Origin of the sequence: Coraliomargarita algicola (assembly GCF_033878955.1) — a bacterium.
GTDB classification, from domain to species: domain Bacteria; phylum Verrucomicrobiota; class Verrucomicrobiia; order Opitutales; family Coraliomargaritaceae; genus Thalassobacterium; species Thalassobacterium algicola.
Map to the genome: position 1 here is coordinate 1,326,444 of NZ_CP138858.1, position 115,343 is coordinate 1,441,786.

Annotated in this window: 74 protein-coding genes and 5 pseudogenes (2 of these 79 cut by a window edge); 28 read left to right on the plus strand and 51 right to left on the minus strand. The window is 52.9% G+C overall.

The window, feature by feature from the left end; translation table 11 throughout:
• The 5 genes from SH580_RS05110 to SH580_RS05130 all read right to left on the minus strand — a co-directional run.
• Positions 1–421, minus strand: the start of a protein-coding gene (locus SH580_RS05110) for an alpha-L-fucosidase (protein WP_319833935.1). 1,973 nt of this gene lie to the left of the window's left edge; the window shows 421 of its 2,394 coding nt (coding positions 1–421); it begins with the start codon at positions 419–421; its stop codon lies beyond the left edge, outside the window.
• Between the two features lie 159 nt (positions 422–580).
• Positions 581–2,137: a hypothetical protein gene (locus SH580_RS05115; RefSeq protein WP_319833936.1), complete on the minus strand. Its 1,557-nt coding sequence runs from the start codon at positions 2,135–2,137 to the stop codon at positions 581–583.
• Entirely contained in the window at positions 2,134–2,616 is a 483-nt protein-coding gene (locus SH580_RS05120) for a sigma-70 family RNA polymerase sigma factor (protein ID WP_319833937.1), read from the minus strand. Before SH580_RS05120 ends, SH580_RS05115 begins: the two co-directional genes overlap by 4 nt.
• Before the next feature lie 116 nt (positions 2,617–2,732).
• Positions 2,733–4,316 (minus strand): sulfatase family protein, encoded by a 1,584-nt coding sequence (locus tag SH580_RS05125; RefSeq protein WP_319833938.1) that lies wholly within the window; start codon positions 4,314–4,316, stop codon positions 2,733–2,735.
• A 57-nt stretch (positions 4,317–4,373) separates the two neighbouring features.
• Complete coding sequence (locus SH580_RS05130; RefSeq protein WP_319833939.1) at positions 4,374–6,419, minus strand: hypothetical protein; 2,046 nt, start codon at positions 6,417–6,419, stop codon at positions 4,374–4,376.
• A 176-nt stretch (positions 6,420–6,595) separates the two neighbouring features.
• On the opposite strand from SH580_RS05130, the gene SH580_RS05135 reads away from it, so the two are divergent.
• The 3 genes and pseudogenes from SH580_RS05135 to SH580_RS22135 all read left to right on the plus strand — a co-directional run.
• On the plus strand, positions 6,596–8,434 hold the full coding sequence (locus SH580_RS05135) for a right-handed parallel beta-helix repeat-containing protein (RefSeq protein ID WP_319833940.1): 1,839 nt from the start codon (positions 6,596–6,598) through the stop codon (positions 8,432–8,434).
• Between the two features lie 35 nt (positions 8,435–8,469).
• Positions 8,470–10,413 (plus strand): sodium:solute symporter family transporter, encoded by a 1,944-nt coding sequence (locus SH580_RS05140; protein WP_319833941.1) that lies wholly within the window; start codon positions 8,470–8,472, stop codon positions 10,411–10,413.
• An 88-nt stretch (positions 10,414–10,501) separates the two neighbouring features.
• A pseudogene (locus SH580_RS22135) lies at positions 10,502–10,672 on the plus strand (family 1 glycosylhydrolase); the annotation flags it as partial.
• 54 nt (positions 10,673–10,726) lie between these two features.
• Here SH580_RS22135 and SH580_RS05145 read toward each other — a convergent pair.
• Positions 10,727–11,557: a helix-turn-helix domain-containing protein gene (locus SH580_RS05145; protein WP_319833942.1), complete on the minus strand. Its 831-nt coding sequence runs from the start codon at positions 11,555–11,557 to the stop codon at positions 10,727–10,729.
• A gap of 74 nt (positions 11,558–11,631) precedes the next feature.
• On the opposite strand from SH580_RS05145, the gene SH580_RS05150 reads away from it, so the two are divergent.
• From SH580_RS05150 to SH580_RS05160, 3 genes are all read left to right on the plus strand, one after another.
• Positions 11,632–11,916: an NAD(P)-binding protein gene (locus SH580_RS05150; RefSeq protein ID WP_319833943.1), complete on the plus strand. Its 285-nt coding sequence runs from the start codon at positions 11,632–11,634 to the stop codon at positions 11,914–11,916.
• Between the two features lie 111 nt (positions 11,917–12,027).
• Positions 12,028–14,421 carry an FAD-dependent oxidoreductase gene (locus SH580_RS05155; protein ID WP_319833944.1) on the plus strand — a complete coding sequence of 798 codons (2,394 nt, stop codon included), beginning with the start codon at positions 12,028–12,030 and terminating at the stop codon, positions 14,419–14,421.
• Positions 14,418–15,641 (plus strand): Gfo/Idh/MocA family protein, encoded by a 1,224-nt coding sequence (locus SH580_RS05160; protein ID WP_319833945.1) that lies wholly within the window; start codon positions 14,418–14,420, stop codon positions 15,639–15,641. Before SH580_RS05155 ends, SH580_RS05160 begins: the two co-directional genes overlap by 4 nt.
• Before the next feature lie 63 nt (positions 15,642–15,704).
• Here SH580_RS05160 and SH580_RS05165 read toward each other — a convergent pair whose 3' ends face one another.
• Positions 15,705–16,811, minus strand: coding sequence for a LacI family DNA-binding transcriptional regulator (locus SH580_RS05165; RefSeq protein ID WP_319833946.1), 1,107 nt, complete (start codon positions 16,809–16,811; stop codon positions 15,705–15,707).
• A 150-nt stretch (positions 16,812–16,961) separates the two neighbouring features.
• On the opposite strand from SH580_RS05165, the gene SH580_RS05170 reads away from it, so the two are divergent.
• The 7 genes from SH580_RS05170 to SH580_RS05200 all read left to right on the plus strand — a co-directional run bounded on the left by SH580_RS05170 (position 16,962) and on the right by SH580_RS05200 (position 27,046).
• Positions 16,962–17,702 (plus strand): type II secretion system protein, encoded by a 741-nt coding sequence (locus SH580_RS05170; protein WP_319833947.1) that lies wholly within the window; start codon positions 16,962–16,964, stop codon positions 17,700–17,702.
• Positions 17,703–17,741: 39 nt separating this feature from the next.
• A complete protein-coding gene (locus SH580_RS05175) occupies positions 17,742–18,515 on the plus strand; it encodes a PEP-CTERM sorting domain-containing protein (protein WP_319833948.1) in 774 nt (257 codons plus the stop codon).
• 131 nt (positions 18,516–18,646) lie between these two features.
• Positions 18,647–21,214 carry a carbohydrate binding domain-containing protein gene (locus tag SH580_RS05180; RefSeq protein ID WP_319833949.1) on the plus strand — a complete coding sequence of 856 codons (2,568 nt, stop codon included), beginning with the start codon at positions 18,647–18,649 and terminating at the stop codon, positions 21,212–21,214.
• A 45-nt stretch (positions 21,215–21,259) separates the two neighbouring features.
• The gene (locus SH580_RS05185) at positions 21,260–23,059 is read left to right on the plus strand and encodes a sodium:solute symporter family protein (protein WP_319833950.1); all 1,800 of its coding nucleotides are present in this window, start codon (positions 21,260–21,262) and stop codon (positions 23,057–23,059) included.
• A gap of 38 nt (positions 23,060–23,097) precedes the next feature.
• On the plus strand, positions 23,098–24,465 hold the full coding sequence (locus SH580_RS05190; protein WP_319833951.1) for an FAD-dependent oxidoreductase: 1,368 nt from the start codon (positions 23,098–23,100) through the stop codon (positions 24,463–24,465).
• A gap of 54 nt (positions 24,466–24,519) precedes the next feature.
• Positions 24,520–25,950, plus strand: a complete 1,431-nt coding sequence (locus tag SH580_RS05195) for a GH1 family beta-glucosidase (RefSeq protein WP_319833952.1) — start codon at positions 24,520–24,522, stop codon at positions 25,948–25,950.
• 61 nt (positions 25,951–26,011) lie between these two features.
• Positions 26,012–27,046, plus strand: a complete 1,035-nt coding sequence (locus SH580_RS05200) for a LacI family DNA-binding transcriptional regulator (RefSeq protein ID WP_319833953.1) — start codon at positions 26,012–26,014, stop codon at positions 27,044–27,046.
• 265 nt (positions 27,047–27,311) lie between these two features.
• On the opposite strand, the gene SH580_RS05205 is transcribed toward SH580_RS05200, so the two are convergent.
• The 3 genes from SH580_RS05205 to SH580_RS05215 all read right to left on the minus strand — a co-directional run bounded on the left by SH580_RS05205 (position 27,312) and on the right by SH580_RS05215 (position 32,167).
• On the minus strand, positions 27,312–28,532 hold the full coding sequence (locus SH580_RS05205) for a hypothetical protein (protein WP_319833954.1): 1,221 nt from the start codon (positions 28,530–28,532) through the stop codon (positions 27,312–27,314).
• Between the two features lie 59 nt (positions 28,533–28,591).
• Positions 28,592–31,384, minus strand: a complete 2,793-nt coding sequence (locus SH580_RS05210) for a hypothetical protein (RefSeq protein WP_319833955.1) — start codon at positions 31,382–31,384, stop codon at positions 28,592–28,594.
• Positions 31,385–31,450: 66 nt separating this feature from the next.
• Positions 31,451–32,167, minus strand: a complete 717-nt coding sequence (locus SH580_RS05215; protein WP_319833956.1) for a hypothetical protein — start codon at positions 32,165–32,167, stop codon at positions 31,451–31,453.
• A 609-nt stretch (positions 32,168–32,776) separates the two neighbouring features.
• Here SH580_RS05215 and SH580_RS22140 point away from each other — a divergent pair.
• Together SH580_RS22140 and SH580_RS05220 are read left to right on the plus strand one after the other, a co-directional pair.
• Positions 32,777–33,070: pseudogene (locus SH580_RS22140) on the plus strand (MFS transporter); the annotation flags it as partial.
• 118 nt (positions 33,071–33,188) lie between these two features.
• On the plus strand, positions 33,189–34,025 hold the full coding sequence (locus tag SH580_RS05220; protein ID WP_319833957.1) for an MFS transporter: 837 nt from the start codon (positions 33,189–33,191) through the stop codon (positions 34,023–34,025).
• Positions 34,026–34,264: 239 nt separating this feature from the next.
• Here the strand turns inward: SH580_RS05220 and SH580_RS05225 are convergent, their stop codons facing one another.
• From SH580_RS05225 to SH580_RS05235, 3 genes are all read right to left on the minus strand, one after another.
• Positions 34,265–34,861: an REP-associated tyrosine transposase gene (locus SH580_RS05225; protein ID WP_319833958.1), complete on the minus strand. Its 597-nt coding sequence runs from the start codon at positions 34,859–34,861 to the stop codon at positions 34,265–34,267.
• Positions 34,862–35,098: 237 nt separating this feature from the next.
• On the minus strand, positions 35,099–35,908 hold the full coding sequence (locus tag SH580_RS05230) for a hypothetical protein (protein WP_319833959.1): 810 nt from the start codon (positions 35,906–35,908) through the stop codon (positions 35,099–35,101).
• The gene (locus SH580_RS05235) at positions 35,905–39,054 is read right to left on the minus strand and encodes a hypothetical protein (protein ID WP_319833960.1); all 3,150 of its coding nucleotides are present in this window, start codon (positions 39,052–39,054) and stop codon (positions 35,905–35,907) included. The genes SH580_RS05230 and SH580_RS05235 overlap by 4 nt, the downstream gene beginning before the upstream one ends.
• A 509-nt stretch (positions 39,055–39,563) precedes the next feature.
• Between SH580_RS05235 and SH580_RS05240 the strand changes: the two genes are divergently transcribed.
• The gene (locus SH580_RS05240) at positions 39,564–40,043 is read left to right on the plus strand and encodes an REP-associated tyrosine transposase (RefSeq protein WP_319833961.1); all 480 of its coding nucleotides are present in this window, start codon (positions 39,564–39,566) and stop codon (positions 40,041–40,043) included.
• A 431-nt stretch (positions 40,044–40,474) separates the two neighbouring features.
• On the opposite strand, the gene SH580_RS05245 is transcribed toward SH580_RS05240, so the two are convergent.
• The 3 genes from SH580_RS05245 to SH580_RS05255 all read right to left on the minus strand — a co-directional run bounded on the left by SH580_RS05245 (position 40,475) and on the right by SH580_RS05255 (position 46,084).
• Positions 40,475–43,867, minus strand: coding sequence for a hypothetical protein (locus SH580_RS05245; RefSeq protein WP_319833962.1), 3,393 nt, complete (start codon positions 43,865–43,867; stop codon positions 40,475–40,477).
• Positions 43,868–43,968: 101 nt separating this feature from the next.
• Positions 43,969–44,715, minus strand: a complete 747-nt coding sequence (locus tag SH580_RS05250; protein ID WP_319833963.1) for a rhamnogalacturonan acetylesterase — start codon at positions 44,713–44,715, stop codon at positions 43,969–43,971.
• 337 nt (positions 44,716–45,052) lie between these two features.
• Positions 45,053–46,084, minus strand: a complete 1,032-nt coding sequence (locus SH580_RS05255; RefSeq protein ID WP_319833964.1) for a LacI family DNA-binding transcriptional regulator — start codon at positions 46,082–46,084, stop codon at positions 45,053–45,055.
• Positions 46,085–46,394: 310 nt separating this feature from the next.
• Here SH580_RS05255 and SH580_RS05260 point away from each other — a divergent pair, with 310 nt between their 5' ends.
• Positions 46,395–47,261 carry a PEP-CTERM sorting domain-containing protein gene (locus tag SH580_RS05260; RefSeq protein WP_319833965.1) on the plus strand — a complete coding sequence of 289 codons (867 nt, stop codon included), beginning with the start codon at positions 46,395–46,397 and terminating at the stop codon, positions 47,259–47,261.
• 179 nt (positions 47,262–47,440) lie between these two features.
• On the plus strand, positions 47,441–48,868 hold the full coding sequence (locus tag SH580_RS05265; RefSeq protein WP_319833966.1) for an MFS transporter: 1,428 nt from the start codon (positions 47,441–47,443) through the stop codon (positions 48,866–48,868).
• A gap of 76 nt (positions 48,869–48,944) precedes the next feature.
• Here the strand turns inward: SH580_RS05265 and SH580_RS05270 are convergent, their stop codons facing one another.
• From SH580_RS05270 to SH580_RS05295, 6 genes are all read right to left on the minus strand, one after another.
• A complete protein-coding gene (locus tag SH580_RS05270) occupies positions 48,945–49,580 on the minus strand; it encodes a transposase (RefSeq protein WP_319833967.1) in 636 nt (211 codons plus the stop codon).
• A 299-nt stretch (positions 49,581–49,879) separates the two neighbouring features.
• The gene (locus SH580_RS05275) at positions 49,880–53,179 is read right to left on the minus strand and encodes a glycoside hydrolase family 9 protein (RefSeq protein WP_319833968.1); all 3,300 of its coding nucleotides are present in this window, start codon (positions 53,177–53,179) and stop codon (positions 49,880–49,882) included.
• Positions 53,180–53,184: 5 nt separating this feature from the next.
• The gene (locus tag SH580_RS05280) at positions 53,185–57,126 is read right to left on the minus strand and encodes a trypsin-like serine protease (protein ID WP_319833969.1); all 3,942 of its coding nucleotides are present in this window, start codon (positions 57,124–57,126) and stop codon (positions 53,185–53,187) included.
• Between the two features lie 46 nt (positions 57,127–57,172).
• Complete coding sequence (locus SH580_RS05285) at positions 57,173–58,075, minus strand: hypothetical protein (RefSeq protein ID WP_319833970.1); 903 nt, start codon at positions 58,073–58,075, stop codon at positions 57,173–57,175.
• Between the two features lie 7 nt (positions 58,076–58,082).
• Positions 58,083–59,870 carry a hypothetical protein gene (locus tag SH580_RS05290; RefSeq protein WP_319833971.1) on the minus strand — a complete coding sequence of 596 codons (1,788 nt, stop codon included), beginning with the start codon at positions 59,868–59,870 and terminating at the stop codon, positions 58,083–58,085.
• A 21-nt stretch (positions 59,871–59,891) separates the two neighbouring features.
• Entirely contained in the window at positions 59,892–63,056 is a 3,165-nt protein-coding gene (locus SH580_RS05295) for a glycosyl hydrolase (protein ID WP_319833972.1), read from the minus strand.
• 93 nt (positions 63,057–63,149) lie between these two features.
• Here SH580_RS05295 and SH580_RS05300 point away from each other — a divergent pair, with 93 nt between their 5' ends.
• Entirely contained in the window at positions 63,150–64,760 is a 1,611-nt protein-coding gene (locus SH580_RS05300; RefSeq protein WP_319833973.1) for an arylsulfatase, read from the plus strand.
• Between the two features lie 811 nt (positions 64,761–65,571).
• On the opposite strand, the gene SH580_RS05305 is transcribed toward SH580_RS05300, so the two are convergent.
• The 10 genes and pseudogenes from SH580_RS05305 to SH580_RS05355 all read right to left on the minus strand — a co-directional run bounded on the left by SH580_RS05305 (position 65,572) and on the right by SH580_RS05355 (position 81,141).
• A complete protein-coding gene (locus tag SH580_RS05305; protein WP_319833974.1) occupies positions 65,572–66,552 on the minus strand; it encodes a hypothetical protein in 981 nt (326 codons plus the stop codon).
• Between the two features lie 53 nt (positions 66,553–66,605).
• On the minus strand, positions 66,606–68,450 hold the full coding sequence (locus tag SH580_RS05310) for a sulfatase-like hydrolase/transferase (RefSeq protein ID WP_319833975.1): 1,845 nt from the start codon (positions 68,448–68,450) through the stop codon (positions 66,606–66,608).
• 5 nt (positions 68,451–68,455) lie between these two features.
• Positions 68,456–69,901, minus strand: coding sequence for a sulfatase family protein (locus tag SH580_RS05315; RefSeq protein ID WP_319833976.1), 1,446 nt, complete (start codon positions 69,899–69,901; stop codon positions 68,456–68,458).
• A 6-nt stretch (positions 69,902–69,907) separates the two neighbouring features.
• Entirely contained in the window at positions 69,908–71,740 is a 1,833-nt protein-coding gene (locus SH580_RS05320) for a sulfatase (protein WP_319833977.1), read from the minus strand.
• A 17-nt stretch (positions 71,741–71,757) separates the two neighbouring features.
• A complete protein-coding gene (locus SH580_RS05325; protein WP_319833978.1) occupies positions 71,758–72,438 on the minus strand; it encodes a type II secretion system protein in 681 nt (226 codons plus the stop codon).
• A gap of 92 nt (positions 72,439–72,530) precedes the next feature.
• A pseudogene (locus SH580_RS05330) lies at positions 72,531–74,359 on the minus strand (sulfatase).
• Between the two features lie 52 nt (positions 74,360–74,411).
• Positions 74,412–76,727, minus strand: coding sequence for an alpha-L-rhamnosidase (locus SH580_RS05340; RefSeq protein WP_319833981.1), 2,316 nt, complete (start codon positions 76,725–76,727; stop codon positions 74,412–74,414).
• Between the two features lie 55 nt (positions 76,728–76,782).
• Positions 76,783–77,544 (minus strand): hypothetical protein, encoded by a 762-nt coding sequence (locus tag SH580_RS05345; RefSeq protein WP_319833982.1) that lies wholly within the window; start codon positions 77,542–77,544, stop codon positions 76,783–76,785.
• Position 77,545: 1 nt separating this feature from the next.
• A complete protein-coding gene (locus SH580_RS05350) occupies positions 77,546–78,658 on the minus strand; it encodes a hypothetical protein (RefSeq protein WP_319833983.1) in 1,113 nt (370 codons plus the stop codon).
• Positions 78,547–81,141 (minus strand): hypothetical protein, encoded by a 2,595-nt coding sequence (locus SH580_RS05355; RefSeq protein ID WP_319833984.1) that lies wholly within the window; start codon positions 81,139–81,141, stop codon positions 78,547–78,549. The genes SH580_RS05350 and SH580_RS05355 overlap by 112 nt, the downstream gene beginning before the upstream one ends.
• Positions 81,142–81,302: 161 nt before the next feature.
• Here SH580_RS05355 and SH580_RS05360 point away from each other — a divergent pair, with 161 nt between their 5' ends.
• From SH580_RS05360 to SH580_RS05370, 3 genes are all read left to right on the plus strand, one after another.
• Positions 81,303–83,435 carry a DUF5722 domain-containing protein gene (locus SH580_RS05360; RefSeq protein WP_319833985.1) on the plus strand — a complete coding sequence of 711 codons (2,133 nt, stop codon included), beginning with the start codon at positions 81,303–81,305 and terminating at the stop codon, positions 83,433–83,435.
• A gap of 438 nt (positions 83,436–83,873) precedes the next feature.
• Positions 83,874–86,873, plus strand: coding sequence for a glycoside hydrolase family 3 C-terminal domain-containing protein (locus SH580_RS05365; RefSeq protein WP_319833986.1), 3,000 nt, complete (start codon positions 83,874–83,876; stop codon positions 86,871–86,873).
• 46 nt (positions 86,874–86,919) lie between these two features.
• Positions 86,920–88,806, plus strand: coding sequence for an alpha-L-rhamnosidase-related protein (locus SH580_RS05370; RefSeq protein ID WP_319833987.1), 1,887 nt, complete (start codon positions 86,920–86,922; stop codon positions 88,804–88,806).
• 517 nt (positions 88,807–89,323) lie between these two features.
• Here SH580_RS05370 and SH580_RS05375 read toward each other — a convergent pair.
• The 3 genes from SH580_RS05375 to SH580_RS05385 form a co-directional block, all read right to left on the minus strand.
• Complete coding sequence (locus tag SH580_RS05375) at positions 89,324–89,734, minus strand: SGNH/GDSL hydrolase family protein (RefSeq protein ID WP_319833988.1); 411 nt, start codon at positions 89,732–89,734, stop codon at positions 89,324–89,326.
• The gene (locus SH580_RS05380) at positions 89,715–90,050 is read right to left on the minus strand and encodes an SGNH/GDSL hydrolase family protein (RefSeq protein WP_319833989.1); all 336 of its coding nucleotides are present in this window, start codon (positions 90,048–90,050) and stop codon (positions 89,715–89,717) included. The genes SH580_RS05375 and SH580_RS05380 overlap by 20 nt, the downstream gene beginning before the upstream one ends.
• A gap of 396 nt (positions 90,051–90,446) precedes the next feature.
• Positions 90,447–92,894: a hypothetical protein gene (locus SH580_RS05385; RefSeq protein ID WP_319833990.1), complete on the minus strand. Its 2,448-nt coding sequence runs from the start codon at positions 92,892–92,894 to the stop codon at positions 90,447–90,449.
• A 206-nt stretch (positions 92,895–93,100) separates the two neighbouring features.
• Between SH580_RS05385 and SH580_RS05390 the strand changes: the two are divergent.
• The 3 genes and pseudogenes from SH580_RS05390 (at position 93,101) to SH580_RS05405 (ending at position 96,902) form a co-directional block, all read left to right on the plus strand.
• Positions 93,101–94,153, plus strand: a pseudogene (locus SH580_RS05390) (SGNH/GDSL hydrolase family protein).
• A 459-nt stretch (positions 94,154–94,612) separates the two neighbouring features.
• Positions 94,613–95,377 carry an IclR family transcriptional regulator gene (locus SH580_RS05400; RefSeq protein WP_319833993.1) on the plus strand — a complete coding sequence of 255 codons (765 nt, stop codon included), beginning with the start codon at positions 94,613–94,615 and terminating at the stop codon, positions 95,375–95,377.
• 43 nt (positions 95,378–95,420) lie between these two features.
• Positions 95,421–96,902: an L-fucose/L-arabinose isomerase family protein gene (locus tag SH580_RS05405; protein WP_319833994.1), complete on the plus strand. Its 1,482-nt coding sequence runs from the start codon at positions 95,421–95,423 to the stop codon at positions 96,900–96,902.
• A gap of 25 nt (positions 96,903–96,927) precedes the next feature.
• On the opposite strand, the gene SH580_RS05410 is transcribed toward SH580_RS05405, so the two are convergent.
• The 14 genes and pseudogenes from SH580_RS05410 to SH580_RS05475 form a co-directional block, all read right to left on the minus strand.
• Positions 96,928–97,269, minus strand: coding sequence for a DUF4437 domain-containing protein (locus SH580_RS05410; RefSeq protein ID WP_319833995.1), 342 nt, complete (start codon positions 97,267–97,269; stop codon positions 96,928–96,930).
• Positions 97,270–97,570: 301 nt separating this feature from the next.
• A complete protein-coding gene (locus SH580_RS05415) occupies positions 97,571–97,753 on the minus strand; it encodes a hypothetical protein (protein ID WP_319833996.1) in 183 nt (60 codons plus the stop codon).
• Between the two features lie 3 nt (positions 97,754–97,756).
• Positions 97,757–98,659, minus strand: coding sequence for a hypothetical protein (locus SH580_RS05420; RefSeq protein WP_319833997.1), 903 nt, complete (start codon positions 98,657–98,659; stop codon positions 97,757–97,759).
• 210 nt (positions 98,660–98,869) lie between these two features.
• Complete coding sequence (locus SH580_RS05425; protein ID WP_308986873.1) at positions 98,870–100,051, minus strand: IS4 family transposase; 1,182 nt, start codon at positions 100,049–100,051, stop codon at positions 98,870–98,872.
• 59 nt (positions 100,052–100,110) lie between these two features.
• On the minus strand, positions 100,111–100,746 hold the full coding sequence (locus SH580_RS05430) for a hypothetical protein (protein ID WP_319833998.1): 636 nt from the start codon (positions 100,744–100,746) through the stop codon (positions 100,111–100,113).
• A gap of 301 nt (positions 100,747–101,047) precedes the next feature.
• On the minus strand, positions 101,048–102,097 hold the full coding sequence (locus SH580_RS05435; RefSeq protein WP_319833999.1) for an SIR2 family protein: 1,050 nt from the start codon (positions 102,095–102,097) through the stop codon (positions 101,048–101,050).
• Between the two features lie 37 nt (positions 102,098–102,134).
• Positions 102,135–102,335: pseudogene (locus SH580_RS22145) on the minus strand (hypothetical protein); the annotation flags it as partial.
• Positions 102,336–102,741: 406 nt separating this feature from the next.
• Positions 102,742–102,888 (minus strand): type IV toxin-antitoxin system AbiEi family antitoxin domain-containing protein, encoded by a 147-nt coding sequence (locus SH580_RS05445; protein WP_319834001.1) that lies wholly within the window; start codon positions 102,886–102,888, stop codon positions 102,742–102,744.
• A 133-nt stretch (positions 102,889–103,021) separates the two neighbouring features.
• The gene (locus SH580_RS05450; protein WP_319834002.1) at positions 103,022–103,855 is read right to left on the minus strand and encodes a DUF4437 domain-containing protein; all 834 of its coding nucleotides are present in this window, start codon (positions 103,853–103,855) and stop codon (positions 103,022–103,024) included.
• Between the two features lie 57 nt (positions 103,856–103,912).
• Positions 103,913–104,203 carry a putative quinol monooxygenase gene (locus SH580_RS05455; RefSeq protein ID WP_308949731.1) on the minus strand — a complete coding sequence of 97 codons (291 nt, stop codon included), beginning with the start codon at positions 104,201–104,203 and terminating at the stop codon, positions 103,913–103,915.
• A gap of 8 nt (positions 104,204–104,211) precedes the next feature.
• Positions 104,212–105,003 (minus strand): SDR family NAD(P)-dependent oxidoreductase, encoded by a 792-nt coding sequence (locus SH580_RS05460; RefSeq protein ID WP_319834003.1) that lies wholly within the window; start codon positions 105,001–105,003, stop codon positions 104,212–104,214.
• Positions 105,004–105,015: 12 nt separating this feature from the next.
• A complete protein-coding gene (locus SH580_RS05465; protein WP_319834004.1) occupies positions 105,016–105,984 on the minus strand; it encodes an LLM class oxidoreductase in 969 nt (322 codons plus the stop codon).
• A 28-nt stretch (positions 105,985–106,012) separates the two neighbouring features.
• The gene (locus SH580_RS05470) at positions 106,013–106,999 is read right to left on the minus strand and encodes a zinc-dependent alcohol dehydrogenase family protein (protein WP_319834005.1); all 987 of its coding nucleotides are present in this window, start codon (positions 106,997–106,999) and stop codon (positions 106,013–106,015) included.
• 42 nt (positions 107,000–107,041) lie between these two features.
• Complete coding sequence (locus SH580_RS05475) at positions 107,042–108,061, minus strand: zinc-binding alcohol dehydrogenase family protein (protein WP_319834006.1); 1,020 nt, start codon at positions 108,059–108,061, stop codon at positions 107,042–107,044.
• A gap of 215 nt (positions 108,062–108,276) precedes the next feature.
• On the opposite strand from SH580_RS05475, the gene SH580_RS05480 reads away from it, so the two are divergent.
• Positions 108,277–109,140, plus strand: coding sequence for an AraC family transcriptional regulator (locus SH580_RS05480; RefSeq protein ID WP_319834007.1), 864 nt, complete (start codon positions 108,277–108,279; stop codon positions 109,138–109,140).
• Between the two features lie 168 nt (positions 109,141–109,308).
• A complete protein-coding gene (locus SH580_RS05485; protein ID WP_319834008.1) occupies positions 109,309–109,662 on the plus strand; it encodes a RidA family protein in 354 nt (117 codons plus the stop codon).
• A 257-nt stretch (positions 109,663–109,919) separates the two neighbouring features.
• On the opposite strand, the gene SH580_RS05490 is transcribed toward SH580_RS05485, so the two are convergent.
• On the minus strand, positions 109,920–110,489 hold the full coding sequence (locus SH580_RS05490) for a hypothetical protein (RefSeq protein WP_319834009.1): 570 nt from the start codon (positions 110,487–110,489) through the stop codon (positions 109,920–109,922).
• 382 nt (positions 110,490–110,871) lie between these two features.
• Here SH580_RS05490 and SH580_RS05495 point away from each other — a divergent pair, with 382 nt between their 5' ends.
• Positions 110,872–113,496: a hypothetical protein gene (locus SH580_RS05495; RefSeq protein ID WP_319834010.1), complete on the plus strand. Its 2,625-nt coding sequence runs from the start codon at positions 110,872–110,874 to the stop codon at positions 113,494–113,496.
• 521 nt (positions 113,497–114,017) lie between these two features.
• Here the strand turns inward: SH580_RS05495 and SH580_RS05500 are convergent.
• A protein-coding gene (locus tag SH580_RS05500; protein WP_319834011.1) for a glycoside hydrolase family 95 protein crosses the window boundary here: on the minus strand, positions 114,018–115,343 show its 3' portion. It continues 1,134 nt past the right edge of the window; the window shows 1,326 of its 2,460 coding nt (coding positions 1,135–2,460); its start codon lies beyond the right edge, outside the window; the stop codon is at positions 114,018–114,020.

The window sequence follows — 115,343 nt, forward strand, 5'->3', positions numbered from 1 at the left end:
CAAAGCCGTCGTGATGCTTCGCGGTGATCACCACATACTTCATGCCAGCCTTTTTAGCACGAAGAACCCATTCCTCCGCATTAAAGTCATCCGGCTGGAATCGGCTGGCAGCAAACTCAATGTATTCCGATTTAGGTATTTTCAGTTCGCGTGCGATGTGTTCGGCATAGCGGTCAATCGACTTTTCTCCCTCATATTCGCCACCTAATACAGAATACGCGCCCCAGTGAATAAACAGAGCCAAGCGTGCCTCTTCCCACCAGCCCATGCGTTCATCCAGATGCTCCATCGATTCCTGCCACCAGTCCATGTTTGGAGTTTCGACGGATTGAGCGGCCAGCGGCGTCGCTAGCGGAGAGGAGCAAAGGATCGCGCCTGCGAGACAGATCGCACTACGTGTGGTATTGGATAGTATAGACATAATTACAAATGATAGATTTTGGGGAGGACAAGTCGTGGCTTTACTATAATCATCACCACCGAATAACTGCAGGCTGGATTGTTAATTGCCTACCCCCTTACACTCCATCAAATGCGGAAATCTTACGCACTTTTTTAGGTAAAATTTCGAAACACTCGCTTATCGAGTCACAGACTCCCATGACTTCCCAAAACGGATCTCACTTACATGCAGAGGTATATCACCAATGACGTGCAATATGATTGAATCCAATGGATCCTTACTGGTGTCGCCTTCGGCACGCAGTCTCCAAATCGGCTCCTCCCGCAGTTGCTCGGGGTCACCTATGACATCCAGATTGATCTGATCCTGTGCGTGAGGCCGGATCAGAATTTTCCCCACCAATAGATTCGCCTCATTCGGGTTGGTCTTGGCTGAAATTCGCTCACTACTCCCGTAGCGACATAGCAAGGTATGCCCCTTAAAGATGCCGGTCGTCAGTCGATCCGAGTCATTCTTCGACGGATTATCTGTATTCCTGAAATTGACGAAGAGGGTCGAAGCATCGCCATCCTGCGTGGCTGTATCCGCCTTGTAGAGCACACTAAAATAGTAGGTGCCACTCTGATCACGACGAATCGGATGCGCCAAACGACGGTGCAAAGTTGAATTGCCGGAGATGACAGCCGATTTGCCAGTGGCACTAAAAAAATCTCCGAAGCTAAAGCCTTCGGCCAGAACCAGGGCATCGCGCCGGATGACCTCCATCGACAGAGTACGTGCCAAGCCACGCCAAGGAGTATCCCAGCCCAAACCACCCTCGCCCAACTCTACGGGCTGGTTCAGCTCCACAGGGTAATCAAAGTTATCCCGTGCCCATGGGGTTCGACTGACCTCGGAAGGCAGATAGTCGAGCACTTTGCTGCGATTCCCCGTATCCAAAAACGCCAACTCAGTCTGCCCACCGAAAACGGCGGTTTCCCCCTTGGCGATAAAGGAAATGTCGTCTGCCGATTCTGGATTGGTCCGCCAGACTTCTCCGTCGTAGACGCGGATCGCTTCACCAACGGAGCCAACTTCAATCGAATACTCAGTGCCGACATCCACGAGAACCGAGTAAGGGGTCCGCACTTCAAAGGTCTCACCGATGAAAAAGTTTTCAAAGCCTAAGTAGCCATAATGTAGAAAGGCTTTATCAGCCGTCTCCAAGCTCAGGTGAGCAGGTCCTTCGAGAACGATACGTGCCCCTTTATCCAAGCCAAAAACAATGGTTCCGGACTCCAATACGATGTCTCCAAGAGAGAGTCGGCCGCCCTCTACAAAGGTCAAAGCATTGTCTTTAAAGACGCAATTCTCCATGCGAAGAATCGAAGCCACTTCAACCGAAGCAGCAGGTGGATTCACCGACACGTACTCCGGATCGACACCATCGGACGGGTTCCACCACAGTAGACCGGCCATAAAGATAACAAGTGCGGCAGCAATCCCTTGCCACCAACGATTCGAGACCGACTGCTTAGGCGTTGTTTTCGGAGCGTAATCCAACATCAGCAAATCTGAACCTGCAGAGTCAATACCAGCCATATCGCTCAAGGCCATATCCAGCGAGGCGGCACTCCTAAAATCCGCACGTAGTCCGGCATCCGTGCGCAAGCGCTCCTGCAAGCGAGCCAACTCGATCTCGTTGATCTCACCACTCAAATAGCGGTCAATTAATTTCCAATCTTCGTTTTTCATTTGATCCCCTCATTGGCCAATTTACCTTGAACACAATTCAGTAAGGTCAGTCGAAGACGACTGAGCAACTGATAGAGCGCAGCTGGTGTCTTACCAATTTCAGCTGCGAGTTTCTTTTTCGACTGATCGGGGGTATAGGCTTTAATCACAAGCCCACGATATTTCTCAGGCAATTTACGGATACACTTCTGCAGTGCCTGAATTTCTGCAGCACGTTCGGAGGTTTCCTCGACGCCTTCATCGGCAATCAAGCTCAGTAGGTCTTCATCCAAAACCAAGCGATCTCTCGCCTTGGATCGGCGGTATTTCAGAATTTCATAGCGTGCAATCACGCACATCCAACGCCCGAATCCTTCCGCGTCCTCAAGTGTCGAGAATTTACGCCAGGCCACCAGACTGACTTCCTGCATGACTTCGTTCACATCCTCAATCGTAGGCAGCCCTGCACGTACATACGCACGCACCTTGGACTCGTGCATCGAGGTACAAACGAACAAAATCCTCCATTTTTAGATCTGACATCGGTAATTCATTAACTCCACTTGTTTACTACCGCAATTCACAAGATGTGACGAAATAAATCTAAATAATGAATCTACTCCAGAGTCTCGATGCCCACGGGGCCTGCTTCAAAATCAGAGGGGCTCAACCACGCTGAACGCACTTCCACTCCTTCCATGGTACGCTCATACAGATCTACGCTCTTCGGATCCATGTAGGGATACTCATCGAAGATATCACCATGACCAGCCATTCGGGGGTCACCTTCGTCTGTCAATCGCTGCAACAAACGCAGGCGCAGTTTGTTACGCTTGTCTACAAATTCAGGATAACCAGCCAAATTGAGCAAACAATCGGGATCTTCGGAAATTTGATACAGCTCCTCCTGAGGGCGCTTACCGAAATTCCATTGCCAGAAGTGGTGTAAGCTCGGATCGGTGCGACCTTCGAGAATCTCGGTTTTCGTGGCGCCACCGTCGGTGTTGGCATAGCCGGCCTCTGGATTACCAACCGGCCAGCGTCCGGGCTCAAAATTAATGATATAAAGAAAATCGCCCTCGACAATCGCCCGCGTTGGATAGCCGACATTGTTGGGACGCCCCACATCATGGCGTTCTTTTCCGAGCAGGACATGATCCCTAACTTGCTCGGACGGACGGTTTTCCAGAATGGGGCTCAAGCTGCGACCGGTGATTGATGCCATACCAGAGCGATCGGCTTCAATCCCCGCCACTTCCAGAAAAGTGGGCACCAAATCAATCAGGCTCACAAACTCGTCCACCGAGCGCCCGGCGGAACGAATACCCTCGGGCCAATAAATGATCAAAGGCAAATGATTGGAATACTCGTAGGTCTGCCCCTTCACCCGCGGAAAGGGCATGCCGTTATCCGAAGTCACGATAATAATCGTGTTATCCAAGATGCCTCGAGCTTCAAGCTCGTCCACCATCTCCCCCAAACGGGCGTCGAAATACTCCAGTTCAAAAACGTAGTCCAAAATATCGTCGCGCACCACATCCGTATCCGGCCAGAACTCGGGGATCCATTTGACATCCTCCAGCGATTTGCCACCGACCTTACGACCACTTTGAAACTCATATTTTCGGTGCGGTTCCCAGCCTCCATACCAAAAGAAAAAGGGCTCTTCGCTTTGACCATCGTTCAGAAAGGTCTTAAAATTGGCCACATAATCAACGATATGAATCCCACTGGTAGGCGGATCGAGAGTGAGATCGGTATATTGATTCACCAATACATCGCGCCGCTTGCCATTTGCATCAAAGGCTTTTCCCGGCAGCCAGCCTTTGCCCGTATAGCCGACATGGTAGCCATTCTCGTTCAAGACCTCGGCCACAGACTTAAACTCCAGAGGAAACGAAGCCCAGTGATTACCGGCCTCTTTTAACTGCCAGGAGTTCCGCCCTGTCAGGATGCAAGCGCGCGACGGTCCACATTTGGAATTGGGCGTATAGGCTCGTTGAAAAAGAAGACCATGATCCGCCAAGCGGTCCATCGTAGGCGTGGCGACCCAATCGGTTCCGTATGCCCCCGCATGCAAGCCGGCATCATCCGCCACACAAAGCAAAATATTGGGCCTAGCGGATTCTGCCCTCAATATAGTGGACGACATCAACACAGCAGAGCCGAAAAAAAACAGCCCCGCTAAGTTTTTAGTCAAAGTGTCTCTAAGAGTTAAAGTGAACATATACTAAGAGACCGCCGGACAGCTAAGTTTTTAACGTTTTTCGAGAAAAATAGCATCCAAGGCAGGAACGCGAACTTGATCGCTGTGCATAATACGGGAGCCATCATTCTCCTTCCGCGTCCCTGAAATACGATAGTACGCACCATCGTAGTCAGGAAAGAGCGAGGTCAGGTCAAAAACTTGCTCGTGCAATGAAGGGTTCGACAACACCACACCCTGCTCAAATTCGCGGGCAAATAACTGCCCGCCTTGGTGAATCTTTAGATTCCGCAGAGCCACCGCGCCTTGATACTCAAAAGTAATTTTAAGCGAAAGTGTATCCAGATTCACATCCCCCACATCCCGAAAATAAAATGACTGCCGAATAAAACCTTCGGTGCCAAAAACTCCTTCCAAGTCATTGTAAAACCCGTTCTTTCGCGCGGAATCCTCATACTCCGGTAATTCGTCGGCAGATACTTTAATCGCTCTGGGGTAAGCGCTTCCCGCCAGCGATGGGGCCAGTGGCTCCTTCGAAATCACTTCAAAGGATAGGACGATATCCCCCGCCGGTCGCTTGAGGCCCTTCAGAGTCAATGTGATGGGTGCCAACGGATCGTCGTCATTTCCCTCAAGAATCAGCGCATCACCGCCCCCTTGACGCATGCTTGCCCCATGCAATTCAAGCTTTGTCAACAATGGCTCCCCCCAACGCACCCCGTCTCCGTCCAACAAGTCTGGCATGGCTTCCTCCAGGCGTAAGATCGGCCCAACTGCTTGTCCCAACCAATGAACCTGCCCGCGATGCCCCGCGACGAACTCGTCCAATGGCGCACCGCTCTCCTCGTTAGAAACACTGGTCGCATAGACACCCAGGCTGGAGAGTGTGCCCAAGCCCAAACGCGCGTATTGTTCTTGATTCTCGAGATCGAAGTCCGACTTAAACTTAAGTGCCGAAAAATTAAATGGGTAAGGCACCTTTCCAAAAGCCGTCCAGTAATCAAAATGGTTAATCGGCGTCGAGTAGCCGCGGAAGGCATCATGATGATAGGGAAAGCCCTCGGCCTCCATACCGCTAAACACCCCGACCGCACGCTGGTGCTTATCCGAACCGCCATCGCCTACGATAATGAATTCAGGCCCCATGCGTGCACGCAATCGTTCGGCCCATGCCACCATACCTTCACGCCAGACATTCCGACCATCAACATAGCCATCTAAATCCGTCACGCCATCGACATTGACATCCATGTCTGGCCAGCGCGCCACCCAGTAAGTCACATCAAAAGCCACCCCGCCAAAACCTTTCAGATCTCCGGTCTTGGGATCGAATTTAGAAACGATTTCATCCACAAACAGATCCGAAGCCTGCTGCCCATTGGCGTCCCTGGGGCAAGTGCTGGCATGATTATAAAACCAAAGAATCTGCCCGCCCCAAACACCGCCGACAATCGGCGCCACGTAGAGCCCATTATAATCCTGCACCTCAGAACCATACAGGCCCCGATCCACCTCTATTGTTCCAGTCGTGAGATCAACCGACGTCAAACGGGCATATTCCGTCTTCTTCCAATTGAGGCGACCATCTGGAAAACGCTCCACTAAAACAAGATCCGGCGCATGCCATTCTCTTTCCCGCCGATCAATATACCCCTTCATCGAGAAACGATCCACATGCTCAACTTTCAATACCGAAGAGCCACGCTCAACCGAACCATCCACAGCCGATCCCGTATGCAAGGCCCAATGCCCGGGGAAATAGCGCGCCTGCACCTCCGGATGTTCTCTGGCCGCCCGCGCTTCACCATTCAGATGCCATAGAAACAAAGTTTCCGGGTGCGCTGCCAAATAACGCTGCGCCCATGCAGGCGAATCGGGATGCACATCGAGTTCTTCATTCCAGAATTTGCGAATAACGACTGTGTAATCTTCCAAACTCTGGCTCCAGGCCTCATAGGATCGGTGGCTAGGCCGATGCATTTCCCCACGAAAAGCAATCAAGGCCGGAAATCCCTCTTGAAAGACGCGTTTCGCTTCAATGCCGACCGGATAATTCTGCCCCAGCGCCACCGAGCACACGGCAATCACAAAAAACATGGAAATTCTAAGAATGCGAAACGTCATACTCATGAACTACCCGACACGACGAAATCTAACGAAATATCCCATCCTGTATCCGATTCGATTCATCATGCACTGCAAATGAATCCCCCGAAAAACGTAAAATTTCCAGACTACTGGATGTAATAAGATAACACATTCCCATTTCGATTATGCACAAACCCTTAGTTCACCTCGCCACTTGGCTCTTTGCTTTTATATTGAGCTCTATTTTTATCCCTGCGCTACAGGCAAAAAGTCTTCGTATCACAGCACCGGGGACTGGCATAGATGCCACCCCAATTTTACTAGACGCTCTCGCACAATGCGTCAACGAAGACATCGATGAACTCATTCTAGAATCTGGGCGCTACGATCTATATCCCGACTCTGCCCCGGAACGATTTGTCCACGTCAGCAACCACGACGACGGGCTCCGCCGCACCGCGCTGGCTATCTGGAATGTGAACAATCTAACGATTTCAGGTCATGGTGCAAAACTCATCGCACACGGCCAGGCATTCATACCAATAACGATTTATAATTCGTCAAATATCGCCATCGAAGGTCTCACGATCGACTGGGCCACACCGCTTCACATGCAAGGCACAGTAACCGGTATCGACCCGGAGAACAATTCCTTCACCGCCCACATGCTCGACGCCGAAAATGTATTCATCAATCGCGGACGAATCCTACACGGCGAAGGAGGCTCCCCGCTCAATGGCATCAACGATTTCACGCTCAAGCCCAATAAAGAATGGTGGCAAAATGCAGAATGGACGCACTGGGTCGATAGCCAGACTGGACGCCCACTGCCGAAATCTCGACAACAGCCCATCCTTGAATGGCACCCTCGCTGGAAGACTCCAGCCACATTTATGGATTTGGGCGAAGGCGCATTCAGCTTTACCAATGCCACCGCATCCATGCCTCAAGTAGGGGATACTTTTATTTCCAAAGGCCTACTCATGCCCAACCGCATGAGCCCTGCCATTCACATGGAGAACGCCAGCGACATCGCACTGAAACAAGTCACCATCCATCATGCAGGCGGCATGGGACTCATTGCTCAGCGCAGCAGCGATATAACGATCGACGCAATGAACGTCCGACTCCCCGAAAAGAGTGAACGCTGGGTCACAACGACGGCTGACGCCACTCACTTCGTACTGTGCAAAGGAGACATCACGGTCACGAACTCCTACTTCGAATACATGCTGGACGATGCGCTCAACGTTCATGGGCTCTCCGCAGTCATCCGAAAACAAACTGGCCCTGCCTCACTCGAATGCGAGCTCATACATTTCCAACAACTCGGCCTCGAGTTCGCACAGCCAGGAGAGCGTCTTCGCTTCTCCCAACAAGCCGACCTCGTTCCATACGGAGAGCGTAAGGTAAAAAGCTACCGAAAGCTGAATAGCAGTCGCTTCGAAGTAACCTTTACCGAACCAATAGATACTTTCCTTCAACCGGGCAGCTATCTGGACAATCTGGATTGCAATCCAGACCTAACATTCTCCGGAAATACCGTCCGCAACAACCGGGCGCGCAGCATTATCTTTTCAACTGCCGGTAAAGTTGTCATCGAAAACAATCGATTCGAACACGGCACCATGGCCGCCATACTCATCGAAGGCGATGCCAACAACTGGTTTGAATCGGGCCCCGTCGAGGATGTGCTCATTCGCAATAACACTTTCGTCCCGCTCAGCCCCAGCAGTTATATACTGGAATTCGGTCCCAATGAAAAGGGCATGAAGACTCTCAGCGATGCTCCCTTCCACCGGAATATCCGTGTGACACAGAATCAATTTAAATTGATCGGCCCGCGCATCCTGCATGCCCACCGCATCGACGGTATTTCCTTTGATGCGAATACAGTGCTCACTCAAGCCGACTACGTTTACAGCAAGGCCGCGAGCATCCACATTGAAAGATCCCGAAACACAAAGGTCAGCGGAAATCGCTTCGATCTACCCAACGAACCCGTCCTTCACATATCTGAATAAGGCTCCCCCCGACTCCACCCACGCAAAACATCCCCATGAATATACTTGAAGCCGTTCTCTTCATAACCGCAGTTATCAGCGTCATTGCACTAGGTATTTGGAAAAGTCGCAGTGAAGAGCTGAAAAGCAAGCATGCCGCCAGCGACTACTTTCTAGCTGGTCGCGGTCTGAGCTGGTGGCTGGTCGGCTTCTCCTTGATCGCCGCGAATATATCAACAGAGCAGTTTGTCGGTATGTCCGGGGGAGCCGCCGATCGCCAAGGACTGGCCATCGCTTCCTGGGAGTGGATTGCCTCCATCACGCTCGTCATTGTCGCATTCTGGTTTCTGCCCAAATTCCTGCGTACCGGCATCTATACAATTCCAGAATTTCTAGAGTATCGCTTTGATACGGTGGCTCGGCTGGCCATGTCGATTCCTGCCGTGCTTACGCTGGTTTTTGTCAACACATCGACGGTCATCTTCTCGGGGGCCAAATTCGTCTCCGAATACTATGCGGACGTGCCGATCATCAACAACCTGACCGCCATGTGCTGGGCGATTGCGATACTAGCGGCGCTCTATGTTTTCATCGGTGGATTGAAGGCCTGCGCCTGGACCGACTTAATCTGGGGTTCCGCACTGGTTATCGGGGGAGCCATTGTCATGTTTATGGCCTTTAATTACCTCGGCGAAAAGCCAGCCGAAGAATTGATTCTCACTAAAGTCGCCAACTCCGAAGCCACCGTTCAGCAGATCGAACAGGCTGGCTCACTGGAACGTTTCATGTTGCTGAACGACGGTGTCGACGGTGAAGCCGAAGCGGTCGTCGGCAAAAACGCCGCTGGCGGAAAACTGCACATGGTGCGTCCGTCCGACGATCCCGACATCCCGTGGACCGCACTGCTGATCGGCATGTGGATTCCGAATTTCTTCTACTGGGGTCTCAACCAATTTATCGTGCAACGAACCCTGGGCTCCAAGTCGCTGGCGGAAGGACAGAGGGGCATCGTTTTCGCCGCTTTCCTCAAGTTAATCATTCCCTTTGTCGTCGTGATCCCGGGCATCATGGCCTTTAATTTGTTTTCGGATGACCTCCGAAGCACCGCAGATGGCGCCAACACGAAGATTATCGCATCCGCATCCACAGATGCTCTGTTCAAAGTCGATGAGGATTATGTATCGCTCAATCCGGAGAAGGCACTGGAGATTTATACAACCAATCTAACCGCATCCGGTGCCAAGCTAGAAGACTTGGACACAGGGCTCGATTCGATGGAAATGGCGAACCGAATCAATAACGCCGCTGCAGAAGTCAAAGCCGCGAACCCTGATCTCGTAATCGCCGGCACACTGAAAGGCTACGATTACGATGCGGCCTTCCCCGTGCTCGTACGCAATCTGATCAAACCCATGCCATGGATCTCCTGGTTCGTCTTAGCAGCTCTCTGTGGCGCAGTCATCAGCTCGCTGGCGTCCATGCTCAACTCGGCTTCGACACTTGCCACGATGGACCTCTACGCAAAATTTACCGGCGAAAAGGATCAGGCCAAACTCGTCGCCGTCGGCCGCACTCTGGTCATCGTTTTCGTTCTCTTAGCCGCATCCTTTGCACCGAAGCTAGACGCCTTCCGAAGCATCTTCGCCTACATTCAAGAATTTCAGGGATTTATTTCCCCCGGCATTCTAGCCGTCTTCGTCTTCGGCTTCTTTTCCCCAAAAACACCCCGTTACTTCGGCGTCGTGGGGATCGTCACCAGTGTCGTCGTCTATGGCGCCCTACTTCTCTTCGCCTCAGAGATTGCGTTTCTCAACCGCATGGCGATCACCGTCGGCATCGTGCTCTTGACAGGGCTCACACTAACGATTCTCAAACCTTTGGACAAACCAGTAGAAATGCCAGTCAATGAGGAGATGGATCTGAAAACCTCTCCCTTCGCCAAAGCTGCCGGCGTAGGCGTCGTCATACTGACCATCTCGCTGTATATTGTATTTTGGTAGCCTTGCCCAAAGCTACTCGGCCTCCGATTAACCAGATAATTAATCCCGGCAATATCGGAGCTTACCGATCTGGATCGACTTAAAAGAACTGCACCGCGTCATCCAGGACGGCGTCGATGTGCAAGGCGTTCCTCCCTGCCCCTTCATGGACAACTTCGAATGTGGCGAAGGCTACGGTATCCGTTTTGGCATTACCCACATGGACTACAAGACACTCAAGCGAACTCCAAAACTGAGTGCTTATTGGTATTCCGAAGTCATCAAGCAAAATGCACTTGATCCATTAGAATCCTCCAAGGCACATCAACTCTCTTCAGGCATTCAATCCTTTCCGCGCCACGTGCTGACTGCGCCACTGACCGGGTGGCACGCCGGTCGCCGTAGTAAACACTCGGTAAAAATAACGCACATCCTCGTAGCCAACATGCGCGGCGATGCTCTCAACCGACAGCCGGGTTTCTAACAGCATTTGCCGGGCGGCATCGAGGCGCATCTGCTGCTTCAGCTCCATAAAACTACGGCCCGTCAACTCTTTCACGATATGACCGGCCCGCGAAACAGAGACGCCCAAATGACGCGCCACGGACTCGAGTGACAGGTTCTGGTGGCACTGACTTTGAATCAAACGCAGTAATTGCTCGCGCCGGGCATCTTCTCCGCCATGCGTCTCCGTTGCCGGACCGATCCCTGCCAGCAGATAAGCTTGCAAGCAGAGCCCCATTGCAGCCAGCGCATCCATGCGACTCTCTGAAAATTCGGGCAATGTCTTCGCCCCCGTCTGCCCCGCCCGAAACTGCCCGAGATAAGCGATCCCAAGCAGGCGCCCGGCATCCACTAAGGGAATGATCAGCTCCATGGCTCCGGCATGACAAACATGAAAAAAAGGTGTGGTGTATTCCAGTGCCTTACGAGTGACGACCCCGAGATCACACTGCACACAACGTGCGTCGTGAGCGATTTTCACCTGCTGGCAGAAGGGCGTAAAATGTTGCCGCTTGGTAAGAGGCACCTCCGCCAGCGCGCTCTGCTTGGCCGCATTGTCATCAAAGACCTTGAGACATAGCTGGAGACCACTGAGAGACTCGACCTGCTCAATCAAGTCCGCGAGTGACAGCTCCGTCACTTTTCTAAACGTATATGTCATTTATAGCGGATTTATACAGGATTTTAGCCGATCTGTCCATAGCACATCCAGCTCGATTCGTCTAATATATCGTCATGCTTTACCGATCTGTATTTGAACAGTGCTACGATGTAGCGATTTACGCCGCCGGCTATGCGGGGCTGGCTGCCGCATGGACACTCGGCCAACAGGGCAAACGCGTGCTGCTATTGGACCGCAGCATGGACATCGCCTGGGAATCGGGCCGCGCCTTTGCCCGCGATGCGGGCGCACTGCGTGATCCACTTTGGCAAAAGTTTTGCCAGCAGGTGCACAACCACAGCGGTGCATCAAATAACTTAGACCCCTGCAGTGCAGAGATTATCGCAGCCACCCAGTAACAGGATGCGTCGGATCAGATCGATGTCTTGCTCGGCGCGAGTCCAATCCGTAGCTGCCAACAAGACCAAGAGCTCTCCGCATTGCATGTGGCGACAAAATCAGGTGAACGAATGCTACGGGCTCAACTATGGCTGGATGCCTCGGATGCCGGCACGCTCTTTCGGATCGCGGCACCGCAAACCTACGCCAAGCGCCGAAAGCCGCAGGCCTACGAGGCGCGCATTCTACTAGGTCTTGCTTCCGAAGGCCAAATGCCTGTGGAATTTTCCAGCAAACACGCATTCATCGAAGCAATCCCGCATCTGAATGCCTTCAATCTTTGCCTGCGCGCCGCCGAACCGCTTTCGCAGAGTGCGCTCTTAGAACGCTGGCAAAGCCTGCGCACACAAGAGCCCGAACTATTTTCGGAAGTCGAAGTGCTCGCCCTCGCCTACCGAAACCTGCCTGTCTACGCAGCAACGGAACCATGTGATGCCCCCGACACAAATCGCCCGCTCAATTTGCTCCCTGCCAGCCCGGCCTTCAGCACACAAGCCGTTCACTCACTCGCGGACCGCTTCGCTCTGGGCCGTGAGGCCGCAAGGAATGTGCCGTCCCCTCGGAAGCTCGACTCGGTCAAAGATCGATGTGTGGGTTCGCTCCCGGAACAACATTTACAATGCGACATCTTCGTCGCCGGTGCAGGAACCGGCGGAAGCATCGCTGCGCTCACAGCCCAGGCCGAAGGTCATCAAGTGCTGGTCGCCGACAGTATGCCCATCGCGGGCGGTGTCGGCACTGCCGGGCTGATCAGTAACTACTTTTACGGCCACCCTGGCGGTGCTCACGAATCCCTCGACCAAAAAGGAGAGTCGCTGCAAGACAGCCATACCATCCCTACGCCTAGGGGCATGCACTGGCATCCTGTGGGTAAAGCGACCGCGTTTCATCAGAAACTCCTCGACCCCAGTCATTTTATTCCAGAAGCCATCATTTACGGAGCAAAACGCGAGGGCTCTACGGTCACAGAGATTCGAATCGCTACAGCCGATCAGATTTTCATCGTCACCCCCCGCACCGTGATCGACGCGACGGGCGATGGCGATGTCGCTGCGCTCGCGGGCGCAAGCTATGACTTCGGTCGTCCCGGCGATGGACTGCCTCTCAGCTATTCCCAGCCAGCCTACTATCGGCAAATGGACAACGGCCGCCTCGGACTTTATAACTTTGATGCCGGCTGGTGCGATCCAACAGCCCCAGAAGATCTCACCCGGGCACGGCTCAGTGCACTTGCGCAGTACCGCACGCTCCCGCCAGAGGGTGAGAAGCGATTGGTCCAACTCGCCCCATTACCGGGCATCCGTCAATCACGTCAATTTCACACCCGCGAACGACTCGAACTGGCCGATTTAATGAACCACCGTAGCCGGGCAAGTTCCATTGGAGTCACGCAAGCCCCGCTCGACACCCACAGTGTCGACTTTGAATTTGAAGACGATGAAACAATGTTCTGGCTTTGGGGCTGCAAAAGCTTCCGCCATCTTGTGCACGCAGAAATGCCCTATGGCATCATGACACCCAACGAGCTAAACAATCTATGGTTAGCCTGCCGCTCGGCAGGCATTAGCCCAGCCGCCTCGTATGCGGCTCGCATGCAACGCGACATGCATCGCTTAGGCGAAGCCGCCGCCTACGCAGCCAGCGCATGGCTGGAAGGGATTCCTAGCCAGCAAATCCCCACACACTGTCAGGCCCGTCTCGATCTGAGCGGTGCCCGAGCCCCCGTAAGCCCGCCATCGGAAGTCGATCCTCTGGAATTACTGGATCAAGGCAAACCCAGCCCTCAGCTCTGGAAACTCTATCAAAACAAAGACAAATACGAACATGAGATGCTCGAGCGTTTGCGACATCCCAACCCTGACATCTCCTGGCTCGCCGCCGTCATCTGTGCCATGTGGAACGATCCGCGGGCCGAAGCGCGCCTACTACAGGCGATCCAATCCAAAGAAGCGGGCATCGAAGCACCTGCGCTGTCACGCGGCCCCTTCAATCAACACATCGACGTGCCCAACTGGTTTCTCGCGATCAACCTCTTACGCCGATGCGGCAGCGAAGCCTGCTTACCGGCATTGCAAGCGCTGGCAGAGCAGGATGGCAATTGCCTGAACCTGCGCACCTCGCTGGCACTCAGCATTGAACGACTGCACAATCGTATCCAAGATATAAATACACAGATTCCAGTCGCGAAACTATTAGAAGCACTCGTCCATGACGCGACACCCGACACCTGGGTGCGCCCCTCACGCTCCATCAAACGCACACTCGACGGCGAGGCGCAACGCCCGCTTCCCCAGGAGCCAGTCGGCATCGACACCAGCGAAGACCACCGTTGGCAACTGGATCTGGCAGTCGCCCGTGCCGCAAAGACCTGGGACATTCCGAGCCCGATCGACATCGATCCGTATTTAGCAGATCCCAGAGCTTGTGTCCGCAAGGCTTTTCAAGATTTACTGTCAAACCAATGAGCACAGACACCAAAGCTTCCTCTCTAAACCGCCCCACACGACTCGTATTGATCGGGATCGGCGGCTACGGCCATTTTTATATCGAACACATTCGAGCACTCCGTTCGCAAGGAGCCGCGCAACTAAGTGCGGTGGTGGACCCACGATCAGAGCTGTCTCCTGATTGGCCGGAAGTGCAGCAACTCGGTATCCCAGTCTATCCGACACTAGAAGCATATTTAGCCAAGGAAACGCCTGCGGAACTGGCGATCATCTGCTCGCCCATTCCTTATCATGCCGACCAAACCTGCGCCGCTTTAGCAGCGGGCATGCATGTGCTCTGCGAAAAGCCCATTGCCGCCACACTCGCAGACGGACGGCGCATGCAAGCCGCCGCCGACGCACGCCCGGATCTATTTCTAGAGATCGCCTATCAATGGTCCTTCAGTCGCGCCATCCAGTCCCTCAAACACGATATTTTGCAAGGCGAGCTCGGCGCGCCCTTGCGCTTGCGCACACGCGTCGCTTGGCCCCGCGACAAGGCCTACTACACCCGCAACAACTGGGCGGGTTGCATCCAGACTCCCCAAGGGCAACCGGTTTTCGACAGCCCAGTCAGCAATGCCACCGCGCATTACTTACACAATATGCTCTATCTCTGCGGCCCGACGATCGCTCAGTCCGCACGCCCCTTGCGGATGGAAGCCGAGTGCTACCGTGCCAATCCGATCGAAACCTTTGATGCCGCCTGCTGCCGACTAACACTCGATAATAAAGCCGAATTACTCTTTTATACCGCGCACTGCGTCGATGTAGAAGACGGCCCTCACTTTTGCTTTGAATTTGAAAACGGCACCGTCAGCTACAGCAATGGTACCGAGCTACGCGCCGTATTCAAGGACGGCTCCAAGCGCAGCTATGGCAAGCCAGGCGACGACACCATGCGCAAGCTCGACATCTGCGCCGCTCGCTGCCGTCAACCCAGCCCGGACATCTGTCCGCCCGCCGCCGCAATGGCGCACACAGTCTGCGTGCATGGTTTTCAAGAAGTGACGCCTCATGTCTTTAAGCCAGAGCAATTGCAGATAAAGGGCGAGCCAGGCGCTTCGCCACTCACCTACTTTCCTGCGATGAACCAAGCCATGATCGACGCCTACGATGCAGGAAAGCTCTTTTCAGAAAACGCCACAACTTGGGCCATGCCCGCACAGTCAATTGACCTGACAAGTATCCAAACGTAAATGAAGACACGCTATAACGATAGAAGATAAAATTTTGACACCACCGTTGCTCGACTATCTTGCTCAGGAAGGCGCGCCTACAGAGTCACGCTCAATAAGTTGACCACGTAAATGGAGTAGAGACGGCTGCGAATGAGGCGACTTTCCCTGCAACAAAGCACACATCCAATCCGCGGCCTCATTCGCCAAGTCTACATAAGGAATCGCAAAAGTAGTCAAAGCCGGCGTTAGGAAGTCACAAACACCTGGGTCGTTATCGCAGCCGACCACACTCAGATCCTCAGGTATACGCAAACCAATGCGATGTGCATATTGATAGATGGCGGCCGCGTTCCAGTCGTTGGCAGCGACAATTGCAGTGGGTCTTTCTGCCTGCGGCAGCGACAACATCTTTGCGACAAGCGGTTCGACATCGCGAGCAGGCTGAGTCGTTTCTACCAAAGTTCCAGACGGCCGCGATAACCGCACAACCCAATCCGCCTGCGGTACGATTTCCAATTCATCCAAAGCACGATAATAGCCCAGATAACGCAGATTGAAACTACGATGATGGCGACTATTGCTAACGAAGCCAATTCTTCGATGCCCTTTCTCAATGAGATACTGAGTCAACTCGTAGCCTGTGTGCAACGAATCAATATCCAAAAAACTACAGCTGGTAGAAAACGGCTTACAGAGAAGATTTAGACGCGGAAGCCCCGCTGGTAACTTCTTCCAAAATCCCGAACTTGGTGAGCCCGCCACAAAGAGAGCACTAACACCCGATAAGCTAGGGAAATGATCCCCTTCACCCTCATTATAAAAGATCACTTTCATTCGACTATCAAACTCCTGAAAACGCTTATCCAAAGTATGAATCAATAAGTGAGACAGGTGCGAATGGCGCCAGCTTTCGGTCGTATTCACCCAGATGATAGCAATAGTCTCACGACTAGATAGTGATGCCTCCACTTCCTCAAAAGAATCCGGCTTGCGAATCCCCGCTTTAGCTCGCACTGGCTTAATGTAGCCCAGCTCACGAGCCGCCCTATGGACCCTTGCCGCAGTTTCCTCCCCCACAGAACCACTATTATTTAAAACAAAAGACACGGTGGTCTTAGACACGCCAGCATGCGCAGCAATTTGCGCCATCGTGATCCGACGACTCCCCTTTAATTCCTTGTTCTCCATAACAAACAATCATGCAAAAAAGTTTACTAAACACGAGACAATTCAACGAAACAGAACAAAAAAATAAGCTAAAAAAGCAAATTCGCAAAACATTTAAACTTGACTTATGTTTACTAACAATAACATAAGTTTACTAAACAAATATCACCAATGCCCCCAGCGAATCCACACCAGTCAAAGCATAAGCGACACCCCAGGCAGGGCTTCACCTTAACCGAGCTACTGCTAGTAATCGCCATCATCGCAATACTGTTTAGCATTTTACTACCTACGGTCGGAAAAATGAAAACCTCTGCCAACAAGGCCAAATGCGCTAGTAATTTAAGAAACCTTGCCCTCGCCTGTAGAAGTTACAGCGTCGAACACAACGCTCGGGCACCTCACCCGAACTTAACAAATGATTTAGAGCCAAGCTATATTCACGCCCCCCACTACTACGAAGTGGCGGCTTACGAAGACACCTTAGCACCCTACCTCGGCGATCGCTTCGATACTATGTATTGCCCAGGCGAACTGAGCAATGATCCAATCGGCAGTTATGACCCTGAAATTCAGCGACAAGCGAACACCCCCAACGAATTTGTCAGCTATCAGTATTTTCAAAGCACCAGCACAGGAGCGCCTTCTGGAAATGCCAAAGCCGAATACAGTTTGCTGTTTAGCAATACGCTAAATGCCCCCATTGATTGTGCAATGTGGGGCTGCCTCACATACATCACAGGCAGCAAAAGTTTCGGCCACATGGAAGGCCGCTCCTCTTCCGGCAGCATCGAAGGCATGAATGCCGCTTATGCCGATGGCTCGGTCAGATGGGTACCCTTTGATCAACTGGAGCCCTATACTGCAGATGGCTCCTATCTCTGGCCCAAACCTCTTCACGAACAACCGTGAACCAACAATACGAATAAATACTAAAAAGAAGGACCCCCTATGATTAAAAAAAACATGACATCCCAATGCCTCGCTTTCGCGCTCGGGGCATGCGCACTCACCAGCTCGAGTCTCAACGCAGAGACACTGGCCGCGTGGGACTTCAGCAGCAACTTGAACGCAACCACTGAAGCAACCAACATTACCGGCTCGGCTGTCACTTTCGGTAATTTTAGTAATGCATCCACTAGCTACTACGGACGCTCCGGAGGAGGCGAGGATCTATACGCCCGGGCATTTGAAATTTCACAAACCAATGGAGACGGTCGTATCTTAGGCACGACAGAGGCAGTCTCTGTGGAGAGCCGTAAAACTTACTTCGAGTTCACGCTAACACCCGATAGCGGTGCGTTTGATCTCAGCAACTTTACGGCGACCATCAACGCTCAGACCGTATCGGATACAGACGCCCAAACTGGCTTTACCGCTTATTACTTCCTACGCTCAAGCGCAGATGACTACGCAAGTAACCTAGGAACAGGCGAGGTTTCCGTCACTGCAACAACAGCAAGCGCCGGAAAGACTAGCGCTGATGTCATCTTCAGCGCAGACCTCAGTGACTTCGACAATATCAGCTCTGCGGTAACCTTCCGCCTCTACACCTACGCAGTCGGTGATGGCGGCGAGACCTTGAACTACAACCATATTGCACGTGCCGATGACTTCACCATCACAGGCACCACCGCAATCCCTGAACCCAGCCATACAGCCGCCATGCTCGGCGCTGGAGCCTTAATGAGTATGTTGATGATCCGTCGTCGCATCAAAGCCTAATCCTTGGCGTATTTTAGAAGGGCACCCTAGTTCCGTAGGGTGCCCTATCTATTTACAGCAACACCAATCGTGTAACAGAAAAAGAAGGCGAAGTGCCTTCTACGGGGCTTATTGTGCCCCAAGCAAGCCCTATGAAAGTAATTATCTTAAGTTTATTGGTCGGCATCAGCACCTTCGCCTGCGCCAACGACAACTCCATGCCGATGCCCAATGCGGACTTTGAATCCGGCGATACAGGCTGGTCTTTCAATGGCAGCATGAGTTCGATCCAAGCACATGCCGCACGCAGCGGCAGCTACGGGCTGGAGGTGAACGATACAAAGCACAATCTCGGCAGTAACCTCCGCTCTTGGAAGCAGTCTGTCATGCCAGGACAATCCTATCAACTGGATTTCGATGCCAGAATCCTCAGTGGTGATGGAATCGCCGTGTATCTACAGTTCTACAATGCGCAGGATCAACTCATTCGTGACAGCCAAAACAAAGAGCAAATCCTCCGCACGATCCCGGGAGAGGCCAGCGACTGGGAACGCTTTTCCCTGGCGGCCACTGCACCCGAAACGGCAAGTAGTCTAAGAGTTTGGATACATTCCTTCATCAGCAGCGAGGTGCTGGCTCAATTTGATAACTTTACTTTGCGCCCCGTCTCCCAAGAAGCCGTCCAAAGACACGGCAGCGAACAAGCCGCGGATCGAAAAGTATCCGCGTATTCTTGGATCGGCAACCCGGACAATTTGATCGTATTCGCAAAAGACAGCCCTGCGACTGCTTTTGCCGAATTAAAGGTCATGCAAGCAGACGGTTCGCCCTACCGCAGCCCCAAGGAGGACTGGGAGCAGGCCCGCTCACGCGTGGAAAACAATCCGCAATGGTCCGACTGGTTGGAAGAAAAACGAGCCGAGATCGATGCATGGATACTGGAGAAACAAGATCGAGTCGGCTGGGAAGCGGGCTGGAATCATGAATTTATTAGCCCCAAAGACGGCGCTTTCTTGATTTGGACCAAAGATGTGCCCGGCGAAGATGTGGACTATCTCATGAGCAAAACGGGCGATCGCGTCGAAGTGACCCCCACACTGATCCGCGCATGGGTGGGCGCGTTCCGCAAACGCCATGCCGACATGATGATCGAAGCGGCGTATCTATACCGGCTCACCGAAGATCCAGCGTATGCGGAATGGGTCGCGGAGCAACTTGATTTCTATGCGAACAATTACGACAGCTGGGGCAATGGCGCTTCACAAAAGCAGCATTCGCACTTGGGCTTTCAAAGCTTAGACGACGCAGTCATCATCTCGCGGCAGATCGATGCCACACGATTAATCTTTGACTACGCGACTCCAGAGCGCCGTCAGGCTTGGTTCACCAAGCTCTTTAAACCCGAGGCCGCCCTGCTGGATAGCTGCTTCCAGACGATCCATAACATCGCCACCTGGCAACGAGCCACCCAAGCAAAAATCGCGCTACTCTACGAAGACGCAGAACTCTGGCAGCAGGCAATCGAAGGCACCTTCGGCTTGAAGGCACAGTTTCAACGAGGCGTCACCTCCGACTACATTTGGTATGAGCAGTCGATGGGCTATAACGGATTCATTATCATGGGCACGCACTCGCTCTTTTCCTTTAGTGCCCTACTCGGCGAAAAAGATAAACTCGCCGAAGAAGCCTACGTGGCACAAAATCTCATGTTGGCACCACTCGCGCTTCGCTTTCCCAATGGACATCTGCCCAACCCCTCCGACAACACCGGAAATCCCAAAGCTTCCACGACTTGGCTGGCAAAGACTTATCGTATTTTTCCAACGTATTTAGGGCTGGAAGCCGCCCGGAGCAGTTACAATTGGGATACCCTGATTGATCCACCCGCTCAAATCGTAGCGGACGATTCTGACATCACACCCGCCTACCCTGTTGTGCATACGCGCAATATGGAAAGCTCCCAATTCGCGCTGTTGAAAGAGGGCCCCTGGCAGGTATTTTTTCACTTTGGCCAACTCAACCGATCGCACTCACAAGCAGAGGCGCTCAACTGGTCCGCCTCTTATAAAGGCCTCATGCTTTCGGAAGATGTGGGAACGGTTGGCTATGGATCGCCTTTAGCCAGCAACTACTACCGCAAAGGACTGGCGCACAACATCCCGCTGATCAAGGGACAAGGCCAGAAGCCATGGAGCACTGGAGAGCTGATTGAATTTGACGCTGATCAAGCGCGCGTCGCTGCGCGACAGAATCAATACCGGCAAGATGTATCGGCCGAACGAAGCCTTCAAATCGATGGCGACACTCTGATTGATCAAGTCAGCATACAGCTGAAAGATGGCAGCGCAGCAAGTCCACTCGGACTCTCGCTCCACATCATAGGCCAAGCACAGTTGAACCAGGCCTTCCGGTCAATCGAGTCGGAGCAGTTCTCACAAGATCGTCCACGTGCGTTTCAATACTGGTCCGACATCAAAGCCACCGAATACGAAGGCTCAGCCAACATCCCGGTGCAATTGTCAAATGGCGACTTGATTGAAATCGAATTCGAACACGAGGGCCCCTTCACCCTCTATGTGGCGACGGCCCCCGGACGCCCCAATACGAGTCATACCGGTTTCTATTTAGAAACCCCTCCTCTCACAAAGGCGAATTGGACAACTTATATTCGTCCAATCATCGTATCCAACGATTCGATACAAGCATCGAGCGCAGACTAAGCCTCACATCAGCCATTCAGCTTCTCAACAAAGATCTCCCACACCATGTTAACGGAATATATCACACTCGGCGTTTATCTCGCAGTTCTACTGGCACTGGGTGCTTATTTTAAGAAGTTCACCAACAACTTGAGTGACTTCGTACGTGGGGGCGCCCAAGGGCGCTGGTGGCTGATCGGCACCAGTATCTTAATGTCGGCGATCAGCGCATTCACCTTCACGGGAAATGCGTCTGCGGCATTCGAAGGCGGTCCGTCATTACTCGTAATCTATATTGCCAACTGTGCAGGCTTTGCTTGCGGTGGCCTCTTCCTCGGCCGTTGGATGCGCCAAACGCGGGCCTACACCAGCGCGGATGTGGTGCGTAAACGCTTTGGCGTTCCTGTTGAACAATTCAACGCCTACTTCGGCGTCGTCATGTATCCCATCACGGCTGCCATCCAGTTGTATGCTCTCTCGCTCTTTGCCAGCACGGTATTAGGCCTGCCTTTGATTCCGATTCTAATCACGATCGCGATCATCGTAACCTTCTACTCCACCTCCGGGGGCAAGTGGGCGGTGATGGCCACTGACTTTGTGCAGGCCATGGTCATGATTTCCATCACCCTGCTTGTTTGCTTTCTCTCGCTGCGTGCTATCGGAGGGTTTTCAGAGTTCTTTAGCTACTTCAAGGATCCGCGCTTCGCTGAGGATTTTAAATTCATCAAAGATGCCGGCACTTTTGACGGCGATCGCTACACCCTCAAGTGGGCCATCGTCATCTTTTTTATTCAGGTCAATGCGCAGATCAGTCTGTCCTCAGCTGGCCGCTACATTACCGCACGCGATGGTAAAGAAGCTGCCAAAGCATCCTGGTTGGGCTTTGCACTGATGGCGATCGGTAGCGCCGTCTGGTTTATCCCGCCGATGATTGCTCGCTTCCTCTTCGAAGCGGAGATTCTCGGTTCCGGTATCGATAAGCCCGCAGAAAGTGCCTACGCTTACATCGCCATGGAACTGCTGCCCAATGGCCTGCTCGGCATGATGATTGCCGCCATGTTTGCCGCGACCATGAGTAGTATGGATACGGGGCTCAACAGCCAGGTAGGGATGATTGCCCGCAACATTATTCCACGCATTCGCACAATGCTGGGGCGGGAACATGCGCTCAGTCCCAAACAAGAAATGCGGATCTGTCATATCGCGACCGTGTGTCTCGGCATCTTGATCACGCTGTATGCCATGTTCTTTGTCTTCTACGATGAAGTGACGCTCTTTGATGTTAGCCTGATGATTGCAGCGGTCATTGGAGTGCCGCTCTCCTTCCCTCTCTTTTTAGGACTGTGGCTGCGCAAATTGCCGAAATGGTCTTTCTTCCCCATTTTTGCGGCCTGCACGATTCCGTCGCTCTACACCTTCATTGACAGTAAGTTTTTTGGTAATCCATGGACCGTCCAGGACAAAGCGATGTGGATTATGACCTTCGGCATCGCAGCGGGCTTAATCTGCCGATTATTGGCAAAGCATAGCAGCCAGCAATCAACAGTCGAACTCGAAGCTTTCTTCGAAGAAATGGACCGGCCGATCAATTATCAAGAGGAGATCGGCGAGTCCGCGATCGATTACGAACAGTATTTTATCATCGCCAAAGCGCTCTTCTTCGTGGGGGCACTGATTACACTCATCCTGCTACTGCCCAACGACTTTTTTAACCGGCTCTGTGTCCTATTCATCGCCGGATTCGTCTTCACAATTGGAGCTCTACTCTGGTGGGGAGGCACACGCGCCAAAGCGATCGTTCAAAAGAATCAATCAACACAAAAACAAGCAGTGGCAGACAATGAGGCTGCCACGCTCAAGCCATAGGCGAACCTTCCGAACAACAGATCGGATCAAATAGAATAATGGAATCATACGATATTATCATCATGGGCGGAGGCCCCTCTGGAGCACAAGCGGGCATCGCTGCCGCACGCGCAGGAAAGCGCGTATTGGTCGTCGAAAAACACGGTTTTCTCGGCGGCTCACTAACCGCAATGGGCGTCGGCCCAATGATGAGTTTTCACAACCCAGCGGGTGAGCAAGTCGTCGTCGGTCAGGCGGAAGAACTAATTCAACGACTGATGCAAAAGAATGCGAGTCCCGGACACATTCCAGACAGCGTCACCTACTGCAGCACCGTCACGCCCTTCGACAGTGAAGCTTTGAAAGTCGAGCTGGAATCCATGCTGCTCGAAGCTGGTGGTGAACTACTCTACCACACTCACTTTGCCGGCACTGAAAAGGATGCCGATGGCAATATATGTGCCCTCACCCTCTGCAACAAGGCAGGCTTACAACGCTACGAAGCCAAAGTCTTCGTCGACGCAACCGGCGACGGCGATTTGTCCGCCGCGCTCGGAGCTAAGTTTGCTCTGGGGCGCCCGGAAGACAATGCCTTGCAGCCAATGACCATGAATCTAAAGGTCGGCAATGTGGACATGGAGGCGGTGCGCCAAAGCGTCTTTGAAGATCCCGACAATTTCGAATTTGATCTGGGTGCCGAAGAAGGCCTGCGACGGCTCAAAGTCACCCCACGCGTCAGTCTCAAGGCCTACACGAAGACTTGGAAAGCGGCTAAAGAGCGCGGCGAGGTGGACGTGCCCCGGGAGTTTGTTTTGTTTTTCGAAACCTCAACCCCGGGCGTCGTCATCGTCAACACATCACGAATACAAGGCCTGGATGGCACGAACCCTCACGATCTCAGCAAGGCCGAGGTCATCGGCCGCAAACAAAACTTGCAGATTTTTCACTTCCTGAAAACGCACTGCAAGGGCTTTGAGCATGCCATCCAAATGGACGGCGCAGCACAAATCGGCATCCGAGAGACGCGACGCATCGAAGGCCTCTATACGCTCACCGCAGAGGACGTGCTGAATGAAACCAATTTCCCCGACCCGATTGCACTGGGTGGCTACCCGATCGACATACATTCGCCCGACAAGGTGGAGACCAATTCCAACCACTTGGCCGACGACACCCAATATCAAATACCGATGCGCTGCCTGCTGCCTCAGCAAACCAATAATTTGATTGTGGCAGGGCGCTGCATCAGTGCCACCCACGAAGCCATGGCCGCATTCCGTGTCAGCCCCATCGCGATGGCCATCGGCCAAGCCGCTGGAACGATGGCAGCCGTCGCGGTCGAGCAAGCCTGCCCGACGCATGCAATCCCCTACGCGGATGTGCGGGAGCAATTACTCAAAGGCGGCGCCAAACTGCCGAGCGCATAAATCACCGCAGCGAAGATCCGAATAATTTAAAACGACTAGACCCAAAGCAACTGAATGAATTCAAACACGCATACAGACTCACGCTACACCTTTCCTGAAAATTTCATGTGGGGTGTCGCCGCCGCCGCCCCTCAAATCGAAGGCGCGGCCTATGAAGATGGTAAAGGAGAATCCGTTTGGGATGCCTATGCCAAAATACCTGGAAAAATTAAAAACGGTGATAACCTGGATCAAGCCTGCGACCACTACCACCGCTTCCCCGAAGACTTCAAACTGATGCGAGAGCTCGGTATTAAAGACTACCGCCTCTCAATCGCCTGGCCGCGCATCTTCCCCAATGGGGATGGCGATATCAACCAAGCTGGGCTCGACTTCTACCATCGCCTCTTCGACTCCATGGAAACCAATGGCATTACCCCTTGGGTGACTTGCTTCCATTGGGACCTGCCACAATCGTTGGAAACACGTTTCGGCGGTTGGCGCTCACGCAAGACAGTCGATGCCTTCGCACACTATGCCGAAACCATCGTCAAAGCATTCGGCAGTCGCGTCAAAAATTGGTTCACCATCAACGAAATCGTCGCCTTCACTCGACGAGCGTATGGCATGGAACGCAACGCCCCCGGCATTGTCTGCGATACCAAGACGATCAATCAAACCTACCACCACGCCCTGCTCTGCCATGGACATGCCGTTCAGGCAGTGCGCCAGTATGGTCAGCCAGGCAGTCGGGTCGGCTTGGTCGACAATCCCCTCGTCCCCATCCCAATCACCGACTCCAAAGCCGACATCCAAGCCGCTCGCGCCTGCTTTGCCGAAGACAGCCGACGCGTCTTAGACCCTCTCTATCGTGGCGAATATACGGCCGACTATATCAAGGAGTATGGCGCAGAAAACCTGCCCGATGTGCAGGCAGGCGACTTTGATTTGATCACGGAGCCATGTGATCTGATCGGACTCAATATCTACTGGGGCTACTATGTCCGCGCCGACGCAGAGGGGAAACCCGAGCGTGTCCCCTTCCCGCCCGACTATCCGGCCGCCTCGGTCGATTGGCTCAAGATCACGCCAGAATCTCTCTACTGGGGGCCCCGTCACATTCGCGACATTTACGGTGAGCAAACTATCTACATCGCAGAAAATGGCTGCGGCTACCACGATGAACCGCTCAACGAAAAGGGAGAATGCCTCGACTTGCAGCGGCGCGATTTGATTCGAAACTATCTGAAAGAACTGCACCGCGCGATCCAGGACGGCGTCGATGTGCAGGGCTACTTCCTATGGTCCTTCATGGACAACTTTGAATGGGGCGAAGGCTACGGTATCCGTTTTGGCATTACTCACATGGACTACACTACACTCAAACGCACTCCGAAATTGAGTGCCTATTGGTATGCCGAAGTCATCCGTAACAACGCACTCTACCATGGAGAAAACAGTCAATCAGCCACCGCTAGAACCGAACTAAGCGCCCTCGCGACGTAAATGACCTTGCATTGAAGCGTATAAAAATATTACGTAAGATTTCTTACTGAAATCCCCTTCAATGTCCCGCGTCAGTCTCAAACAAATTGCCGAAAAAGCAGGCGTCTCCCGCATGACGGTTTCTTGCGCTCTGCGCAATTCGCCACGTGTTAAAGCAGAGACCGCCGCTCGCATCCGGGCCATCGCCGACGAACTAGGCTACGCACCGGATCCGCGATTCGCGGAACATATGGCGCGCGTGCGCGACACCAAGCAAAAAGCGCTTTTACCCATCGCGTGGATCAATGCCAATGCAAAGCAGAAAGCCTTTCGCGAATACGAATGGCTACAGCCATATTTTGAAGGCGCACAAGAACGCTGTGAGGAACTGGGCTACCGGCTCGAAGAATTCTGGCTGCGTGAACGTGACATGAGCGCAGAGCGACTCTCGGATATTATCACTCACCGTGGCATACGCGGCGTGATCCTAACACCGACCATTCCCAGCATCACCCATCTGAAGCTCAAGTGGGAAGCGTTCAGCTGTGTCTCCATCGAGAACGCCATTCTATCACCGCGCGTGCACCGCGTCATCCCCGACAGCTACTACAATATTCTACTGGCCATTAAAGTGCTCAAGCGCCGCGGATACAAGCGCATCGGTCTTTGCATGCATCATCTGGAATCGCGCCGCTCCAATCATGCCTATCTGGCAGCCTTGCAATTGACTCAGGCAGACATGCCATCCTCAGCGCGAATACCGGCGCACATTTTTAAATCCTTCGAAATGCCCAGCTTCAAAAAATGGCTACGTCAGCACAAGCCCGATGCCATCATCTGCCACCACTCACGCATGCTTCACTGGCTAAATGAATTGGGCTATCGTGTCCCGGAGGATATCGGCGTCGCGCATTTAGCGACAGACAAAGACTGCCAGGACTGGGCCGGCATTTGGCAAAACAAACACCACATCGGCGCACAGGCCGTTGAACAGTTGGTATCCATGATGCAAAAACGACGCACAGGAATCCCCGAGCACCCGCATGAAATTCTGATCCAAGGCAACTGGCAGAATGGGACAACATTGATTCCAGCTAGAGGCGAGCTCTTAAAGTGAAGCGAATACGAAGTGTCGTAGCGTGCAGCTTAGCAAACGTTCATGACGTGTAAACTTAGCCTCGGTCCGCTTGCTGGAGCTGTGCGCGACGAAAAAGTCATTCTTTATACAAAGTACAGCATTGCCTCGTAACACTGTAACGATGGCTGAAGCACATCGCTCCTGGAACGACGAACTTTAGTCGTCGCTCGCTATCCAGAACACTGTAACGATGGCTGAAGCACATCGCTCCTGGAACGACGAACTTTAGTCGTCGCTCGCATCCCTACTCCGTCGCAGCGAGCAAATCTGCTACGCGGACGAAAGCGACATCGGCTGCGCCGTGCACGGTCGTCGAATAGCAGACATAATGTCCTCCCACGCAGAAGTGCGGGTGCGGGTGCATGTGATAAGGATGCAATGCTTTGCTCGCCTGTGGCATGTGGCTCACGATGTCGACAGATCGCTGGGTCTTTAAATTGACAAAGCGCACATGATGACACTCGGGTGCATCGGCTGGCATGGAATCGAGGACGAGATAATTGCCACAAGGCGACGAATGGGCATGCGAGACGGTCTCATGCGGCCACATCAACTCTGGCTGCGCCTCGGTAGGACCTGCAACACTCAGAGGCACGCGCTCCACTCCGGTCTGGTAGTGAATGTACCAAATATATTCGCCATCGGCACTCCACCACTCATGCCCGTGCAACTGACGGGGATCTTTACGCACGCAGTCGACGGGGTCCACTAGATGCGAGTTTGCAGAGGTCTTTTCATAGCCCTCGCTGGCCAATGATTCTGGATAGACAGGCGTCAATTGCCCGCCCTTTCGAATCAGCCAAAGGCGGTTGTCTTTGGGGATATACTCACCGCTGATCGGATTCACATAGTTTTCCTGCGCCAACAACATGAGGTCCGGATGCACGGGATTGAACTGCCCGTGATTATAAATGCGTTGCACCGTTTGCCAGGTTTCGACCTGCCCCTGCTCCAGTGAAAATTTGCCGATCACGGTGTCACCGCCCACCCCCGCATCGATACCGAAGTATTTCCCATCCGGTGATCGAGTGAAGTGGGTCGCATAACGCTTGATGGGTCGGTTCCCCACCTGACTCACAGCAAAGCCACCCATGCGACGTGGACTGGACTGCGGATCGACGGAAAGCGTCCAAACGCCTTGAGCATTGGCCCAATAAACATCGGCCGTCGCAGGATAGACATAGGGAGATGCCGCGGAAAAAGCAGTCTCTGGAAACCAGCGAATGGACTCTTCCTGAAAATCGGCCAAGCCCAGGCAACGACCGGTATGTGCATCGTTCGACGGCGGAAAGGCACAATAAAACCAGTAATAACGTCCATCCGCCGATAGGCTTTGATTGATGTAATAAAAAGACTGCTGCAGCGGCGCCACACGGGCAATGTCCCCCTCGGGCGGCGTCAAGATGTGACTCACCACTCCCGACTGCGGATCCGTCCACGTGCCGATAAGGCGAGACTTTGTCAAATCCCTGGGTTTGGCTTGCGTTTGGGACGCCTGAGTTGCTGCATTTGAATTCACCAATATTAACGTTTAAGTTCGTAGGCCAGACAAGTCCCTTCTCTGCGACTGGTTGACAGATTGAGTTGCCAGAGCGCACCATCGAAGTGCATCGGCACAGAATAAAGGCGTTCACCGGCCATATCCACCGCCCAGGCCTGCCAGCCTGCACCGGCGAGATTCAATGCCAAGCGAGCCTCTCCCCGCTCAACGAGTTGGGGAAATTTGCCCCACTGTTCCAAAATCAAACGCTCTTTGTTCGCGAACCGTGTGCCATCTGGCAGGGTCTCTGTCAGATGAAGCACCAATAATCGATCCGACTCACCCAAGGAGGCATTCTCATGATCCATCGCAGTGACCGTCACAGTGGCTGGACCGTTCGTTTGCACGCGGACTTGATCTCCGGATAGCTCGCCCGCGGAGGACAAACGAAAGAGTTCACTGCGCCTCGCAACGACTTGCAGGCTCTCGGCGGCTGCATTCAATACAATCTCACCGGTATCGCTGACATAGCTTCGGGTCTGCGGATCGAAGCTGTCTGCTGGAATCACAGCATCCGACTCCAGTTGCTCAAGAAAAGCGAGCTCGGCCCCAGCTTCTTCATCACCGCACTGGGATTCAACCACGATGGCATCGGGCTTGGCGTCGGAGTCCAACACAGCCTTCGGACTGCCGACCAGCGTGCCCACTTCCGAGATCAAGCCGAGGTGTGAAAAGCTGTCTGGATACAAGCGCTTCAAGTCTGCAATCGCTTCCTCACGAGTCATCGCATAAGCAATACTCCGGCGGGCCGGTTGAATGTCTCTACGTAAAAAGAGCAAGGCGCCCACACGATCGCCGAGTAAGCTGATCGGATCGCAGGCCAAAGAGAAGTAGTTTTCGACCCCACCCTCGATGGCATCGCTCTCGTTCATCGCATACTGAAAGTTATACAGGCCATCCCAGTTCTGCAGGCTGGCATAGGCAGGCAAAATGACGGCCGAGCCTTCGGCACGGTGACGATTCGGACGCACGTAGTTGAACTCTGTCACCGTAAACGGCACACCGAGAATGCGTGTCGGCATCATCAACCGTGGCAAGCGCGCGGCCTCGCTCAATGCGCTCTGTTGGGTAAAGCTGGCCGGCAGGCCCCAGCTCGTTACGGGGAAGCGGGGATGATCGAGGTACTGATGGTTGTCGACGTATTCGTAGCGCTCACGTGCCAAGGCAAGCACTTTTGAATTACGGTGATTCGACCCCGTGACCAACGCCTTCGTGCCGAGGGAGCGAATAAAATCCTCACAACGTTGATCGGAACGAATCTGCGCATCGATAACAAAACGATTAAAGGCCAACTCACGTTCACGCGCGCTGGCGTCCTCACTCAATGCGTCGGGATTTTCCAGCAGGTAGTATTCAAAGGCGTTCTTGTAGCGTTGTTTCAGCCCAGCTTGCGTCACCCGCCAAGAGGGGGCATCTTCATTCACCGCACACAAACCTATCAGGGCCGGATCTTCGGCCCAGCTCATCCCGGTGTAGGGATTGACGTGAGTGAGGAGCGCGCGGGTGTATTGCTTCCAGTTCTCATAGGCGGCATGCGAGACCGGCAGCATGCCTTTGTAGTCGTATTTACTGTAGCTTTTGGGATTCAAGCCGATGTCGAGCGCTTCTGCTTCGCTGAAACTGCGGGCCGAATACAGGTCGGTATTCAAATAAATACCACGCGCTTTTAACGCGGCAAAGAGATAGTCCAATTGGTCGAGGCGCTCGGGATCCAATTCATAGGACGGGCGTCCATCTCGACCGCAGATAAAGCGTTCGATGTGATGAAAGCGCACGGTGTTATACCCGGACATCGCCAAGCGCTCCGCGAGCACATCGGCCTCAGCTTTGGAGAGGAAGTTCGCACCAAAGGTCAAATTGACGCCCCAAAAACGAACGGGGCTATCCGGCTTCTTTTCAAATGCAAAATGGCCATCCGGCGTCACTTGTATGGCCCCGTGTTTGCCAGCGGGGGCATCGAGTAGAAAACTAAAATCGAAGATACTGCCTGACTGAATATCCAGCCGTTGCTCTATCGGCGACCAAGTGTCGTTTGCCTCAATTACATAAGGAAGAAAAGGTGAATCTTCCGGCAAGGGTGTCCATGCAAATGCCGCGCTTAAGTGCGCCTCGATCACACCAGCTTTCTGCGGAAAAAAGCGCAGGCGCAGGTTGGCCTCTTTAACGTGGGCATTCCATTTTCGCTTGTCTTGTAATACCAAAGAAAACTCGCCTTCGATCCGCAAGTTGCCGCCCTGCGTCGGCAGCACCAGCGTGTGCGGTCCGCGCGTAGCCGCAAAAATAGTCTGCTTCGAAAATTCTTTGGGCAAGTGATAGACCTCGCCATCGAGTTCGAAGGGGCGTTCACCAAAAGTCGCCAACGGGAAGTCGACTTCCAGACCAATCTCCTGAGCCGCGATCCCCTCGGGATGACGAGCCTCCCAGTCCACGGAAAAACCATCCTGACCGACGCGTTTCACTTGCTGACGAAACCGCAAGGGCGACCCAGCATCGGACAAATTCAAATTGCCCTCAGTCTCCCATCCATCGCGCCCCAAAGCACGGGGACAGCCGTCGTCCACCTCAAGACTGGCCGCCTGCCCCGTCTTTTGCCATGCGGCATCATAGAAGAGCACTTGAAAATCCAAGCCATCCACTTCGAAGGCTCCGGAATCTTTCAAATGAAGCACGGATTCACCCGAAAGCTGAAAAGGCTGAGTCGCCCCCTGAGCTGTGACGGCACTGATCACCAGCAAAAACCAAGCGACGACTCCCCTGAAGTATCGAAAACAAGACATAGACTTACCTGTCGGCGGCAAAGATGCCGCCGAAATCAAACATACAAAACTGTGCGGAAGTCGAGACTAGCGACGACGGCGCAGGCAGACAGCAAGCGGTGCAGCCAACAGACCCATCAACAGACCCGCGTGTGAGGTTTCGGGGATGGCTGTGAATTCGAAATTATCAAAAGTCACCGCACCCGTGCTCATGTAGAGGCCCACACCAGTGAGGTCCTTAGTGCCCGTGTAAGTCCCAGGAGTGATTCGAACGACACTGTTCACGGTCGTGCTGTAAGTCCAATCAGTTCCAGTCGTATCCAAAACGAGTTCAAGAGTGACGGTATCGGATACGTCAGAAGCATGGCTCTTAGCACCACCCGCACCAGGGCCTTCCCAGAATGCCATTCCATTGTCTTTACGAACAGCATAGGTCAGGTGCGCATTCGAATTGCTCGACAGGCCTAAGGTGATGTCATCGGAAAGATCCGTAGCTGATGTAAACGAAAGGCCGCCCCAACGATTCCCATCGCTACCGCCCACTGTCACTTGCACCGATGCCGTGTAAACATAGCCGTCCTGAAAATCGTAGGCAAGGTAGGCACCACCAGCGCCATAACCTGTAATCGTTCCATTTTCATTATAATCGGCGTCCGCCACCCAGGTACCACTACCAGTGGTGGTCGTCGAGCCATTGAGGGAACCGGTGCCATCAAAAGTTTCCGTAAAAACGGTTTCCGCTTGTGCAAGATTAAACGAGAGTAGGAGTGCTCCTGTTGCGAGTAGTGTCTGATATGTATTCATGTATTTTGATATGTTTGAGGTTAACGTGCGACCCGATCTATCCAGAGTCAGCCACTACACTGAAGATCTAAGCCCCGGAATCGACACTTTCATAATCTTACATAAGATTCACAACTGGTAGGGACGACTTGCCTAGGCGTCCGTTTGCCAATCAAGCCGCAAACGTAAACGAACATTAACTACGTTCGAAACGCCCCTCCAAAAAAAATCCTCAATCCTCCCCTCTTCTACGCTCCCCAGCGTCCAAGGGCACGGCGACTAATGCCCCTTCCGCGGCCACCAAATCTGAAAATCTTATGTAACTTTGCAAGGCTTTCGCCAAGCGGACGAATGGCCGCATAGGTAAAACTGATTCGCTGCCCTGAATCCAAGACACCCACCTCCGCTCCGTCGGAAACGGACACACATACGATGAGCCAAAGCAACAAGCCTCTTTCTCCCAAGAAACAAAAAACCAAGCCGGAAGACCGCGTGCCTCTGGGACAAAAGGTCGCCTACGGCTTGGGTGGTCCGTTGGAAGTGTTCTGCGTCAATGCACCCAAGAGTTTGATCACCCCGGTCTTTAACATCGGTCTGGGACTCAATCCGGGCCTGATCGGTTTGGTGCTCATGATCTGGCGAGGCTGGGACGCTTTTAGCGATCCAGTGATGGGCAATTTCAGCGATAACGCCCGCACCCGCTGGGGACGGCGGCGCCCATTCATCATTCTGGGCGCGATTCTTACTGGACTCATGATGCCACTCATGTGGTGGGCCCCAAGAGGCATGCTAGAGTGGCAAACCTTCACCTGGCTCATTGTCACAGGCATCCTCTTCTATACTTGTTTCACGATTTGGTCGATGCCCTACTACAGTCTGCATCTGGAGATGACACCGGACTACGATGAACGCACCAACGTAACCGCCTACCGAGCCATTCCTCAAAAGGTGGCTTACCTGCTCGCCGGCTGGATCTTCGCCCTGGCCTCCAGTTCGTTTTTCAGGTACCAGCGCAGACGGAAGCCCCGACATCGTCAACGGCATGCGTTACATCAGTATCGGGATCGGAATCGTCAGTATCCTGCTTGGTGTCTTGCCAGGAATTTTTGTCAAAGAGCGCTACTACACAAAGACGCAAAATCAGGAGAAACAAAATTTAATCGCTGGCCTGAAACAAACCCTGAAGACGCGCCCCTTTCTCATACTCGTCTCCATTGTGTTCACCAAATCGCTCGGCTTCGGCCTAGTTGGCTCACTGGGATTTTATGTCAACGCCTACTACGTCTGTGGGGGCGACCTCAAGCAGGCCGGCATTATCAATGGGGTCAAAGCATCGCTGCTCATACTCCCCAACTTACTTTCAGTCCCACTCTGCACCTGGTTATCGAGCCATTACGGAAAGCGCTTCGTGCTCTACTTCATCGGAATATCCGGAATCCTCGGCTATTTATCCGTCTACATTTTCTACACACCCGCCAACCCCTGGCTGCAAATCATTCCGACCTTACTCATTGCCCCGCTCAGTTCCGGAATCTGGCTGATCGCCCCCGCCATGCAAGCCGACATCGCCGACTACGATGAATTGCGCACCGGGAAACGCCGTGAGGGCAGTTTCTCTGCAGTGTTCTCATGGGTGCTTAAAGTATCGGCAACCATAACAACTGGACTCGGCGGCTTCGTACTAGTCCTGACCGGTTTCGACATTCTGCATGGTGCCGATCAACCCGAACACGTATTGGACAATCTCGTCAATTATTACGTTTGGATCCCCGTGACCTTCAGCATCATCAATCTCGGCTGTATTCATTTCTACGACTTGACCCGTGAGCGAATGGAAGAAATCCGAGCCGAGCTCGAAGCAATACGCGGCACACGATAGCGCTGGCTTGGCAGCCTTCGCACGCGGCGAACACACCGCAAACGATGGCTAAAGCGCATCGCTCCGGCCAGGAACGACGAGTATAATGCCCGAAGGGTGCTTCAGCCGTCGCCTCAGCGCCTAGCCAGCAACCTTCCAAACGCAGCGGGCACACCGCAAACGATGGCTAAAGCGCATCGCTCCGGCTAGGAACGACGAGCTTCAGCCGTCGCCGCTAAGCCCAAGCCAGTAGCCCCCACCTAATGCACCCAAGGATAGTCTTGCCATTGTCGCGCAAGGCCTGCCTTCACCGGGTTATTGCGAATGTAATCAACGGTGCGATTGAGGCTCGCCTCATCGCGCATCCAGCGGTCGAACCAATCGCGCTGCCAGAACGCGCCTCGGCGTTGCAATTCCTGATTACACCAGCGAGCGGTCCGTCCTTTCCAACTCCGCCACACACTCGACATTTCGGCGGCAGATTGATCGGTCTGAATAAGCAAGTGCACATGATTCGGCATGATTGCATAATGCTGTAAATTCCAGCCGATAGAACTCAACTCGAACATAGCCTCTTTCACAATCTGGCAGCAGCTGACATGTTTAAATGGACAAAAGCCATAGCCCGCATCCAGGTATTTCTCTAATGTCAGGAAATAACGACGTTGTAGTTCCAAATAATCAGCGGAAGCCGGCTCAATCGCCGACATCGACGCGTGTATTTCAGCGATACGCGCTCCCACCGCTTTGGGCAAGCTACCCGCCGCGCGCATCGTAATAAAATAAACGCCTGCCTCAACTTGCCAATGCGGCAAATGATTACGCCAAAATCGAATAGTCTTTGGCCTGTGCATCATTCTAAAGCAAAGAATCACATATCTGAAACAAGCTCGAATCGATGAAGATGCTAGCTGTTTGACATGGCGGACATGCTGCGACGATGGCTAAAGCGCATCGCTCCGGCCTGGAACGACGTGCTTTAGCCGTCGCCTCAGACTGAAACGACAAGTATAATGCCCTAAGGGTACTTCAGCCGTCACCTAAAAGCCTAGCCAGTAACCTTCCAAACGCAGCGCACACACCGCAAACGATGGCTAAAGCTCATCGCTCCGGGCAACAATCGGCAGCCCGACTTGTAACAACTGATACTGCTCGGGATTGCCTGCTGGATTATAGATCAGACAGACCGTCAGCTCATTCGACTGCACGCCCATTTTACGCATGAGCCTTCGGCGCAATTGTCCGTTCTCATTGAGCGATGCCAAGAGGATGGGTTGATAATACTCATCCATTTTTTGCACCTCACGTAAAACCTGCTGGCCGGGATTCACGCCAAAGGCGGGACCGCCTAAGCTGCATTGCAGGGGCTTGGCACTCAGATTGACGAGTAAAATATGCTCCCCCACATACAGGCTTTCCTGCATTTCCAGCGGCAATATCCGCATGCTACCATCTGGCATGGGAAAGAAAAAGAGCACAAGCTTCTCAGCCCCGACGGGCAAATTCACCTGAGCCAGCAAGGGCGGCTCAGTCCCCGCCTCCATTACGCCGTTCTGGAAAAATTGCATTCGCCGTGGACCGCGGTAGCTCTGCACGGGCGTGAGTGTTCTCGGATACACCACCAGCTTTTCCGCATCTCCGGAATTGCTTTGGCGATAGTAGGCTTCCAAAAAGACTTCAGGATCGACAATATCGAGGGGGTTATCCGAGCGCTCTCCCCAGCGATAGCTCAGGCTATCTTTTTCATTCGAGGCGGCCACCTCGGGGAGTGCGAAGGGGCTCTGTCCCGGCCAAAGATAGATCTGAAAATCCACAGAAACCGGCTCTTCTGCCGCGAACAGTCCGAGGGACGCGCCGAGACAAAGCAGGCTAACAAAAGCAACGCTTTGAATTATTTTTCTCATATTTCGTCCTCACTCAACCATCTGAAATCCACGATCGCAAAGCGCCGGCCTTGCTCGGTCTGCTTCGTCTCAATCTCCGCGGCCGTTTCCCCGACCTGCCCTTGATAGACAAACTCCGGCATGCGTTGCACGATGGCCTCGCAACGGGCTTTAACCGCATCGCCCGTGACAGAATTGATCGACTCCCCGTAAGCACGAATACGGAAGGTGTCCGAACGCACGGTCAAAACCGGACCGAGCCGCTGGAGTAAGTCCGCCTGCGTCAACCATCCGGGCAAGCCTTCTGATCGCCAGCCAGCTTCGGCCGCGGCCTCGATCCCGCTACTCCCCGAAGCGATGACTTCGACCGAGGGACGACGCAAGCCTGCGTTGATCGCGGTCTTGGCAATGGCCGCTGCCAGGGTGCCCCGTAAACGAAAGGCATCGCTATCTTCGGAATATCTTCCATCGCGCTCGGGCATGCGGTTGATGAATTCCGCCATGCTGCCAAAGGGACCGCGCAGCTTGACCTCTTCAACAATGCGTTCGGCGAGTTCCTCAATCTGTGCATCACTGAGTCGACGATATCCGGCATAGCTTTCGAAGTCGTCTGTCACATCCGTGCTGCTGTTGTCCACCGGTCCCTCCAAAGGATCACGCACGCGCAGAATCGGGGAATGGCTGTCGGAATCGCTTTCGCCGCCGACCGGCAATCCGTAAAACGAGGCCAACAAGGCCTTCCAAGCTTCCACCGAGACACTGTTCACATTAAAGGCTCCATTAACCATGAGATCCTCCGCCGCGGTATCGACATCATCTCGCGGCAAACTGCCGTCCTCAGCAATGCTGACTAAGCGCGGATTTTCCGGCAGCCCACCGCCCGCTGGCACCGTGGAGAAAAAATAACGGTCCCAAAGCGCTCGGTTCAATTTGTAAGAATAATCGTGGTGCACCCCCTGAAAGGAAAAGTAGCGCGCCTCGCTGGGGCTGCCTCCCCAAGTGCGCTCGGTCGCATCCAGTTCGATATTCGGATCGGCCTCGCTGCTGCCCACCGCGTAGGCGGGAATCAAATTACCAAAGCGCGCATTGCGTATGGAAGACTCCATGCGTGCTTCCTCATCCGCGCCGCTGCTCCCGTCATTATACAGCGGGAAGTGCATCATCTGACCGATCGAATGCAAGTCCGCTCGGCTGGGCGGTGCTTCAAAAAACGCAGCCGTATCCACCATGGAATTTTCGGAGTGCCCCACACTCACCTGATCTCCAAAAGAAACAAAGCCCAAGTCCATGTTCACATCCGACTCCTGACGAGCGGAGGCAAAGGACGGATTGTTCGATACGGAACGATTGTATCCACCATCCTCATACACAGTCGGAATCGGACCTTTGATCCTCGCGCGCGGATTCAAATGCGCGAGCCAGGAGCGCATCCCCGGCAGCAGGCTGGCACCGGCACCCCAGAAGCTGACGTTGTCGGTCGTGGTCTGAAGGAATTTATAACCGAAGGCATCGACGGTATTGATCGGTGCTCCAGATGGAGTCTGCTGCATCGTCATACTATTAGCGGTCGACAAATTACTATCGCCATCCGCCATGTAATAGACGGCCTGCAGTGGTTCGGCTCCATTACCCGTGCCCCGTTCGAGCAACAGACCATGCACCCGATTGATCTGGCCCTTATCGTAGCGATACTCATACGGCGCAGCCAGTGTCAGGCTGGTGTAGAAATAATAGCAAGCACTCGGACGATAGCCACGGGTCAATGTATTGCCACTGGTGCTCAAAGCACTGGCACCCGGAGGGCTAAAAACAATCGCCTGCCCCGGTTCGAGGCGACCACTGTTCAGGGTCAGAATCAATTGACTCTTCTGAATGGAAGCCGTGGTGCCGGTGCTAACATCCTCCAATTCCCAATTGTCCAGCACGACATTGAAATAGGCAAAGTTGCCATTGTCCATGTAGGTCTTCCCATAAGTTACCGTATAGCTCTGATCTTCTAATGGAACATTATACGGATTCCACAGCACCACCGCGGGCATGAGATTCATACGTGCGCGTGGATTGCCGCCACTGGAAGACGGCGTATAAGTGGGCACCCAATACAGTTGAAAGCCTGCGAGCACGGGATGCAGCCCGGCTTGTGTATCGCTGGACGCTTGCACCGGATAATTCCCGCTACCATCTGCTGTGATCGCCAGCCAGGAACGGGCTTGTTCCCACAGCGGACCACCGGGATCGGCAACCGTGGCCGTGCCCGAGAGCGGTTCGAAAATAGGACCGGTCAGACTGGGCGTTGCCCCAAATAACTCGCTCGTGAGGTCTTTTTTGAATCCGCCCTCCACCGTATCGGTCAGCAAGCCGTGAGAATAAAAAGTCAGGTCATGAAAGCGCTCTTGCAGCAGACTCGAATCAGCGTCGCCATTCGCAGCGATCTCCAAGGCCGGCCAACTGAAAGCACGGGCAGCATCTGCCTCGTGATCGACGAACCAATCCAGCCCATCCACCACTTGAATACCGAAACGCTCAGCGGAACGCAAGGTGTCGGCTCCCACAGTCGACTCGATGTTGGCCTTTGCCTTCACTCCCTCATCACCAATCCAGTAAGCGTAACTGCCTGAACTGTCACCAGCCGATGCAATGCTCACTTTGCCAGCCTTCACCGGCGAGCTGCCTCCCGTCAGGTCGATCGTCGCATCGTCCACCACAGCTGAGGAAACATCGGCTTGATCGAGCAATGTATAGCCCGAGACCAACCATTGCTCAAAAGTCTGAACCGGCTCGCCCTCCGCGTCCGGTGACACCGCGCGCACCCCGGTCCAATGCGCACGTTCATCCGGCACATCGAGCAAAGTATCCGGATCATATGGATCCGAATCCAGGATGCCTGCGGTATAACTCACCCGTTGATCGGGCCCCATTTGCTGCTGCAACTGCCCTACCGCAAGCTGTAAGCCCAACAATGCATTCTGGCGTGCCGTCGTCTGCCGCATGCTCTGGTCGGCCACACTGGATTCAACTCGTGTGAGGGCCGTCATAGAGAGCAACAGCAAGAGCACGAAGGCCATTAGCGACAGAGCGATCACCAGCGCAAAGCCCTGACGCGACCGTTCACACGGCAATCGATTCGCTCGTAGGCTAGGATGAAAACTATACGTCTGGTAGTGCATGGGGCAGAGGATCGATTAGCACACAAAAAGTAAGCCTCGATTTGAAGAATAAAATCACCGTATTCAGCACAGTCGTCGTCTCAATCATAGCAGAATCTTACATAAGAATAAGAACCTAATCGCCTCCTGATAAATTCTATTTAACAACGGCTGAAGCCGTTACTCTTACCTGATACTGCGTCACCTTTGGTAAGAGTGAGCGCTTCAGCGCTTTCTCCAGCAGCATCGCCACAACACAAAACGGCTGAAGCCGTTACTCTTACCTGATACTGCGTCAGCTTTAGGTATGAGTGAGCGCTTCAGCGCTTTCCCCAGAAACTTCGCCTTCAGCGCTTTATTCTTCCTCAAATAGATTTACACGAATACAATGATAGCCTAGCCTTTCTGGCATGTATGCATGGCGGAAAATGTCAAAAGCGGAACAGGAATCTATTTTATCCTCCCGAAAAAGACAAGGCAGCCCATGGCATCAACCACCTCACTTTTTAGAAGGAGATGCGACTCGATTTATGCTTACGGCAGCTTGTTATGAGCATACGCCCATCATTGGGCAAAGCCATGAGCGCTTGGCATTTTGTGAAGATGAATTACTCAAAATAGGTCGTGAATTGAGCCACGAAGTTCATGCATGGTGTATCCTGCCCAATCATTATCATATACTGGTTCATACTGACCAGATTGCAGCCCTGCTACACGCGCTGGGGCGCTGGCATGGTCGCAGTTCACGGGCATGGAACCTTGAAGATTCAACATCAGGGCGCAAAGTTTGGTTTCGTGTTGTCGAACGTGCCATGCGTTCGGAACGGCATTTTGGGGCGACGATTAATTATATTCACAACAATCCAGTCAAACATGGTTATGTCACTAAATGGCAAGAGTGGCCATTTAGTAGCGCCCCGCAATTTATCGATACTTTTGGACGAGAATATACAGAGAAACTATGGAATGCTTACCCAGTCGATCGCTATGGCGAGACTTGGGATAAGTAAATAATCTTGGGGAACGGCTGAAGCCGGATCACTTACCTAATACTGCGTCATCTTTAGGTATGAGTGAGCGCTTCAGCGCTTTCTCCAGCAGCATCGCCACCACGCAAAACGGCTGAAGCCGTCACTCTTACCTTATACTGCGTCACCTTTGGGTAAGAGTGAGCGCTTCAGCGCTTTCTCCAGCAGCATCGCCACCACGCAAAACGGCTAAAGCCGTCACTCTTACCTGATACTGCGTCACCTTTAGGTAAGAGTGAGCGCTTCAGCGCTTTCTCCAGCAGCATTGCCACCACGCAAAACGGCTAAAGCCGTCACTCTTACCTGGGCGTCACCTTTGGGTACGAGTGAGCGCTTCAGCGCTTTTTATTTTTACCATGAAGCGCATCACTCAGATCCCCTTATTTCATCTTGCAACCCCCTGGAGAAATACACTAACGAACGATTTCATACGCAAGCTGCACCCCCGCATCACTCACTGTAGACAGCGTCAAATGCAGTCCATCCGCATCTTGACGTGAAGGATACTCACGCACGCGCTTCCCGGTGGCGTCCACTGCCCAAATCTGCCAATCCGCATCCTCGGGCAAGCGCAAAGTAATTTCGGCCGAACCCCGCTTCACTAAATGTGGTCCGCTGCCCCAACCGAGCAAGAGCTTGCGATCCTGATGCCCGAATCGCATCCCTTCAGGCAATGCATCGGTCAAATGAGTGAGCAACATTCGAGAACTCTCGACGAGCGGCGCGCCATCAATCGAGACTAGACTCAGTGTCGAAAATCCGGTGCTGCCGTGCACCTGAACGATCTCCCCCGCGGCCTGCTGCGAGTCGTTCAAAACAAAGAGTTCACTACGCGGCGTGACCACCGACACCGTGCCGGCCTGCGTATCCATGACAATCTCGCCGGTGTCACTGCGAAAGCGTCGGCCCTGGTCCGAGATGGCCCCTGCGGGGAGCACGCCGTCGCGTTCTAAAGTTTCCACCACCGAAGCATCGGCCGGATAAATACCCTTCTTACCATCGCCTCTGGCTTCCGCATCTACTAGGATCGCTGCGAGGTGTGGATACTGCTCCCTGACTGACTGGGCCTCGCCATAAAGAGAGCCGATGCCAGTCACCAGCCCGAGCGTTTCAAAATCTTCGGGGAATGGCTGCATCAATTCATTATGGATCGCGTCTGGTGCCACCGCAAACGCGATCTGCTTTTGCGCGGTCGCGATATCCTCACGCTGAAACAAGAGCGCACTCACACGGTCGGCGATCAGGCCGATCGGATCGGCCGCGAGCGCGAAGTAGTTTTCCACACTGCCCTCCAGTGCGGTCTTTCGGTCCTTCGCATATTGAAAATTATAAAGCGCATCCCAGCCCTGCAAGCTGGCGTAGGCCGGCATCAGCACGCCCCCTTCAGCGCGATACTGATTCGGCCGGATGAAGTTAAACTCTGTCACCGTGAAGGGCTTATCAATGACACGTGCGGGCATCATTTCGCGTGGCACGGGTGCGGCCTGTGCTGTGGCCTGCTTCTGATCGAAGAGGTATGGAAAGGACCAAGCCTTTTTAGGAAAGCTGGGATGATCCCAGTAGCGGTGCATATCCACATAGTCGTAACTTTCGCGAACAGGTGTGAGCGCTTGCAAGACCTGATGATTCGAGCCGGTGATCAGTGCCTTTACGCCCATTTCGCGCAGGAAACTAATGATGCGCGCATTGGATTGTTCATAAGCAGTCAGCACAAAGGCGTTAAAGGCTTTCTCACGCGCCGCCGCGCTTTCATAGAAGGGCTTTCGGGACGGTTGCCCCGCTTGTGCGCGCCAGGCCTGAAATGCTTCCTCATAACGCGCGATCAGCTTTTCACCCACTCCGTTACTCCGAACGATCAACAAGCGAGGCAAGGAATCTTCATTCACCGGACAGATGCCAATGAGTGCGGGGTCCTCCGCCAGCGTCATGCCGGTGTAGGGATTTTCCGTAGTCAGTAGCGCTTGAGCATAACGCGCCCAAGCGTCGAAGATCGGTTCACAAATGGGGAGCAGCCCCTTGATCATCGTTTTGTCCAAAGACTCCATTCCAAAGGAAGCCAATTCCTCCGCGTCAAAGCTACGCACACTGTAGAGGTCGATATTCATATAGATCCCATTGCGCTTCAGGGCGGCAAAGAGATAGAACAACTGATCCAAGCGCTTAGGATTCATTTCGTAAGACTTGCCACCGGGCACCTGCATTTCCCGATCGAAATGATGCAGTCGCACAGTGTTGTAGCCCGACATAGCCAGTCGCTTCGCCAGCCGATCGGCTTCTGCATGCGACATGAAGTTCGCCCCGAAGGTTAGGTTCGGGCCCCAAAAGCGTTCACGCTTCTCTGGAGTTTGCTCAAAGGCCAAGCCCCCTTCAGGCGTGGCAATCAGTGCTCCGTGCTTGCCCGCGGGCGCATCGAGCAGAAAGGAATAATCAAACACGCCGCCGGGTTCAATCTCCAGCGAGTGCTTATAAGGTGCCCAATCCTTACCGGGACGAACCGTTAGGGGGACTTCGCGGTCGATCAAGGGGATATCTTGCGCCGAAGCTGTCAGGCCGACGATCATCCACAAGGTATTCGCTTCATTTTCCAAGGTAACCGATTCCACCGCCTTCGCTTCCAAGGGAAAACGCGAAACGTATAGGCCGACGGCAGCTTCGGCAGTTTCACCGTTCCAACCGATCACTGCATTGGGCTGCGTCGTGGGCTTCCACCAGTTGCCGATGTCCTGTCCACTCACCACTGCAAAACGGCTTTCACTGCCATCGGTATAATTGACGACCAGATCCCCGACCGACTTCCCCCGTGCTGGCAACCAGGCACTGCCATGCAGCAGATAGAGATTCCGGAACTCCGGCGAGCCATCGACTTCCACCCGCGCACGATCGCGCCGGCTCACATCCTCACGACTGCCCAAGACCAAAGCCGCCCGATTCTCGTTGGCGGCGGGATCGATCACCTCAAATTGCAAAGGACCGCTCTGCAGCACCCCCGCTTGCAGCTCCGACAGATCCAAATCCGGCCCTTGATCCGTCCAGCCGCCCTGACCGTCGCCGGCGACCGCATCGCTGAAGTCCCGATTGACCACCTCGCGCAACGACAGTGGCTGGCTGGCATAGGGGCGATAATCCAGCTGCAGTCCAAGTTGCTCATCAAGCAAGATCGGTGCATTCGGGCTCATCTTCAATCGCACTTGGAAGTAGGCATCGTTCCCCCACTCTCGTAGGTCCTGCACCAGAAGCGAAAAATGACCGCTTATGACAAGTTCCCCTGCGGCCGCCGGAATGCACAAGCGATGTTTTGCCGCATCCACTTCAAACAAGCGTGCCTGTGAAAATGTCTTCGGCAAGTCCACCCGCTCGCCATCGACCTGTAAACTGTTCCCTGCCAGAGTTTGCAGCGGGAGTAAAAGCCTGAGAGCACTTTCATTCACGGGCACCGATTCTCCCGTCAAGCGGTAGTTCAAAATGAAGGAGTGCCCCGAGATCGGACGTAAGCTTTGCTCCAGTTTAACAGCGCCCGCCTCCGTCGTTGGCAACTGAGCCTGCCACATCCAAGTCGTGTCCGCCTTGCGCGGAAAGCCAGACGCCACTTCAACCAAACGACTCCCCTGCCCCTGGAATTTCCATCCCGTGTCAATGTAGCCGGCCGACATACGTAGGCCGTCTATGTGCAGTTCCCCATCGTCCGTAATTTGAAGCTCCGGAATGACTTTCAATTCAGGCACATTCACTTCCGCCAGAACGGGACTCCACACCAGCGAACAGAGCGCGGCTAACATAACAGTCAAAAGCGAGCAAATGCGTTTCATTGATCGAGATATTAACTGAAATAGGTTTGGGACAAAAGAAGGTAATACCATAACCGCAAACTTATGATTGAAACGAGTCCCAGTGAAAGCAGACGAGAATCTTACATAACATCCAAAGCTTTTAATTCTTTCGCAACCAATGCCGCCATTGCAGTCGCGCCGGATTCCGTGAAATGTGTGCGGTCCATCGAACCGGGGCGATCGGCGTGATCGACAAAATTCGGCGTAAAAGTTTCCGAGCCCGCCTCACCCAGGTCGGTGTAGAGTTGTCCGCTGAGTTCGTGTAAATCGATCAGCTTGACAGCTTCGGCCTCGGCCACGGCATACATCCCATCCCGATACGGGGACAACTCGGAGGTCAAGGCACCGTCCTTGAACAAACGCCGGCGCACGGGCGTGACCAAAATCGGTTCGATCCCCGCAGCCCGGGCCTCCCGAATGAAGCGGATCAAATTGTCTCGATAATCCGTCGCCGCATCGGTCGATTCCGGCCGCCCTTTGGCATGCGAGTCATTGTGCCCAAACTGAATCAGAAGATAATCCGCATTCGACTTCAACACACGCGCCCAGAGCCATTCCGGATACGTTTTGGTGCTCAGACCACCCCGCGCCGCGTTGAAGATTTCAACATTCGCTGGCAGAAATTTCGGAAGCATTTGCCCCCAGCCCCGCAGCGTAGCCTCCGCCGGATACTCACACACGGTGGAATCGCCAATCAGCGCAATTTTAATCGGAGCATTCGTCGACAGACTCTTAGCGCAGCCGACATGAAGCGCCCCACAAAGCAAACTGCCCATCAGCAATAAAAACCAAGAACCTGTCATTCGATGGAGTAAGGAAGTCATCATAATCAGTCCAATACTCTAGACATCCACAGCAGACAACAAAGCAGAGAAAAGTCTTACATAAAAATCTGATACAAAAGACAAATCTGCGCCGCGTTTTTTGATAAGCGGCATTCAACCGGTTCCTACTACAAAGCGTCTTCCCAAAGCCTTCGTCCATGCTCGGGCATGTTTTAACTGCAGAGTTCGTTGAGGACGCGGAGTGATCGCTTTCCGCGGTTTAGAGTTTACCCGTTTCGGAGGAGCTTTAGCGAAAGCGGAGCCAACCGGTCAAAGTGACTAGTTCCGAGACAACGCCGACAAGCGAATCCAATAACTTCACCTAACTAGTTCAAATACTTCAGCCTAGCCGCGCCGTGGTTTCTTTGATCAACAACTTCGCTTTAAATTTACGAGACTGTGGCTTCGAATCCTCTTCATCATTATTGAGTCGGTATAACATCAATTCTGCCGTCGCATCGGCCAACTCTTCTAGTGGCTGGGCAATGGTGCTTAATTGACGAGGCAAGAACCGCCCCAAAGGAATATTATCCACCCCGATCACCGAAAGGTCTTCGGGCACACGAATGCCTCGCTCGCTCGCGGCGCGCATGGCACCAATGGCAGTTAAATCATTCATGGCGATGAGTGCAGTCGGTTTTGGTCCCGAAAAACCATCCAAGAACTCACCAAAGGTGTTACGTGCACTCAGCAAATCGTGTGCACACGGGATAAAGCTGTTTTGGCTTTCGGGGATGCCACGCTCCTTTAACATTTGATTAAACACATTCGGCCGATCCCCCGCCTCCTGCCCTTTCGCAAGTGCACAGAGAAACGCAAAACGCTCATGGCCCAAATCTAACAAATGCTCGACCGCAGCCGTAATGCCCGAAGAGAAATCCATCTCGACCGCATCAAAAGGAAACGGCTCTGTCGAAGGCCCCGTCAATGCGACAACGTGAGTGGATGTCTTTGCCGCACGTTTCAGAAAGTCCAAGTGGCTATTCAAGTCACTGACAAAATACGTCACCGCATCAATCTGACGATCGATGATCGAATCTAAACAATGCTTCTCATATTTCACATCCGTGCGGGAGTGCTCCAAGATGAGGTCATAGCCATTATCACGCATACGTTGCTCCAATAGATCCGCAAAGGTGGTATAAACAGGATTATGTAAATCCGGAATTACTAGGCCGACCGTCTTAAAGCTCCCGAGGCGTAAGCCCAATGCCGCTCGACTGGGCTTGTAGCCCAATTCTTCCGCCGCCTTAAAGACGCGGGCCGCCGTTTCCTTCGAAGCCCAAGAATTCGACCGACGATTTAAAATCGTCGATGCTGTATTAGTCGCGACACCCGCTCGCGCGGCTACATCTTTCAATCGTGCTCTCATTGGTTCAATTAGTAATATTCGGCGCTGATCAGTTGCAATCCAGATAAGTTCAAATTGCTTAGTGATGAATATCAGAGGATGCATCTGCACTGCCCCAGCGGCAAGCTTTCTAGAGGAAAAACCTAAGAATCCCTCAAGTTGCTGTAAAGAAGTAGCTTGCGTTAATATGAAGAAAAACCGCAAGAACCATAAGAAACAATTCTTGACAGTGCGATAGGAATTGTTTCTTGTGCGAGGAGATAAACCTCTCATCAAAGCTTACAAAAACCATTTTCAAGCTAACAACTCACCCATAACACACATCACTACTATGAAAAAAACACCCCTACTCCTCACTTCAATGTTCGCAGCGTCCATTTCGATGCAGGCGCAGGTAATCTTCCAAGACGGCTTCTCCACCAGCTCAGGGAATAACAATTTGGATATAAACGACAGCATCGGTGTCACTCGCCAAACAGCAGGCACCACCTCCACCTATACTCATACGGGGTCGACATCGCAGTCCAATGTGTCAACAAATGATGATGGCACCACCAATAATGGTAATACTGCAGGAAATTCGATGGGGCGCATTCGTAACAATGAGCAAACTGGCGGTGCATCTAACGCCTTCCTTAGTTTAGATACAAATTTCGGCAGTTCACTCGCGGGTGAAGTTTATACCATCTCCTTCGACCTTCATTACAAATCACGCGTCACAGACTCGACCGACCAGTGGATCTCATTCGCGATCGGCGATAGCGTCGCTCCTCAAGCCCCAAGCGCAGCAGGCAGCGACTTTGGAATCCTGCTTCGCCCAGACGGCGTCAACCCAGCCAATAATAACTTAACACGCTATTATAGTGATGGAATACTTAGCGCGAGCGATGATTACACAAGCACTCCTTCCTTCACATCGAGCTATGTTAATTTCATAGTTACAGTGAATGAGACAGGTGCCGGCACCACCATTGGCGCGACAGCGAACGGCACAGCAATACTCAGCGATTTCGCAGCCGACTTTGCAACAGGTGATCGCTACTTCGCATTCGGCAGCCACTTAGGTTCTGGTGTATCTGCATTCTCTGACGTGTTCTTAGACAATCTAACTATCACCGTCGTTCCCGAGCCAAGCACCTATGCCCTCATCGGTGGTCTACTGGCTCTTGGATTTGCATCCATCAAGCGTCGCAAATAATTTTTCATTAGGGTTATATAGGGTAAAAGGGCAGCCTTCGGGCTGTCCTTTTTTTTTGCTGAATTCTTCGTTACAACAAGAAACAAGAAACCTTTCTTATTGCCTTTTCAGATATCTTGGTGATGCTAATTTTCTCGTAACTAACCCCATTTAGATCAACGAGCATTTCCTAAAGCCTCATGAGTTCTACACATATCCCCCACATTCCTGGTCAAAAGCGCGTGCCCTTGCGCACGAAAGTCACTTGGGGCTGTGGGGGGCTGGCGGACAATTTCATGTTCAACACCTTGACCGCGCTCGGCACGCTGGTCTACGTGCAGCACTTTGGCTTGAGTCCAGCGCTGGCGGGCATGGCCTTGGCATTTCCGCGTTTAATCGATGCCTTTACCGATCCGTGGATCGGCAACTTGTCCGACAATCTTAAAACAAAATACGGGCGTCGCCGCCCCTTGATGTTTTTCGGAGTCATTGCCTGCGCCCTACTGCTCCCCTTATTGTGGACACCGATGGGAGCAGAAACCGCGCAGAACCCATGGTTCAGTAATATCCCGTTTTTTTACATCGTCACGATTGGCAGCCTGCTTGCCGTCGCCTACACACTTTTTGTAGTACCCTATACTGCGCTGGGTTTCGAGCTCACGCCGAACTACGATGAACGAACGCGCGTCATCGTCTGGCGGATGTATATAGGGCTCATCGGATCGGTCTCCGCCGGTTGGCTCTTTCGGCTCGCAGCGGCAGATACCTTTCCGAACTTAGGTGAAGGTGCTTTCTGGGTCACAGTGGGGGTGGCTGTCATCGTTTTAATCTCCGGCTTGATTCCAACCTTCGGTTGCAAAGAAGACCTTGAAATTGAAACGCAGGAACCGATCAAACTTTTGCCTGCGATCAAATACACGATGACGAACAAGCCTTTCGTCATCTTATTCATCGCCTACGTCACCATCATCGTCGCGCTCTTCTCCGCGCAAAGCATCGCACCGCTATTGATGTTGCACTACGTCTTCAATGGCAGCGAAAAAGCGATTGGCGACTTCACCGGATGGTTCACCACACTCGCGGTTGGCTTATCGTATGGCAGCATGTTTTTCATCGGCTATCTTTCGACACGCTTCAACAAGCGCTCGGCCATGTTGGTCGGCCTATGCTTTGTCCTCCTCGGTACCATTTTGAATTTCTTCGCGATCGATCCACGCTGGCCCTGGGCGCTCTACGTGGTCGGCGGCATTACCTTCATTGGCATGCAAGGTTGCTGGCTGATGATCGACTCGATGGTCGCCGACGTCTGTGATGACGACGAACTCGAAACCGGACGCCGCCGCGAAGGCATGTTTAGTTCCGTCAAAGGCTTCGCACTCAAAGCAGCCCAAGGCATAACTTTCGGGCTCGGTGGTTACATGGCAACAGCCGCAGGCTACGACCCGCAAGTGGTCGATGCCTCTGGCTTGGACGAAGCAACCGCCGTCAAAATGAAAGCCCTACTCATCGGCTTTCAGTCACTCGGCCTGGTGCTTGCGATCTTTTTAATGTGGTTCTACCCGATTAGCCGTCAACGTGCCGAAGAAACGCAACGTTTACTCGAAGCCAGAGCGGGCAAAGACACATAGCGCATACCGCGACACAAGGCCACAGGGCAAGATGCCCTGCTTCCAAAAACGGAACAAGGGCATCCTTGCCCTTGAATCACCTTTCTGACTCACAAGTCAGTGCTTCGTTCTCATACAAACTAAACTGCGAAGGATTCAGTTTCGCTTTTGCTGGATTATTACGGATATAGCGGACACAACGTTCAAAATGAGTCCGATCGCGAATCAAGCGATCCCAATAACCCGCACTCCAAAATTCACCAGTATGCTTCGTCGTCTTCATAATCTGCTGCGACGAATAACTTTTCCATGTATGCAAAATATCTTCCAGCAGGCAACCGCTCAAAGGTTGAAATAAAATATGCACATGATTGGGCATGATGACGTATGACCGAACAGCATGACGCTCACCTTCAAAATGCGAAAGTGCTCCCTCGACGATTAAACGAAGCGTTGGGTCACTGAGCGCACACGATCCGCTGCCCGGATCCAACCATCGCTCAATCCGCAGCGGAAAGCGCTCACGGTATTCGGCACGCGTCGATGCATCCCAAGGCAACGGTTGTTTCTCGAACCAAATCCTGCGTTCGGATGACCAACCGCGCAAAACATTTTCAGGTAGGGAGTCCGCCATGCGCCATGTAACAAAAACAAAAGCCTCCCCTTGCTGCCAGTGCGGCAGATTCAGGCCGTGCTGGTCGATGTGCGCATAGGGGTTGAGAAACTCACTCATCTAGAAGTGGATGTTAGAAATTTAGACCGCGAACGCCAGCCAGAAATTAGAGTCGCCACTCGCAGCAGCACAGGGCAAGGATGCCCTGTTTCCAAAACTGGAACAAGGGCATCCCTGCCCTTGAATGAAGACCATGCGACACTCGCAGCTCCACAGAGCAAGATGCCCTGTTTCCAAAACCGGAACAAGGGCATCCCTGCCCTTGAATGAAGACCATGCGACACCCACAACGCCACAGGGCAAGGATGCCCTGTTTCCTAAACCGGAACAAGGGCATCCCTGCCCTTGAATGCGTCACGCTACGGCTCTGTCACTTCGACCTTGTAAAACGCGCGACCATGCAAGCTGGGATCTTCGAGACTAAGTGTGCCGTCCGTGGCGATCGTCGCACTAATGTCCACTTCGAGCCAATCAGCATCAGTCAAATTCAACTTGCGCAAGAGTCGATAGACTCGCCCCGCCTTGGCATTCACATCAACCACAAACGCATCACTTGTTTTTTGCACCTGGGGCGCCAACCAGTCGCTTGCATTCTTGGGATGAGTGCCGGCGATATACTCGAAATAATCCGAATCGCCATCCGTATCGCTGTCCGCATATGGATCGGCTGCCATGTCACTACCGAAGTGCTGCAATTCCCAATCGTTCGGCAATTGATCGGAGTCGATATCGTCGGGTTTACCGGGGTAGCCAATCCGCTCCTTAGACACGATGAATTGATCGAAGCGAGCATGCTCATCCTTCTGGGCATTCCAATGATCACCACTACTGCCGCCAAAGAAGGTGCTAAAGAATACCCATGCGATCTGCGCGCTGGATGTGCCCGCATCTCGAAAATCAAAGCCCGGATATGTGGCGGCTTTGACGCCGTCAAACCAACCTTCAGCCAATCCGTCCTGTTGCCCCGGAGTATTTAACTTCATGTGAATCTCGATATGATGCCAGCGCCCGGGAACGAAGATCGCTTGAAAACCTTCGGTATTCCACCAGAAACGATCGCCCGGATCGTTCAAATGCTCGGACGGCACATGAATATAAAACTCGGCCCATCCGTTCTCGCGCCACATCAAGCGCCCCGACCACTCATGCGTGCGATCGTCGAAAGACACTGCCCCTCCGAGCCCGGGCAACTTACCGCCCAGCACAAAGTCAAAGTCAGGATCAAAGCGCAACCAGTAGCTAAAATACAGTTCATCGTATTCGCCTTTTAAATCCATGAACCATTGCGCACCACTGCCATTCGACTGCTTACCGCCTTCCGGATAAAGCACCCGAACGGATTTCCCGCTACCATTATAAGCAATCGTATCGTCCACTTCGAGCCGGCCTTCGTCGGGACCGTTCGCCCACTTGGTGCCGGGCCACAGGGCTTTCCATTCACGATCGGTCTGTGCGCCTGTGGGAAAGTCATCGACCGTTTCATAGAGCAACACGACTGCATCGACTGGTGGCGCATCCACTTCGTCGAGCGCATAGCCACCATACTCGAGATAGAGCCGCGCCAGTGCCCCCGTAAAAGCGGCGTTATAATCCATGGCCACTTCGTTGCGTTGATAGTCGCTGCGATCATCCACATAGGCATCGTCGATTCCAGGGCCACCGACCAAGGCACCGTAGAGCACGTGTTGGTTATCGTTGGGGCTATCAATATTGTTCGTCGTCGAGGCGTGGGCATTGCGATGATGCGGATTGATCGGCGGATTGACTCCGAAGCCACAGACGTAGCTGCGATTCTGTGGGTTACTGCCTAAGGCGTAGTTGATTTGCGCCTTCGCAAAATCTGAATAACGCGCATCGGGGTCGTTGACTTTATCGGCATACACCAAAGCACAAAACGCAGTATTGGCGGCGTAACGCAAGGAGCCCCACTCGTCCAGCCATGCCAAGCCGCCTGGCGTATAGTTCACTTTTTGGCCATTGATACCGATAGTCCAGTAATCGAGCCAACGTTCGGCATCGGCTTTATAAGTCGCGCCGCCATCCAAATCCGCAAGCAAGACGTAGCAACCATAGGATTTATTATCCCAAGAGAGGCTCCAGATAAACGGCTGATTCCCTGCGCCACCACCGAGCATCGCATACTCGCTCTTTGCTTTGTTCAGCCAGGTGGCATCTCCTGTCGCGCGATACAACCAAAGCGCGCCCCACACCAATTCATCCTGATAGCCGCTCCATGAATTATAAAAACTCGCGGCGTTCGTAATCGAGTCGCTATACTTGCCGCGATAGGTATCAGCGAATTCGTAAAGCGCCACGGCGTGATCGATCAGTTCGGCGGCGTAGTCAGGATCATCGATGGCAACCAACATCGAGATCGCCGCGAGCGACGCAGCCGTCTCCGCAGCGAGGTCCGATCCAGGATGGTCCACATCGATTCGATACGCGGGCCGCGCCATCGTCATGCTTTCGGCACTGCCCCAATACGCGTGATCTACATCCCCGTTCCCGACTTGCCCATAAAATGCCGCCGTCGATCCATCTTCATTGCGCACGTGACACTTGATCAAGTAATCCGCCCCCCAACGAAGTTGATCCAATAGGATCGAGACTTGTCCCGTTTCGGCATAGGCGGACGGATACTCCACCGCGCCCCAAGCGAGCATAGTTAAACTATACGCCATCGGCAGTCCGAACTTCACATGATCGCCCGCATCATAAAACCCACCAATGAGATCCAACGAAACATCACTGCCATCGCTCACCGCGGAATCCCCGCGCCAAGCGACTCGAAAATCAACAGGCAAGTCACCAGAGCGCTGCACATCGTAAAAGAACAAAGACTTCTGAAGCACTTCGGCATAGTTATAGTCACCCGTCTGCGCTTTACCAAGCAACGGCCCCGATCCATCGTTATCGAAAATCCGCGCTGACGCCTCGCTCTCCCCGAGCACAGCATTCACCGGGTACGATAAGATAAAATCAAAGTGCTCCGTAGATTCATCCAGCGCATCACCCACAATGGTAACGACCACCGTCTTCGCAGTTTCACCTGGCGCAAAGCTTAAGCTCCCAAAGCGCTCTTGATAATCATCCCCTGCGACCGCACTGCCATCCAAGGTCGTATACTCAACCGTCACTGTCGCGTCGTCCACTGCCGGGTTCAAGGTGATCGTAAACGTTACACTGCCCGTGTCATTATCACCTTCGGTCACCGTCACATCCGCGACACTCACGCGGGGTTCAAGCACTGGCTCCCAGTCACGTGTCACCAAACCACCCTCTGGCAAAACTGGCTCCGAACTCGTGCGAACGATAAACCCGAAGCTTTCGAATTCTCCCGGTGCGATGGCTCTGTTATAGTATTCATTGGAAAAGGCATACACCCGATTATCAACATCACTCTCCGAAGCTTGATAGAGACTCTCCCAATTATTATCGAGCGTGCCGTCCAGTTGTAAGGTCACCAGCCACGAGTTCAGCGCCACGGCGGAATCATTGGTGATCGTCGCACGTGCTTGATAACTGTTGCCGTAATCTTCAACGAGTTCAACGCTGACCGTCTGCCCGTGGAGCGCAGCGCCCAGCACCAAAGTGAATACGAATAGAGGATGCGTGCAGAAAACACGACGCCACCAAGCGAAAGCATGGGTTGTAAACATATGAATTACGGGTATGAAATCTCAACCATGTAGAACGCCTGATCGAAGCTGCTGGAGTCCGATAAATGAACGGACTGATCACTCCCCAAGGCGCCGAGGCTGTCGACTTGCACCCAACTCGCGTCAGTCAAATTCAGCTTGCGCATCAGTCGATAGCGACGACCAGACTTGCCACTAAAGTTCAGCTCAAAGGCCTCCCCATCGGTGTAAACAAAGGTCGAAGCGAAGCGGTCACTGCCGTCTGTCGGATCAGTCCCCGCGATATACTCACCAAAATTATTCACGCCATCCCCATCAGCATCCAACATGGCATCCTCACTGCCCAGCGGATTCAAATTGTTGGCGAGTTCAAAGGTGTCCGGCATCCCATCCTTATCACCGTCGCCATCACTAAAGAGGATCGTATCAATCGCGAAGACAGCCCCCGGCTGATTGCTCGGATCCAAGCGTATATTTTGCAAGCTCGTGCCCTCCCACTCCGCATTGCCCGCGAGCGGTAGGCGCAACACTTGATAAGAACCATCGCCAACGTAGCTCGCGCTCACCTTACGCGCCGCGCTGAACGCTGGCGTTTCGGTCGTTCCCCAGAAGAATTCAGAAACTCCCGAAACTGACGAGCGAATGCGCAGCAACACGCTGTCCACGCCATCGGCATCGAAATCAACACCACTCCGCGTCAACACCGAATCGTTACCAGTCGTGGTGCCCTGCAGAGCGCCACCGATCACATAAGTGCTAGCGATGTCCTTGGTAAATTTCCACCCTTCGCTATCACCGCCCACATCGAAGCGATACGCTGGCGCTGGACGGATCGCACGACCGTCTGAAATTTCAACAAAATCGATTTCAAAGCTCTGCCCATTCACCGATCCATTCAACGGATCCAAGCGTAAGGCGGTGATGGTTTCGCCATCCCATTCGTCGACGCCCTCCAAATCGAAGACCAGCGACTGAAAGGCCCCAATTTCGGTATAATCCAAAAGCTGCGAACGTGCCCCCGCAAAACCGCCCGCGCCTTCGCGGCCCCAGAACAGTTGTATCGGTGCGGCGACGGTCGCTTTCATTCGCACCGTTACTTGCGTATGCAGTATTCCATCCAGCGATAGTCCGGTGATGTTGATCTGCGGATCATCTGAGCTCGCAGTGCCCGTCAGGCTACTGCCATCACTTATAAAATCACTCAGGTTATTCCCGTTCCATCCTTCAGTATCGCTGGCCGTATTAAATTCATAGCGTGTATGATAAACCGTCTCGATCACACGACTGGTCGCAGTGAGCGCGTTGCCATCATCGGCGCTGAGGCTTGCCCAATAATTGCCGCCCTCAGTCAAAGTCGCTCGTGAGATTTGACGATGCCCGACATAGGTCTCATACACATTGGCCACATTAGAACCATTCGTGAGAGCGACACTCAACCATGGCTCATCAGTGCCAGACGAGCTGGGATCGAGATCAATTGCACCACCTGATTGCTCCGCACTTAAGACCGATAAGGCAGTCGTGGACGCGAAGCTCTTTTGCAGCAACGACAGATCGCTAAACTGCCCCGCGACGGTAGTCGTTTCGTTACCACTCGTCACAAACATCCCGACACGTGCCACGCCTGGTAACGCGACTGTCAGCTCTGATCCGATGGCGCTATACGTCACTCCATCGGACGAAACAAATGCCGCCACGGTTTCGCCGCGTCGTTCTAATTTCAAATACACTGGAAAGCTTAGTCCCAAGCCGGCATCGCTGCTAAGCTCCGCATACCAACCACCATCACGACGGCCTAACACAAACGCAGTACCGTTCGGCGCAAACCCGACAAATGCGGCGGCATCGGTCGCGCCCGGTCCACCGCGCACCATCAGCCCCGCACGCGTCGGCCCCGACGCATCCGTCAGAGAGTCGAGTCGCGCGATCCAATCAAAGTCGCCCGCCACAGCCTTCCAAACAAAGCGGCCTTCATCGTAAGTCTGCCCCTCTCCCACGCCAACACCTTGGCCAGAACCATTCACAGTAAAAACACCCGCGGCCTCGCTGTGACTACCGACGACATCGACCGTGCCCACGTCGCTCGAAATCCAATTGCCCGCCACCACATCACTACTCGTTGTCGGCAACTCACCGGGCACAGTCACTTCAACTGTCAAGTCTGTCGTGCCCACCGAAACACCGTCCGTCACTACTGCGCGTAAGACATGCGTGCCCACTTCTTCGAAAGTGATCTCGGTATCGGGCGAAGTCACATTTGAAAAAGTAACTGGAGCGGGCCCAGACTCGAGTTCCCAAACCATTGAAGTGCCGCCCCCCGTGAGCAACCCGCGCGTGCGTAAACTTTGTCCGGCGGGAATCGATATCTTCGACGACCAAGGCCGCTCAAAGCTGACTCCGAGCGAACCACTGACATAGCGCTCACGCAGGCTCGTTAGTAAGCGATCCACTTCATGTATTTGCAGTTCTCCCGTGTAGAGTCGAATCTCGGCAATCTCTCCTTGAAATCCACCGACCGAGTTGGTCTGACTTTTCCCTAATACCAAAGTGCTGACTGCTCGACCGATGTTAAAGTGATTAGCGGCTTGCGTGGTCTTGGACTGCGCCAAGCTATCCACGAAGAGTTTCATATTACGCTCATCGCCCGCGTTATCCAATGCGATTTCTGAACCATCCCAAGTTGCGACGACCACATGCCAATCGCCCTCAGCCGCAGAACCGTTGCCCGTATCACCACGGAAGAGCGCATCCACCGAGCCATCGATGTCCTCGATGCTCCAACCAAAACGACCATTCGCCGCCATCGAAAGCCCCCACCCGAGATCACTCCCCGCAACGCTCGCATCCAACAAACCTGACGTGCCAAAGTCGGCTGTCTCTAGTCCGGCATTGCCACCGCTCGACTTGACTACGATCGCGATACTCATCGCCGTGGTGCTGTTAAAAGGATTTTCTTCAAGCGATAGCCCCAGCGCATCATCGCCATCCAGACGCACAGATGCCAAACCTGTTGGCGATGCGCTAGCCACAAAGACAGGCGCGCCCGCGCCTCCGTCACTGACATTTGAAAACGTAAGCCCATTGAGACGATCCGTCCAAGTCGTCACCGTGTTCAAGTTCGCGGCTGAAGCCTCTAGATCTTCTGCCACCCAGACCGCCTGCGGTGTGAGTTGTTGCGGATAGGCAAACTTCAGTCCCGATCGCGCCAGCATGGCAGCGCCATGTGTGCTTAAGCGACCATTGCGATAACTCCCATCCTGCGGGCCACTCACGACACTGGCATTGAAGTATCGACCACGTGAATACACATATAGAGGTCCCCCACTGTCTCCTGGCCCCGTGCCGCCCTCAAAGCGTGTCGCATAGTCACTCGGGCTCGCGGTATTGGGATTATTGTAGTTGTAATAAATATGCTGCGGAATGATCGATGCCTCACCGAGTCCGGTCGAAACAATCCGCTGCGTCATCGCACGAAACTGACTATCTACAGTGGTATTCACTCCCAGTGCCCCAGAAGTGCCCTGCCCAACTTGCCAGCCCAACTGTTCATACTCATCGAAGCGATCGTAAGGCGCCACCCAAGCCACCGCAGCCGTGATCGGCGTGTCCAAATGAATGAGCATGACATCGTCATATCCGCCATCACCCGATTGCACACGGTAGGCCGTTCCCGCCACCGTGGTGGAGACCCCATTCGTTTCATAGGTCATCGTCACGCGCTGCTCGTCTTCCAGGCTGATGCAGTGAGCAGCGGACACCGCCCATTCGCTATTTAGCATCGCCGCCGAACAGCCACTGACATAGGCCTTGCTCTCAAACTGCGGCAAGGCACCCAGGGCCAAGGCCTCGGCATCGGTCATGCCGGGATGACGCAATACAGCATGCGACGAAACAACAAAACTAAAGAGAAGACTAACTGCGGCAAAACATACTCCAAGATTTTGAAAAGAGCTAAACATAGAATTCATATAGAAAAAGTGACGACCACCACAGACATGCGGCAGTCATTGAATTTTAAGCATCTGGCAAGAGATCGAAGGTCATCCCACCTTGATGGGGCACGCCCGTATGGATGCCGCGATGAGGCCGTGCCACCTGCTCGGTTTCTCGTTGCGCGTGGATCTGCTTAATTTGAGCGGACGCAGGTAAGTTCACCGACAGCATGCAACCATCGGCTGGCAGTTGAGCCCGCAAAACAAAACGATAAGATTTGTTGTCAGCGCTCAGTGCTAGTGTTTGCGACGTCCCGGGTAAAGTGCCGCCGGCTTCGTGACGGACTGAAAACTCGGCTGTTCCATTCCTCGAATCACTCGCCGTAAACTGCAGAACAATCTGCTCGCCTGCTTCGAGATCCGCGAGCGGTCCAACCGAAAGTGTTTGAACCCCAGAGCCTCTGGCATCGATTCGAGTTTCGAGTTCTTGAACTGCAATCGCCGTGCGAAACGGCACCGCATAAACGCTCCCCTCCCAGCGGCCATCTTCCCGCAAGCTTTTCAAAAGACCGCGCTTGTTCGGGCCCACGCCAATTGCGGCGAGGTTGAACAGTTGCTCCCCGCGTTGCACCGCCTTGATCTGACTCACGCCCCCAGTCACCACCGTGCGAGGTGCGTCGTGATGCTCCAACAGATTGCGAATCGCACCAGTCATCGTTTCGTTGTATCCACGATCGTGAGACGCCGGCCATTGCATCGCATGCACGGCATTGCCTCCGCGCTCCCACAGATGGAGCAATTGTTGATTCGCGAGTGCCTGGTCTTTGCTCAACGCTTGATACTCTCCCAGCACCATCGAATCGAAGCCCGAAGTATAGCCAGCTTGAAAGGCATTGGCGGGCTTCTGAAACCAAACAGAATAGCGGGTAAACCCAAAGCCCACTCCCGCAGTCATCGCATAATCAATTGGAGTAATCCGCACCATGCGTTCACTAAATAGATCCAAAGTGCCCACCGCGTAGAGGTCTGGAATTTGAGGACTTAATAATTTCGGAAGGAAAGCCAGCCAGCAAGGCCTGCGCAAAGGTATCGGCCAGTCGTCGATTCACCACATAGCGGTTGTAGTTCACCCAATCATTGAAAAATGGATTTTCGGAATCGTAACGATCCCAGCGACCACGATCGGTATCACGCGGCGCATCAAACGCAATCAAGTCCGGCCCCTTGCGCGCCTGAAGCACCGCCTCAAGATCGCTACCATATTGGAGCATCAAATACTCACGAAAGCCGCGAATCATCGCAGGGTTATAATCACCGACCGATTTGTCCTCCTTGATCGCAATCTCAAACTCATGGTTCGGTTCGACCGAAATAACTCGCTCAGGATGCGCACGAAAAGCTTCGCTCAAGGTAAATAGAAAGCTACGCAGCGGCAGTAAATAGAGGCGATCCAGTGCGGGCAGTCCAAAGGCATAGGTGGAGCCGACAAAACTGTTTTGTTTCCCAAACTCGCCGTAATATGAAATATTGTTCAGCCGCGACAGTGACAAATATTTGGGCAATCCACTGGCTACATCCAAGACAGACTTCCAGTCATCGAAACGATCATTGAACTGGCGATGGGTAAAACAGGGTTCCCATAAGGCACGTTGCTGTTCATCTAGCGGCCGACGCAACTGTCCCAATCCAGACCGAGCAGGAGCGGTCGCGCGGTCCCAGTCGGCAGGGTCGGTTCCCATCAACAAAGAAGCATCCGTATATGCCGGCGATGAGCCATCTGTGCGCAAGTGACCATAGCGAACGAATTTGATATACTCGCCCGAATCACTCGCATCGAATCCGAAGCCACTACCGGTGATCCAGAATTCATTTTCATGACGCCCCACATTCAATTTCTCGTCAGCACTGGCCCCCGCAAAGGTCAACACCTCGGACATACTCGAGTCGGGAAACGCACCCCAATGCATGTTCGTGCCAAAAGCACTTCGATACAGCCCCGTCAATTCAACCGTTTCCTCCAGCTGCAAAAAACGGTGTTCCCCGCCCTGCGGATCAAATTGCAGTAAACAATTTGCCTCCGAATAAAATAGCTCTAGACCAGTCGAGCCCGCGAGTTGGTAGGACTCTAAATGTGTCGCACCGTCGCCAGGAGCCGTAAACTTTATCGCGTCCAAATACTCGCCAGCAGCACTATAAAGAATCACAGCCGTCGACTGCCCCTTGCGCTGCAAACTGGAAGTCACCGCAATCTCATCCCCTGCTTGCTTAGGAATGAAGTCGCCAGCCGCGATTTGATAAGGTGCCGACAGACCACGCGGGATCGGCAAGTCATAAAGAAAACCTCCTAGTGTATTGTAAACGCGAAGCGCACGAACGGAGGCATGCGCAATCGGAGCCGTAACGATAAACTCGCCCGCATCCGATTGACGCCCCGCCGCGACCAAAACGCCACCAGTGACTGTTTGGGGATACGCTAAAAACTGCACAGCAGGCACCCCGTTCGGATCCAACACTCGGACAAAAGTCAGATTCTCCTCGGAGGCACCTTGACCTGCCACCACACGTGGACCCAGCGGCACAGGTGACGGCACAGTGCTGCGCTCACGCTCAAGACGAGTCGCCAAATCGAGATCCGCATCTAAGACTGTCAGGACAGTCGCACTGGACGAATCTTCCGCGACCTGAAATATACGACTACTCTCAGGATTCGCCTGCGCAGCAAGACACGCAGTCAAGTAACTGAAGCAGCCAAGCAAACGGCGATAGGTAGGGGTAAACATGGGATCGATGGGACTCCCCCCTTACCCATCCGAAACGAGCGGCGCCGACAAATGCATGATCGGAGCCGACAACAAACCACTCGGAAATAACTGATACGCCTCACTATAGGCATCACCTACTGTTCGATAGGAATCAGGTCGAGTCATCCCTTGTTCTTTCGGCATCCGGTGCAAAGGACCGAACAGATTTTGCCGTGTGAGATATAGCTTCACCTTCAAACAGCCGTTGTCCGATGACATTCGCAGGCTGGTTCGACTCGGAGGAAAAGCGATTAGCTCTGATTGATTCCCGAGTATTACTTCAGCGCAGGCCCCCGAATACTCGGGCAACTCCAGTTCCAATCCTTGCTCGCTGCAAGCTTCAGGAAGCCGCAAACAATAAGTCACCGCGCCCGTGTAAAATGGAAATCCTTGCTCCACTAAATCACCGACAAACACCTGCTTCGGTGATGCTGCGATCTCCCAATCCTCACCCTTAGAATAAACACCAAAATCGCCGAGCAAGTAGATCGCCTCGAGATCGGTATCCTCCGACAAATCGGTCTCCATGGTAATGCAGTTGTCACCTTGCAGCAAATATCCCACCGGTAATTGTATGCGCTTTAATGCGATATCTATATGCCAGTGACTCAGATCATCACAAAGTATGACATGACCATTTAGAGAAATACGCCAGCGTTCTGGCTGCTCTGCCAGCAACTCAAGTCCTGCGGGGATCTGAGAAACATTGAAGGGAAACTCCAACGTCAATTTCTTCGCAACAACGTCGTCGGTTTTCGAACGACACCAAGGCTGCACCATCTCTCCAGAGACTTGCGGCCAACCGAGCGCGTCACGAATAGCTGTATCCTGACGTAGAATATCTCGGCACTCACTCCACTCTCCTTCATCCAAACGATAGCGAGCTCGTTCCAAAAGCAACGCATTAGGCTCACTCAATACATAATCAAACGGCCCCTCGATCGGCAGCGAAAATGGCTCGGCGGTTACGCGTTCAGGCTCCGCAGCGTCACCCTCCTCCGCCTCGGGCACGACTCGATACAAGTGCTCTCCGAGCGACTCGAAATCCACCCACCAGCGCAGCCCATCCGCATGTGATGCCACGGCAACTGACTCAATTTGACCGCTACGGCAATTCAAACGTTCCACTCTTCCACCTTGGCTGAGGTCAATTTGAACCTTCTTCAATTGTTCGTCTGTCGTATTCACTAGACCGATAAAAACTTCTCCAGAATCCAAGCGACGCACATGACTGATCACATCCACGACACCCGCACCTTCGTTGAGTTGCAGAAACTGATCGCTATTTCCCCGAAGGCAATCAACCAATTCATCTCGCTCCCAGTTACATGCCAGAGCCTGCTTCGCAAAAGCACGCACCGAATGACTGCGTTCGGCATCCAGATAAGCGGGGACCTCACCAGCAAAGATGACCGCTCCGCCCGCAGATTGAAAGGCTTCCAGCAACGACAAGGTCGTTCCGCGCATCGTCTCTAAGCCACCGACCACGATGCTGCGATACCGCATCTGACCGAAGCGCAGATACGCTTGCCCCTCCACAACTTCGATTTCTGCGAGACGTGACAGTTGTTCCTCATCGCCATAATCAAAATCAATTTGGCTATTCGTCAGCCAATGGAAGAGTTCAACAAATTTCGTCTCTAGCAGATCTACTGAAGGCGAAATTGAACGTAGCCAAGTGGCCCAGCCTAAATGAAACTGCGCCGAAATCGACTCATTCGGATGAATCACCAATACGTCACAATCCGGCTGACCTTGTTGTAAGATTAAATTAACTCGTGAGAAATAATCCTCCACGTATTTGTATTGTGGATACCATGCGGATTGATGGAAAATACTCGCGGGATAATCACGCTTCGCCTCCCCTGCCATGGAATACCACGCAAGGTGATGGCAGCGAAGATTCACACCGAGAAAGGCCTGCCAGTCCCCGATTTGCTTGTGCCCCTCGAAGCCCATTTGCCACCCCGTGCAGCCATACAATTCGGACAGCACATACGGCTGCCCCTGTTGTCGAGCCACGGACACCACCTGCTTCGCCACCCAGTATGCGCGGCAATCCTGCGTCAACACGTCGATCCCAGGATAGCTCATCTGCTCATAGTATCTCGCCAATGAACCACAAGGCACTGCTTGCGCCGCGAGTGAATCTTCATGCAGCACGTGTCCTGTAAGTAGCAAGTCGTTCGACTCACACCAGTCCAAGCAAGGACGCGCCCAGTTCTCGATAAAGAGCTGCTGCAGCAGTTCGGCATAATGCCACTTTAATTTGGAAATCGACTCCCCATGATACTGAAAATACAGCTCTGGCAAACGCCCGCGTAGCTCATAACCGAAGCGTTTCGAAAACTCTTCAAAGAGTGCTTCCGTATACGGAATCGCAACCGCGGAGTCCGACGCCCCTGGTTGTTCAACGGCGTCACACAGAATAAACCCGCGATGAGGCTCATCCGTGAACACGCCCTTGATAGCTTTGCCAAAATGGTCGCCACACTGATCACGGTATTTTTCATGCGTCGATTCGATAAATGCATCCGTCGCCGAACGGCTTAAAGTATCCAAGTAAGAGCCACCATTATAGAACGAATGCGATGGATGAATTTCACGAACAAACAACAAGAGCTGTCGGCCCGCAGGCACCACGTCCACCGATTGATGCGTAACCGAGTCATACTGCTTCAAGTGCAAGCCATCCAAATCTGCATAGTGCGCTTCGATAAAGTCATCCGACTCCGGCCATTTAATGACTTCATCAGCCGCATATTGACGTAAGATAATGGAACGCATCCGATGCGCTTGGTCCTTAGTCACCTTGCCACCGGCACTGCCGCTGGGCCAGCGATCTTCATCGTAAAGCCAACCTTCGAGGCCGAGTTCACTCGCCTGCTGCGAGCAACTATTGATCAGCTCAAACCACTCCTTGCCCAGATACTCCGTCTTCAAACCTGTGCGGGAATGCATAAAAACGCCCCCCATCCCCATCGACTTGGCGACTCCCATCTGACGCAGTAGTTCTTCTTCATTGAGCTCGCCATTCCACGACCAAAATGGTTTGCCGCGCAACTCCGCTGGCGGGTCCTCAAAGGCACGTCGAAAGTCCGCCTGGGCGTGACTAATGGTGGAATCGGAATCAGTCTTAGGGTTGGAAAGTGACAAAGGTTTCATTCTATAAGAAATGATTCTTATTGCACTCTAAGGGTCAAGACTATAACAAGAAACAATTCTTAAGTATAATAATTACCACAAAACATTAGACCCATGCCACAACGCCCCCATCGCCCCTTACGTTCACTCCTCGCCCTAGCGCTGGCGCTATTCCTAGGCAATGCGACCGCAACAGCGGCCACAGAGCAACCGGACATCATTTACATACTCGCCGATGACCTGGGCTATTCCGACTTAGGCTGCTACGGCAGCGAAATCAATACGCCCAACTTAGATCGGCTTGCACAAGAAGGCCTCCGTTTCAACCAATTTTACAACGCCTCTAAATGTGAACCTTCACGTGCCAACATCATGTCGGGCCACTACTGGCCCGTCACAGGGCTCGGCGTGCAACGAGGCGCGACGCTCGGCGAGGTCATGCGTCCGGCCGGATACGCAACCTTCGCTCTAGGCAAATGGCATCTCAATGGCAGCCCGATTGATCGCGGATTTGACCGTTTCTTCGGACACCTAAGCGGGGCCAGTGCCTTCTTCCCTCCGATCGACCAATCCTTTCGCTTAGATAAGACTCCGTTCAAGCCACAGACAAAGGACTTCTACGTAACCGACGCCGTAACCGACTACGCCATCGACTTTATCAAAGAATCCAAAGCCGCCCACCCCGACAAGCCCTACTTCATGTATCTCGCGTATAACGCGCCACACAATCCGCTACAGGCACCCCGCAAAGATATCGAACGCTACCGAGGCACCTACAAGGCTGGCTGGGACGCCATGCGCGCCCAACGCTTCGCGCGCATGCAAGCGCTCGGCATCATCGGCGATGAAGTCAAACTCTCCGCGCATCCAAGCAATCTGCCCGAATGGGAATCGCTCAGCCCCGCGCAACGAGAACTCGAAGACCTGCGCATGGCAGTTTACGCGGCCATGGTCGACCGTCTCGATCAGAACATCGGCCGCTTGCTGCAAAGTCTGAAAGAAGACGGACTGGATAAAAACCTACTCGTAATTTTCATGAGCGACAACGGCGGCTCGCCCTACGCCCGCACCGACGAGAACATGCTCGCCCAAGACAAGCTCCCAGGCGCCCCCGGCTCCAATTGGGAAATCGGCATGGGCTGGGCCAACGTAAGTAACACCCCCCTGCGCCTCTATAAACGCAATCAACACGAAGGCGGCATCAGCACGCCCTTCATCGCATGGTGGCCGAATCAGATCGCCCATTCGAATTCGATCGTCACGCAGCCCGCACACATCATCGATCTCATGCCGACCTTTCTCGAACTTGCAGGCAGCACCTACGCCGCAGCGGGCAAAGGCAAAGCCCTGCCAGAGCTCCCCGGTAAGAGTTTACTACCGATTTTCCAAGGAGAGCTCCGCGAGCCTCACGACGCCATCTACTTCCAGCTCTTTGATCATCGAGCGATTCGCGCAGGTGATTGGAAACTCACCGCAGTCGACGGCAAGGACTGGGAACTTTACAACATAGCTAACGACCGCAGCGAAACCGTGAACCTCAGCAGCTCCCATCCAGAACTAGTTCAGAAGCTATCAACGAACTGGGAGAACTGGTGGCTGAACGCCAAGGGGAAACCTTACGCCGAGTTCAAGAATCCCACGCCCCCTCAACACCTTCGCGACGACAGAGAAGGCGGCACGCCCTATGTGCCAACAGCCATGCCAGATCGACTGCGTGATCGCTAGGGAAAGTTACCAATCGTATCCTCGGTTCTCTGAACCGGGGCCGTAGCAGCGACGGACGATTCGCCGCTCAACTAGACGCACCCCAAAACAGAGTTTTGAGGCTACAATCGTATCCTCGGTTCTCTGAACCGGGGCCGGAGCAGCGGCTGACGATTCGCCACTCAAATAGACGCACCCAAAAACAGAGTTTTGAGGCTACAATCGTATCCTCGGTTCTCTGAACCGGGGCCGCAGCTGCGGCTGACGATTCGCCGCTCAACTAGACGCACCCCAAAACAGAGTTTTGAGGCTACAATCGTATCCTCGCTTCTCTTAACCGGGGCCATAGCAGCGGCTGACGATTCGCCGCTCAGCTAGACGCACCCCAAAACAGAGTTTTGAAGCTACAATCGTATCCTCGGTTCTCTGAACCGGGGCCGTAGCAGCGGCTGACGATTCACCGCTCCAACTAGACGCACTCCAAAACAGAGTTTTGAAGCTACAATCGTATCCTCGCTTCTCTGAACCGGGGCCGTAGCAGCGACGGACGATTCGCCGCTGAACTAGACGCACCCCAAAACAGAGTTTTAAGGCTACAATCGTATCCTCGGTTCTCTGAACCGGGGCCGCAACTGCGGCTGACGATTCGCCGCTCAACTAGACGCACCCCAAAACAGAGTTTTGAGGCTACAATCGTATCCTCGCTTCTCTGAACCAGGGCCGCAGGAAAAATAACAACACTAAGATTAAAAACACACCGCCCTCAAGCCGCAACATTGCGACGAACTGCTCACACGCGGTCTTCACAAGTGAAGCCCCTACCTGCAAAAAATCACTTAAACTTCACCGTCTCATAGAAGCGGATGTGATCGATCTCAAACGCCTGTTTTCGATTGGTCGGATCAAAGCGAAAGCTATTAATCATCCCAGAGTTCCAAGACGCATCCTCACGTAAATCGATCAAATAGGTATGAAAATATTCATCATCGACCAGATCGAATTCGATTTTACTGCTGCCTGAGTTCGCTGTTTCACTACGAAAGAAAACAGTTCCCACGCCTTGCTGAGGCTCCAGCACACGCATGCGAATTTCGATAAATTTATAGATCTTTGAATTTATGGCAGTCAAACCTGTCGCGGGTGTCAGTTGCAAAATCATCATGGAGTCGGAACTCACCGGCTTGCCATTAAACACGCCCCGATCAATGCCTGACACGATCTCTTTGCCATTCTCGCCGCCTAGATTGTTGCCGATAAAAAAGTTATTCAACCCACCACGCGTGGAACCAGTCTGATCGAATTCAAAGCCGAGCGTCCGACCACGATCTACGATAATGTAGTCGATACAATACTCGCCTGGCACATGCTCGCCATCTACAGGATCGAGGCGCAAGCCTTGCCCTAGTTGCGGATATTCCTCAAGCATCACTTGTCGCCCTGCCAGGGTGTTATTGATCGAGACCTTGCCCATCTTCCCTTCGCGCACTGGCATGGGGTAAACGCTGCCGCCCTTGTTCGGTTCGGAAAATGAATGCCGGATACGCACATGCGGATAGTTCGAAAAATCGATGCCACCTACATAGCCATCAAAGAACAACTGAGGGTCCGCCCGATCAGTAATGGAATATTTCGCAACACCATCCTGAGCCGAAACAAACCGCACTCCATTACGCTGCTCCGAGGAAGGATCGGACGGTGCACTAAAGTTTTCCAGTATCAGCGAATTTGCCTGTGGTGCATCAACGGTAACAACCGCAGCGAAGGCCGACGCGCACGTGCTCGCGATGAGGGTGCTTATAAACAGTTTTTTCATGCTAAATTACTCCGCCGTCGTTCTAAACCGCCACCAGTATGCGCCATCATTGATCACACCGACTGGCTTACCGCGACCTTAAATGCGCCCGGATCAACCAAAACGTAATACTGCGTATCGGGTTCGAGCGCAGGGATGTTATCAAAGCATAACGTGCGCTTCCCTTGGCTGGGATGCGAAGCATCGGGATCCATTTCCCACACAGGATTCTGCTCATCACTTACCTTGAACAAACGAAGGAACTTCCCCTTCGCCCCCCTTAAATCAATGGCTGCCGAAAAGCGCATTTCCAAGCGAGTCGTTCCCGGCGCAGTGAGCTTGGAATTTGCTGGAAACGTGGACACCAACTGTGGCGCAAACATCTGTAGACGATGCCACCCCCAGCCCGCTTGCTGTTGCCCCACGACACGACTATCCCTACCGCTCATCTCGATCTCGTGCGCATACGCTTGCCACTTGCTAGCCAGATCACTCGTCAACTTCGGCTGCGCCTCTGCGAGGTCGTGCTGCTCGGTGCGATCCTTGACTAGATCAAACAACTGCCACGGCCCGCCATAGAGCGACACCGCTTTCATATCATCTTCGATCCAAGCCCGCGATTGGTTAAACCAGAGAAAACGACTGGGCGCATCGAAAGCAGTTTGCTCAGTCAAGCCTTCCAAAAAGGAGCGTCCGGTGAGCGGCTTCAGCGAAGTGTCATTCTTTGGAAAATTCACGCCCGTTAACTCTAAGAGCGTGGGGTAAATATCAGTCACCGCGACCGGCGAACGATCGATCTGCCCCGTCCGCCCTTCGAGTCCGTTGGGCCAATGCGCAATCAGCGGCGCAGCGAGTGCGCCCTCATGGCAGGCATGTTTATAAAAATTGAACGGCGCATTCTTCACCCATGCCCAACCATTACTACTGGTCGGATTGTTGTGCGGTTTCCATGGGATCTGATCCGCATCCGTTCGTATCGAGCCGTTGTTATAATCCCCGCCATTATCGGACATAAACAGAATGAGAGTGTCGTCCAATTCGCCGGCCTCTTCGAGAAAAGCAATGAGTCGCCCGATCCCTTGATCCATTTCATCCACCACTGCGGCATAGGCGGCCATGCGGGCGTCTTCGACGACCTTACGCGCTTGGGGTAACTCATTCCAGCGTCGCACTTCCACGCCATGTGGCGCAGGCGTCCATGCAGGATCGACTAAGCCGAGCTCCAACTGCCGTTGATAGCGTGCCTCGCGCACCGCCTCGTAGCCATCCATGTAGCGGCCGATATATTTATCCACGGTCTCTTTACGCGCCTGCAAAGGATGATGCGGCGCATTGTAGGCAACATACATGAAAAACGGCACGTTGTCCTCCAGCGCTTCACCCATAAACTCGATACTGGAATCGGTGAAAGCCGTCGTCGCATCAAAGCCTGGCTTAAAGTCGCGAAACTGTGTTTGCCCCGTATACCAATCATTACTGCCGACAAAACAATCAGTCAGCCCGCCTAGAAAACCGAAGAAGCGATCAAACATCTTACGATCTCTGGGGTCACGAGCTCCCGCGTGCCACTTGCCCGCCATCATCGTTCGGTAACCGCCACGCTGTAGCAGCGACGGCAAGGGTAGCACATTCTTATAGCTTCCGTTGCCCGCAGCAGGATACGACATCCCCGCCATCAGCGCCACGCGCGTGGTGGAACACATCGGGGTCACTCGAAACTGCGAATAACGAACCCCCTGATTCGCGAGGCGGTCGAGGTTCGGTGTCTCAATCTCGCCACCATAGGCGCCCAAATCGGAGTAGCCTAAATCATCGGCTAGAATCACGATCACATTCGGCTGCGTCGTGGCCGCGAAAAGTGCGCCCGCATAAAAGACACTTCCCAGTGCCAGCGATGCGAAAACTTGTTTACAGTTCAAAAGCATTAGTGCGCGTCCGGTTGTTCAGGGATTTCTAACGGACTCTTTTCAATATCATTCGTGGCCGCGCGCCATGTATTCATCACCGCACGCATGCGCTGTAACACTGCTTGACGCTCGGGATTGTTGGCCAAGTCATGCACGCCCCATTTATCTTCATCGATTTTATAAAGCTGCTCGGGCTGTCTTGGCTTATCAAAAAGTGTTAGATACGCATACTCATCGGGGTGACTCTCTTTCGCGGCAATGATCGCATCGTAAGCATGGTTGCCCCAAACTTCGACACCGCGAAGATCATCGGGCAAACGCTGCGATTTGTCAGGATCGACATTCAAAATGTAATACCAGTTGCCATCAGTCACCACACGTTGCGGGTAGAATTCGCGCGGATCGGGACCGTGAGAATTGTGCTCGGCAAACACATACTCGCGCCCTTCGATACTGTCGCCCCCACTGAGGATCGGCCGCAAGGATTCCCCCTGCATGACTTCAGGAATTTCAATGCCACAATAATCAAGAATCGTGGGCGCATAATCGATTTGTGAAACGGGCGAGTTATTCGTCTGTCCTTTGACCACGCCAGGCCCCACCACCGCGAGCGGAATACGTGTTCCAGTAGGATACGCGGATGCTTTGGCGTAGTGAATCGGCATGCCTTGGTCGGAGGTGAAGATGACGAAGGTCTCCTCACGAATACCCGCGTCATCCAAGGCCTGAAGGATCGCACCGACGCATGCATCGGCAATTTCTACGCAGGCGTAATACTCCTGCATGTCACGACGCACGCCCGGTGTGTCGGGCAAGAACGACGGAACTTCGATACTGTTCGCCGCAGGCAGTTTCTGATTAGGATTGGAATTTAAGTGAACGCGATATGGCCGGTGTGGCGCTGCAACATTGGCATGGATAAAAAACGGACGATCGCCGGCCTGCTCAATGAAGTCTCCCATCACTTTGTGAAAACGCTTGGGCTCGGACTGCACTGGATCGCGTGCGTCATAAGGATAACGCCATGCCGGGCTCAAGTGGAGCTTCTGTGTGATTGCGGTGAAGTAGCCGTTGGCCCGAAAGACCTCGGGGAGTGTCGCCACGTCACGACCAATCCCAACCGTGTCTACGATGTGTGTCTCACGGGAAAATGCTTTATCGGGAAGATTCAACGGCGGCGTATGCACATTGCGCCAGTTGCCGTTACTGTGCGGCCACATGCCTGTTAGGATCGCAGTGCGCGAGGGCGAGCAGGACGCCGAAGCGGCAAATGCATTGTAGAAATACACGCCTTCTTTAGCGAATGCATCGATGTTTGGCGTCTCAATGCCAGGTGTGCCCAGCATTGAAAGATCGGGGCTCATATCGTCCGCCAGAATGAGAACGACATTCGGTTGTTTTGCGGCAGAGACCGACTGCAAGAGGCAGGTCGCGGCCAAGAGTAGACATGCTTTCTTCAACATAAATAATTACTTCCAAGTGTGTAACACCTGCCCGTTCGAACCGAGCAGACGTATGTTTTTGAGTTCGATCACGCCCGCTCCTTGCGAAGGATCTAAACGTATTGAGTTCAATTTTCCGGTGAACGGTAGCTTGATCGCGTAGTCGTGCCAGGCACCATCTTGCTGCACTGCAAAACTGACCGAATGATTGCCTTTAAAGCCTTTTACTGTGGGCGAAGTCCAAAAGACTTGTCCCTGTCCACTCGATTTGGAACGCATCGTAAAGGAGAACGTGACGGGACCACTCACATGATGAAAGTCGTGACTACCGATCCGTGGATCACGTCCACTGCTATCGATGCGGAGCACTCCATTTTCGGCTGCGATCTCAACATCGCCGATCACGTTCCAGCCCATCACAGGCTTGCTCGCAAAGGTCGGATTTTTGATCGGCACCAGCACCTCGGCTTCTTGTAAATAGGCCTCAATAGTCGCGTCCAACTGCGAAACTTTTTCCGGCATACTGTCGGCAAGATTATTCGTCTCACCGATATCCGTTTTCAAGTTATAGAGCTCATATCGGTGCGCTTGATTTTCGCCGTCGTAGTAAAAGCGATACAACTTATAGTCACCAACGCGCACACTAGTGTTGGGCAAATTATCCGTGGCCGGCACATAGTGTGGGAAGTGGGAGATGAAGGGACCGCGATCAAAGGATTCCCCCGCAATGGCTGCACTAAAGTCGATGCCATCTTTGTGATACTCCGGATGCTGCGGCAAACCTGCCATCTTCAAAATCGTAGGATACAAATCGGCAGAGCACACGATTGAATCGGTCGTGGTGCCTGGATGTGATACGCGTGCCCACGAAACAATCAAGGGAACGCGCACCCCACCCTCGTAGTTATTCCCCTTACCACTTTTCAGCGGAAAGTTGTTGGTCGGTGTGGTGCCGTCGACCTCGTTATACATGTTGCCGCCATTGTCGGAGGTGAAAATAATAATGGTGTCGTCGCGCAGGCCCATACGATCGAGCTCCTGCAACAGACGTTCGATATTTTGATCCATTGCCTCAATCATCGCCCCCATCGTCGGTGAGCGTTGCGGGTAGTCAGGGTCAACCAATTGCTCATACTTGTCCACCAAGGCAGGCTTCGCTTGAAACGGTGCATGCACATCGTAAAACCATAGGTTGAGCAGGAAAGGACCGCTGCGATTGGCTTTGATAAACTTCAACGCTTCATCGGTGATCGCATCGGAGATATGCGTGCCTTTCGGGTAGTCGGGAATCGTCTCCACTTTCCATGGCGCAAAGAAGCCTCCCGGAGGCGGTGGGCCCGGATGATGACGCCCACCAATCACTACATCAAAGCCCTGATTCTCTGGAATGTAAGGAGCGGAACCGACATGCCACTTACCCATAAACGCTGTGCGGTAACCCGCCTCCTGCAAGAGCTCTGCATAGGTGACGTATTCATTGGGCAAGCGAGAGCGCGATTGAGGAATGATAGCCGGCTTATCAACAGTGGCCGCAGTCCCTTGCTTCGGATCTAAGATCGCCTGCTGAATATGTCCCGACGCGGCCGTGAAACGCAAACGCGCCGGCGACTGTCCGGTCAAAATACTGGCACGCGTCGGCGAACACAGGGGATTCGACGAATAGGCATCCGTAAACAACACCCCTTCCCGCGCCAAACGATCGATGCCTGGAGTTTGATAAAACTCACTCTTATAGGCGGAGCTATCGCGCCAGCCCAAATCATCCGCAACAATCAGAATGATATTAGGCTGTTTTGCAGCCGCGGTAAGGACGACAACGCTAAGCGATGCCCCCCACAGTAGGGACTTAAAAATAGACATAGAAAGTTAAAGCGGGATTAATATTCGGAAGGGTCGAAAAGACGTTTGCGAAACTCCAGGTCGTAAACTTTTTCGCGGCTGAGCAACTCGGTGTGACCGTCGGCAAACACCACGCCCACCTCGCCATTGTTTAAACGAGGCTCCGGTATATTCGTCGGATTCGATCCTTTGGCGAAATCGCCCTGAATATACCAAGATGCATTTCCAGTATTCTCCGCATAGGCGGTGCAGACTACTAGTGTCTTGGCTGGATTGACTAAACCATGGACATTGAATCCCGAGGTCGAACGATCCGTATTGTTCGGATTCGCATCCAGAAAAATATAGGTGCTACCACCATAGTCACTGATGCCGTGACTCTTTTGCGCCGTCGGATCATCAAACATCGGATGCTTGCCCGACTCCGAGCGATCCCACTCTAAGATCTCCTCTTCCAAAGCTTGAGCCCAAAAATACGGCGACGTGCTATCCGGATCGCTCAGCTTGCGATTCAGCAAAGGAAAAATGCCATTATTCTGATTCGTAAACAGCGCCACCGCGTTCCCTATCTGCCTGAGGTTGGACACACTTTTCGAACTATTAGCCCGATCCCTGACGGCCCCCACGGCGGGGATCAAGATCGCCGCTAAAATCGCAATTATCGCGATCACAGTTAATAATTCAATCAGGGTAAAAGCAGTTTGGGGTCGTTTTTTCATAATGAGGTATGCAATAAGAAACCTTTCTTATGAACTTTTGTCAACTCGCAATGCATGAGTTTTTATCAGATCTTTTGCGTCTAATTCACGAACTACAGATGGCTCTCGCTCAGTTGCACCGCACTAATATGGCTGCGGCCTGGTTGCTCCATATCGAGCAACAGTGTAATGGGCCCACGCTCGTAAGCACGCCCGATCGGCACTACGACGCACCCTTGCGTGAGATCGGGATTCACAGTGATGGGCGCCCCGTAAAGTGGTCCATCGCCAAGGCCTACTGTGGCAGAGATCACACAATTTGACATCAACTGAAATTCCAACTGGTCGCCCGTAGCGCCCGCCGCTGGATAGTAGCGTAGCACCACTCGATCGGCATTGGAGGTAATCGTCGCCTTGCTTGCATCTGGGCCGCCGATAAAATAACCACCGGATTGCATCACAAACCCAGCTTGCTTCATCTCTGGGTCGTAGTTCGGGTTCTTACGAGGCAGCAATGTCTCAGTTTCGGCCAAATGCGCTTCCAACCAATTGTTCAATCGCTCGGCGACTTCTACATGCTCCAAAGCCAAGTTCTGCGTTTCGCCTGAATCGATCGACAGATCATACAGCTCCAGTAAGTCCTCCTGATCGGCCCCGAGGTTAAAGAAACGTAGCAACTTCCATTTGCCATCACGCACCCACGCATTCGCAAGGTTGCCCGTGGCCAGCACGGTGTGCCCAAACATACTAGTCACAGGCGGACGCTCCATCAACTCACCGGAAAAGGCGGGGCGCAAACTCACGCCATCGAGCACCGCAGCTTCGGGCGTCTCCAACTGAGCAACATCGAGCAAGGTCGGAAAAAAATCATAGCTGATCGCAATGGTATCGGTCCAATCACCCGCAGGCACTTGGCCTGGCCATTTCACAATCAGCGGCACACGTGAGCCGCCTTCGTAGTTGTTGCCCTTCCCCGCTTTCAACGGATAATTGTTGGTCGGATTCTCGCCCTCGGGACGGTCATACATGTTGCCTCCGTTATCGGAGGAGAAGATCACAATCGTGTTTTCATCTAAGCCTAAGCGTTTCAGTGCTTCGGTGACTTTGCCCACGTTCTGATCCATCGTCTCGACCATGGCTCCCATGATCGCAGATTTTTGATACTGCGCCTGTGCCGCGAGTGGACGGTATTTCTCAATGAGTTCGGGCTTCCCTTGGAAAGGCGCGTGCACGTTGAAAAACCAGAGCGCGAGAAAGAAAGGTTCGTCTTGCTTGGACTCGATAAAATCGACCGCCGCATCGCCGATCACATCATCCGCATTAGGATGCCCTTCGACCGCAGGCATATTCGTCTCTGCGGTATCCCAAGGACCAAAAAATCCCGGAGGCGGCGGGCCGGGGAAACCACGTCCACCCACAACATGATCGAAGCCAAAGTTTTCAGGAATATAGGGATCGTAGCCCAGATGCCATTTTCCCATGAAGGCGGTCGCGTAGCCGGCATCTTGCAACAATTTAGAAATGGTAATCGAATCAAGTGGAATCCGGTTATTGGTTTCCGGCTCCGTCATCGGCAAACCAGGCGCGGCGCTCGCACGCTCCGCAGCATCGAGTTTCACCTCAGGCACGTGTCCCACGGGCGTGGTCAACCGCAAGCGCCCCACCGTTTGCCCCGTAAGAATACTGGCACGGGTCGGCGTGCAGAGCGACTGGATGCATAGGCATTTGAAAAGCTCAAGCCTTCCGCCGCCAAGGCGTCGACCGCAGGGGTTTGATAGAGCTCGCTGCCATAACAGCCGAGGTCGCGCCAACCAAGATCGTCGACGATGATCATCACGACATTTGGACGTTCTGGCTCAGCTTGTGACGCAGAAGCGAGCAGTGAACCAACAGTCGCCAGACAGATCGCAGGGGCGTAGAATAGAGTTTTTAAAACAGACATAGTTATTGAAATTTGGAGAGCCCGATTGCGGGCGAAATAAGCCTTTGAGAATTTAAAGATGTGCGAGCGGGCAGTTCTCGATTTCTACGCGATGCTTGCCGGCCAGCAGACGAAAGGCGTTGCGCTGATCAGGATGCTTTAAGCGGCTCGGCACTGATTTACCATTGAGCTTCACCTTCGACCAAGGCGTCGCAGGCAGCACCACCAGCCCTTCCCCACTTGCCGGAACTGTCAGGTCCCAGTGTAAGTTCTTTCGCTTGATCGTCCATTTTGAGCGATAGGTGCCAACGCGCGTTTTCAAGACACAGGACGCGCGCTTTAAATCAGGGCTCGGCTGAGCCGACAAAATTGCGCGTGCATAGCCTGGCGCCTCCGGGCACGGCGCGATGCCGCCCACTGTTTGATACAGCCACTCGCCGATCGCACCGTAGGCATAGTGATTGAATGAATTCATTTCCACCGGACCAAAGCCATCTTCACGCGTCCAACTATTCCAACGCTCCCACATCGTGGTCGCGCCGTTCTTGATCGGATACAACCAACTCGGATAACTCTCCTGCAGCAGCAACTTGTAGGCAACATCACTTCGGCCAATCTTAGACAACACTGGATTGAGCAATGGCGTGCCAAGAAAGCCAGTCGACAAATGCCACTCACGCGCTTCGATCTTTTCCACCAGACGTGCGCCCGCGGCCTCGATCAAATGCTCGGGCACGAGGTCAAAAGCTAAAGCCATCAAATAACTGGTCTGGGTATCTCCCAATACCAATCCTTCGGCGGTGATAAAGCGCTGCTGAAAAGCTGCGGTGATCCGCGCCGCCAATTGACCATAGCGCTTCGCTGCTGCAGTTCGGCCCAGCGCGTCAGCCATACGCGCCATAAGTTGCGCATCTCTGGCAAAATATGCGGTGCCAATCAAATCCTTCGGCGTCGGCCCCCATTGCGGCTTTACCGCATCGACCGCCAACCAATCACCATAAACGGTTTCTGGCTGAATATAGTGTTTCGCCCGGTCTTTAAGAAAGCGTAAATACCGCTCCATCGCCTGCCAGTTTTCTGCAAGAATCGTAGTCGCTCCAGTGTGCAGCCAGACTGCATGTGGCACGATGATGCCCGCGTCGCCCCAGCCGGCATTACCATGCCAACCGAGAATGTCTGGAGCCACGTCGGGAAACGCTCCGTCTTCTCGCTGACCATCGCGCATGGCATCCATCCACTGACGGTAGAAGCCCTCGCACTCATAATTAAAGCAGGCTGTATCGACAAACACTTGCGCATCCCCCGACCAGCCGAGTCGCTCGTCGCGTTGTGGACAGTCAGTCGGTGCTTCTAAAAAGTTTCCGCGTTGCCCCCAGCGAATACAGTCCTGCAACTGATTCACCATCGCATTGGATGTCTGAAACGTCCCCAACGGGGCCAAATCATTATGCAGCACACAGGCTTCCAAATCTGCAGCACTCAAGTCCGACTCGACTCCTTCGATCTGCACATAGCGGAAACCATGAAAGGTGAAATGCGGCTGATAGCTTTCTTCCTCGGCTCCCTGGCAAATATAGCAATCCGTAGCCCCCGCATCGCGCAAATTCTCTAAATACAGCGAGCCGTCTTCGTTTAGCATCTCAGCGAATTTCAAAATTACTTTTTGTCCTGCACGCGTATCCTTTAACTGGATACGAACGACACCGACTAGGTTTTGCCCAAAGTCGGCGATCCAGCCTGACGACTCTTTGCGCAGATCCACCACAGGCAATATCTCCGTCACCCGCACCGGCGGACAGGCTTTCTCCGTCAATTCGATCTGCGGCGTCTCCACACTCACGACTGACTTCCAACCACGCTCCGTGCTGGAACTCGATGCCCAATCTGGCATCGCCTTACGCGCATCATAGGTCTCCCCGTGATACAGCGAATTTTTCACGACAGGTCCACGACGCACTTTCCAAGTGGCATCACTCCCGATCACTTGCTGTGTTCCGTCGGCAAAGGTGAGCTGCAATTCTGCGACAAACATGGTCTGCGGCGCATGGCTAGCTTCATGCCCCTTGGGGCCAAAAGCGGCACCCGCCCAGCCATCTGCCAATACAATACCTAGGCAATTCTCACCGACTTCAAGCTGCTCGGTCACCTCGTAACGGCACACATAAGCGCGCTTGCGATAGTCACTCCAGCCGGGCGTAAAATAGTCGTCATTGACACGTGCGCCATTGATCCACGGCTCCACAATGCCGAGCGCTGAAAAGCGCAAGACCGCCTTCGTCACTCCGGAAGGAAGCTGGAACTTGGTGCGAAAATAAGATGCAGATGTTGCTGTCGATTCGCTCGATAAGGGCGAAGCCAGCCAAACAGATTTGTCACTGAATGAAGTCATGTAGGTCGTTTAAAAGTTGCGGAAATTTAGAGAAGAAGCGCGCCAAAGCACGGGATCACTTGGCCGACATCACGCGGATCTCTGGCCCTTTATCGTAGTGACTCACGACACGAAAGGGACTTTCTCCGCCCGCCGGAGAGCGCGAGGCATAGCCGATAAATAGAATACGCATTCCTCCGCGAAAGGGGTGCCGCTTGGAGTAGATCATCTTAGCCTCGTCCTCATACATCGCCCCTATTTTAAAATTAAAATAGGTCTTCTCTTTGGATTCGAACGTAGTGACTACTTCGCCGCCGGGGTTGATGGCCGCTCGTTCGTCGTTGAGCAAAACCACCAGATTAGCGGGGGTAAAATTGACAAAACGCACGCTGCCCAGTGGCTGGCCCTTCAGGCTCAGATCAATCGGAAAGGCTAAATACTCATCACCACGCTTCTGCATGCAGATGACGGCATCTTTCGTCGCTGACTTAAACTCACAAGATCCCGCGGGCAGATAAACCACCTCCCCTTCCGCATCCAATCCTTTGCGATAAAACGTGAGCGGGCTGGATCCAGAATAATAATGCGTGCGACTTAATCCCTCCGCCACCGTTTGAATCCTGCGATAACCACCGGCTCCATATTTGATGAACAAGTCCTCTTTACCTATGAACGGAGCCAGCACCTTGAAGCCCAAATCATCGGGACTCAACATACTTGGGAAATCCGAGTAATTGATGGAGGACATCTCTGCCGCCTTCATCTTCTCATTAGCCGATGCGACTGAAACGGCGCAGACAGTGAGGAGTCCGAGTAAGAATAATCTTCGTAAATTCATATTAAATAACATCTGCTTCATTCAACCAACGGATTGAGAGGATTCGAAAAGAGCGTCCAAAATCCCCCGAAGGAGCCACTACGGAATCCCCGACTGCCACCGGATCCGCCACGCGTTGCACCACAGCTTCGCACCAAACTTTGGATTCCACGTTGCCTGATATCCCGGAAAGCGATTCCCCATAGGCACGAATCGTAAAGGTATCACCCCGCACTGTTAGGATCGGCGCTAAGGCCGAAAGGAGATCTCCCTGCGTCAAGAAGCCGGGCACTCCAAACATACGCGAGCCTCCCAAGCCACCGGGCATGCCTGTTTCATGCTCGGGGTAGATTGAATTGACCGGCACCCCGTCAGGATAATTGAGCGCTAAGGCTGCGAGGCCACCCTGATAGTATGCTTCGTTGAGCACTCCTTGCCCTAAAATGGACAGCTTATCGATGGCCGCTTGCAACGTGCCCTTCAGCCCGAGGTAGTCGCCCTCCACAGTCGTTGAATTCCCTACCAAACGACGATTCACGAAATCCGCCAAAGATAGAAACGGACCGCGACGCTTCACCTCTTCGACAATCGCTTCAGCCAACAAATCGATTTCGTTCGCGGTTAAAGAGCGCACCGCAGACCACGCTTCTGGAGCGGAGGGATCGACTGCAGCACCTTCGGGCAACAAGGGATACAGTTTTGAGGTCAACGCGGAGTTTTGTAAGGAGTGACTCGCACTACCATCGGCGGCGAGCACGCTCTCTCCGAGATACGAAGCGAGCAACATACGCCACGCATTGACTGAGGTGGAGTTGACGTTGAAACCGCCTTCAATCGCAATACTGGCAGCGGATTGCGCAAATGCAGTCGGTGAATTTCGCAGATCCGCAGCACTCGCAAAGCTGCCATCCGCATTTGCAACTAAACGATTACGGGTGTTCGGTAAAATCAGATCTGCGGTTGGATTGAACGCACCCGTTTGCGGAATCGTCGACAGATAAAAACGATCAAAGAGAGACTCATTTAAAAGATAAGACAGGTCCGTGTATACCGTGCCCCCTTGTGTGGCTTTAATGTTATTGCGATGGACGTGGGTGTGCGCCTCCGAGTTACCCACAGTGAATGTGGCTGCCAATAGAACTGGCTGAAGTTCACATTCTTGAGAAAGCCGATTGAAAAGAGATCCGTTTCCGCACGCACGCTATCATAGAGCGGATAGACGGTGCCTTGGCTAAAATTATTACTATTCTCGTAAAGCCCGAATCCACCAGGTCGGTCATAACCATCGGCCACGATTCCAGCATACGATATATCCTCTGGAATTTCCGAAGGAAACGGTGGACCACTGAACCAATTATCCGTCGGAATCGCATCGGCATAAATACGCCCCGAGCCCAGATTACTCACCAGCGGGTCTGCCGTGCTCACTTCATTCACCGCGAAATTGTGCCGCGCCATCATGCGCGCTTTATTGCCCGCCAAAGGACTTCCCATCGGACTAATAAAATAGCCATGCCCACGATGTGCCACCGCTTCGAACGGGTTGATGTTTTTATAGTAATCGAGGCTACGATAAGAAACAGGACGATCCAGCGGGCTCCAACTATTACCACTGTTGCCCTCAGTATCAATGTGCTCCCAATCGATTTGAGTTTCGGCATAACTAGGCCCCGTCAGGTCCAAGTCCTGCAAGAGCTTCACATCCCCCGAACTCGAATAGTGATATAACTTCGAGGATAAACTTGGCTCCCGATTGCCATCGGGCGCGTTTGTTAAGGTATCTCTGAAGTAGATGGTCGTTTGCAGGGTATCGTTGCTACCAGTTGTCGGCACGGGATCGCCTGCCTGATTCGGCAATGGCGTCAGAAAAGAGCCCGAAGGTAAGTAGAAGAATCCGAGCGGCCCTTCGTCGACATTCACTAACAAATTATGATTATTAAAATCAGAGGAAACGTCCTCGACTTCCGTGTCCACGTATTCGCCATTAGGATGCTTATCTGCGCCGGTGAAGTAGAGCGTTTCCCCAGGCGCAAACCCTTGATTATCGATTACGAAAGTGAAGTAAGGATACCCATCCTCCGCATCGCGTTCGAGCGCCCAACTTCCCCCACCGCCAAGGTTCATATGAGCAAATGTATTGTTCGCAGGCTGTGCGGGCAGGTTGCCCTGATAACCGAAAGGCTCTTGCCCTGGGGTGATATTCACCGCCGCATAGCTTCTTGGGTTGTCCACGCCATCGTCGGAGAGGTCGGCATCGATCTGCGTATTTAAAGTCGTGAAGGCCCTCACTTGCACGATGTATTTGGCAGGCGCAATTGGCACGTTGTGTGGATTCCACAAAACAAATTTCGGGTAAACCAAATAGACCGGCATAATACTCCCTCCCGGCATGATCTCATACGAAACGCCAAAATACAGTGCGGTTCTTAAAATCGCAGGATGCAGACCACTCGCATCGGGTGCCTGCGCGCGCGGCTCCGATGGAGTCCCTTGATCCAGTCCAGAAATTCTCATGCCGCGGGTATACCAAGATTTCAACAAACCAAATTGTGGTAATTTCAAATCGCTGTGATCCATTTGAAACGCTGGCACACTCAGCTGACCGCGATAATTCAAATCGGTCGCACTGCCACGAACGATAAAGTCCGAGTCATTCAGGCCACTCAAATCTGAGCCTAGATAAACGCTGAGATCTTCCTTCAAGCGCCCTTGCGTGACATCGACTGGAATACTCTGCGCGGCCGTGGTAAAATCATCGCGGTTATCACGGGTCCATGTCTCCCAACTTGGATCCAAGAATTGCAAACTATCTGCACTAGAGATACGTGCCATTTTTGATTTCTGCAAAGGATCCGCGACATCAAATGAAGACAATGCAGCAATCACCGATGGGTTCGACTGATGCGGCGTCATCAACGACCAACGTGGATCGAAGGGCTGACCATTCAAAACGGCATCGTCTTTAGTCACATTGATCCGAAACTTGGCATTCTCATCCGCGACCCACCACGCATAACGTCCCTCCACCGAATCGCTCTTATTCGAAATATCCAATTTCCCGGCCCGCACATCCGCCTCCGCGTCTGTGTTATCTCTATAACGCGCCAGCGTGATCACTTGAGACGCATCTCCACCATTGAGCGCCACCACATCGGTCGTCGCAGGATTCACTCCAGCGTCACTGAGATCCGTGCGTGCAGAGACGAACCAGTTGACCCGATCCGCCGCTGATTGATCTGTCGACCAGGCACGTAAGGTCTCCAAAGCCTGGGCCTCACTTCCCGGTTGAACGCTCGGATACGCTGCTAGCCAATAAGGATTCAAAACACCCTCGGTCTCTAAGGTATCCGGCGCACTATCCAAGAGATCCGCGCGCGCCGTCACCCGTTGATCTGGCCCCATTCCGCGCTGCAACTCCCCCACCGCCACATAGACCCCGAGCAATGCGTTTTGCTGCGCTTTCATCCGGCTGATTGCCGTGCCCGAAGCACTCGTCTCCACACGGACAAGCGTTGTAATCGAAAGCAGCAGTAGTAGCACAAATGCCATCAGCGACAGCGCTAGAACAAGCGCAAATCCAGCTGTAGGCGCAGATTGGTTTTGGGATATTTTCAGCACAAGATGTCTATAGGGGGTAAGTAGGTAGCGTATGACATCACATCTCAGTGATGTTGACAAAACATTATATAAGAATCCTTTCTTGTAAAGTCTCTATATTTCTATTTTCATCCATCTACATTAGCAGAAATGCCTAATTTGACTACTCTACCACATCTCCAATGAATAAGCGCTCCTACCTCAGCATCTTCTTAATCGTAGCATTTCACTGCCTCAACGCAGCAAGCCCACTCACAATCGACCTATCGAAAAACGTCGACGTGACTGTGGAGCGCACCGCCGACAAGGCACTGCAAATCACAACCACTGGCGACGACCCACAGATTGTGCTGTCTTCCAAGAGTTCGACAACAACCTCCGACGACAGTCATATCCTCGCCTTCGAATACTTTTGCCCCGACGGAGTCGACTTCCTTGAGGTCTTCTATTCCAAAAGCTTAAATAACCCCAACTGGAGCCAAAGCCGTCAACTCGAAGGCGGCGCGTTGCCCAAAGCCGAAGCATGGCAGCCCTACTCCATTGATCTAAAAACTGGCACCAAAGGTAAATGGACAGCCAAAGACAGTGTCATTCGCATCGACATCGGCCGCAGACCGGGCACGCAAATACAATTGCGCAATCTACTGCTGCGCGCACCCACCCAAGCAGAGCAAATGAACGCCGCCGAGGCCGAAGCCATTCAAGCAAAAAAGCTAGCCACCGCCAAATCCATCGAAGCCTACCTCCACAAAGGAAATTGGCCCGAGCGCATCGCGAATATTTCCGTTCAGAGCCAGCAGATCGTCATTTCAGGCACGATTCAGAATTCGTCGCACAGCTCCATCCACTTAGTCGAATATCTTCCGCATGAAGATCCGTGGAATACGACTCACGGCACGATCCTAAGTACGGACACTCTCAATGGCGACTACGAGGTCCACCTCCCCCGCTTTCAGGCTGATGGCCGCGACCGCATCGCCAATCGCTATGCACTCGCACAAGCGCATCCAAACGGCGAAACCACGACACTGCTCAGCCCAGCCATGTGGCCCACCGACCTGAGCTCTGCCGCCGAACGCGACATCCCGCGCCTCAGACCTGCCAACAAAAAAGGTCTCGGCGGTATCACTTATAAACAAGGCATTTACCATGACGATCTCGGCGATCTGGGCATTACCGCATCCACCGTCAACATCGAGCTCGGCAACCTGATCAACCTCGGCCCGAAATCAAAAATCATCGAATACACACACCAAGGTAAGCTCTGGAAATTCAACGCCGCTGCCGTCCACGAGCACGACAAAAACATTCGTCAGCTCACCGAAATGGGCATCGTCACCAGCGCCATCTTACTCGTCGGTAAAAATGCCGAGGCTCTCGTGCACCCCGACTACAATAGCGCCGGCATCTACTCGATGGCCGATGTCACTACACAAGCAGGCAGCGACCTTTATCGAGCCGTCGTCTCTTTCCTAGCCGATCGCTACAGCCGCCCCGACAAAGAGCATGGCTGGATCACCCACTGGATCGTCTTCAACGAAGTCGATTATGGCTGGATCTGGACCAACATGGGCGAGACTCCAATGGCCACCTACATGGACACCTACGAGAAGGCCATGCGCCTCACCTACGTCGAGGCCCGTCGCTTCAATCCCACGGCAGAAGTCTTCATCTCGCTAACTCATCACTGGAACTACAGCCCCGCAGACAAATTCAAAGCCTACCCACCCCGCGCGTTACTAGACCGCTTGGCAGACTACTCCAAAGTCAGCGGCGATTACCAATGGGCGATCGCCTATCATCCCTATCCGCAAAGCCTATTAAAACCACGCACCTGGGAAGATACCAAGGCAACTAACTACTTCGACTCCCCAATGATTACCCCTAAGAATATTGAGGTTCTCGACGCCTACCTCAGCCAAGACCGCTTTCTTTATAAGAAAAAAAAGCGCACCATCGTTCTGTCAGAACAAGGCTACCACACGCCCGACTACAGTCAGAAATCAATGAAGGACAAGGCCGCCGCGATCGCTTACACATGGGCAAAAATCATGCCCCTCGATTCTATCGAAAGTTTTCACTACCACCGCTGGGTCGACCACCCAATGGAAGGCGGACTCAAAGTCGGACTCCGCACACTGCCCAGCAAAGAACACCCCTTTGGCATCCGCAAGGAACCCGCCTTCAGTGTTTACTCCGCACTCGAAACACCCGCAGAAGCCAGCACCACCGCCCCCTTCAAATCCGTAATAGGCATTGAAGATTGGACCGAAGTGCAAGTCTCGAAAGACACGATCAAAGCCAATCAATACTAAACTGACCGTATTCGTTAAAGGCCAGCATCCTGTCCTTAAACGCCTCCATCCAACTATAGCTAGATCGTGTATACTGGAGGCCCTCATGTTGCGCGAGATAGTCCATAGCAGCCTACGTTTCCCACGCGGACCTGAATACATGCCATATTTAAGACAAATCATATACGAATGAAGTTCAACTCACTTACCCTCGCTAAAGCACATAAACATACAATGCAGACTTTAAAAACTACGCATTCTACCATATACGCACTAGCTGCAAGCGTAGCCCTGACCTGTTTTGGAGATTACAATCCACCAAGCACTATCGAGCCGCTACGTCCTAAAGGCTGGGAGAACATGCAACTCGAACAGTAGGCACGCTGGCTAATCGATCAGATGACGCTGGAGGAAAAGGTTGCGCAACTAAACATCCAACCACTAGTAGGGCTCCCTGGGATGGGCTCCCGCTCGCAGCGCTGGAACGAGCGACTCGGAATCGGCCCCTTTATGGCCACCAACGGCCCACGCGGTCCGCGGCCCTCCGGATGGCGTCCGCCGAATCGTGTAGAGAGCGAGGAAAACCGTTTGAATGGCAACCATGGCCCCGTCTCTCCGACCGCCCTAACAATTGCTTCGTCATGGGACAAGAATGTGATGTTTGAAGCAGGCAAACAATGGGCACATCTGACAAAAGAATACGGCCTCAACGCAATCTGGGGCCCCGGAGTCAACATCATCAAGGACAACCGCGCTGGACGAAATTCTGAATACGCAAGCGAAGACCCTTTCCTAACTGGCTACCAAGGTGTACACATTACCCACGGGCTACAATCGGAAGGTGTAATTGCCAATGCAAAGCACTTTGTCGGGAATAACTGGGAAGCAGGTCGCCAATCGCATAATGTCACGATCCCAACGCGTCCACTGCGAGAACTCTACCTGCCCGCTTTTCGAATGTGCGTAAAAGAAGGTGATGTCTGGAGTATCATGGCTGGCTATAACCAGTTAAACAACGAATGGATGAGCTCCAGTAAAACACTGCTATTGGATATAGCCCGTAATGAGTGGGGCTTCAAAGGCTTCTTTGTGTCGGACTGGGGTGCCTATTTCGACCCAGCCCAGGCGATCAAAAATGGGCTCAATGCAGAATTGCCAGGCAATCGCAGAATGACACAAATTGCCATCGAATTAGCACTGAAGAGTGGTTCCCTAACGATGGCAGACATTGATGCCCGCTTGATGGAAAGCACAATGCTAAAGCTCAAAAACTTGTCCTATTTCGGAGATGAAACTCCTTCAGGCTACCACTTCCCGGACTTTCAAAAAATGATGTTCCGAGCCGGCACCGAAGGCGCTGTGCTACTCAAAAATGAAGGCTCGACCCTTCCACTAAAGAAAGGTCAAAAAGTCGCGTTAATCGGTCCTTTTTCTGATAATCGCGATCTAACTGTCGGGAATCAAGGGAGCAGCACTGTTTACGATAGCTATGGCATCACGCTCGCGGACTCTTTCCGAGCCCGCGGTATCGACTTCACGGTGTCAGAAGGCTGTAATGGAGCTTATTGGAATGAATGGCCACAGTTCGCCTACGACTTCCCTTGCAAAATTGAGTTCTTTAACGGCCTCGAACTGGAAGGTCCCGTCATCCACTCGGTCGAAGCGGATAAGCTAGACATTTCAAACATAGTTCCTGGACCGGCTGCTTACTCCACCGAAGGAATCAACGGCAAAGCATTCCTTACCAACGGACGTGAACGTGTCAAAATCGGCTCTATCGAAAATGCCAAGGAGGGCTGGACGATTACCTGCTGGTTGAAGTGGGACGAGCAGTTCTTAAATCCGAACGCCGCGCTCATGCATCTTTGGGCAAACGATAATAACTACGCCGATGTGCGCAGTAGTGGCTTGATGGTTCGTCAAGGCGAGCATTCAGCGCTCAATACTAAAAATTGGGACGACATGAACCGCAAATGGACTCCAGTTGCTTTGGTTTCGGATGGTGAGACCCTGCAGCTCTATCGTAACGGTGAGCCACTCGCTAGTGTTGAACTCAGTGAGCCAATAACTGATTTTAATTACTACATTGGTGGTGCTCGTGTCGGCGGCGCTCGCTCGCTGGCAATCGTGGTAGACGATCTACGGACCTGGAATCAAGCTCTCTCGCACGAACAAATTGCTCAGATTGCGACGCGCGTCTTCGACAGCGCAGCAGCGGCAGATCGCGTCTATGATTTTGAAGATCCAAGAGAGTTTGCCAAAGTCAAGGATGGCATCCCCGGACTGAAGAATATGTTCCAAGCAAGCGTGCGGGCGACTGGTCAAATCGACATCCCGCAAGCAGGCAAGTATATGTTCAAGGTGAACACGCATTGCGCAGTCAGCATTCGAATCAATGGTCACGAAATTTATCGTCAGTGGGACGAGCAGGCTGGCGAAGGCACCGAAAAAGTATTCTGGCACACCTTCGAGAAGGCAGGCGTGCAGGATGTAATCGTTGAGGCGGCAACCAAAGGCGGGCGTTTTGTCGGTCGACTTGCAGTCTCCTATGCGCCCCCTCCTCCAGAGGGGACCGACCTCTTCAAAGCGGCACGTGTCAATGCCGCGGCAGCTGATGTCGCTGTTGTCTGCGTAGGCGTCGGGCAACGATTTAATATTGGAGACGACCTAAAAAGTGAAGATCCTGCCACAAGGGGCCGTCGTATTTCAATACAGGGTGAGAACTCGGACCGCTCGCAATACGAATTGCCCTCATGGCAGGCGGAGTTGATTCAAGAAGTGGTTAAGGCGAATCCGCACACCGTCGTTGTGCTCTTCACTGCTGGCGGCGTGGAAATGAACAGCTGGGAAGCGCAGACACCTGCCATCATGGAGGTGTTTCACCCCGGATCAGAGGGCGGCAATATCATATCCGCCCTCCTCTACGGCGATGTCAACCCATCGGGCAAGCTGACGATCTCCTGGCCCTACAGAGCTAAAGATCTCCCTTACAACGGATCGAACGGACACTATCGAGATACCGTCAATGAGTTTGGTTACCGCTACTTTGATGCCAACAATATCAATGTGCGCTACCCCTTTGGATTCGGATTGAGCTACACCACCTTTGACTATCAGGACCTCAGAGTGAAACAATCCTCCGACCCTTTGTATCCGTATATCGCTACAGTCTCGATCAAAAATACCGTTACTGTCACAGGTAAGGAGGTCGTCCAAATTTACGCATCCGACCTCGAATCCAGTATTGAACAGCCAGTCAAGGAGCTGGCTGGATTTGCCAAGCTAGATCTCCACCCCGGCGAAGTTAAAACGGTCGACATCCCACTGCACTGGACAGCCTTCTCCTTTTTTGATGTCGCCTCCAATAGATGGATTCAGGAACCGGGCACTCACAAGATAACCGCTGCACGGTCAGCAACACAGCCAGAAAAAGAAGTTGTGATCAAAGTAAACAATTAAGGCCGTAAAACTTTAAATGATGCAGCCCCGAACAATTCTAAAAGGCATGCGTTACCATACTCAGTTACTAAAGCCTTCGAAGCTTTTTCACCCCCCTGCTGTTGCCCTCATACTGGGCTACTCTCTACTGCTGCCAAATGAGATGTTCGCGAGCTCGGCGCACTTGGTCGAAGAGTCGCCCGTCGAGATAGTTCTGTCGGACAATGGCACTATTCTGGTCGATTTTGGCAAAGTCTCATTTGGAAACATCGAACTTCGACCTGCACCCGGCAAAGAGGGAAGGATTACAGTGCATTTCGGTGAAGACTTCAAGGATGGAGGTGTCAATCGCAAGCCGCCCGGGTCGGTTCGCTATAAGGCGGCAACTGTCGAATTGAATGGGCAAACGTCCATCGTCGTCGCCCCCGAAGCTGATAAACGCAATACAAAGACAATGCCTCCACCACATGCGACTGCGATTCTAACACCCGAAGAATGGGGCGTGATCCTTCCTTTCCGATGGGTCGAGATCGAAGGATGGCCCGCAGCCTTCAGCAGTGACTCGATCGTGCGACGGTCCGCGTTCTCGAAGAATTGGGATGACTTCGCTGCGGACTTCATCTCGTCCAACGATTTGCTCAACCAAATTTGGGAACTGTGCAAGTATTCAATCAAAGCAACGACTTTCGCGAGTGTTTATGTGGATGGCGATCGTGAACGCACTCCCTACGAGGCAGATGCCTATCTAAATCAATTGAGCCATTATTATGTAGATCACGATAAACAAATGGCGCGTGACACCTTCGATCATTTCTTTACCCACCCCACATGGCCGACTGAATGGGCTTCACATTTGGTTTTTATGCTGCACGCGGATTACATGGAGACTGGCGACCAACAGTGGCTAGAAGAGAACTATGAGAGAACGAAGAGCAAGCTACTGTTGGAGCGACGTGGAGAGGATAACCTGATCCACAGTGTTCGCGGACAAATGCGTCCCGATCTAGTGGATTGGCCCCCTTCCGAACGTGATGAGTTCGTTTTTACTGAGCGAAATACTGTGATCAATGCCTTTCACTTACGCTCGTTGAAACTTATGGAATTCTTGGCCAAGGCACAGGGTAAAACCGCAGAAGCGGCAGAATACACGGCACTCTACGCAAATGGCTTAGCGGCCTTTCAAGCTGCTTTCTTCGACGAAGAAAAAGGCATCTATTTAGACGGGGTGCACACCGAACACAGTTCTTCGCACGCAAATTTCTTTCCACTCGCCTTCGGCCTAGTTCCAGAAGAACACCAACAGTCTGTTTCAGATTGGGTCGCAAACCGCGGCATGCGCTGCTCCGTCTATGCGGCTCAGTATTTCATTGAAGCATTGTTCGAATACGGAAATGCACAGGCAGCCTTTGATATAATGTTGGCGGATAATGACCGTAGCTGGAAACACATGGTCAACACCGGAACTACCATTTCCTACGAGGCCTGGGATCAAAAGTACAAGCCGAATCAAGACTGGAATCATGCTTGGGGTGCGGCACCCGCCAACCTCATCCCTCGCTTTATTCTGGGAGTTCATTCTATGGAACCGGGCTTTGTTAAGGCACGGATTCGACCCTACTCGGTATCACCTTTGAATCGAGCGATGGGTAAAGTTCCAACTCCACTTGGCCCAGTCGAAGTCCGCGTGCGCAATACGCCTGAAATGCCGTTCGCGCTCTCAGTCTACATTCCGCAAGGAATGACCGCGCAAGTCGAAGTGCCACTCCCCGGTGGAGCGGGGGGTATTCGATACAATGGAAAAGCGACCAAGAGCCAGAAAGTCGATGATTTCGCTGTGGTCGAAATTGGCGAAGGTATCCATCATTTAGAAACGATCCGAATGGTTCAAAAAATCATTACCGCACCGAAGCCATCCACAAGCACGACACACACATCCGCACTAGGCACCAACTAGGAACTAATAAGCCCTCACCTTTTTGATACGGGCTTTAAGGTGGCTAGCCAATCACTACTGAAAAAGCGAACTGAATTCTAGCTTCCCAGATATCGTCCGTATTCGTCAACTTCTTCCAGTATTGAGCTGGTATAATATCCATGTCTTCAATGAGCTTCAGCACCCAAGTAACTTTCTGCGCCTGCTTGTCCGTGAGGCAATCAATAAACTCCTCAACAGGACTACTGCCATCCGCTCACCTGAATAACTGAACTTCTTTCATTTCCCCTAAAAGTTAACACGCCAGTTAACTTTGTAAAAATTCAGAAATAGTAAATATTACTCGCGAAAGCTATCAAGATAGAATGACATCCTAGCTAGCCAACCTGACTAAGAAATGGTCATTTGCGCCTTCAAGGCGCACTTACGAAAAAAAAGACTTCAAACTGACTTGCGCAGCGAAGACGCTGCTGCGCTACCGATCATTTTTTAATTAGTATTCATTCGGCCCTCTCGGCCAGTGATGCTATTAGACCTTTTACTCTTTCGCGACCAATGCCGCCATCGCAGTCGCGCCGGTTTCTGTGAAATGTGTGCGGTCCATCGAACCGGGGCGATCGGCGTGATCGACAAAATTCGGCGTAAAGGCTTCCGAGCCTGCCTCCCCCAAATCGGTGTAAAGTTGTCCGCTAAGTTCGTGTAAATCGATCAGCTTGACACCTTCGGCCTCGGCCACGGCATACATCCCATCCCGATACGGGGAAAGCTCAGTCGTCAACTGGCCCTCCTTAAAGGTGCGCCGGCGCACAGGCGTGACCAGAATCGGTTCGATATCGGCGGCCTGTGCTTCCTGAATGAAACGAACCAGATTGTCTCGATAATCCGTCGCGGCATCGGTCGATTCCGGCCGCCCTTTGGCGTGTGAATCATTATGCCCAAACTGAATCAAAAGATAATTCGCATTCGATTCCAGAACACGGTATCCACAGCCAGTCCGGATACGTTTTGGTACTCAGTCCTCCACGCGCCGCATTGAAGATTTCAACATGCTCAGGAAGAAATTTCGGAAGCATTTGCCCCCAGCCCCGCAGCTTAGCCTCCGCCGGATACTCACACACGGTGGAATCGCCAATCAGCGCAATTTTGATCGGTGCATCCGTCGACAGACTGTTAGCGCAGCCGACATGAAGCAGCCCACAAAGCAAACTGCCCATCAGCAATAAAAACCAAGAACCTGTCATTCGATGGAGTAAGGAAGTCATCATAATCAGTCCAATACTCTAGGCATCCACAGCATACAACAAAGCAAAGAAAAGTCTTACATAAAATACGTAGCCCTTCACATTTCATTTGCGCCCGAGTTGCGCGATGCCGGCTTCCCCCGACTCATGCCCAAGCGCTGAAGCGCTCACTCGTACCTGAGGATATGCACTCAACGGTAAGCGATCCGGCTTCAGCCGTTAAGCATACGCGATAAAAACCGCGATTTTTTATAAATAGGAACACAGCTATTCTTCTGAGAGATAACAGACAATATTTGGCGCACTTTCGAACCGCTTCGTAGACGATCACAGTGCTTTATCGAATAGGCTACGCTTGTTGGAGCCCCACCCTTGAAGCTCAGCATTCCCCAAGGATCCAAGCCTAAGCGTCGCCCCGTATCACCAGGAGAATGACAAACTCCCTGTCACGTCTTTGATCTCAATGTAAGTTCCACTGGCGTCAGTCTTCAATTCATAGGCCATAGGCTCTTGCAAGAGCAGCTCCTCGACGGAAGCGGGCTGGGCGGTGTGCACGACCTCCATTGTGTCGAGATATTCTGTGGGTGGATAAAAGATGACATCGGCCCCCTGTAGTCCGTGGTAAGTGCGACGATCGTGATATTGCGGATAGGCGGCAAACAGAATCTTCGAGCGGATCACGCTGGCTGCTTCCTGCCGCACGAAGCAGCGACACTCCTTGTGCCAGCATTTGCCGGGATGCCATTGCGCGCGCCCGGCAGCGACGAAGGTTTCCATCTCTGTCAACACCGGTGCACCGTAGGGTGTCGAGGTTTGAATCGAGGTGCTCGTGTCCGGCGCAAAGATGGAATACCAGAATCCATTCCCCTCTCTGGAAATACAGATGCGCGGATCAATGGAGTCGGGAGCCAGCGCTTCATACGCAAAGTGCCAATGATACTTCGCCAGCACCGCGCGCATGAGTTTCTCCACTGGAAACGCCTCTTCCTTTGCGGCATAATCGAAGTGATGGGAGTTCGGATCGATTTCATCGGACGCGGGTAGCAAGCTGCGGACAAAGCCAATTCGCTGATCAGCGGATACGGCGCGCGTCATGGCAAGGATGCGTGTCGCACCAGCGGCACCCTGCGTCGCTTGAGCAATCACTTCGGCTCCTGACTCACGACCAGCGGCGAAGACTTCCGTTAGCCCACCGGCCGAGTATTGCGGGTGCACGTAGGCACGCTGTGCCAACGAGCCATCACAACAAGTATCCAGATCTTTGATACACTGAATTTCGACCTCTCCATCGACGGCCTCCCCGACTTCGAGACCGAGCAGCTCCAGCAGTGTCTGGGGAGCCCCAGCCAAGGCTCCGTAAAAGAGAACATCCCCTCCTTGTTTAATATGGCCTTTCACCGCATCATACGCCGTCACCGGTGCCACAATCACGGAGGCATCAAACTGGCCAGTGCCCCCTGCCACGAGCTGGCGAAAGTTGTCGCTACTGATCACGGTATTGAGCGGCAGCCCCTGTTGGATCGCCTCTCCGAGAAACATATCTTCGTTAAAGACAACGTCAGGACGACACTCTGCGCCGCGCACTAGGTCCGTATATTCATTGAAAGGATACACCCAGACCAGCGGACCGGCTTGATCGGGCGCGTGTCGCAGGGCCTCTTTAATATGCGGAATCACTTCGTCCGGCACTTGATCGGGCATGCGACCGAGTGTATCGTCAATCGTCAGAAAGGCGACACTGTTCGGAGTCTGCGCACGCCCGCTTTCATCCAAACGACACACACTCAGCGGCAGATAAATGTCCCAGGGCTCACGTCCATAGCGATCCAGCCAGGGACTATTCATAAACCAGGGATCGTGGGGATAAAAACGATACGGGAAATAGTCGCCCGGCAACACGGCCACGTGCGACATCCAAGCGGCCAACTCCAGGCCAGTATTGAAATTCAGCGCGGCCCAGGGTGAATTGACCGGCGGCGCAATTTTATACTCCGAGTACAGCTCCTTCAGCGGGGCCGCATCGGTCGACAGCTCCACTCCCGCAGAGAAATTACTACCACGGGTCTCTATTTTATCCGCCGGCCACTGTGGTGTGAACTCACGCCAGAATTGCAACATGGCCTCTGCGGCCGCATCGGCCTCTTCCGGACGAAAGTTCTGCTTATCAAACAGCGCGCCTTTGATCCCCCAGGTCTCCATGCCGAAGCCCATACCATTGGACAGCCAAATGTAGTCGTAACCAACTGCCTCAGCCAAGGCCCGAAACTGCGCTCCCAGATAGGCTCCGAGTGACGTCCCTTCAGGAATCCCATCCGGGAAGGCCGCATACGCGCGCGTATCCGCGTGCAGGGTCGAGTTGCAGGTCACAAAACTGCCGGGATAAAGCGTATTGCCCTGCGCAATTTCCCGGTGGCGGTTAAATTTAAAATCCGAACGGGCAAACTCCGGACCATTATCAAAAGTTGCGCCCACGCGGATGTCGCAGTCCGTCATGTCCGCCCCCACCTGCTTGATGGTGGCAATCAAATCCTTGAGCCAAGCATAGCTGCGGGGAGCCGCATCTTCACGATATTTTTTTGGAAAATGATGCGTATTGACACGTTCGCGCGCCGACTCATCACCGCGCGGCGGAACTGGGTTGGCGCAGCCACACCAGTAGGCCCATTCAAAAGTCTGCTGCAAGTCACCCGTGAATTCCAGGATTTCACTGCCATCCGAAATCCACAACAGCACCGAGATGCGATCCGCTACATCCGTCAGAGGCTTCCATTGGCGATACATTCTTCGGCAGACCTGCTCCATCATCTCCGGAGAGTCGTCGAGAAAGGGTTTTGAGCTCAATTCAAGGGTGACGTTTTTCAAATTCATAGGGTGCGTGCGTTAAGCTATAGTAAACAGAATTCATCCCGAAGGCTTGATCCATCTGCGAATAATTTGTTAATTGAAAATCGTATCAACGCCGAATGAGCCGAATCTCGCATTAGCGTTTTTCTATTTTAAACAACGCATAATTCAAAATGCCTAAAATCCCCCACCTCAAAAGCCTAGTAGTGGCACTCACCCTCCTTCAAAGTATGCATGCCGCAATCCGCCTGCCCGAAATCACCGTCCCGGCCGATCACCCGAAGATTCACAGCAGCGGATATGTCAGCCAAAAGATCCTGACACGCACCCTTGAGGGTCAGCCCGTCCAGAGTTTGCAGTTCAATCGGCGCATCCGACTAGATGGCAAAGGCTACGGCTGGGACAACCCTGGCACGCGCATCGCCTTCCGCACCGATGCCTCTGAAATCACCGCCTACCTCTACTACAGCGAAAACCACAGTTCAACGACTGCTCGCAACAGCGTTGGGATCTACAGTGTCAATGGTCACAGCGAAAGCGAGTGGACTTTTAAAACCGCCGCCACGTCCAAAGTGCGCAGCCCCGAGATCGTAGCCATTGAGCTCCCTTATCCACACACTGTGGGCTTTCACGATTACGAGCTCACCCTCCCCTATGGAGATGCCGCGGAATTCATTGGTCTGAACCTCAACTCCGGCGCAGCGCTCGAAACTTTCACCTCAAAGCGCGCACTGCGCTATGTCGCCTATGGCGACTCCGTCACCCAGGGCTTCACCTCCAGTCGTGTCGACCGCAGTTATGCCTACCGACTCGCGGAGCAAAAGAATTGGGAACTGATCAACGCCGGCTACGGTGGACGCAGTTCCGCCCCAGAGGATGCCAAGCTCATCGCCTCACTCAGCCCCGATCTTGCGACCGTACTCATCGGCGTCAACGACTGACAAGGCGGACGCCCCATCGCCAGCTTCCGCAAGAACATGGAGCAATTCCTCGACAACTTACGCAAGAATCAAGCGGATCTCCCGGTCTACCTGATCACCCCACTCTGGGTGCCCCCGAGCTGGCAACCCGCGCGCGCCAACATCCCACTGGACGCATACCGACAGGCTCTCAGAGACATCATCCAATCGCGTCGCGACGCCAAGCTCCACCTCATCGAGGGCCCGGAACTCATTGACCACGATCCACGATATTTCGACCGAGTCGCCGTGCATCCCAACGACGCTGGCTTTGAAATGATGGCCCAGCGCCTGCATGCGCGCATACAATTGAATAGCAAATAATTTTTCTTCAGCCCCCCCCCAAAAAAAAACGTCGGTCTACTCTGGGACTCGCACCATACATGGAAAAAGCTCGGACGATCTCCATTGACCTCTTGGCAAGAGCTACAGCCGTGGGTTCGCCACATCCACATCAAAGACAGGCACCTTCTCGTAGGGGCGTCACTTGTGACGACCGCAGCAGTTTTGAGCCATGCTTCGGCGGGCTTCACCCATGCGTCGCTTTCAGCTATGCAGGCCGCAGCAAGTGAAGCCCCTGCATTCTGAATTGAGCAATAGTGTGAAACATACTGATCCGTTAGGCTCATGCAACGACGCTAGCCGCCGCGTCGACTGCCCCACATCGTTAAGATATAATAAACAAGATTGAATGCATAAATCTAAATAGCTCTAGACAGCGCATGCTTAGATGCATTCTTATCGATTAACACCAGAACATATGTTTACTTATATTAAACCACTATGCCATCCGTCAGCACACTCGTCAAAAGCTTAAACCTACTGGAAGCCGTCTATACCTCCAGAAAGGGAATCGGCACGCGTGCGCTGGCGAAGAAGCTCGGTCTGAATGCGGCCACCGTTCACAACATCGCGCGGACCTTTTGCGACGAGGGCTATCTGGAACAGGATCCTGAGAGCAAAGTCTTCACCCCCGGCATGCGCGTCATGCAACTGGGCCGACATCCAAGTTTCCGCAACTCTCTGACGCTAACGGCGAGTCCCACAGTGCATCGTGTCGCCGAACAACTGGACGAGAGCGTTCTATTGGGTGCCATCGAACATGGGCGCATCGTCAACCTGATCTATATTCCGAGCACTCAAGCACTGCGGGCGCGGGAGCCTGAAGACGTGAGTGACCAGTCCTACTGCACCGCCTTTGGCAAAGTGCTGCTCGCTTCCTTATCGCCAGAAGACCTAGGCACCTATTTAAAACAGACCGAACTGAAACCGTATACGGCGCGCACTTTGGTCGATGCCAATGCACTGCGCCGCGAGCTGGCACGCGTCGAAAAGCAAGGTTATGCCAAAACCATCGACGAATGCTGCGAAGGCATCAGCGCCGTAGCCGTTCCGATCCGCAATCCTTGGGGCGAAGTCACGGCCAGTATCGGCGCCAGCGCCCCCACCCTGCGCATGAAGAAAAAGGGACAGTTCGAACGCAGCTTGGACTGCCTCCAAGACGCTGCACGCGAAATCGAAGCTCTGTGGTATAAGCCGATCGCGTAGGCGAATCCTTTTTATAATCCATCCAATCACGAGACGACTTAAGATGAATACATCCGAGCACACAAACGCTGCACCCTCCGTTGCACGCATCCGACCACTCAAGGCCCGCGTTGGCCTACTCGGCATCGGCCACCACATTTACTGGCCTCAGTTCGACGGACTGCTCGACGAGATACACCGCAAGATCGGAGTGCTGCAAGGCCTGATTGAAAACAACGAAGTCGAGGTGGCCAACTTCGGCATGATCGACAACGCACAGGTCGCCTATGACGCCATCCCGACAATCAAAGCAGCCGATATCGACCTGCTCTTCGTCGACATGGCGACCTACGGCACCTCCTCCACTTTCGGCGTGCTCTGTCGCGAGATCAATGTGCCCATCGTACTGGTCGCGTTGCAACCGCTGGAAGCGATGGACTACCCGAACGGCACCACCTACATGCAGCTCTGCAACGACGACTTCTGCTCCGTCCCGGAATTCACTGGGGTCGCCATTCGCTTCGGACGCAAGGCTCCGCCCGTCATCCTCGGCCACGAGAATAACGACCCCATCGCACTGGAAGAAATCAACAAATGGTGTCGCATCGCCAAGGTGCTCCACAGCCTGCGCACCTCCCGCATCGGACTGATGGGACACGTGCTGGAGTCAATGCTCGACATGCACACCGATCCCACCGCGCTGACCGCCAGCTTTGGCCCACACGTGGTGGCCGTGGAGCCCGAGGATTTGTTCAAGCATTACGAATCCCCCGACCAAGCAGCCGTCGCACGCTGGAAACAGCAAATTCTAGAGTTCTTCGACACCCCCGATCCGAAGTCCGATCCGCTCACTGAAAAGCTAACCGATCAAGACCTGGAAAACGCCGCCAAAGCAGGCGTCGCGCTGGAAGGCCTGATCAAGGACAAGAACATCGACGGTTTTGCCTACTACTACGAAGCCAAGCCCGGATCCGAGCTGCGCACGCTAGTGACGAATCTCATCGTCGCCAACTCACTCCTAACCGGTGGCGGATTCCCCATGTGCGGCGAGTACGACCTCAAGACCTGTATCGCCATGATGATCATGGACCGCCTCGACATCGGCGGCAGTTTCGCGGAGTTCCACCCCATCGACTTTCAACAAGACAGCGTATTGGTCGGCCATGACGGCCCCCACCACATCAACATCGCCGCCAACAAGCCCGTGATTCGCAGTCTAAAGAAATACCACGGCAAACCCGGCAGCGGCGCTGGCGTGGAATTCCAAATCAAGACCGGCCCGATCACCATGCTGAGCATCGGGCAAACCGCAGCAGGCAAATTCAAATTCATCATCGCCGAAGGCGAATCCGCCGACCGTCCCATCCCGCCCACCGGCAACACCAACACCCACGGCGTCTTCAAGCCCGACGTGCGAACCTTCCTCAAGCGCTGGTGCACCGAAGGCCCCACTCACCACTTCGCCCTAGGCATCGGCCACCACGCCGACACCCTAATCGAAATCGCCGAAGCATTGAATATCGAATACACCGTGACGACGCCATAGAGTGTCCATGCTCCTGTTGGATCCCCTACTCCACAGCGATGTCGTATTTGCCATTCGCGCGGACATACAGGACGACCTCGCTCTCGTTCGTTTGCACTTGATGCAATGTCGCTTCCTTAGAGCTGAAATAACTGCCAGGCGCTAAGGGCTCATCCGTTGCGGCGTGAGTGAGCTGTCCTTTAATCACAACGGCACCGAACTGTGTGCCGCGACTATGAATGCTTCCGGAAAAATGGGCGGGCAATTTGATATAGCTACCATTGAGTTGGCCCGCTTCGGTGCCACCCCAAAGAAAGGCGACTTTGGGTCCGTCTTTGGCTGCGGTGTCGGAATTGTCACTCACCCAATTCACGTCGGCGGCGTTCAACCATACGAAGCCCTATAATTCCCAGAGTTTGGAAATTGGAACGGCGCAGAGATTGAGTGTTTTGTCGATGGGCAGAACGGACCTGCCGTCGTAAAAGACGATGCCGCCTTGAAAGTCGTTTCCTACTTGCTAGGCCAGCCGTTTCAGTCCGTTGAGTGAAGTGGCCATTCATTGAAGTCGATCAATTCCACTCTAAGGTAATGTCTGATTGCATTCTGTCGACCGAACAAATTGCACTCCAATGGGATGCCTGTCTGCAGGAACAAGCAAATGAGTAGATGAGGCAAAATGAATTAATTTGCTAGGGAATCTCGCCCGCTTCGGCCATGTGACTACGGAGCAAGATTCCATTCGACATGCCTCTTTCATCCTTCGGAGCATGAATGAAGCAGGCCACAATAAATGGTAGCCCTAGCTGACGTACCATGCTGAGACTATACACATGAAAACGTTCCATATAGTGGCATACGAATTGAGTGTTCATTTTTCATCGATTTCCTCCAAGATGCCTTAGAAAGTCTCGATCAATATGGGCCTTTCTGTGGCAACTCGGACAGAGCAGTATGGTGTTCGCCTTCAGCTTGTAATCTGGAGCGTCCACTTCCTTAAGTAAATGCTCTTCGAGGAAGTAACCATTTTTCAGGTCTCCAATTTCAGGTGCGTCGCATTTAAAGCACTTGTTTGTATCTGTTCTAAATAAAGGACCTCCACCATCACTCAGCCACCAAGGATTATTCCTCGCCCTAGGATGAGCTCCGAGCCCAGTTCCCAAGCAAGGGTGACTAAAGCCTGCGCTTAGCTCAACTTCGTCGGTAAAGAAATCAGGATTTACACTTTTCCCTGCATCTTCGATCGCAGAGCGATCTTCCTTTGGAGTGTTGACTCCAAAAAGCGCACCGTGAACGGTACAAGGAACAAAGAGTTTATCCTCCTCCGAATTCGCAAGTTTAATGACGCGGTATTCGAGTTCGTGTTTCCAATAATCGAGTTTGCGTCGAGCATGTCGCTTAGCCGCCTCGGCATGACCATACGCGTAACGATCGGGCACAATACTGTCATGAAGCGCATTGTAGATGACACTCTCCGGCTGATGATCATCAGGGAATGAAATTGCGAGACAGACACCTGAATAGGAGTCTGCGTAATAGCTCCATAGCAGTGCATTGGAGTAAAACCGGCACAAGGACACGACACGTATCTGCGTATGGAGAACCTTACGAGTTTCAAGATCTGCGGCACTTCCGTCAGCCATCTTGAAGTCTCCCTCAGCGGGGTCATTTAACTCACGAAACTTAGTCGCATAAATTTGGCCCTCTGAGATGATCCGCAGAGTCCTAGCGAGATCTTCGCCATTCCTATGACTCCTGAATTTGTAGAATACTCGGTTCATCGTTTAACCTCCAAATTGAACTTTAAAGGCATTGCATCAGGATACAATGATTGGACGTGAGCCGCAATTTTATTAGAAGTGCTTAGGCACTGCTTAATTGTAAGCGCACTGCTGTCCAAAACAGAGGATTCCTCGGTAAGATGCCTTGATTTTTAGCGTGTTGAGAAGTGATTGAGGTGACTTTTCAGAAGTATGCCTAGGATGCTTGGGTTAAGTTGAGGCGATGCCGTCCAAAACGGTCTGGTATGACTCATCCTCTGGCGGCGGGTGGCTATGCATGAACGGATCATCGATCCACTTCCATAGATTCCTGTGCGTAAAGAGGTTCCAGCGTAACAGAGCGACCAGATTTGAGAGCGCCCAGGACATGCGGCTTTTGAACTGGAGGTATTTGATCAGCAAAATAGCGATCAGTGCTGTCCAAATCTGTATTCTGACTGCGTTGGCGGAGGTGCCGACAAAGGTCTTCACTCTCAAGTTTTGCTTAATGGCCTTGAAGAACAATTCGATTTGCCAGCGCTGTTTATAGATCTCTGCAATCGTGGCCGAACTCAGATCAAAGCGATTGGTGAGCAGCTCCATATGCTGCTGTTTCTCTTCAATCCAAACGACAACCTTGCGGTAGGTTCCTTTGATTCGTCTTCCCGCCTCAAAGCAATTGAACTGGCCGGTATGATCAGAAACGACGACGCCACCCGGCTTTACAGGATAATCTTTGAACTCATAAAACTCGGCATTCTTTTTCAGGCGCGTGACGAAGCCTACGCCTTCAGCGGACCAACGCTCATACATATAGTAGTCCGTATAACCGCGATCCATAACGACCAATGAGCCCTTTGGCAGCTTGAGCTGCTGGGCCACTGTCACGTCGGCCACTTTACCCTCAGTTATCCTAGCATAACATGGAAGACAGCCATCGTGATCCAAGAGCAGGTGTAGTTTGGCGGCGCCCTTAGTGGAACGGAACTTTGCCCAATCGAACATTGAAGCGCACAAGTCGATCACCGTGCTATCGAGCGAATAGAGTTTACTCTTAAAGCGAAACTTTTTCTTCGGTGCACCCTCACTGACTTTAGCCAGCAACTGGTAAAACAGTTTTTCGAAGAGCTCATGTGGACGATGCGCATTGGCATAAGAAAGCGTTGATCGCCTCGGAGCACCATTCATCCCCAAATGCTGTAGCTTGCCTTCGCAACTTCTCAAGCCGGTGTCGATCTCCCGCAGACTCTTAGCCTGAGCTAGCTGACAAAACAGCATTGAAACGAAGTGGTCCCAACTTCCGAAGCCCTTGCTGCGAGCTTGGCTGCCTGTATCGCGCACCAATCGACGAAAATCGTCACGATCCACTAAAGAAAGTAGTTGGCTGAATAGACTACTCGTGCCAATGTTCATGATAGCCTCCTTGCGTTAGGTTATTCTTTTTCATCAAACCTATTACGACGCAAGTGAGGCTATTTTTCAAAACCTGTTTTGGACACTAGTGTTGTAAGCGGGGAAAGCTCGTAAAGCTTATCAACTAAATCTCTCGCAATGTGAGCATCGAATGAGTCAGGCGACATTGGAAAACGAACCAGCCCATCTACCATTTCACTAGGATACTCAGATCTAATGTATGCTTCATGTTTATTGTGCCTCACGATAGCTAAACGTGTATTTTCATAGGAGGCTTGAGCCAAAAGGATGTCGTGCAATAGCTCTGCATCCACATGATCTCCTTTGTTTCCTTGCGCCAAAAATGCCACCTTTCCTAGTTCAATAGCTGGAGCGCTCACCACAGATTCGTATGCAGGCAATAAGCCATAGGATTCCCGCCCAGCTTGAAAGTCCTCATGGTCCAATAAATCTCCTTTTAGTTGCATAATCGTTTCTGCCTGACGAAACAGTGCAACCTGAGCCTCAACTAAAGCAGCATAGCGAGTCTGATCGATCTTTGCTCTCTCCTCCTCGACTCGCTGTGCTCTTTGCCCTAAATTCAAGCGATGTTGACCAAAGATCGCCAGAGCAGCGCCTAGCGCTACGCCAAATATGCTAGAAAGAAAATTAACAACGGTTTCAGCTGTAACAGCCTCTAATAGTGAGCAAATCATTTTTGTTTAGTGTAGCAGCTATCATTTCCTGTAGCACGAATGCTATTCGTTTGTCCAATTTTTAGTATTATGCGTTCTAAGGTCCTAGCACATCGAGCGCAGCAAAACAGATTCGTTCAAAATTAATGGTAAAAATAAATCTCATACTCGCATGCTATTTAAAAGTTGATCGGAGACATCTTGAAAACGGGTTTCAGAAAGCCATTGAGGATGCCATCGCAACCAGCCCTTTGGTTCTGCCCAAGTCCAGTTATCGGGCCACAGCCAAGGTTTCTTGTTTTCGAAGTCATTAACTTCTCGGTTATGAAGAAGCAAAAATTTCACGCGTCGAATCGCTCTCAACCCACTCTTTTAGCATCCAATTAAAGCCGTCGTCCCTCCAGCCATAGCCTGAGCAAATGATCCGATCATGTTGATTTAGAATTTTTCGGGCTTCCATGTAGAGTTCACCAAATATACCACGCGTGTATGCAGTGGTCTTGGTAGTCGTCCCAGTCAATGTAGACTTCTCTAAAAGACTATCAAATAACCTCTCGCCGTCTCGATCAGTCAAAAAGTCCCAACATTCAGCTTCATCGTTAGGCATACCCCAGCGCCATAGTGTTGTATTTGCATTAATATTTTTTCCGAGTCGGAGCCAGTTCCAACTGCCGTGTAGCTTTATGATTCTGACGTTATTAGAATTTACGAAGGCAGTTTCATCGAAGAAATCGACATCTCCATCTTGCTGCAGGCCAGAATCAAAGCCGCAAGTATAAGGAATTTCAGCCTTCTTTAATTCGGCTTCAATCAGCGTGTCGTGATTGAGCGTCAGAATATCAACCCTATCGGCTCCCAGTCTCATAACTGTTTCAAGGATTAATTCAAAGCCTTTAGGTTCATCACAACTGCGAAGGATTGCCTTCAAACAGTGATCAATTAGAATAGTTGCTTTATCAGACAACGCTCCCAAAGGGGCCTCCTCAAGATAACCGCCATCAGTATAACGTCGCCACAGATGGGCACTTTCCCGGTAAATATAGTCTCGAAAGCGAATAATCGTGCCATCAATCGACATGCCTACCTCATGTTCGTAAAGTTTCTGGCACATTGAAAAGAGATCTTCGTAATTGGCGACTTCACCGGATCGCTCAAATTCCTGAATAAGTAGCTTCAGAAATTGCTGAATCGCATAAACTTCCTTGTCGCCACCGACCTTTTGAAACCATTTCGGGAGTAATTGATTATCCGCTTGGAGGATTTGTTTGGTCAATTCTGTGACATTCGGAGCGCCTGATTCAAGCGACACTCCTGAGCCCAAAACAAAAAGCACTCTCCGTTTCCCAGTGCCTAGGAGTGAATCATGGTTCATAGCTCCCTCTCTTTCAAATAAACAACGAGGATAGCAATCATTTGTACCTTCCTGCTTCCGGTAAGCGTCCAACGCCTTCCTCCAGCTTCTTTTCTTCTCGTTTTACGCGACGTTCCAACTTTTTGATATCTTCTGCAGACGCCAGTGCTTTTAGTAATGCCGAACTTTCCTTTATAGCTTGTGTGGGATGACCGCCAAAGAGAGCTGCGTCGCCCTTTGAACGAACGCGAGCAAAACCGAGTAGTTTCTGTAAGTCACGTGCGAACCAAAATTCTACCTTGGGATCGTCAGAGTACTGATGTGTCAATATATTGAACAGACTCTGCATGATGTGAATGGCCTCAGGCTTCATGTGTATATAATTCCCCCCCGGTGATATGAACTAGAGTTGTGGAAGTTCGAGTGTATGGATTCAGGGAACATTGCTGGAGTATAGGCGAACAATCATTGGACCTGTGGTTCGTCTGGAAACTGAAATTCTTCAGCATGCGACTCAAAGTGCTCACGGCAATCGCGTAAGTTATACTTTTTCACTGAAAGGTCTGGCATTGTGCTTAAACGAGAGCTTCGAGATCGGCCTGTATGGTTGAGGAAACTCGCTGGATTTTTCCGTATTCCGGAATGTCGGCGGGTGTGGTTCGGTTTTACTGGGATGCCAATAGATCCTTGAGTAATTCGGGGTGACAATAGAGACCGCGGCTGAGTCGTTCTAGCTCATCTTTGGCGACGGCACGACTGATCGCTATGCTGCTGATTTCGTGGACACGTTGCTGTTTAGTAGGTGACGGCATGTTGTTCTATGATTAAGTAACAAATATGAATCTTACTTAATCATGGAACATACTCACGTTCAAAAACCTGTACCTATTTTTCCGCTATAAAAGCCTCCGGTGGGCCGAATGGTTTAGTCTGTGGAACGTGGCCTCACTTATCCGCGACGACTCGATACGGGCCATCGGTGCGAATGTAAAGTGTGCTGGCTTCGTTGTCAGCGGCTTTGATTTTGTGGGTGCTCCTGCCAACCGAGCGGACATAGCTGCCGGCTTCAAGTGTGAATGTATCACCTGAGCTTTGCGTGTAGCTGGGCTCGCCTTGCACGATGACGGCGCCAAAGCGCTTAGCTTCGGTAAGTATGGAGCCGTTGAAACCAGCGGGCAGTCGGAGCATGCTACCATTGAGCTGTCCCGCTTCGGTTTTACCCCAAAGGACGGCGATGGCGGCTCCGTCCGCTTGGATCCATTTCATGTCGTCTGCCGTAAGCCAGACCAAGTTGTCCTTGTCCATATTGACGGGCCGTTCGCCGCTGTCGAAGGCTTCGTCTTCTGGCTGCACAAGATAGGGGCCCTCCTCGATCTCGATGTAAGCGAGACTGCCGCTGCCTGCGGCGGCGGTGATGTGCACTTCTCCCTTTGGCTGGGTCCAGAAAGAGCCGGCGGGCATCCACATGTTGGCGGCGCCGGGATCGTCGTTGTGGATAACGCCTTCAATCACGACTCCGCGGTAGGAGATGTTGTGAATGTGCGGCGGCGACTCGAAGTCCTGTGGCGGCTTGAGAAGAAATCCGGTCGGGCCAGTGCCCTCGCGGTCGCCCCAGAGTGTGCCAGCCTTGGGAGCCAGGTCGCCGCGTTTCGGATTGAGGTGGGTCCACTCGACTTGCGAAGCATGGACGATTTCAACCGTGGAGTCCGCGGGCGTGGCGGCAACTAGTTGAGTGGCCAGCGCGGCCGTGAGTGCGATGAGTATTTGTTTGGCTTTCATGGATGATAAAGCTGTTGAGTGCAGTGATTTACAAGGATTCCACATACTTGACTTCGCTTATACGATCTGCGTCATTTCGTGGATCGCGAGATTCTCAAGCGCTCCCTCGGTAATGGTGGCGAATTGCTTAAAGTGTGCGCTCTCGAGGTGTGCCTGCCAGAGCTCACGTGTCTCCCAGTTTTCGAACATGAAAAAATGCGCAGGATCCTGATTGTCCTGGTGTAGGTCGTAGTTGATACAGCCGTTTTCCTTGCGGCTCGGCGCGACGACTTTTTCGAGTTCAGACTTAACCAGATCGATGCAATCGGCCTTGGCTATAATGGTGGCGGTGATGGTGAGTTTTGTCATAATATGTTTTAGTGGTTCGATAGTATTGTTTCGATGGCGTCGACGAGTGCGTTGATCTTGGTCTCGTTCAAGGCGTCGGGGTGTGGCTGCGCGAAGCGTTTGATATCGTTGTCGTAATATTGACCGGAGGCCGCGCCAAACTCGTCGGAGAGCGCGGCGCGCACAAGAATGTCAGCGCCGATGCGCAGGTCTCCGCCCGCGACACCGAAGCCCTCTTTGACCATCTTACTGCCGAGCAAGGAAGCGGGGTTCACCGCAACGATCATGGGGCCTTCGGGATGGGCTTGCGCCAAGTGACGGGTCCACATGGTGATCGCCAGTTTGCTCTGCGCGTAGGCGGCCATATCGTCGAGGCGATGCTGCCCGGCGAGGGCTTGCAAATCTACCGACGACTGCGCGGCGGAGGAGAGATTGACCACGCGTCCGGACTGGCCGAGCAAGGGCAGGAGCTGCTGCGTTAAATGATAAGGCGCGATGGCGTTGACGACGAAGCGCACATCGAGGCCGTCGGGTGTAAGCGGGCTGGGAGTTTTGTAAACGCCGGCGTTGTTAATTAAGACATCCAAGTGCCCGTGCTTCTTGATAATGGATCGAGCCAGCGTATCGACTTCTTCAATACGCGAGAAGTCGGCAAGGTAGGACTCGACCTGTGTCAGTGTCCCCAGCGTAGCGGCGACCTTAGCCAGTTTGTCGGGGTTGCGACCATGCAGGAGAAGTGTGTGCCCCGGGTTGGCTAACAGCTTGGCGGTTTCGAGGCCGATGCCGTCGGTGGCTCCGGTAATGAGAATGGTTTTATGCATCGCGTGTTTGGTTTATGAGTGAAACTGCGGTAAGAGCGCGTCGGCCAATTGCTGCAGTGTCTGTTCGATCGGAGTCTGATTGAAGCGCAGGTTGAGCGCGACGTGGTTGATGCCCGCGGCTTCCAGTGCTTGTAGATGTTCAATCAGATAGCGCACACCGGTTTGTAAGCCGAGATGGATGGGGCGTGGCGCGGCATCGGGATCGTCGAGCAAGTCGACGTAGAGCGACTGCATGACGGGCTGCGGTGAGCGGCCGGCGTCGATCACGCGGTCGTTCCAGTTGCGGATCAGCTGCGCCTGTGTGGCCGGTGGACGCGGATACAGCATCCAACCATCCCCGTGCGCTGCAGCCCACTCGGGTGCCTGTTGACTGCCTCCGGTGATGAGCAGCGGTAGTTGTCCGCCGACCGGTTTGGGCAGCATGTCCATGCCACGGCCTGGCTGGCCATAGGCATTTGCAAACTCCGGTGCGGTTTCGCTCATGCGGCGAATGTAGTCGAAGCTATCACGAAAGCGAGCGCCCCGGTTTTCAAAGGGCAAGTTGAGGGCCGGATATTCGTCGGGACGATCGCCGGAAGCGACGCCGAGAAGGAGGCGTCCGCCCGAGAGCACATCCGCAGTCGCCGCGGCCTTGGCCACATGGGCGGGATGCCGCAACGGCAGGACGATGCTGGCCACGCCCAGCGCGATGCGTTCGGTCTGCCCCGCGAGCAGGCCGAGATACACGAAGGGATCGAAGAGCTGACCAGCGTCGCCGAAGGACGGCACGTTGAAGGGCACATCGCGCAACCAGACCGCGGCAAAGCCCAAGCGCTCTGCCAGTTGCACCCGCTCCAGATGCTGCGCCATAGTCGGCACCGGATTGTTGCGGTTGGCTTCAATCGGCACCACCAGTCCAAGGCTCAACTTGCCGGGACGGAACACGGAGTTGTAAGCACGGTTGATGGAGCTGTAGGCAGGACTGACTGGTGGTGTTGGCATGGTGTGCGGATGGTTGGCGGGTTTCGAATTAGTTCTCGATCACGACCTTGCCCATGGCCTTGCCGCTTTCGAGACGGGCGTGAGCCTCGCCAGCTTGTTCGAGTGTGAACTTAGTTGCGTCGAGCACCGGCTTGAGGGCGCCGGCTTCGGCGATCTCGGTGAGCGCGCGCAGGATGGCTCCGTGCTGATCGCGCTTATGGTTGTGCAGCATTGGGATGAGCATGAAAACGACATGGAGCGAGAGGCCCTTGAAGTGCGCAGCGCTGAGGTCGAGCTCGCAGAGCGTGACGGTGGTAGCGATCTGCCCGTTAAGTGCTGCGGCCTCGAAGGAGTTGAGTAGATTGGCTCCACCCACACTGTCGAAGACGAGATCAAAGCCCGCGCCGTCGGTGTGTTTGGCAACATAGTCGGCCACGGTCTCGGTCTTGTAGTTGATAGCAGTCGCGCCGAGTTGCTCGATGAGTGCAGTCTGGGCATCGCCACCGCCAGTCGAGTAAACTTCTGCGCCCCAGTGGTTGGCCAATTGAATCGCGATGTGCCCGACACCACCGGAGCCGCCGTGCACGAGGACCTTTTGTCCGGCTGCAATCTGCGCGCGCTGGAGGCCTTCGTAGGCGGTGATCCCGACCAGCGGCAAGGCGGCGGCTTCGCGCATGGATAGGTTCTTGGCTTTGTGTGCGATCAACTGGCTGTCCGCCACGATGTATTCTGCCAGAGTGCCCGGCAGATCCGCGAGACCGCCCGCGCAGCCATAAACTTCGTCGCCCACGGCATAGTCTGTGACGCCTGCGCCGACCGCTTCGACCGTGCCAGCAAAGTCCATTCCGAGGATGGCGGGGGTTGCCGGCGAGAGCGGGAGTTCTTCGCCCATGTTGCGGATCATCGTGTCGACCGTGTTGACACTGGAGGCGGCGATTTTGACGAGGACGTGCCCCGCCTTGAGGGCAGGTGTTTCGATTTCGGCGGCTTCAAAGACTGAGTCGGCGCCATAGGCATTGAGTTGCATTGCTTTCATAATGAGTTCCTTTTCTTTATTTAGTTATTGGTTGATTTAGAATTAGGCTTCGATGCCGCCTAGGACATTCTTGCCGATCACGCGGCTGCTCTCTTGTAAGGCGTGCGCCTGCTTCAGATTTTCGGCGGTCAGGCTACCGAGATTTGCGGTCACGGTGGAAACGAGGGTCTTGTCATCGAGCAGTTCAGAGATGCGGTCGAGGAGTCGATGCTGTTGCTCGATGTCGTCGGTCTGAAACATCGATCGCGCAAACATGAACTCCCAGCGCAGGCTGAGCGACTTGGGCTTAAGCGCAGTGGCATCCAGTGTTTCAGGGTCGTCGATCAGGGCGATGTGTCCGCGCGGTTGAATCAACTCGATGATAGCGGGCAGGTGCTCTTCGGTGCCGTTGAGCGAGGCGACGTATTTCGGAGCGATGCCGAGGGCTTGCATCTGATCGACCAGCGACTCGCGGTGATTGATCACGTGATCGGCACCCATTTGCTGCACCCACTCAACAGTGTCGGGCCGAGAAGCGGTGGCGATGACAGTCAAGCCGGTTAACTTTTTGGCCAGTTGAATCAGAATAGAGCCGACCCCGCCCGCGCCGCCGATGATGAGAATGGATTCACCAGTGCCTTCGCCTTCCTTTAGGCCGAGCGAATCAAACAAGAGCTCCCAGGCCGTGATCGAAGTTAGCGGCATGCCAGCAGCTTCGGCGAAGTCCAAGGAGGACGGCTTCTTGCCGACGATGCGTTCATCGACTGCGTGGAATTCCGCGTTTGTGCCTTGGCGGGTGATGTCTCCGGCGTAGAAGACCTCGTCGCCGACTTTGAAGAGACGGACTTCGCTGCCGACCTCGCGGACGATTCCAGCGGCATCGTAGCCGATCACTTTGCTCGTGCCGGGCTCAGGTCCCATTTCCTGGCTGATGCGAACTTTGACATCCACTGGATTGACCGAGATGCCTTTGACTTCGATCAACAAGTCGCGTGATCCGATTTGCGGTTTTTCAATGTCCAGCTCGATCAATGCCTCAGGTGCCGAGATGGGGCTAGCTTGTGTGTATCCGATTGCTTTCATAATTTGTGATTTCGTGTGGTCGTGTTTTCGTATGTGAGTGTGCCCCTACTGTCGCAGCGTCGCTTGCCACCCGCAAATGCAAAGCCTTGTAGGAAACATGGCTCGTTCGGTATAATTATTGGAAATGCCTGCCAATTAATGAAAAAAACAAGGATTTCACTGGATATTCGCCAAAATATGCCCACTAGTTAGGCCAACGAACCCAGAAATATACCATGATCACTGAATCCGCCAAAAAAATATTTGAGATCGAAGTCGAGGAGCTCTCCAGCTGGGGCAAGCGCCCTCACAAGCACAGCTTCTTTGAGATTGTTTACGTCGAGAGGGGCGCCGGCATTCAATGCATCAACCAGCACGAGTTTCCCTACAAAGCCGGACACATCTTCCTGCTGCCGCCGCTGGACTGCCACTCTTTCAAGGTGCAGGAGCCCTCGCGCTTTTACTACATCCGCTTCACCGATCACTATTTCATCAACGAGGACGGGCTCACCCAGCACCGTGAATGGTTCGACCGCATCGCTTATATTCTCGCGAATTATAACAAGGTGCCGGGCGACATCATTGCCTCCGAACGGGAGCGCGAATTCATCATCCACAACATCAAATCGATCTACCAGGAATATGCGTCGGCCGACGCCTACTCCGACGCCATCATCAGCGGAACGGTCGCCTCCATTCTCAACATCCTCGCCCGCAGTATCGAAAAGCGCTACGTAGAGCAGGCCAATGAGGTGGAAAACCGCTTCGGCGAAATTTTGCGCTACATCAACAATCACCTCGCGGACAAGTATAAGATCCGCGTGCCCGCGCTGGCGGAAAAGTTCGGCATCTCGCCCACTTACTTTTCAGAGTATTTCAAAAAGCAAGCCGGTGACAGCCTGGCCAACTACATTACTAAAGCAAAACTCCGCTTGGTCGAAACCAAGGTGCTGCACACCGACCAGTCACTCAAAGAGATCGCCTACGAATTGAACTTTACGGATAGCAGTCACCTGGCCCGCACCTTCAAGAAAGCCTACGGCATCACCATCAGCCAATTCAAAGCAATCGACGGTAAAACTTATTTGCTGAGCGCGTAAGTGTGGTAAGACGCGGCAAACATGGACAGGAGTGTCCATCCTCCGTGAAGCCCAAAGGAGTCGGGACACTCTTGTCCCGATTGGAACGGAGGAACCTGAACCCAAATACATGGCCCCTTTGGACAGATTGATCTTTTTATTTTGCTCAAACAAGTTTCACTGCGGGCCATGAATATAAAGCGCCAAGAAACGGAGCAACGAATGAGCCGTATCGTCATTCACAATGATACCGTCTACTTATGCGGGCAAGTTTGCAAAGACGCCACACAAGGGATTACGGAGCAAACCGAAACCATGCTGGAAAAGGTGGACGAACTGCTACTGCAAGCTGGATCTGACCGAGCGCACATGCTGTCGGCCACCATCTATGTGCGCGACATGAAAGACTTCGCCGCCATGAATGCAGTCTGGGACGCATGGGTGCCGGAAGACCATGCCCCCGCCCGCGCCTGCGTCGAGGCACGGATGGCTCGCCCGGAACTGCTGGTAGAAATCTCAGTCATCGCAGCGGTCAAGAAATAGGGAGTTATGAAAATGCCCCGCTGGCTGAACTGAGCCAGGCCCTCTGGACGTGTCCGGCGCGGCAGCACGGTGCGTGACAGACACAGCTGGAGGGCATGGCTCCCGCCATGCCGTGCTTGCGGGGCCGCCAACTGAACCGGACGCAAAACTCACACGACGCGGCAGCGGTGGAACGCTGCCCTCCAGCCGTGATTGCAGATAGGCTTTGGCTTCGGACAGGCGCGTGGGTCGTTCATTTGGAAAAACAAATTTACATCTTACGACTTTCGATATTCGCCAGCGACGGCTTGATCTTTGATACCCAGCACGTTCTCGATTTCATGTTCGATAAAATGAGCCTGCGAGAGTTCTGTCAGCCCAGTCAGCAATTTTTGCTCCCGGTTGTCATTGGTCAATACATAGACCCGGTACGAGATATTGACGCCATTCTTCGAGCGACTGATATGCTCTTTCGAGTAGAGTTGCTGAATGGAATGCACCCGTATCTTCTTACTGCCAAACCAAGGCATCGGATAGTGACGCACTGTCAAATAGTTGGGATCAACTACGACATCGGTCTTATTAATACAACTCGCCACACAAAAGTAAGCCATAAAGAGGCCCACTAAGGCATGAATGGAGCCAAAGGCCGCCATCATCCAGACACCGTCCCTCAACGCCAGCGTCATCCAAACGACCATGAACCCATTCCAGAAAATGGCGAAAAAAAGTAGGAAGAATGTCAGTGCCGAAAACCATTTTCGACGAATAATAAAAGAATCCCGGTCAAAATGTGTGGTCAGATTTTGAGGGAGCGGAATCAAAGGTTTTTCGGACGAGTGGTTCATTAGCTTTCTAATCGAGAGTTTCAGTATCTAATATTCGTATAGTTACAGAATCGGCTACCGAAAAAGACGAGGCTAAAACGCCTTAAAGCGGTTTTAGTAATGGCAGCCCAACACGTGACTACGATACACTCAAAGGAGTCGGGACACTTGTAGGTTCCCCCTCTTGTCCCGGTCAGAATGCGACGCTCGACGCGGTCATAGACTCTCTCAAACTTTTGCGACGAGTCATCAAAAAGACTCGACCGTTTCCCACTGCCCCGACAAGCTAATCTCAAATTATTAACCGCTAGACTCGATCATTCCATTAACCAGCAATTCGAGTTGTCGCATCGAGACGATTTAGAACCTTAACGGTGTGCCTCGACCTCCGCCCTGCTAGACTATGAAGTTCTATATTTTATCCTTGTTCCTGCTATCGACTTACTGGGCGTATGGGGATGCCGCGTTGAGCTTGTCCAACGCGCAACACGCTCAGGTTTCTGTTGCCGTAATGCCTTTTCTGGGAACTGACTTAAGTAAACAGGATGAACTTACGGCCACTTCGATGCGTGATGGTGTTTTGCATCGGTTATTCGCGGATTCGAATGTCAGGGTGGTTATCCGGCGGCGAGCATATGCATTATCTTTGGATGCTGAAATCCTGATTGATGATCCAACAGAGATGAAATACAGAACTCCTGCGGATTATGTTATTTTCGGCAACCTATTGCCTGTTCAGACGGGTGATACCTCTAGTTTTAATCTAATAGCTGGCATTTACGAAGCTAGCTCGGGAAATGTGCTTTTCATCCAAGAGGTGCCTTGCGGAAGCGACGATCCGGAGGTCTTAGCTGAGTCATTTTATAATTCTATCCATGAAGTTCTGCATGCGAATGCGGGATTGATGACTTATGATACCCCAGAATTAGCACATGTTCGGCCAAAACGAATTGCGATGCTTCCAGTGTGGGTGATGGGGGCGAAAGAATATAATTTTTGGGAAATTTCAAGTCAACTAATTGAGCAATCGAAACTCGGGCTTGGCATGGGCTGGCCGACTGCAGATATTATTAGAACGGACGAGGTGATAGAGATTATTGAAGCGCATGGCCTGAATCAAATCGGTGGTAGAGCTGATGCCTATGCGGAAAATGTAGCCCGTGTTTTGGGCGCAGATCATGTGCTACTGGTTCACCTAAATGCGGTTTTCAAGGAAGGCAAAGATGACGATTGGAGCTTGGGACTTATGTTAATTGATATTGAGACTGGTATTGTGACTCGTGCCAACCAGAGCTCGTACACCTCGCTCAATGCACTGATGAAAGACGCAGGAAGGGCTGCTTACGATCTCACCCAAACACACTATGACTCGCCAGCACAGTTGAATGTTTCCGAGAAATTGAACGAGCGTCTACGGGCGGAAGGACGATTATATTATAAGTTGGCGACGAATGATGAGTGGGATAAAAAGTGGACAAGTAATGGGAACGATGCATCGAGAGTTGAGATGGCAGAAATTGCGCTCTGCACGATCCCTGAAATTTCTGACAGTGAACTACTGACCTTACTGAGAAGGTCTTATAATCTCACCTTTGCAATGCCTGATAGATTGGATGTCTACAGACCCGAAAGCGTGGGTAAGATGGATAACTTCGTATTGAATAGCGCAGTCGACTTCATGCACCTTGCGTTGAATTCCCGACAATGGGCAAACCCAACAATGGTTGCTGAGGCCGATCGACTGCGGGTTGAGTTATTAATCCGAATGAACCAACCGGAAGAAGCACTACAGTATTTGGAACGGATCCCACGACACGATGAGAATTATGCAAAGCTTCTGGCAAAAATACACATGCTGGATGGGCGCTATACCGAGGCAACCAGTGTATTGTCGGGATTTGAGGGCAACGATCTAGAATACCTGGAGTTAATAGCAAAAGCGGCATTCGGAACCGAAGCCTTTGAAGCTGAATATAAAGCCTTAAAAGAATACGTGCGTGCACGAGGGAGCCTGGATCATCGTGACATATCGGAACGTATCGTTTATTTAATGAACCAATTCGAGGAGCCTAAAGATAGAATCAGATTGATTAACGAGTATTTTGGCCGTTGGGGGAAAGCTATGGACGTTGTGCAGTATACATTGGCACGTGCCCGCCTAGAGGTTGGTCAAAAAGGCCTGGCGCTACCGGTCTTGCGTTCTTTGCAGAAGAAAAAGCAACTGACGGGCATCTTGGAGCAAAACAATCAAATCATTAAGGGTGAGATTGATAAGCTTCTTGCACCCTATGAGAAAAGCGCAGTCGAAAGAGTCTCCTACAAAGACGTAGCCCTGCCCACTGGAGGGCTACGTTTCTATATTCAGCCGATTGGTTACTCGGATGATCGCGCCCTGCGACTAGCGCTCAGAATGTCCCGTAATTTTGCCGGGTTCGATTTCGTGCTGCTGCCATCGATTCGGCCTCCTCTACATGAAAGCCTTTATGACATAGAAAGACGTCAGTTTGATGCATACATGGTGCAACAGTGGTTGGCTGGAGTCTACGATGCCCCAGATGACGCTCTACACATTTGTTTCTTGTTTGATCACGATATCAGTTGGAGGGGCAATTGGATATACTCCAATACCCTCAAGCATGGATGGACTGTGATGAGTGACTTCAGATGGAGAAAATACTACAAAACCAATAGCAAGCATATCTCACGAGCCTTAACAAAAGTGTGGCTCTCAGTAATGCAGCATCCAATGAAGGATTGGTTTGGCCCGGATCGAATCAAAGAGATTACTGGCGAACCGGATTGGCCCAACCACATAGGCACGATCCAATATAGTAAAGGCACTGCCGGAGAAGTTTTTGAATCTATTTTCACTATTTGTGAGCAGACGCAAAAACTCTATAAAGAAGTAGTATGGAATGAACTTGTGACTTTCCGCCAAGCAGAATTTGAGAATTATTGTAATGAGAATAGGAAAATGATCGACAAGCTGATCGAGACAGTCGGACTACCACTACTATCGGACAATTGACCACCCTGCTGATATGAGAAAATGGACACGCTTTGGCCCTTTAGATTACAATGAGCGCATCGTCCGCCTCGTATCATGACAAAGCGATTCCGTATTCGTTTTTAAATCATCTCTAGGCATTGATGCTTCTGCTCATTCTTTAGGGGCAATTTAGGGTAACTCGCTGCTGTCCAAATCTGTATTCTGACGGCGTTGGCAGAGCTGCTCTCTGGAGTATCTTAATAGTAAAAAGGCCTGCCGTATATGGCAGGCCTTTCAAAGGGTCAGTAGGGTAATAGATGCGATAGTAGTTTGATTCATAAATATATCATAACTGAATGAGCGGCATTGCATAACCATGTGTACATATGATTTTATCTAGTTAAGTTGCTGCGTCTTCTTTCGTTCCATTATCATTGTCTTCAATGACAGTTTGGCGTGATTATTCTGATGCCCGCAGTTTCGATTCTGGACGGCAGCAGGCATCTAATAAAATATTCACGAGAGGCCTTCAAATTTAGTTCTATGCATCTATCATCGAACTAGTTCCAGACTTTGCTTTGCCCCTGTTTGAGGGAGATCGTTTCGCTGAGTTGACCGTCTGCATAGATGCGGAATTTGGTATCACGGGCAGCGCGCATGCTCGCTTGCTTCACCTGACCATTCTCCCATTCCAGATCGACTTCGAGACCTCCGCGGGCACGCAGACCTTTGACACGTCCCTTGGACCACTCGGAAGGCAGCGCAGGGAGCAGGTGCAGGATATAAGCGGCATCCACAAGCGATTCATCCGGGGAGACGGGCACGAAATGCTTCGGATTCTCAGGAGCTGGCTGGTAAGCAACAAAGGCGGCATCCTCGATACGCTTCGCTTGATCATTCACACTGCGAAGATGGCTCTGTAGCAGCATTTCACAAACACCGGCGGTGCCACCGAAGTTGCCATCGATTTGGAAGGGAGGATGGAAATCGAAAAGGTTGCTGTAGGCGCGCTTCGAAGTCAGGAATTTGTAGATCTTGTGGGCATGATCGCCATCGTGCAGGCGGGCCCAGAAGTTAGTCTTCCACCCCGTACTCCAACCGGTCGAAGCATCGCCGCGGTGCTTCATGGTGACCAGCGCAGCCTGATACAATTCCGGCGTGGTGAGTGGTGAAATGTCACGTCCCGGGTGTAAGGCAATCAGATGCGAAATGTGGCGGTGGGTGTTTTTAGGATCATCCCGATCGTCGATCCATTCCTGCAGCTGACCGTGTTTGCCGATTTTTTGTGGGCTGAGTCGCGGGATCATTTTTTGCAAGGTCGCACGAAACTCCGGATCGCGATCCAGGATGTAAGAGGCCTCGATGCAGTCGGTGAATAGGCCCAGGATCAATTGTTGATCCCAAGCGGCTCCGTAGGCCTGCTTATTAAGCTTACCTTTGCCATAATTATTCTCCGGAGACCAGGTCGGGTAAACGACGAGACTGCCGTCCTTCCAAGGGGCAAGGTGCTCGACAAAGAACTCGGCCGCGCCCTTCATGATCGGATAGGCTTCTTCGAGAAAGTGCCGATCGCCGCCAAAAGCATAGTGCTCGAAAAGGTGCTGTGCCAACCAGTGGCCGGCCTGCTGGGCACGACGTCCGTGCTCGTTTTGTGCAGTCCAACCGAAAATGTTGCCATTGAGCCCCATGCTCCAGCCTTGATTGACGCCAAAGGTCTCGCGCGCGGTGTGCTCGCCGGACTCGGCAATCACTTTCATGTATTCAAAATACGGGCTGAACGACTCGGGCAAATTGGCGGTCTCCACCATCCAGTAGTTCATGGCGAGATTGATGTCGGTATGGTAGTCGCAGTTCCAGGCAGGAGCGAGGCTGGTATTCCACAGCCC

Coding starts and splice junctions, on each gene's coding strand:
- SH580_RS05115 (WP_319833936.1), bottom strand. CDS start 2,137: ATGAAAAACGAAGATTGGAAATTAATTGACCGCTATTTGAGTGGTGAG.
- SH580_RS05120 (WP_319833937.1), bottom strand. CDS start 2,616: ATGCACGAGTCCAAGGTGCGTGCGTATGTACGTGCAGGGCTGCCTACG.
- SH580_RS05130 (WP_319833939.1), bottom strand. CDS start 6,419: ATGTTTTTTGTGATTGCCGTGTGCTCGGTGGCGCTGGGGCAGAATTAT.
- SH580_RS05135 (WP_319833940.1), top strand. CDS start 6,596: ATGCACAAACCCTTAGTTCACCTCGCCACTTGGCTCTTTGCTTTTATA.
- SH580_RS05140 (WP_319833941.1), top strand. CDS start 8,470: ATGAATATACTTGAAGCCGTTCTCTTCATAACCGCAGTTATCAGCGTC.
- SH580_RS05145 (WP_319833942.1), bottom strand. CDS start 11,557: ATGACATATACGTTTAGAAAAGTGACGGAGCTGTCACTCGCGGACTTG.
- SH580_RS05150 (WP_319833943.1), top strand. CDS start 11,632: ATGCTTTACCGATCTGTATTTGAACAGTGCTACGATGTAGCGATTTAC.
- SH580_RS05155 (WP_319833944.1), top strand. CDS start 12,028: ATGCTACGGGCTCAACTATGGCTGGATGCCTCGGATGCCGGCACGCTC.
- SH580_RS05160 (WP_319833945.1), top strand. CDS start 14,418: ATGAGCACAGACACCAAAGCTTCCTCTCTAAACCGCCCCACACGACTC.
- SH580_RS05165 (WP_319833946.1), bottom strand. CDS start 16,811: ATGGAGAACAAGGAATTAAAGGGGAGTCGTCGGATCACGATGGCGCAA.
- SH580_RS05170 (WP_319833947.1), top strand. CDS start 16,962: ATGCCCCCAGCGAATCCACACCAGTCAAAGCATAAGCGACACCCCAGG.
- SH580_RS05175 (WP_319833948.1), top strand. CDS start 17,742: ATGATTAAAAAAAACATGACATCCCAATGCCTCGCTTTCGCGCTCGGG.
- SH580_RS05180 (WP_319833949.1), top strand. CDS start 18,647: ATGAAAGTAATTATCTTAAGTTTATTGGTCGGCATCAGCACCTTCGCC.
- SH580_RS05185 (WP_319833950.1), top strand. CDS start 21,260: ATGTTAACGGAATATATCACACTCGGCGTTTATCTCGCAGTTCTACTG.
- SH580_RS05190 (WP_319833951.1), top strand. CDS start 23,098: ATGGAATCATACGATATTATCATCATGGGCGGAGGCCCCTCTGGAGCA.
- SH580_RS05195 (WP_319833952.1), top strand. CDS start 24,520: ATGAATTCAAACACGCATACAGACTCACGCTACACCTTTCCTGAAAAT.
- SH580_RS05200 (WP_319833953.1), top strand. CDS start 26,012: ATGTCCCGCGTCAGTCTCAAACAAATTGCCGAAAAAGCAGGCGTCTCC.
- SH580_RS05210 (WP_319833955.1), bottom strand. CDS start 31,384: ATGTCTTGTTTTCGATACTTCAGGGGAGTCGTCGCTTGGTTTTTGCTG.
- SH580_RS05215 (WP_319833956.1), bottom strand. CDS start 32,167: ATGAATACATATCAGACACTACTCGCAACAGGAGCACTCCTACTCTCG.
- SH580_RS05220 (WP_319833957.1), top strand. CDS start 33,189: ATGCGTTACATCAGTATCGGGATCGGAATCGTCAGTATCCTGCTTGGT.
- SH580_RS05225 (WP_319833958.1), bottom strand. CDS start 34,861: ATGATGCACAGGCCAAAGACTATTCGATTTTGGCGTAATCATTTGCCG.
- SH580_RS05230 (WP_319833959.1), bottom strand. CDS start 35,908: ATGAGAAAAATAATTCAAAGCGTTGCTTTTGTTAGCCTGCTTTGTCTC.
- SH580_RS05235 (WP_319833960.1), bottom strand. CDS start 39,054: ATGCACTACCAGACGTATAGTTTTCATCCTAGCCTACGAGCGAATCGA.
- SH580_RS05240 (WP_319833961.1), top strand. CDS start 39,564: ATGCTTACGGCAGCTTGTTATGAGCATACGCCCATCATTGGGCAAAGC.
- SH580_RS05245 (WP_319833962.1), bottom strand. CDS start 43,867: ATGAAACGCATTTGCTCGCTTTTGACTGTTATGTTAGCCGCGCTCTGT.
- SH580_RS05250 (WP_319833963.1), bottom strand. CDS start 44,715: ATGATGACTTCCTTACTCCATCGAATGACAGGTTCTTGGTTTTTATTG.
- SH580_RS05255 (WP_319833964.1), bottom strand. CDS start 46,084: ATGAGAGCACGATTGAAAGATGTAGCCGCGCGAGCGGGTGTCGCGACT.
- SH580_RS05260 (WP_319833965.1), top strand. CDS start 46,395: ATGAAAAAAACACCCCTACTCCTCACTTCAATGTTCGCAGCGTCCATT.
- SH580_RS05265 (WP_319833966.1), top strand. CDS start 47,441: ATGAGTTCTACACATATCCCCCACATTCCTGGTCAAAAGCGCGTGCCC.
- SH580_RS05270 (WP_319833967.1), bottom strand. CDS start 49,580: ATGAGTGAGTTTCTCAACCCCTATGCGCACATCGACCAGCACGGCCTG.
- SH580_RS05275 (WP_319833968.1), bottom strand. CDS start 53,179: ATGTTTACAACCCATGCTTTCGCTTGGTGGCGTCGTGTTTTCTGCACG.
- SH580_RS05280 (WP_319833969.1), bottom strand. CDS start 57,126: ATGAATTCTATGTTTAGCTCTTTTCAAAATCTTGGAGTATGTTTTGCC.
- SH580_RS05285 (WP_319833970.1), bottom strand. CDS start 58,075: ATGGTGCGGATTACTCCAATTGATTATGCGATGACTGCGGGAGTGGGC.
- SH580_RS05290 (WP_319833971.1), bottom strand. CDS start 59,870: ATGTTTACCCCTACCTATCGCCGTTTGCTTGGCTGCTTCAGTTACTTG.
- SH580_RS05295 (WP_319833972.1), bottom strand. CDS start 63,056: ATGAAACCTTTGTCACTTTCCAACCCTAAGACTGATTCCGATTCCACC.
- SH580_RS05300 (WP_319833973.1), top strand. CDS start 63,150: ATGCCACAACGCCCCCATCGCCCCTTACGTTCACTCCTCGCCCTAGCG.
- SH580_RS05305 (WP_319833974.1), bottom strand. CDS start 66,552: ATGAAAAAACTGTTTATAAGCACCCTCATCGCGAGCACGTGCGCGTCG.
- SH580_RS05315 (WP_319833976.1), bottom strand. CDS start 69,901: ATGTTGAAGAAAGCATGTCTACTCTTGGCCGCGACCTGCCTCTTGCAG.
- SH580_RS05320 (WP_319833977.1), bottom strand. CDS start 71,740: ATGTCTATTTTTAAGTCCCTACTGTGGGGGGCATCGCTTAGCGTTGTC.
- SH580_RS05325 (WP_319833978.1), bottom strand. CDS start 72,438: ATGAAAAAACGACCCCAAACTGCTTTTACCCTGATTGAATTATTAACT.
- SH580_RS05340 (WP_319833981.1), bottom strand. CDS start 76,727: ATGACTTCATTCAGTGACAAATCTGTTTGGCTGGCTTCGCCCTTATCG.
- SH580_RS05345 (WP_319833982.1), bottom strand. CDS start 77,544: ATGAATTTACGAAGATTATTCTTACTCGGACTCCTCACTGTCTGCGCC.
- SH580_RS05360 (WP_319833985.1), top strand. CDS start 81,303: ATGAATAAGCGCTCCTACCTCAGCATCTTCTTAATCGTAGCATTTCAC.
- SH580_RS05365 (WP_319833986.1), top strand. CDS start 83,874: ATGGGCTCCCGCTCGCAGCGCTGGAACGAGCGACTCGGAATCGGCCCC.
- SH580_RS05370 (WP_319833987.1), top strand. CDS start 86,920: ATGCGTTACCATACTCAGTTACTAAAGCCTTCGAAGCTTTTTCACCCC.
- SH580_RS05380 (WP_319833989.1), bottom strand. CDS start 90,050: ATGATGACTTCCTTACTCCATCGAATGACAGGTTCTTGGTTTTTATTG.
- SH580_RS05385 (WP_319833990.1), bottom strand. CDS start 92,894: ATGAATTTGAAAAACGTCACCCTTGAATTGAGCTCAAAACCCTTTCTC.
- SH580_RS05400 (WP_319833993.1), top strand. CDS start 94,613: ATGCCATCCGTCAGCACACTCGTCAAAAGCTTAAACCTACTGGAAGCC.
- SH580_RS05405 (WP_319833994.1), top strand. CDS start 95,421: ATGAATACATCCGAGCACACAAACGCTGCACCCTCCGTTGCACGCATC.
- SH580_RS05415 (WP_319833996.1), bottom strand. CDS start 97,753: ATGAACACTCAATTCGTATGCCACTATATGGAACGTTTTCATGTGTAT.
- SH580_RS05420 (WP_319833997.1), bottom strand. CDS start 98,659: ATGAACCGAGTATTCTACAAATTCAGGAGTCATAGGAATGGCGAAGAT.
- SH580_RS05425 (WP_308986873.1), bottom strand. CDS start 100,051: ATGAACATTGGCACGAGTAGTCTATTCAGCCAACTACTTTCTTTAGTG.
- SH580_RS05430 (WP_319833998.1), bottom strand. CDS start 100,746: ATGATTTGCTCACTATTAGAGGCTGTTACAGCTGAAACCGTTGTTAAT.
- SH580_RS05435 (WP_319833999.1), bottom strand. CDS start 102,097: ATGAACCATGATTCACTCCTAGGCACTGGGAAACGGAGAGTGCTTTTT.
- SH580_RS05445 (WP_319834001.1), bottom strand. CDS start 102,888: ATGCCGTCACCTACTAAACAGCAACGTGTCCACGAAATCAGCAGCATA.
- SH580_RS05450 (WP_319834002.1), bottom strand. CDS start 103,855: ATGAAAGCCAAACAAATACTCATCGCACTCACGGCCGCGCTGGCCACT.
- SH580_RS05455 (WP_308949731.1), bottom strand. CDS start 104,203: ATGACAAAACTCACCATCACCGCCACCATTATAGCCAAGGCCGATTGC.
- SH580_RS05460 (WP_319834003.1), bottom strand. CDS start 105,003: ATGCATAAAACCATTCTCATTACCGGAGCCACCGACGGCATCGGCCTC.
- SH580_RS05465 (WP_319834004.1), bottom strand. CDS start 105,984: ATGCCAACACCACCAGTCAGTCCTGCCTACAGCTCCATCAACCGTGCT.
- SH580_RS05470 (WP_319834005.1), bottom strand. CDS start 106,999: ATGAAAGCAATGCAACTCAATGCCTATGGCGCCGACTCAGTCTTTGAA.
- SH580_RS05475 (WP_319834006.1), bottom strand. CDS start 108,061: ATGAAAGCAATCGGATACACACAAGCTAGCCCCATCTCGGCACCTGAG.
- SH580_RS05480 (WP_319834007.1), top strand. CDS start 108,277: ATGATCACTGAATCCGCCAAAAAAATATTTGAGATCGAAGTCGAGGAG.
- SH580_RS05485 (WP_319834008.1), top strand. CDS start 109,309: ATGAATATAAAGCGCCAAGAAACGGAGCAACGAATGAGCCGTATCGTC.
- SH580_RS05490 (WP_319834009.1), bottom strand. CDS start 110,489: ATGAACCACTCGTCCGAAAAACCTTTGATTCCGCTCCCTCAAAATCTG.
- SH580_RS05495 (WP_319834010.1), top strand. CDS start 110,872: ATGAAGTTCTATATTTTATCCTTGTTCCTGCTATCGACTTACTGGGCG.